This is a genomic window from Rathayibacter sp. KR2-224, assembly GCF_049446075.1.
In the GTDB taxonomy this organism is placed as follows: Bacteria; Actinomycetota; Actinomycetes; order Actinomycetales; family Microbacteriaceae; genus Humibacter.
On the sequence record NZ_JBMSEB010000001.1, the window covers coordinates 1,252,635 to 1,366,162 of the forward strand.

Consider the following 113,528-nt stretch of genomic DNA (forward strand, 5'->3'; position numbering starts at 1 on the left):
CCCGTACCACGACTGGGCCGAGCGTGGCCCGTCGTCGATGCGGATCTGGATCCCGGCGCGGTCCCGTTGACGTGTGGAGCTACCGGGATTCGTCCCCACCGCTCCCCCAAACGGCGCTACACGCCGCCCGGGCCCCTCGCAGCGTGGGCCCACCCAAGGGTTCGAATCCACAATGCAGTTAACTGAAGTAGCGCCCCCGACGAGCGGGAGCGCTACTTCAGTTAAGTGATCGGCGCTCACGCGCCTCAACACTCAATCGCTCGGTGAAGAGAACAAGCGAGCTTGTTCTCTTTCCCTCGCTCAATCGTGTGGAGCTACGGGGATTCGAACCCCGGACCTTCTCATTGCGAACGAGACGCGCTACCAACTGCGCCATAGCCCCAAGTGCGTATGAGACTTTAGCATGTTGGGCGGCCTCAATCGGAATCGAGCCGTCACGCTCAGACGGCTGCGCGACGACGGCGCAGCGCCTCGTCGAGGTCGATGTGCTCGCTCGGTACCTCGTCGAGCACACCCATGCGCGCGTACCTGCTGGACGCCCGTTCCTGGCCCGGATTCTCGGCCGACCCGGCGGCGGGCTGCGTTGCCTGCGTTTCCTTCGGCACGGGCAGCGTCCGCACCTGCGCCGCGGCAAGTCGCGCGGCGCGTTCCTCGAACTCGGCACGTGCGGCCGCCCTGCGCAGCGCCACCGCGGCATCCAGGGATGCCATCGCGGTAGCTGCACGCGAGCCCGGCGACTGATACATCGGCTTGGGGAGCGGCTGCGGCTCCCAGCTCGAGTCGCGGTCCTCCTGCTCCTCCTGCACCGTCTCGGCCTCGCCGTGAAGCGCATGGTCGTACAGGTCAGGGTTCTGCCGAACGACGTTCACCCGCACCCGTCGCGCGGCCTGGTGCGCAGCCACCTGCTGACTCAGCCGGCGCAGCACGACCACCGCACAGCCCAGAAGCGCGGCCGACGCCGCAAGAAGCCACCACGATCCGACCGTCACGAGCGAGTACCCTCCGAAACCCACTCCGACGAGCCCGGCGATCACCACTCCCGTGGTGGCGAGCCGTGTGCGACGCACGGCGTGGGCGAACGTGCGCTCACGATCCTCTCGGGACGACGCATTCACCGCACGGGAAGGCGCAGCACGACGCGTGGCTCCGGCACCACCGGAGGAATCTGCACTACTGGAGGGACCTGCGGGGCCCGCGGGTACGGCATCCGATGCAGAAAGATCGACCGCACCGACGAGCGAAGCGCCCAGGCCGGCATCCTGCGCGGCGGCCGCCGCGATGCGTGCCGCCGCTCTTGCCTCGGACACGGCGTGCGCACGGGCAGCCGCGTCGGCCTTCGCCCGCACCTTCTTCAGCAGCTTCTGCTGGCGCGCCACCTCACGGGCCGTCGCCTCGACGCGCACCTCGTGCGGCACCTCCGCCGTCTCGGCCAGGATGCGCAGCGTCTGCTGCAACCGCACGGCATTCCGTTCGGCGTTCAGGTAGTCGCGCCTGCGCAGCCAGGTCGGCAGCAGGTAGGCGAGCCACAGGGTCGCTGCCAGCGCGATGACGACACCGCCGCTCAGCGTTCCCCCGTTCATGAGGCGCCCCCGTTCATACCGTGCCCCCGGCTCATGCCACTACGGTATGGCGACGCGGGCTCGCCGCCCCTGTGCTCGGTCAGTGTGTCCCCGATCAGCGCCGGAATCGGCTCGCTCAGAGCGTCGATCCGCGTGCCGGCGTTCAGCCGCTGTGCGAGACGAGCGGATGCGACGCAGCCTCGAGATCCGCAGGCGGCACGGTCGCGGCATCCTGTGGTACCTCGCCCGACTTCCAGCGGCGCATCACGCCCTGCGGTATCTCCTCCACCACCAGGGCGAAGCAGAAGTGGTCACGCCAGTCGCCGTTGATGTGGATGTAGCGCCTGCGGAGACCCTCGTACCTGAAACCTAGCTTCTGCACGACGCGCAGCGACGGCGCGTTCTCGGGCCTGATGCAGATCTCCATGCGGTGCAGCCCGAGTTGGAAGAAGCAGTAATCGGTGGCGAGCGCCACTCCCGTCGGCGTGACGCCCTTTCCCGCGAATCGCTTGGCCACCCAATAACCGATCGTGGCCGACGCGAGCGAACCGTACGTGATCGACGACACGTTCAGCTGCCCGGCGAGCTCGCCGTCGTACTCCAGCACGAACGGCAGCCCGTGTCCTGCCCGCGACGTCGCCTGAAGGGAACGGATGCTCGCCCGCGTGTCGAACACGGCGGGCCCGTGCGGGTTGGTCGCCTCCCACTGCCGCAACCAGCCGCGGTTCTCCATCAGCTCTTTCTCGAGCGCGCGGGCGTCACGCAGTCGGATGGGACGGATGCCTACAGCACCGTCGCTGAGGCTGGGCACGTACACGGTGGACCGGCCTCGTACTCTCAGGCGCCGGATGCGTCGTGGCCGACGCCTGGCTCTTCGAGTGTGTCGCCGTCCGCGGGCTCGTCGGAGAGCCCAGAGGCGAACTGGCGCAGCCACGGCCGCAGCTGCGGCCCGAGGTCTTCACGGTCGACCGCGAGCTGCACGATGGACTTGAGATAGTCAAGACGGTCGCCCGTGTCGTACCGCCTGCCGCGGAAGACGACGCCGTAGACGCCAGGGCCGTCCGGCTCGGCGGCCAGTTCCTGGAGGGCATCCGTGAGCTGGATCTCGCCGCCCTTTCCCGGCTCCGTGTGCTCGAGCACGTCGAACACCTCCGGCTGAAGAACGTAACGGCCGATGATGGCGAGGTTGGAAGGGGCATCCTCTGCCGAGGGCTTCTCGACGAGGCCGCGCACGCGAACGACATCCGCCTCGTCGGTCGACTCGACCTGTGCAGCGCCGTAGAGATGGATCTGCGACGGGTCGACCTCGAGCAGAGCCACCACCGTCGCACCGCGCTGCTCCGCCACTTCGATCATGCGAGTGAGCAGCACGTCACGACTGTCGATGATGTCGTCGCCGAGCAGCACCGCGAACGCCTGGCGTCCTACGTGCTTCTCGGCTCGCAGCACCGCGTGGCCGAGCCCCTTGGGGTCGCCCTGGCGCACGTAGTGCATGTCGGCGAGGTCCGTGGAGTACATGACCCGGCGCAGCTTCTCGGTGTCGCCCTTCGCCTGCAGTGTCGACTCGATCTCGGTCGCCCGGTCGAAGTGGTTCTCCAGTGCGGCCTTGTTTCGCCCCGTGATCAGCAGAACGTCGTCGAGCCCCGCCTCGACCGCCTCCTCCACCACGTACTGGATGGCCGGCTTGTCGACGACGGGAAGCATCTCCTTGGGCATCGCCTTGGTGGCCGGCAGGAACCGGGTGCCGAGACCGGCAGCGGGAATGACAGCTTTGGTGATGGCCATGCTGATCAGGCTATCTGCTGCCCGCTGTACGGCCACAATCCCGTGCGGTGCTGCACGACCGCGGCACGTCATGCGAGATGCGCCCATTACTATTCGTCTATGGCCTCCGACCCGAGCAGCGCCAAGCGCGCGCTCCGCGCCGACCTCAGGGAGCGCCGACAGAACTTCACGGCGACCGAACGCGAGAAGGCGACCGCCGGCATCACCGCCAACCTGCAGAGGCTCGTTCAGGAGCACGGCGCCCGTTCGCTGTCGTGCTATCTCTCCGGGTCCAACGAGCCCGACACGAGGCCGTTCCTCAATTGGGCCTTCGCCGAGCACCTTCGGGTTCTGCTGCCGGTCAGCCGGGTGGACGGACTTCTGGACTGGACAGTGGACGACGGCGAGTCGGAGACCCTTGGCATCCACGGCTGGCCCGAAGCGGTCGGCGAATTGCTCGGTCCGATCGCGATCAACGACGTCGACCTCATCATCGTGCCCGCCGCCGCGGTCGATCCCAGCGGCACCCGCATGGGCTGGGGCAAGGGCTACTTCGACAAAACTCTGGGCAGCATGGAAAAATGTCCTCCGGTGTACGCCGTGGTGTTCGACGGCGAGGTGCTCGACGAGGTGCCTCGGGAACGACACGACGAACCGGTGACCGGCGCGGTGACCCCGACCCGCATCATCCGTTTCCGCTGAAGCGAGCCGCACGGCGCGGCTGAGCGGGCGAGCATCCGCAGCCGGCACACCACCAGACCTCATACCTTTGCGAAGGAAGCCATGCCCACCTACTCATACAAGTGCGCCGAATGCGGGCACGCGTTCGACATCCACCAGTCCTTCAGCGACGACGCGCTCACCGTCTGCCCCGAGTGTGGCGGCCCGCTGCGCAAGGTCTTCGGCTCCGTTGGCGTGACTTTCAAGGGATCCGGTTTCTACCGCACCGACTCCCGCGCAGGAACATCGCAGTCGACGCCTGCCAAGAGGGATGCCGCCTCGGGCTCGGACTCGAAGCCCGCCTCGGGAGACACCAAGAGCACCGGGACGAGCACCGAGAAGAAGAGCACGGAGAAGAAGAGCGCGTCGCCCGCAAGCGCGACGGGCGCAGGATCTGCGGCCTGATCGGGCCTGCATTCCGTACTATCGGTCCCAACACACAAGTGCCGGTCGACGACCCGACGACGGCGGACCAGTGGGGGGATTCAGCATGATCAAGGGCTTCAAAGAGTTCATCATGCGCGGCAACGTCATCGACCTTGCCGTCGCGGTCGTCATCGGCGCAGCGTTCACCGCCATCGTGAACGCCATCGTCGCCGGGTTGATCAACCCGCTGATCAGCGCCGTGTTCCATGCAGGAGCCCTCGACAAGGCGCTCGTGGTTCCCGTTCCGACGATCGGCGGCGGTACCTCCAATCTCATGTTCGGCTCGATCATCGGTGCGGTCATCCAGTTCCTCGCCGTGGCCGTCGTCGTCTACTTCGTGTTCGTGTTTCCCATGAACCACTTCCGCGAGCGTGCCGAGGCACGACGTGCGGTCAACACGGGGACCGAAGCCGAGAAGCTGCCGGCCGACGTCGAGCTGCTCACTCAGATCCGCGACCTGCTCGCCGCACAGGCAGACGGAGCCCTCGCGGTCCCCAAGGCAGAGGGCACCGGCCGGCACGCAGACGGTGCGACGGACTAGCGCAACGCTCTAGCGCAACCCGCTAAGCGAGGCGGGCGAACTCAGCCGCGAGAGCCGCCAGCGCCCCAGTGCGGCGGCAGCTCCCGCTTTAGCAGATCATCGTTCGACTCGGAGCGGTCGCCCCACGCACGCTCGGTGTCTTCGGATGCCCGCACCGCGGCATCCGCTCCCGCGCCAGGCAGCCGCGACTGCGGCGTCGGGTCGGCGCCGGGTGCGCCCGGCCGCTGCACCCGTCGTCTCTTTCCGCGCTCAGCCACCCCTCTAGGGTAGGCGCGCGAACGACCACCGTTGGCGTGGTCCGAACGGGATCGGCCTCAGGCCTCGGCTTCTGGCTCGATGGCGCCGAGCAGCCGGCCGATGCGCTGTGCAACCGCCTCTGGGTCGGCGAACAGCTCGAAGCTGTGCACGCGCACGTAGTGCCAGCCGAGGCGGCGCAGCACCTCGGGCCGCAGGCGCAGGGACTCGCGAAGGCTCGCTCCGCCCAACACCCGGTCCGTCTCCACCACGACGGCCTTGCCCGCGTACGATGCAACGAGCGGCAACGCCCCGCGATGACCGAGCTGCACGTTCATGCCGAGCTTCTCGAGCCGGTACGCCAGGTCGATGAGCAACGGCTCGGAGTCGTCGGGAACCTCGTCGACGGATGCCTCGATCTCCGCCGCCTCCTCGAGCACCTGTGCGAGCGCGACGATGCCGTACCGCATGCGCGACGGGTCGATGTCCTCAGGCCGGAAGCACGACACGATGTCGATGGCGCGGCGCGCGCGGGTAAGGCCGACCGCGAGCATCCGTTCGCCGCCTGGCTCGCCGAGCGCCCCGAACGACGACAGCAGGCGGCCGTGCGGTGTGCGTCCGTAGCCGATCGAGAAGATCACGCGGTCGCGGCTCTGCGCGACCGCTTCTTCGAGCGTCACGACCGTGAACGGCTCCGGCCGGTCACCGAGGATGAAGTCCGCGAGCTCCTGCCGCGAAGTGGATGCCGCCAGCACGGCATGCTGCACCCGCACCGCATGCTTCGGGCTCGCGGTGACCACCATGAGCGACTCGCGGGAACGATTCAGCGCGTGGTCGAGTACGAGCTCGACGACGCGACTCACCTCGGCGTCGACGCTCTCAACGGTGCCGCTGTCTCCGTCGGGCATTCCGTGTCCGCCACGCACGTAGCTCAAGGTCAGGCTGGCGTGCCCGAGGAAGCTTCCCGCCCACGGCAGCGACTCGATCTGGCCGCCGTAGAAGCGCCGGTTCACGAGCTCGGCGAGGTCGTCCCCCACCGACCTGTAGCTGCGCGTCAGCGTGTAGACCGGCAGCAGGTCGGAGAGCTGGGCGAGCGCCGACGAGTCGTGCCAGGCATCCACGTCGTGCGGGTTCTCCCGCTCGATGCCCTGTGAGGCATCCGTGGCGGCGATGCGGAACGGCGATGGCGTCTGCGTAACGGGGTCGCCGAACGCGACGACCTGCCTCGCGCGGCGCAGCGCGCCGATGTTCTCGGCCAGCGTGCAGGCGCCGGCATCGACGAGAACCACGGCGTCGAACCCCATCGATTGCGGAAGGGACGCGACGTCGTACGGCGACGCGAGCCACACCGGTGCCAGTACGCGTGAGAGCTGCGGCGCACGGTCGGCGAGCGTCGCGGGGGTGACGGAACCGGTCTTGAGCATGCGGCGCAGGGCATCCGCCTGCTCGGGGTTGTCAGCCAGCGCGATCTTCCACTGCACGGCGAGCTGTGCGGCGAGCAGCTGCCCCGTTGCGGATGCGTGTGCCTGGTCGACGAGACGGAAGTCGGCCTCGAGACGGTCCAGCACCCGCGTGTTGGCGCCGAGCAGCGCGCGATCGTCGGCCAATAGGGTTTCGAGCACGGACTGCCACCACGCCAACTCGAGCTCGGCCGCCACGTTCTCGCTCGTCACGTGCCGGGCGGAGAGATCGGCGAGCAGCGGATCGAGGCGCAGCTCGCGCAGCCGGGAGAGCAGCGCCGTGCGCTCCTGCAGGTTGATGAGCACCTCGGACTCGACGGCGAGGCCGCCGAGCATCCGGGTGAGCTCGTTGAGCGGCATCACCGTCAGCGACTCCTGCGTGCGCGCACGGCCGAGCGGAACGTCCAGGCTCATCAGGTCTTCCGAGACCTTCTGATACGCGACCTGCACGTCTGCGACGCCGACGGGAACGCGCGGCGGAGCACCGGCATCCGCGAACCGGTTCCAGAGCTTGCGCTGCTGCTGGATGCGCCGCAACGCCTCGTTGAGATCGGCGACGTGCACCCCGGGCCGCACGTACTCGAGCACGAGCTTGCGCAGGCGGCGTCGCGTCGAGCCGGACATGCCCGGCGTGTCCCTGCGGTTTGACGTCGCGGTGATGAGCTCATCGAGCGGACGGTCGAAGACCGAAGGCAGGAACTTGTCGAGCGTCTCGCGCAGGTCGGCGAGCAGCCTGAGATAGATGCCGAGCTCGGCGATGTTCTCGAACGGGCGGAGTCTGGTGCCCTCGATGAGCGTCGTCGAGCGGTCGATCAACCTCGGCACCTCGATGGTGCTCAGCCGCTTCGCCAGGGTGTGAGCGGCAGTGGCCTCGGCGGTCGACCGGAAGTCGGCGCCGTACCACGGCGAGTCGTTCGGTCCGTACCTGAACTCGCCGAGAGCCGCGGCCTTGCGGAGGATCGTCGCCGCCTCTGTGCGGTCCTTGGCCAGCAGCTGGATGGCCGATCGGTCGAGACGTGCCCTGGTGCGCGGCGGCGACGGCAGCAGCGCGAGCCTGGCGAGCTCGCCGAGCGCGTCGAGCACGCTGACCCCGAACGCGGGCTCGGGCGAGGTGAGGGCTCCGCGATAGTCGAGCAGCACCCGGCGAAGCCGCACGAGCGCGTCGTCCACCTCGTCCACGTTGGGCTTGGTGGTCTTCTCGTTGCGCGTGATCGACCTGATGAGGTCGCGGCGCACCGACCTGGTCGCAACTGCCGCGCCGCCGAGCCCGACCTGCTCGAGGCGGTGAGCGATGGCATCCAAGCTCGATCGCCGTGGACCGACCACCAGCACCCGACGGTTGCGGGAGACCAGGGCGCCGATGGCGTTCACGATCGTCTGCGTCGCGCCCGTGCCGGGCAGGGTCTTCACGACTATGGAGTTGCCGCTGGCCACCTGCGCGACGACGCTCTCCTGCTCGGGGTCGGCATCCAGAAGCAGCGTGTCGATCGAGGGCGGCCGGTGGTCTTGCGGAACGACCTCCGCAGGCGAGAAAGAGCTCTCCACCCGGTCCTTGGCCGCCGGGTTACCTGCGAGCGCGAGCAGGACGTCGTGCTCGAAGTCACCGAGGTCTTCGGTCATGCTGTGCGCGACGTCGGCGAAGGATGACACCACCAGGCGCGGCTGCACGGCGAACGATTCGACGTGGCTGGTGAGCGAACGGAGCCGGTCGATCACGGGTTGCGGCTTGAAGACGCCGTTCGTCTCGGCGAGCGCGACGAAGGCGTCGGCGTCGAGCTCGATGCGGAACTGATCGCGCAGCGCCCGCTTGAGCTCTGGGTTGAGGAACGTCTTGCCGCGCAGCTTGAGCTCGAAGTCACGGCCGTACCTGCGGATGGCGACGGGTCGCAGCAGCACAGGCGCGTTGTAGTCGTCCGCACCGTTTCGCCACCTGGCGAGTCCGATGCCGAGGTGCACGGCGTCGATGCCCCGCACCGCGCGCAGCTCGATGCCCTTTGCCGTGATGGCGCCGGCCGCCGCCTTGGCCGTGCGCAGGGCGATGTCGTCGCGGATGAGGCTGGACAGGAGCGTGCGCTCCCCCATGATGAACTGGGGCAGGCCACCCGGATGCGTGGAGCTCAGCTCGATGCGAGTGCGCGGGGTATCGACGAAATGCAGGAGCGGAGATTGCCCTCCGATACCGGAGACCTCGTCACGCCACTGCGCCCACACGGGCTCGGCGATGTTGCCTGGCGTGAAGTTGGGATCGCCTAGAGTCACTGTGTATGGCCCCGTCGCTGTTCGCGGGTCGAGGGCGGCATCTTCCAACGCCTCCAGCGACGTGTAGTCCACGTCTCGTCGCTTCTCGAGTCTCCGCACACCGGAAACCCTATGCGGAGCACGGACGGATGCCCGTGAGGCAAGGCCGTTTCGGCGGCATCCGGGAGCGTATAGCACGTGCGCGGCGCGGGGTCGCCGCGTGCGGGATGCCCTGGCGGACGCGGGGCCGATGCGTGCGCGATGGCGTGGGCGGACGCGGGGCCGATGCGGGGGCGGACGGCGTGGGCGGACGCGGGGCCGATGCGTGGGTCGATGAGCGGGCGGATGAGTCAAGGGCCTGTGCGCGGGGAGATGGCGGACGTACGCTCTCCTCATTCAGTGGGGCGGGGCATCCGCACCTCGCATGGAACGTGGCATCCGTACCTTGTTCGTTCCGTAGGGGCAGCATCCGCACACGACCTGGGAACGCATCCGCGCCCCGAACTCCGGCCTGAGATGAGGAGCAGTCATGAGCAAGCGCAACGAGATCGCCGAACTCGCCACCAGCAATCCGATCAAGGTGCTGAACGGCTGGGGCATCAGGAGCGAACACGCCTACCTCGGCGCATGCGTCGCGCTCGGCCTCGTGTTCCTCAGCTGGATCGTCTCGCGAATCAAGAGGGATGACCGATCGCAGTCCGACCGCTGGGGTCTGTTCATCGGCGAGTGGGTCGCCGCGCTCCTGGCGCTCGGCGTCGCACTGCGCCACGAAGAGGACGACTGAAAGCGCGCGTGTACTTTTCCACAGTTGTAGAACACACTTTCGAAGCTCTGTCGCCATTGCTAACATTAAGCATGGACACTTTCTCCGAGGCGACGCAGCACCTGCAAGGGCTGCGCGGCGTGCTCGGAGACGTGTGTGAGTCGAACCACGTAGCGACCATCGCTAGACCGTTGAGCGACGAGGACCTGCTCTCCGTCATCGCCAGGACGACGGCGGTCATCGCGATCATCGAGAAGGTGCGCATCGTCGCGAGCGGCGTCGCATCCTCGCGTTCGACGCGTGAGCACGGACATTCGGGTCTCGCACAGTCCAACGGCCACCGCACATCTGTCGAGCTGGTGCAACAGCTGACCGGCATGTCCCGAGCCGGGGCAGCGAAGCAGGTGCGGCTCGGCGAGTCGGTTCTGGCCGCGGCCGAAGGTTACGCGACCGATATCGGGAACGCGGACGAGCCCGGTGGAGTCGGTGCAGACGGATCGCTCGCGCTCGGAGCCGAGAATTCGGATGCCGGCGCTCGCGCTGGTGCGCCTTGGCATGCGTGTCTCGGCGGCGCTCTGCTTACCGGCCGAATCACATCGGACCAGCACGATGCGATCTTGCGCGGTCTCGGCGAGCCGGCGGTGCATGGAGACGACGCCTGGGCGGTCGACGGGGATGCGGCCAACACGCGCGGTGATGCCGTCGAGGCGTGGGCAGCTGCCGCCGAACAACTGCCGCATCGGCTCGCGCTGCAGTACGCCTGGCGCGACGCGCCGCCGCCTCGAAAACGATTCGCCCCAGCGGCATGGCCCGCGGTCGCGGTTACGAGGCTTGGTCTGACCGCGATTCCACGGGATCGCGCTCCCGGCCAGCAGGTTTGACGTCCGCCCGATTCAGTACAGCCTTAACTCCACACCGTGCTTCCACACACGACGCACAAGCGGCACGCCCGGACGGTACGCGAAGTACACATGGCTGGGCGCATCCAGAAGCACGAGATCTGCACTCGCCCCTGGCGAAAGCCGACCCACGTCCTCGCGCCGCAATGCACGAGCACCACCGGCAGTCGCCGCCCAGAGCGCCTCGTCCGGCGTCATGCCCAGTTCACGCACAGCCAACGCGATCACGAAGGGCATCGATGACGTGAAACACGAACCCGGATTGCAGTCGCTCGCGAGCGCCAACGGGACACCAGCTGCAAGAAGCGCCCTGGCATCCGGATACGGATGCCTCGTACTGAACTCCACACCCGGCAGCAAGGTACACACGGTCTTCGAGCCCGCCAGTACCGCGACGTCGTCGGGCGAAAGGTAGGTCGCGTGGTCGATGCTCGCGGCATCGGCATCCACCGCGACACGCACACCGCCACCCACGCCGAGCTGTCCCGCATGGATGCGAGCACCAAGTCCATGAGCACGTCCGGCCGCGAGGATGCGCGCCGCCTCCTCAGCCGTGAACGCGCCCTCCTCGCAGAACACGTCGATCCAGCGCACATGGGGTGCACAGGCATCCAGCATGTCGCCGACGACCAGATCGACGTAGGCGCCACGGTCGTGCGCGAACTCCGCAGGCACGACGTGGGCCCCGAGGAACGTCACCTCATCTGTCACCTCTGCGGCCAGCCTGGCCAGGCGCTCCTCGTTCTCGACATCGAGCCCATAGCCCGTCTTCACCTCGAACGTCGTCGTTCCCTGCGACGCCAGCTCGCGTTCGAACCGCTGCAGCGTCGCCCTCAACTGCTCGTCGCTCGAGTCTCGCGTCGCAGCGACCGTGCTCCGGATGCCGCCAGCCGTATACCGCTCCCCCGCCATGCGGGCGACGAACTCGTCAGAGCGGTCTCCGGCGAAGGCGAGGTGCGTATGGCTGTCGACGAAACCGGGGATGACCGCGCGGCCACCGGCATCCACGCGCTCCACATCGCCTTGAAGCAGCCTCGCCACCTGAGGAGCCGCGTCGGCCTGGGGGCCGGCCCACACCACCTCGCCATCACGGGCGATCAGGGCTGCGTCGCGAACCGCCCCGAGCGGGTCGCCCTCGCGCGCGCCCTTCGCCTGCGGATCGTTCGTGATCAGGAGCCCGATGCCGTGCAGGAACAGCGTGCTCATCGTTCCGCCTGCTCGCGAGGGCCCTTCACTCCTCAAGCATGGGGATGCGCAGCCCGCGTTCCCGTGCAACCTCGGCGGCGCGTTCGTATCCCGCATCCACATGCCGCATCACGCCCGTGCCCGGGTCGTTCGTCAGCACGCGCTCGATCTTCTGCGCCGCGAGATCGGTGCCATCGGCAACGATCACCTGTCCGGCGTGAATCGAGCGACCGATGCCCACCCCGCCCCCGTGGTGGATCGACACCCAGGTCGCTCCCGACGCCGTGTTCAGCAGCGCGTTGAGCAGGGGCCAGTCCGCGATGGCATCCGAGCCGTCTTTCATTCCCTCGGTCTCGCGGTACGGGGAGGCCACCGACCCGGAGTCCAGATGGTCGCGGCCGATCACGATGGGTGCTGACAGCTCACCGGACGCCACCAACTCGTTGAACCTCAGCCCCGCGAGGTGCCGTTCCTTGTAACCCAGCCAGCAGATGCGTGCGGGCAGACCCTCGAAATGCACCTTCTCGGACGCCTGGGTGATCCACCTGCGGAGCTTCTCGTCGTGCGGGAACAGCTCGAGAATCGCTCGGTCGGTGACTGCGATGTCTGCCGGATCGCCGGAGAGCGCCACCCAGCGGAACGGGCCCTTGCCCTCTTCGAACAGCGGGCGGATGTGGGCAGGCACGAACCCGGGGAACGCGAACGCGCGCTCGTAGCCGCCGAGCTGCGCCTCAGCGCGGATCGAGTTGCCGTAGTCGAAGACCTCGGCGCCGGCATCCAGGAAGCCGACCATCGCCTCGACCTGCTTGGCCATGGATGCCCGCGCTTTGGCCGTGAAGCCCTCCGGGTCGGCCTGCGCGGCCGCATGCCACTCCTCGACACTCACGCCCTCCGGCAGGTAGCTGAGCGGGTCGTGGGCGCTGGTCTGGTCTGTGACGATATCGATAGGCACCCCACGGCTGAGCAGCTCGGGGAACACGGTCGCCGCGTTGCCCACCAAGCCGACCGAGAGTGCACGGCGCTCGTTCTTCGCAGCGGTGACGCGCGCGATCGCGTCGTCGAGGTCATCCGTCAACTCGTCGAGGTAGCCGTGGTCGACTCGTCGTTGCAGGCGTGCGCGATCGACGTCGACGATGAGCACCGCGCCCTCGTTCATCGTGACGGCAAGCGGCTGGGCGCCGCCCATGCCGCCGCACCCGCCGGTGAGGGTGAGGGTGCCGGCGAGGCTCCGATCACTCTGCCGATCTCCCCCGCCCTTGCGGGCGCCGATCTTGTCGGCGACCGAGGCGAACGTCTCGTAGGTGCCCTGGAGGATGCCCTGGCTCCCGATGTAGATCCACGAGCCCGCCGTCATCTGGCCGTACATCGTGAGGCCGGCCGCCTCGAGCCTGCGGAACTCGGGCCAGGTGGCCCAGTCCGGCACCAGATTCGAGTTGGCGATGAGCACGCGCGGTGCCCACTCGTGCGTGCGAAACACGCCGACCGGCTTGCCGGACTGCACGAGCAGCGTCTCGTCTGCCTCGAGCGACTCGAGCGTGCGGATGATGGCGTCGAAGGCATCCCAACTGCGTGCGGCGCGACCAGTGCCGCCGTACACCACGAGGTCTTCCGGACGCTCAGCGACCTGAGGATCCAGGTTGTTCATGATCATGCGCAGCGGCGCTTCGGTCTGCCACGACTTGGCTCGCAGCCTCGTTCCGTGCGGTGCGTGGATGGGGAGCCGGTGGTTCGTGTTTGCGTCGTTCATCTTCGCTCCTTGGGGACTGGTTCGCTGTCAGCGAGACTGAAAACAGGAGGTGTGCCTGAGAACAGCTGGAATCCAGCTGTTCTCGAGCCGAGAGCGCGATCTCTGCTGTTCTCGCGGCCGTGGTGTGCGGCGTCGCCGGCCGTGGGGCAGGGCATCAGCGCAACGGCCCGGTGACACGCTCGACCGCTTCGATCACCTCACCGCCCGAGACGAGCGCGACGGCAGCCTCGATCTCGGCGGAGAGCATCCGATCAGGTCCGGGGCCCGCCACGTGCACACGCAGGGCATCTCGCGCAGCGGATGTCGCAGGACCCGGCCGCAGTGGCGCTCGCAGGTCGAGCGAGCGGGCGGCGGTCATGAGCTCGATGGCCAGCACGCGTGTGAGTCCGTCGACCGCTCTGCGCAACTTGCGGGCGGCGGCCCATCCCATCGAGACGTGGTCCTCCTGCATGGCGCTGGACGGGATCGAATCGACGGATGCCGGCGCCGCCAGGCGCTTCAGCTCGCTCACGATTCCCGCTGCGGTGTACTGCGCGATCATGAGCCCGGAATCCACACCTGCCCGGTCGGCGAGGAACGCGGGCAGACCCTTGTTGCGCGACACGTCCAGGTGCCGATCGATGCGGCGCTCTGCGATGCTCGCGGCATCCGCAACCGCGATCGCGAGAAAGTCGAGCACATACGCGACGGGTGCCCCGTGGAAGTTTCCATTGGACACCACGCGGCCGTCGAGCGTGACCACGGGATTGTCCACGGCGGATGCCAGCTCCCGGTCGGCCACGGCACGAGCGTGGGCGATGGTGTCGCGTCCGGCTCCCGCCACCTGCGGGCTGCAGCGCAGCGAGTAGGCGTCTTGCACCGTGGGATCCTCCGGGCCGGCGTGGCTCTTCACGATGGGCGAGTCCGCGAGAAGGGCTCGCAGGTTCGCCGCCGAGTCGGCCTGGCCGGCCTGCGGGCGCAAGGCATGCAGGTCGGCGGCGAACACGGCATCCGTTCCGAGCAGCGCCTCGACGCTCATGGCCGCTGTGAGGTCGGCGACTTTGTACAGCGCCTCGAGGTCGGTGATGGCGAGCGCCAGCATTCCGAGCATCCCGTCGGTGCCGTTGATGAGCGCGAGGCCCTCCTTCTCGGCGAGCACGATCGGGCGGATGCCCGCCTCGGCCAGCGCCAGCGCCGCAGGCACGACGTGCCCGGCCGCGTTGCGAACCTCTCCCTCGCCGATGAGCGCGAGTGCGCAGTGGGCGAGCGGGGCGAGGTCTCCAGAGCAACCGAGCGAGCCGTACTCGCGGACGACCGGTGTGATGCCCGCGTTGAGCACGTCGGCGTACGCCCGCACCGTCGAGTCGCGCGCGCCCGTGCGCCCGGTCATGAGCGTGCTGAGACGCAGCAGCATGAGGGCGCGCACCACCTCGCGTTCCACCTCTGGGCCGGAGCCGGCCGAATGCGAGCGGATGAGGCTCAGCTGCAGTTGATCCCGGTCGGCGCGTTCGATGTACGTCGTGGCCAGCGCACCGAAGCCGGTGGAGATGCCGTAGTGCGGCTCCGGATCGTCGGCGAGCGCGTCGATCACGCGACGAGTCTCGGCTACGGCTGCGACGGCATCCGGGTCGAGCACGACGCGAGCGTCGTGACGCGCGACGGCGACGACCTCGGAGATGGACAGCGGGCCGACGCCGACCACGACTTCGGCCGGCACGTGCCGCGCGTCTGCCCGGTGGATCGGCGTGTCGACCGATGCGGTCCGCGCGGGCGACGCGCTCTCGGATGCTGTCGTGCTCATGCTTCCATTGCACGCCGCCACGGCTGAACCGCGCCGCCAGATGAGACTGCAAGCGTCCGGTATACCGGACGAGGGCAGCTCGAACGGCGTACGATGGCGGAATGCCCGGCAAGGCACCGGCCGCAGACGCGACGTTGCGCATCCTGCGGCTCATGAGCGAACAGCGCGGACCCGTCGCCGCTGCGACCATAGCCCGTACCCTGTCGCTGCCGCGCTCCACGGTCTACCAGTTGCTGGCCACGCTGAGCGAGCACGGGTTTGTGATCCCGATCCCGGAGCTGAAGAAGTACGGGCTCGGAGTCGCCGCGTTCGAGCTCTCCAGCGGATTCAACAGGCAGCAACCGCTCACCCGGGTCGGCGCCCCCGTGCTCGCCCGCCTCGTCGACGAGACCGGGCTCAGCGGACACCTCACGGTGCTGCTCGGCCGTGATGTGGTCTACCTCGCCGAGGAGCGGGCCCCGCACGGCCCATACCTCGTGACGGATGTCGGCGTGCGGCTTCCCGCCCACCTCACTGCTTCGGGGTTGGCGATGCTCGCCGACCTGCCCGCCGCGCAGGTGCGAGCGCTTTACCCGGATCGCGGGTCGTTCACCACGCGCACCGGCACGGGAATCGCCACCTACCGAGATCTCAGCTCGGAGCTTCGGGCGATCCGCGAGCGCGGCTACGCCCTGGAGGACTCATCGGTGACGGAGGGCCTGCGCTCGGTCGCGGTCGCGGTCCCGGACCACGTCGGCTGGCCAGCTGCCTCGGTTGCGGTCACTTTCCCCGCGGATCGCGACATCGACCTGAACGCCACGGCCGCCCGCATCGCCCGCGCTGCCGCGGAGCTCGGCAGACGCATCGGCGGAGGGGCTGCGAGCCCGCCGCGTTCCCAGGGCACCACCGCAGGTTGAGTAGCGCCGCGCAGCGACGCGTATCGAAACCACGGGAACCCAGCCGGGTTTCGATACGCCCGCCACAGCGGGCTACTCAACCCTCGGTACGGGTGAACGACGCAAAGTTGCGCCGTTCAAGCCCCGGAGCGGGCGGCGTAGCCCGCGATCGCCTCCAGCACCACGAGTGCCGCAAGCCGCACGGTGCGGCCGTCGGCGGCATCCCTTGTGGCGTCGACCTCCGCGATGTCGAGGGACGTCACGCGCGGATCGCGCGCGAGGAGTCGCACCGTGCGTCTCAACTGATACGCGGACAGACCGCCGGGAATCGATGCAGGACAGGCGGGCGCTACCGAGCGGTCGCAGGCATCCACGTCCACATCCACGTGGATGGGACCCCCGGATGCCCCGGCCGTCTCGAGCGCGTCGGTCACGATCGCTTCGATGGGCCGCTCCTCGAACTCGTCGCGTCTCACGATCCGGATGCCCGCATCGCGCGCCCTCGTGTCGTAGAACTCCGAGTTCGCGAAGTCCGCGATGCCGAGCTGAACCGCTCGGTGACCGTCGAGCCCTGCCTCGAGGAGCCGACGCACCGGGGACCCGTTCGAAACACCGTCACGCAAATCGTGGTGAGCGTCGATGGTGATGAGTCCGGCGTCGGCGACCAGGTTCTCTGCGCCGCTGCTCCAGGCGCCGAGCGCGACGCTGTACGTCAACGCGTTGTCGCCGCCAAGTGCGATCACGAGCGAGCTGCGGGCGGATGCCCGGCGCACGGCATCGGTCGCGTCCGCCTCGCCGTCGCCGTCAGGTTCGGCAACATCGCCGAAGTCCGCAACGGACGGCCATGGCGCATCCGCCGCGAACGTTCCGTAGCGCTGGATCGCGCTGCGCACCGCGGCCGGCGTGGCGTGCGCGCCCGTGGCCGACAACGAGGTGCGCCAGGTGGGAACCCCGATGATGCCGACGTCGACCGGCTCGGATGCCCCGAGCGCGTCGGCGGACGGCCACCGTCCTGCTCGTGGCCAGCGGGCATCCTCGAACAAGTTGGTCTCGGTCATGCTGCCACGTTAGATGCCGCTGACGGCAACCGCTCAGAGCACCTCGAGCCCGTGCGGCCGCACGTTCAGCGGCTCGACGCCGTCATCGGTGACCACGACGATGTCTTCGATGCGCGCACCCCATTCCCCTGGGAAGTAGACGCCCGGTTCGACGCTGAATGCCATTCCGGGCTCCAGCAGGAGTTCGTTGCCCGCGACGATGTACGGCTCCTCGTGCACGGAAAGCCCGATCCCGTGCCCCGTTCGGTGAATGAACCGGTCGGCGATGCCGGCATCCTGCAGTACTGCGCGTGCGGCGGCATCCACGCTCTCGGCCGTCGCGCCGGGGCGCACGGCGTCGACGGCAGCCTGCTGGGCGCGCTCGAGGGCTGAGTAGGCATCCCGGATGCCCGCAGTAACCTCGCCCGTTGCATACGTTCGCGTGCTGTCGGAGTTGTAGCCCGATTCCACCGGCCCGCCGATGTCGACGACCACGGTCTCGCCCTCGCCGATCACGCGGTCGGACACCTCGTGGTGCGGGTCGGCTCCGTTCGGCCCCGACCCGACGATCACGAAGTCGGCGGCCGCATGGCCCTCCGCGACGATGGCCGCGGCGATGTCGGCAGCCACCTCACGCTCGGTGCGTCCCGGCAGCAGCCACTCCCCCATGCGGGCGTGCACGCGGTCGATGGCCGCGCCAGCCTCGCGCAATGCCGCGAGCTCGATGGCGTCCTTGACCATGCGCAGTCGCCGCAGGACGGGTGTCGCGAGCTCGGGCGAGGCATCCGCGACGACTCCCAACGGCACGGTGTGGAGAGCCGGGGTCGCCTCGCTTACCCCGAGACGCCGCACCACGCCGAGGCCGCGCAGAGCGAGGGCGTACGGATCCTCGCCGTCGACCCATTCGCGCACCTCGAGGTCTAGCTCGGACAGGGCAGACGCGCGCAGCCCGGCCAACTCCATGCGCGGTGCGACGACGTAAGGCTCTTCGTGCGCCGGCACGACGAGCGCCGTGAGCCGCTCGAACGTGCTCGCGCGTGAGCCGACGAGGTACTGCAGATCGGACCCTGGCGTGACGATCACGGCATCGAGCCCCGCCTCGGCGACGAGCGCTGAGGCACGGCCCAGCCGTGATGCGTAGACGGAAGCGGCGAATCGTTGCTCGGCCATGATTCGAGCCTAGGGCGCGGCCGTTGCCCGCGTCGCTCGACCGCCCTCAAAGCGGATGGATCACGCCCACGTCGATCGAGAATGCCCCGCCGCTCGAGAACGCCCCCGTCGATCGAGCACATTCAGGCGAGCGCGATGACCACGACGGAGGCCGCCGACAGCACCAGGCCTACGCGTTGCGGCCAGTTCCATCGCTCGCGCAGCAACAACCGCGCGAGAAGCACGGTCACCGCCGGGTACATCGAGGTCAGGACGGCGATGATGACGAGCTCGCCGAATCCCGTGGCGGCGAGATAGCTGAACGCGGCGAGTCCGCCGAGCAGCCCCGCGACGACGGGCAGGCGCAGCGCCGGCAGCAGCGGGATGCCGCGCGCAGACATCCCTCCTGAGCGAGCGGTCGCGAAGACGAACGGCACGATTCCAAGGCACGCCACCAGTTGGCCGGTCGCGACAGGCCACACACCCGAGGACCCGCCCGCCCGCTCCAACGCGATGAACAGCAGCGCGAACGACGCGCCGGCGAGCGCGCCGTAGATCGCGCCGCCCGACCGCGCCCCGCTCGAGCCGAGCGTTCGCGCGCCAGTCCACGACACCAGCGCGACGGCGAGCACCGCGGCGATCACCCCGCCGAGTCCGACCCACGTCAGACGGTTGCCGATCGCGACGCCGACGACGGCGGGGATGACGACGGTGAGCACACCAGACACGGTGGCGACGATGCTCATCGACCCGACGGCGAAGCCCTGATAGAGCGCCAGTGTGCCAAGCGCACTGCCGACGCCGCTGAGGGCGCCCCAGAACAGCACTTGCGGTCCAGGCGTGTCGCCGTGAACGAACACGAGAACGAGCAGCGCGAACACCAGCTCGGTGAGGAGCGTCGCAGCGGTGACGAGCATCACCGGCATACGACGACTGGCTATGCCGGCGACGAAGTCGGACGCGCCATATGCCAGGGCCGCGATCAGACCGAGTACGGCGCCCACCGGATCTCCTTGCGCATGTGCCTACGCTACGCAACGGGCGGGCGTCCTGAGGAGTGGTCTCGGGCATCCAGACACTCGCCGGGCGGACGTGAAGACCCTCACAGGCGCCGACGACGACGCGCTGGCGCGCCGTTCCGCCGGTTCCAGCGGGGAACGACGGCGGCGCCTCACGCCTGGTCCGTCACCAGCCGTCGTCACGACTCGAGACATGCAGGATGCCGTTACCCGCGGTGCCTAACCTCCGTAGACATGGGGGTGCTCACCATCGCATCGGTATCGGACGATCGGGGCAGGGCGGAACGGATGCGCGCCTGGATCGCCGGCGCCCGTGCGTCTCGCCTCTGGCTGTGGCTCGCGTTCGCGTTCGTGCACGTCGTGTTGGCCGCGATGGTGCTGTCGTTCCGCGGCTACTACCTCGGCGACGTCCGCAGCGTCTACCTTCCGTGGGCGCACCATGCGTTCACGGGCCACCCGCTCGTCGGCATCGACCTACCGTGGGTCTACCCCATTGCGGCGCTCGTGCCCCTGCTTGCACCCATGCTGTTCGGGGTGCACGGCTACGGCATTGCCTGGGTGGCCATGGTGACGGCTCTCGACGCCGCCGCGATCGCGGTGCTGACGAGGCGGAACATCCGACGCCGCTGGACGGCCGCATGGTGGTGGCTGGCGTTCATGTTGCTGCTCGGGCCCATCGCGCTGGTGCGTCTGGACAGCGTCTCTGTGCCCATCGCGATCATCGCGCTGGTGTGGCTGAGCACGAGGCCGCGCGTCGCGGTCGCACTGCTCACGATCGCCACCTGGATCAAGGTGTGGCCCGTCGCCCTCCTGACGTCGCTGCTTCTGGATGCGCGGCACCGGCTCCGCACCGTCGCGATCGCCCTGATCACCAGTTGCGCCATCGTCATCGTGCCGTTGTCGCTCGGTGCCGGGCGCTACCTGTTCAGCTTCATCGGAACGCAGGACGCGCGGGGCCTCCAGATCGAATCGCCCGTTGCGACCGGATGGCTGTGGCTGGCGGCTCTGCACGTGCGTCCGTCGCATGTCTTCTACAGCCGAGCGCTCAAGACGTACGAGGTGGCCGGGCCAGGAAGCGCGATAGCTGTGCAGCTCATGACACCCCTGCTCGTCATCGCCCTGGTCACCGTGTTCGCGCTCGGCCTGCTGGCCGCCATGCGGCACGACGACAAGGCGCTGCCCGCGCTCATGCTCGCGATGGTGATCGCGCTCATGCTGTTCGACAAGGTGCTCTCGCCGCAGTACATCACGTGGCTTGCCGCACCCGTCGTCTACGGCCTCGTACGTCAGCCCAGACGGTTCCGATTCCCCGCACTCGTCGCCCTCGGCGTCGCAGCGCTCACTCAGGCGTTCTACCCGTGGATCTACCCGCTCGTCATCCAGGGAGCCCCCATCGCTCTGACACTTCTCGCAGCACGCAACCTCGCGCTGTGCGTGCTGTTCGCATGGGCGATCGTGCGGCTGTGGCGCGGACGCGTGCGCGTCAAGGATGCCTCTGCGCAGCGCCCCTCCGTCGGCGCCGTGCAATCCGCCTCGGCGTCCTGATCCGACCAAGCGGCCGGCCGCGCCGGCTCAATCGCTTGGCAGCCCCGCCGACAGCTCAGCGAAGACAGCGTCGGCCGTGTCTCTGGTCGCAAGACGGCTGGCCTGCCCAAGCCACAGCGACTGCAGTTCGCCGTTGCCCTGCTGCCCTGCGGCAGCGCGGAACCGCCCGGTGAGCCAGTTCTGGGCGGGGAACGGCGCGATGGCATCCGCCGCCTCGATCGTGCTCACCGCACGATTCCTGGCGCCGCGGGCAAGCCTGGCGCTCATCGCCCTCGTCAACACGGATGCGTGCGCCGGCGTCTCTTCCATCGCCGCACGATGCGCGTCGCTCGCCGCGGACTCCCTCGTGCGAAGGAAGGATGTTCCCACCTGCACGCCCTCGGCTCCCAGCGCGAATGCCGCAGCAACTCCTCGCCGGTCCGCGATGCCGCCGGCGGCGATCACCGGAAGGTCGACGACGTCCCGCACCTGCGGAATCAGCGCGAACAGTCCCACCAGCGAACGCTCCGCGGCATCGAGGAACGACACCTTGTGTCCCGCGGCCTCGGCGCCCGTCGCGACCACGGCATCGACGCCACCCGTTTGAAGCGCAGCTGCCTCATCCACCGTGGTGGCCGAGCCGATCACGGCGATGCCGCGCTCATGCGCCGCCTCGACCACGTCTTCGGAGGGAACGCCGAACACGAAGCTCAGGGCGGCGGGGCGCGCATCGAGTGCGGCCTGCAACTGTTCCTGGAAGGGCGGCAGATAGCTTTCGGGCCGGGCGGGAAGCTCGAGCCCGACCTCCTCGAACAGCGGCCTCATCGCCTCGGCGGCACGCGCGAACTCCTCGGCCTCCGGCTCGCGTTCGGTGCCTGTTGGCAGCCAGAGGTTCAACGCGAACGGGCGCTCGGTCGCCTCACATAACTCGTCGGCCGTGCGCCGGATGCGATCAGCGTCGTATCCGTAGAGCCCGTACGAACCCAGGCCGCCGAGCTCGCTCACGCGCGCCGTGAGTTCGACGGACGACATGCCGCCGAACGGCGCAAGCACGATGGGCTGCTCGATGCCGAGCAGACGGGTCAACCGATTCATGGCACTCTCCTCCTCCGGTACCAGCAAGCTACTTCGCCCGCCGCCGAGCTGCGGCCGGGCCGAGCTACTCGCGCTGGTCGCTCTCGTATCGAGCGAGCCACCGCTCGTTCATCGGGAAGAGCCCGTCGATGCTCTCACCCTCGGCGACGCGGTCGGCGATCCACGCATCCCGCTTCTCTTGTTCGGCAGCCTGCGCCGCCACCTCCTGCGCGAGCTGCCGCGGAACCACGATCACGCCGTCCCCGTCGCCCACGATCACGTCACCAGGGCGCACCGCCGCTCCCCCGCACGTGACGACGACATCCGATTCCCACGGCACGTGCCTGCGCCCGAGCACCGATGGGTGTGCACCGACGGCGAAGGTGGGGATGTCGAACGACGATACTTGCTCGGCGTCGCGCACGCCGCCGTCGGTGACGATGCCCGCGGCGCCGCGCGTCTGCGCCCTCAGCGCGAGCACGTCGCCCACCGTTCCGGTTCCGCGTTCGCCTCGCGCCTCGATGACGATCACCTCGCCGGCTTCGACCGTGTCGAACACGCGCTTCTGCGCGTTGTAGCCCCCGCCGTGCTCGGCGAAGAGATCGGGCCGGAAGGCGATGAACCGCAGCGTGCGCGCCACGCCGACCAGGTGAACGCCCGACCGCAGCGGGCGCGCGCCCTCGATGAAGACATCCGGGTATCCGCGGGCGCGCAGCACAGCACTCAGCGTGGCCGTGGCCACCCCGTCGAGCGTCGCACGCAACTCGGCAGGCAGAGGCTCGACGCCCGCCGGACGATCACGCTCTGGAGGAGTTTGGGCGATCATCGCTCCTCGGCTCCCGGCAGCGGCTCAACGCAGAACCGGTCGGCGAGCGCCTCCGATCCACGCGCCAGCATCGTGACGTCGGCGGCGACCAACACGAAGCGCGCACCGGCATCCAGGTAGTGCTGCGCCATGTCGAGGTCGAACGCGTTGACGCCGACCGGACGCCCGGTGTGCGATCCGACGGCGATGACGTGCTCGACAGCGGAGACGATGTCAGCGTGCGTCTGCTGGCCGAGCAGGCCCATCGAAGCGGAGAGGTCGGCCGGGCCGACGAACAGTGCGTCGACACCCTCGACGGCGGCGATCGACTCCACGTTCTCCACGGCCGACACCGACTCGATCTGCACGGTCAGCGAGACGTGCTCTGGCGCGTGAGCCAGATAGCGGTCGACCCGGTTCCACCGAGCGCTCCTGGCAAGGGAGCTGCCCACGCCGCGCACCCCACGGGGCGGGTAGTGCATGGCGCGCACGACTTGCTCCGCCTGCACCGCCGTGTCGACCATCGGCACGATGAGGTTCTGCGCGCCCAGGTCGAGGTACTGCTTGATGAGCACGGTGTCGCCGAACGGAACGCGTACGAGTGGCGTCACCGGGTAGGCGGCGACCGCCTGAAGCTGCAGCTGGATGCTCGCGAGCGAGTTCGCGGAGTGCTCGCCGTCGATCAGCAGCAGGTCGAGACCGCTGCCCGCCGCTATCTCCGCGATGAGCGGGCTCGCCGAGACCACCCACATGCCCGCCAGCGGCCGCTCGGCCTGAGCGAGCACCTGCGGCAGCGTCGGCGGAAGCGTCATTCGAACCGGCACGTCACCTCTCCCATCCCCCGGTAGACCGCCCGCACCTCGTCGCCGCGGTGCACCCACATTGGCCTGGTGAAGGACCCCGCGAGCACGAGCTCGCCTGCGGCCAGGCCGCCTCCGTGCCGCGCCAGCTTGCCGGCCAGCCACGCGACCCCGCGGGCCGGATGCCCGAGCACGCCTGCGGCGACGCCCGTCTCCTCGACCTCGCCGTTGCGCTCCAGCAGCGCGGCCACCCACGGCAGGTCCACCTCTGCGGGAGTCATGTGCACGTCGCCCACGACCATGGCGCCGAGGGCCGCGTTGTCCGCGATGGTGTCGACGATGGTGCGGCCCTCGAGCTCCAGGTGCGAGTTGAGGATCTCCAAGGCGGGCACGACGTAGTCGGTGGCGTCGAGAACGTCGTCGATGGAGCATCCTTCGCCGCTCAGCGGTTTGCTGAGGGCGAAGGCGAGTTCGACTTCGATGCGCACGTTGGAGAAGGCGTCGAACTCGACGGTGCAGCCGGACGGGAAGACCTGATCGTCGAAGATGACGCCGTAGTCGGGCTCGGTGATGCCCGTAGCGGCCTGCATGGCTTTGGAGGTGAGCCCGATCTTGTGACCGGCGACCTGGTGTCCCGCCTCGATGCGGCGCTTGGCCCACATGCTCTGCACGGCATATGAATCGTCGACCGTCATGCCCGGATCACGTACGGTCAGTCGCGGCAGGATGCTCCTCGCCCGGTGGGCGGCGAACAGCTCGTCGGCGATCGCCGCGTGCCGCTCGGGCTCCATCACAGTCGTACATCCTCGTCTTCCGCGTGCTCAATATCGTATACGATCCAGGGTTCGAGCTCGATGGCCCACAGCTCGCACGCGGCGGAAGCGCCGCAGGCGCTAGCAAGCCACGGGGGCCGCCCGTCGTCGTTCGACGGTGCGGCCGGGGCCGATCTCCACCGACTCGCCGCTTGGAAAGACCATCCGGCCCCTCGTGCGCGGCGGAAGCAGCACGTCGAGCTCCAACTCGTCGCCCTCCAGCCGCCATGACGCCTCGACGCGGCCGCGCTGCGAGTCGTAGTGCCCACGAGCGAAGCGGAGTCCGCCGCCCATGGCCGGCTGCATCACGACGTGCCGCCACGCGACGTCGTCCTCCGTCTGCCGCAGGCCGAGTACGTGCGTGTGGAGAAACCTGACGACAGCGCCCTTGCTGTAGTGGTTGAGCGAGTCGTGGGCCCTACCGTCGTCGGTTACGCCGTCCCAGTCCTCCCAGATCGTCGTCGCACCCCGATCGAGCATGCCTAGCCACGATGGAGACGTGCGCTGCAGGAGAACCGAATAGGCGACATCCGCGTGTCCCGTGTCGACGAGCACGGGCAGCAGGTCGGCAGTGGACAGGAACCCGGTCGCGAGGTGGTCCCCCGCCAGGTGGATGAGCTCGATGAGCCGCTCCGCCGCCGCGGCCCGCAGCGTGACCGGAACGAGTCCGAACGCCAGCGCCCGAACGTACGCTGCTTGCGTGTCGGCCCGGGTGCGCCCGCGCTCGTCGAGGAACTCACGCTGCCATGCATCCTTGATTCGTGAGGCGAGCTCGTCGTAGCGTGCCGCGTCAGCATCGCGACCCAGCAGCGCAGCTATGCGGCCGAGCCGCCCCGTGGACTGATAGAGGTATGCGGTCGCCACCTCGCTTTTGTCGGCGGTGAACCATCCGACCGGGTCCGCCTGCACGGGATTGACGGGCGCTCCGTCGGCCGCGCGCGGGGCCGGTTCCAGCCACTCGCCCCAGTGGAACGAGGCATCCCAGATGTACTGCTCATGGGCTGCCGGCTCCGGCGAGCGCTGGACACGAGACGGATGCCGTTGGGTGCGTGCCACGGACAGGGCCCATTCGACCCAGCGGCGCATGGCATCCCAGTTCTCCGCGAGCACGGAGCTGTCGCCGTAGACCGTCCACATCGTCCACGGCACCGAGACGATGGCGTCGCCCCAGCCCGCCGAGCCCGTCATCATCGCTATGCGCGAATCGAGGTGGTGTCTCACGCGGCGGCCATCCGGAGAGAAATTCGCGATGCGGCCGTCGTCGAGCTGATCGTCGCGCACGGACTGCAGCCATTTGCGGCTGAAGCCGAGCACGTCGTAGAGCCGGGCGGCCGTCGGCGCGAAGACCTGATAGTCGCCCGTCCAGCCCAGCCGCTCCCTGGTGGGGCAGTCTGTAGGCACGTCGACCGCGTTGCCACGGAAGCTCCAGTCGGCCACCTCGAGCAGCCGGTTCAGGTCGGGGTCGCTGCACTCGAACGAGCTCGTCGCGCGCAGGTCGGTGTGCACGACGCGCATGACGATGGCGTCGGCGTCCAGCCGGAGCGGGCCGTCGATGCGCCGCAGCCTGGCGTAGCGGAAGCCGTGCACCGTATGCCGCGGCTCGAAACGCTCCCCCACCCGGCCAGAGGAGACCACCTCGTCACGCTGCATGAAAGGCACAGGCGCCTTGCCGGGCTCTACAGCGTCGAGGTGCGAGAGGTCGAGGTCACCGCCAGGGCGGAGGTGCTCTCCGTAGTCGATCACCGTGCGCGAGCCGCGGGGACCGAGCTGCGTGAGCGAGATCCATCCGGACGCGTTCTGCCCGAAGTCGACGATGACCGTGCCGTCGTCGTGTTGCGTGACCGACTCGGCGGTGCGCGTCTCCACGACCCGCACGGGAGGCGCGGGCGACCAGCCGATGGACGGGAACGGGCCGTCAGCGTGCTCCGCCGCAAGCGCCTCCCCATCGCCAACCGTGAAGTCGGTCGTCTGACCGTCCATCAGGTCGGCGCGGACGATCGCGCTCGGCCGCGACTCCCATCCGTCGCCCGTTCGAACGACGCAGCTGCTTCCGTCTGCGGTCTCGAGGTGAAGCTCAGCACGCACCGCCAGGCGGTCACCCCAGTCTGCTGGAGCGCGAAATGCTCCCACCTGCCCGCGATACCAGCCGTCTGACACGACCAGCTCGAGGCGGTTCGCTCCCATCACGAGAAGCGATCCGACGTCGTGGGCCTGCGCGTAGACGGTGCGGTCGTAGGAGGTCGACCCGGGTGCAAGCTCGGTGGTTCCGACCCGCGTCCCGTTGACGAACGCCTCGTACACGCCGAGCGCCGTCGCGTACAGACGACCGCGTACGACCGCTGCGTCGAGCCGGAACACCGTCGAGAGCACGTGTGCCGGCCGGTGCCCGGGCTGCGCCGGCTCTTCGACCGGCGAGATCCAGTCCGCACTCCAGTCATCGTTCAGAAGGCCCACCTCGAAGGAATGCCACGGCGACCACTCGCCCCCGACTACACGCACCCGCCAGCGCACGCTGCTACGACTGGGCAGCCGGCCCCACGGCCAGGCGACGAAGCACGAGGTCGCTGCCTTGACCGCATGCTGCCGCAGACCGTCGACCTCCGACTCCAGCTCGAACTCGTCCGCTTCGACTTGTGAGCTCCAGGAGAGCCGCGGCGAGGCATCCGTGACGGGGAACCCGTCCCCGCCGGCATCGATTGTCAGTAGATGGGGCGCTGTGCTCGGCATGGGCACGCTCCTAACGCGTCGTCGTCGACTCACGAAAATAGTATTGCGTATCTAAATTCATGTTAGTGTCGCCACACCCGGATTCCTTTCGGCCGACCGAGTCCTTCGGCGCGGCCAGACGACTCGAGGATGTGCGATGACGAGCTTTCCCGACGGCTTTCTCTGGGGTGCTGCCACCGCGCCGCACCAGATCGAGGGCAACAATCTGGGCAGCGACTGGTGGGCGCAGGAGCAGGTCACGCCTGGCATGGAGCTCTCGGGCGACGCATGCGACAGCTACCACCGTTACCGGGAAGACATCGACCTGCTCGCCGACGCCGGGTTGACCTCCTACCGCTTCGGCATCGAGTGGGCGCGCATCGAACCGATACCCGGCCGCTTCTCGAACGCGGAGCTGGCGCACTATCGGCGAATGATCGAGGCCTGTCTCGAGCGTGGCCTAACGCCCGTCGTCACGCTGCAGCACTTCACCACACCGCTGTGGTTCGCACAGGCCGGGGGCTGGATGGCCCCGGACGCCGGTGATGCGTTCGTGCGGTTCGTGACGAAGGCGTGCAGCATTCTCGGCGGAGTCGAGTGGGTCGCCACGATGAACGAGCCGAACATGCAGGCCGCCATCATCACGGCGATGCGGCGCATGCAGGCGCAGCAGGGCGACCGTTGGCAGAGCCCGACGGTGGATGCCGTCGGCGACTCGAACGTGAGCGACCAGGACCGCGAGCAACGGGCTCGCAACGAGTTCCTCGCCTACGCCGATCCCGCCATCGGAGCCGTGCTCGTCGACATCCATCACGGCGCTCGAGACGCCGTGCGTGCGAACAGCGACGCGAAGGTGGGCTGGACGATCGCGGCCGGTGCCCTGACGGCCGCACCGGGCGGCGAGAAGAAGCTGGAAGAGATCCGGTACGGCAAAGAGGATCTGTTCTGGGAGGGCGCGAGAGACGACGACTGGGTCGGCGTGCAGTGCTACACGAGCCAACAGGTTGACGAGCACGGACTCGTGCCGCATCCGCAACGCCCGGACAACACCCTCGTCGGCACGGCGTTCCGGCCAGACTCGCTCGGCATGGCCGTGCGCCATGCCGCCGAGGTGACCGGGGGCGTGCCGATCCTGGTCACCGAGAACGGCATCGCCACGGCCGACGACGAGCAGCGGATCCGCTATACGCACGAGGCGCTCCGCGGGCTGCACGACGCGATGGCCGACGGCATCGACGTGCGCGGGTACCTGCACTGGAGCCTGCTCGACAACTTCGAGTGGGGTCACTGGGAGCCGACGTTCGGACTCGTGGCCGTGGATCGCGAGACATTCGTACGCTCACCGAAGCCGAGCCTGAACTGGCTGGGCGCGGTCGCCACGCGCAACGCCCTGAACTGACGAACCGCCCTGGGAGGGTCCATGCTGAAACCGAAGCCCACTCCGACCCGCGAACTGGTCAATCTGGACGGCGTCTGGCTGTTCGGCATCGACACCCAGGTAGGGGAATCGCCCTGGCGGGATCGGCTCTCGACACGGCTCGAGGCGGCGGTGCCCGCCAGCTACAACGATCTGTTCACCGACCCTGAGATAAGAGACCACGTCGGTTGGGTCTACTACCAGCGGCCGGTGCGCGTTCCCCGCGGCTGGTCAGGCGAACGGGTCTTCCTACGTTTCGACGCCGCGACTCACGCGGCACGCGTCTACGTCGACGACGTCTTCGTCGGTGAACATGTCGGCGGATACACACCCTTCGACATCGACGTCACCGACCACGTGCGCCCTGGCGACGAGTTCCGGCTCACGGTCGCGGTGAGCGGAGAGCTGAGCAACGAGACCATTCCCCCCGGAAAGATCGAGGTGGGACTCGACGGGCGCCGCAGGCAGACGTACTTCCACGACTTCTACAACTACGCAGGTCTGGCGCGCTCGGTATGGCTGCACAGCCGACCCAGGCTGAGCATCGACGACATCGTCGTCGTGACCGACCGCGACGGCACGACCGGTGTCGTCGACTACCGCGTCGACGCGCCAGAGGGCCTCGACGTGCGAGTGCGGCTCACGGATGCCTCGGGCGGGCCGGTTGCGCGATCCGACGGTCGTTCGGGAAGGATGCTCGTTCCGGACGCCGTGCTGTGGCAGCCTGGCGCCGCCTACCTCTACGAACTCGCGGTCGAGCTGGTGGACCCGGCGATCACCGAGGGCACACAGGTGACCGACAGTTACTCGCTGGCCGTGGGCATCCGCACCGTCGAAGTGCGCGGCCACGAGTTCCTCATCAACGGGGAAGCGTTCTACTTCACTGGCTTCGGCAAGCACGAGGACTCTCCAGTGCGCGGCAAGGGGCACGACGACGCCTACCTCGTGCACGACTTCCAGCTGCTGGAATGGACGGGCGCGAACTCGTTCCGCACCTCGCACTACCCCTACGCCGAAGAGGTGCTGGAATTCGCCGACCGGCACGGCATCGTCGTGATCGACGAGACCGCAGCGGTCGGCCTGAACATGGGCGTGGTCGGGGGCATGACGGGCACACCGCCCTTCCCCACCTTCTCCGAACAGTACGCAGGTGCGCACACGCAGGCGGCCCACGCGCAGCACCTGCGCGAGCTGATCGAGCGAGACCGCAATCATCCGTCCGTGGTGATGTGGTGCATCGCGAACGAGCCAGCATCGAACGAGGAGGGCGCGCGCGAGTACTTCCAGCCGCTCGTCACGCTCGCCAGGCAGCTGGACCCCACTCGCCCGCTCACCTATGCCGTCGTGATGTTCGCTACGTATCAGAACGACCGGATCGTGGACCTGTTCGACGTCGTCAGTCTGAACAGGTACTACGGGTGGTACATCGCCACAGGCGATCTCGCCACGGCCGAGCGCTACCTGCATGGCGACATCGCCGGGTGGATCGAGCGCACGGGCAAGCCGATCATGATGACCGAGTATGGCGCCGACACCCAGCCTGGCGTCCACTCGGTCTGGGATGCCGCGTGGACCGAGGAGTACCAGACCGCGTACCTCGAGATGAACCACCGCGTCTTCGACCGCTTTCCGCAGTTCGTCGGCGAGCAAGTCTGGAACTTCGCCGACTTCGCCACAGGCAACGGCATCCACCGCGTCGAGGGCAACAAGAAGGGCGTCTTCACGCGCGACCGCAAGCCGAAGGCTGCTGCCCACTATCTGCGCGGGCGCTGGCTCGGTCTTCAGGGCCGCAAGCCCGGTGCCGGCGAGCACGACTGAGGTCGGCATCCCCTACTGCAGGATGCCGACCTCAGGCGACGCTTCTACCGAACGCTCTTGACGGGAAGCACCAGCAGCCCTCCTGCCAGAGCCAGCACGGCGGCGGCGATGTAGACGAACTGATACTGGCCACCTGCGAGCAAGACCAGGAGGCCGGCGACCACGGGCGCGATGGCCTTCGGAATCTCGTTGGCAAGGGCGTTGATGGCCAGGAATCGCCCAGGCGTGATGCGGTCGGGCAGCACGTCGAGCGCGAGCGCCTGATCGACCGCGCCGAAGATTCCGGTGCCAAGCGCGAACACGAGGCCGCCGATGATGTACTGCACCGGAGAGGCAGTTGTCGCGATGATGACAAGCCCGGCTGCGAGTACGAAACCGGCGATCACCACGAGCAGACGGCGCCTGCGGATCTTGTCGGAGAGGAACCCGCTGCCCAGTGCCCCGACCATGGTCATCAGGATGCCGATTCCACCGGAGGCCGCGATGAGCCCGGCGACCGCGGCCTGGCTGAGGTGCAGTCGCTCGCCCAGGAAGTAGACGGTATAGATCGACGTGAGGTAGAGCGCGACGAACGTGGCGGCTTTGCTGATCCACACCCATCCGAAGTCGGGATGCCTGCGCGGGTTGAAGACCATGCGTGCGAAGATCCCGCCGATGCTCACCCGCTCGAAGGATGCGCCTCGCGTCGATGGGTCTTTCATGCGGACGATGAACGCGATGCTGCCGAGCAGTGCGAGAGCGCCGGGCACGAAGAACAACATGAACGGCATGTGCACGAGGGCTCCGGAGAGCAGGATGCCCGCGATCGGACCGATCTGCACGATGGCGCCGTTGATGCCTGAGACCTTGCCTCGCTGGTTCTCGGGGAGCGAGTCGCCGAAGTGGATGATCACCATCGACGACGCTGCGGTGAGCCCCAGGTATCCGATCGTCCACCCGACGATGACCAGCGGGATCCCAGGGGCCACGCCGATCACCGTCAGCCCGATGAGGCCGGCGATCAGCCCACCGATCATCCACGGCCGTCGTCTGCCCAGTCTGGATCGCGTGCGGTCGCTGAGGATGCCCACGATCGGGTTGACCAGGATGATCGCGATGGCCGGAATCGTCAGCACGAGCGCGAGCATCGTGTTCTTGTCGGCAGGAGCCATGGCCTGCACACGAACCGCGAGCGAGTAGGTGCTGGGCGCGAGCTGCGCGATCGACATGACGAACTGCGCAAGGAACAGCAGTGCGAGATAGCCGGTACCCCAGCGAGCAACGGGTGGGAGATCAAGCGACGGTCCGGATGTCCGGCGTGCTCCCGCCACCGCCTCGGCGGCCCGCTCGTTGGCCGTCGCTAGGTCACCTGGGACTGATGCTGTCTGATCGGGTTCGGATGACGACATCGAAAAACTCCATTGTTTTGGGTGATGAACGACACGAGAACAGGCGCCGTTGTGCACACACTATACGTGAATCTCGAATCGCAACACTATTTTCATCGCGGCGACTATCGTGGCAGCGTGAGCAAGTCAGGCGGCAGGGGGCCGTACGCGAAGACTGCAGCCACTCGGCAGCGCATCCTCGAGGCCTGTATCGAGGCGTTCGCCGAAAGCGGGTTCCACGGCTCCACGATGAAAGACATCGCGAGCCGGGCAGGCATCAGCTACACCGGGCTGCTCCATCACTTCGCGAAGAAGGAAGACCTCCTCAGCGCGGTTCTCGACCTGCGGGCCGAGCGCGACCAGGAGTTCCTCGCCTCGATCGACGCACTCGACTGGGAGTCGAATCCCGTCGGAGTCTTCAGCGGGATGCTCGCGGTCATCCGCAACAACGAGCGGCGTCCCGGACTTCTCGAGTTGCACACCGTGGTCTCGGGTGAGGCGGCATCGCCGGAGCATCCGGCACACACCCACTACATCCAGCACTACCGCAACGTGCGCGAGTTCCACCGTCTGGCGTTCCAGTCACTGGCCGACCGTGGACTCCTGCGGCCAGGCGCGTCGCCTGCGGACCTCGCGACGCAGACCATCGGGCTGCTCAACGGCCTCCAGGCGCAGTGGCTGTTCGATCGCGAGGCGGTGAGCATGGAGCGGGCGTTCCACGAGTTCCTGACCACGGTCATCCCCGACTTCGACGAGCTCGTCGCGCACGCGCAGGAGCGCACAGCACGCACTGCTTGATCAGGGCCCGGTCAAGCCGCGGATTTCGTTGTCTCGTCAAAATAGTGTCCTGATTCTATTTTGGTGCTACCGTCGCAGCACGCCCGCCGTTCCCGTACGGCGGGCACCGCAACGGAGAGAAGGGGCGAGAGCAACCCATGAAGATCGCCACCGACGAGTTCGGCGTCGTCGAGAGCCTGGATGTCCCGGTGCCGCAGGGCCTACGGGTCGTGAGCGCCACCTACACGATCTCGGGTCGGGTATTCGTGTTCTATCGCTCGGACGACGATCCGGAGGTTCAGGACTGGTTCAATGCCGCCGTCATGGACGACGACGGCGGGCGGTTCACCACCGTCTTCTCCGGCCGCATCCCGGAGCATCCGACGGCCAACGGCATCAGGCATATGCCGTTCGCAGACAACTCGCGAGTGCTGCTCGGCGACTACGTTTTGGAGTGCTCCCCCAGCATCGACGACTGCTCGAGCGCGGAACTCGTCCAGGTCGACTACCCGTGGAACCTCACCGACGATCCGCTCACCTCCCACCACTGGTCCGAGATCATCGTGTCGCACGACGATCACATCGCCTGGACGGCGTTGCGCAGGGACCTGACCGCCGTCGTGGCGATCGGTCTACTCAGGCGCACCGCCGACCGTTACGTCATCGACGATCCGGCCATCATCAGCAGCACCGACCTTCTGACGCCGGAAGCCGCCAGGCCCGGATACTTCACCACCTCGCCCATGCGCGGTGGTGAGGTCAAGCAGTTCGTGCACGGCGGCACGGCCATCTCGGCCGTGGGCGATGGCGGTGGCGCACTCACGGACTCGGTGGTGCAAGACCTCGTCACCGGCAGCGTCACCCGCATCACCAGAACGCCCGGATACGACGAGACGACCATCTTCTCGCCCGACGAGAGACTCGGCATGGTGATGACCTCGCGCGCATCGCGGGGCACGAACCCGGCCTTCCTCGGCCTGCTTCCTCGTCCCCACGCCAATCTCGTGGGCATGACGCTGGCCTGGACGCTCTACGTCTACAGCGTCGATGGCGTGCGCCAGTTCCGGCAGGGGAACATCGGCCCCGCCCTCATCGACATCGAGCGTTCCATGACGGATCCGGGGTACGTGGGAGTCGCGCTCAACGATCCCGAGGGCTCATGGGTGTACTGCTCGCCCATGTCGTGGCATCCGGACGGACGCCGTTCGATGTGGATGGAAACCCTCCGCGGGAGCCGCGGTGATGGCGGCGAGCCAGCCATGCGCATCCGGATCGCGAAGCTCCACGACGTCGTGCCGGGCGAACCCGTGGCCGCGCAGACGACACCTGCAGCCGTGCCGTACGGCGTCACGGGCGCCGCCGCCGAGGAGTTGCTGAAGCGCGCCGCCTCACCCGTACCCACGGGCCGCATCGCAGGGACGCATTCCGGGCACCTGGAGTTCGAGCGTGAGGCCGGCGGCCCTGGCACGCCGACCTCGGCCGTGGTGCGATACGTCGACTACAGCGACGACGGCTTGCGGTTCTACAGCGGCGTCGAACGCGCGGTCAGTTCCTTGACCATGGGCACTGAGTACGAGGCCGATGTTCAGCTCACGGGCGAAGAGCACGGTGAGATGCGCGTCAAGGCCTGCTGGTCGGGCGTGCAGGACGGCGCACGGCTGCGGTTCGACCTCGGTGACGACGGCAAGCCCCGAAGCCGCGGTTACGTGCGCTACGGCGAAAACCTGCTGTCGATCGATGAGCTCGTGGAATAGGGCCGCCGCAACGCTATGACGTAACCTTGTGACAAAGTTCGGCCTTTGTCGCAGGGAGCACGGATGCCCGAGACCATCACCCGGCAGACGACCCTGCCCTCCGAGCTGTTCATCGACATCGACCGCTCAGGTCCGATCCCGATGTACTTCCAGGTGGCGACGAAGATCGAGCAGGCGATCGTAGACGGCGTGCTTCCGCCGGGAGCCAGGCTCGAGAACGAGATAGCGCTGGGTGAGAGGCTCGGACTGTCCCGCCCGACGGTGCGCCGGGCCATCCAGGAGCTGGTCGGTAAGGGCCTCCTCGTGCGCAGGCGGGGCATCGGCACCCAGGTGGTGCAACGACCGCTCACGCGCAAGGTGGAACTGACGAGCCTGTACGACGATCTCGAGCTCGGGAGCAAGCATCCGAGCACGACGTTGCTCTCGCGTGAGGTGATCGAGGCAGACGACCACATCGCCGAGGTGCTCTCCGTTCCGAAGGGATCGCCCGTGCTGCACGTGCGACGGGTGCGGTCGTCCGACGGTGTGCCGCTGGCGGTTCTGGAGAACTTCCTCCCTGAGGAGTTCACGGGCATCTCCGACGAGGACCTGCGCTCGCGCGGCCTCTACCAGCTCATGCGTGCAAAGGGCACGATGCTCAGCGTCGCGCAGCAGACGATCGGGGCTCGGACGGCGACACGCGAGGAGAGCGATCTCCTCGACATCAAGGACCACGGCCCCGTGCTCACCATGGACCGCACCGCCTACAACAACAACGGCAAGGCTGTCGAGTACGGCCACCACTGCTACCGTCCCGACCTCTACGCGTTCGAGATCACTCTCGTCAACAAGTGAGCCGCGTCGACCTGGTCGACATGCGGCGAGCCGGGCGGCCTGCCGAGCAGACGACCCGGCTCGCGGCGATCAGCGCGCGGCGTCTGCGGCGCCGGCCTTCTTCTCCGGCAGGTAGATGGCACCCGTCGTGACGTCTTCCTCGAGTTCCTCGAGCGTGCGTCCACGCGTCTCGGGCACCTGCGTGTAGACGAAGATGAGGGACAGGATGCCGAGGGCGGCGAAGATGAAGAACGACCCCGTGATTCCCACCGCATCGATGAGCGACGGGAAGTAGAGCCCGAGGAACGCGTTCGCGATCCAGAGCATGAAGACGGAAACACCCATTCCGAACGCACGCATCTTCAGCGGGAAGATCTCGGAGAGCGTCACCCAGACGGCAACGTTGAGGAACGTCTGCATCGAGCCGACGAACGCAACGACCAGGAACAGGATGACGAACGGGCGCAGCGGGTTTCCTGGCGGAAGCATGAGGGACGCGAGCCCGATGAGGATGTGGCAGAGCGCGGTCAGCGAGAAGCCGATGAGGAACGTCTTGCGTCTGCTGAACCGGTCCATCATCTGGAGGGCGATGATCGCGCCGATGACGGCGATGATGCCGGGGCCGAGGTTTGCGATGAGCGCCGCCGACTTGGAGAAGCCGGACTCGATCAGCACGCTCTGCCCGTAGTACATGATCGAATTGATCCCGGTGAACTGCTGAGCGACGCCCAGCCCGATGCCGATGAGCAAGATGCGGATCAGCCACTTGTTCTTCAGGATGCTGCGCCAATCCATGGCGATCTGCTCGCGCTCCTCGCGCACGACGGCCGTGATGTCCTCGAGCTCCGGCTCCGCGCGCTCGACGGGACGCAGCGATTTGAGGATCTCCAGCGCTTCGTCGATGCGGCCCTTCTCCGCCAGCCAGCGGGGTGACTCCGGCACACGGAGCATCCCGATGAACAATGCAGCGGCCGGAACGACCTCGAAGGCGAGCATGACGCGCCAGATCCATCCGATGTCGCCCCAGATGGTGCCGATGATGGCGTTGATCACGAGAGCGGCGAGCTGGCCGATCACGATCATCATCTCGTTGCGGCCGGCGAGTGAGCCACGGATCTCGTACGGCGCGAGCTCGGCCAGGAACACCGGCACGACGGTCGATGCGGCGCCCACCGCGAGGCCGAGGATCACGCGCCCGACGACCATGAACGTCAGGTCGGGAGTGAACACACAGAACAACGCACCGATGAAGAACAGCACCGCCAGCACAATGATGGTCTTGCGTCGGCCCCAGGCATCCGAGATGCGGCCGCCGGTCACCGCTCCGACCGCGGCACCGAAGAGCAGTGAACTGGTCACGACGCCCTCGGTGAACGGGGTCAGGCCGAGTTCTGCCTTCATCGGGTTGAGCGCACCGTTGATGACGCTCGTGTCGTAGCCGAACAGCAGACCGCCGAACGTGGCGATCAGCGCGACCATGCCGAGGCGCTTGCGGTATGGGCCTGGCGTCAAGGTCGGGAGCGTGCGTGTTGGCCTGCCGCTCTCGGTCGAGGAATGAGACATCGCGACTCCTTCGTCGTGTGGGTGTCGTCGAGCCGCACGGGGTCGAGAGGCTCGGCGGCCGTCGAGGGCCGCTGACCGCACCCGGCTTACACGGTCCTTATGTTCTGTCAATCCGACAAATACTATTATTTCCCAATATGACCTGACATACTGTCAAAGCGGGCCCGCGTGGCCGCTCAAGTACCCACGACCGCTCGAGGAGGACCGGTTGAGTGTGACCGACATCGGCGTCGCCGTCATCGGCGCCGGCATGGCAGGCAAGGCGCACGCCGCCGCCTACCGTGCAGCACCCACCCTGTATCGCGCTGCGCTGCCACCAGTGCGGCTCGTTTCGATCGCCGACGCATACGAACCGCTCGCCGCAGAGGCTTCCGCACGGTTCGGGTTCGAACGACACGACACGTCGTGGCAGGCGATCGCCGCTGCAGACGACATCCAGGTCGTGAGCGTCGTCGTGGCGAACTCGCTGCACCGCGAGATCGTCGAGGGCCTCCTCGCCGCGGGCAAGCACGTTCTGTGCGAGAAGCCACTTTCCGACAGCATCGAAGACGCCCAGGCCATGGTCGCTGTCGCGGATGCCGCCCCGACGCTAGCGCGCATCGGGCTCACGTTCCTGCGGCAGCCGGGCTTCGCCTTCGTGAACGAACTCGTGCGATCCGGACGGCTCGGCCGGGCTGTGCACGTCAACGCCTACTACTGGACCGACTACGGATGCGACCCCGATGCGCCGATCAGCTGGCGTTACAAGGGCCCGTCCGGATCTGGCGCTCTTGCTGATGTCGGCAGCCACCTCAGCTACCTCGCCGAGTTCGCGGCCGATAGCCGCATCGAGGCCGTGCGCGGAGGAACGCTGAACACCGTCATCCGATCCCGGCCTAAGCCGCTCGGTGCGGTCGTGGGTCATGAGCGCGCCGCCGTGAGCGACGAGCGCGAGGCGGTGGAGAACGACGACATCGCTGCTTTCTCCGCCAGATTGGCAAGCGGCGCAACGGCGACCCTGCAGGTGTCGCGGGTCTCGGCCGGACACCCGAACACGCTCGGCATCGAGGTATTCGGCGAGAACGGGTCCGCGTCGTTCGACTTCCGCCACCCCGGCGAGGTGCGCGTGTTCCTCTCCGATGACACTGCCGATGCCGGCGTCAACGGTTACCGCACCGTGGTGCTCGGCCCTGAGCATCCGTACTGGCGCGGCGGGCTTGCCATGGATGCCCCCGGGGTCGGCATCGGCCAGAACGACGGGTTCGTCTTCCAAGCACGCGCCTTCCTCGAGGAGGTGGCGGGCATCCCCGAGTCGGAGTCACTCCCCCGCAACGCCGGGTTCGCCGAGGGCCTGCACAACATGCGGCTGCTCGCCGCTGTTGCGGAGTCGGCGCTCTACGGGGGACGGGAAGTGGAGATCGCTCGACGATGAGGCTTGGACTCTACGACGCGATCCTGCACGACCGCACGCTGCCGGAGGCCATCGAGGCCATCGAGGTCGTCGCCGGTGTCGGTCTCACGGGCATCGAGCTGAACACGGGTGGGTTCCTCCCTCCGGTCCACGTGCCGAACATCGACGACATCCTGGTGAGCGATGCCGCCCGCGACGACTTCCTCGCCCAGTTCGAAGGCACGGGAGTCTCGATCGCGGGGCTCAACTGCAACGGCAACCCGCTGCATCCGAATCCGGTCATCGGCCCCAAGCATGCAGAAGACGTGCGCAGGTCGATCCGCCTCGCCGAGCGGCTCGGCCAGCACAGGGTGGTGACCATGTCGGGCTTGCCAGGCGGTGAGCCGGGCGCCATGAGGACGAACTGGATCGTCAACGCCTGGAACTCGGCCGCCCTCGAGGTGCTCGACTACCAATGGGAGATCGTGGCGGGCTTCTGGCGCGACATCGACCGGCTGGCACGGGACCACGACGTGAAGGTGGCGCTCGAGCTGCACCCGCAGAACGTGGTCTTCAACTGCGCCAGCGTGCACAAGCTCATCGATCTCACCGGCGCAACGAACATCGGCGTCGAACTGGATGCCTCGCACCTGTTCTGGCAGCAGATGGACCCCGTCGCCGTCGTGCGGCACCTCGGCTCCCTGGTGTTCCACGCGGCCGCGAAGGACGTGCGTATCAACCGGGCGACTGTGGCGCTGAACGGCGTGCTCGACAACGGCTTCAGGCGTCTTTCGTCCGAGGAGCCGCGCACGAACCTGGGCGGTGACGAGTGGGCGAATGAGTGGCCGAGGCCGTCATCGTGGGATTTCGTCGCCCTTGGAAAGGGACACGACGTCGGCTACTGGACCGAGTTCCTTCGCGCGCTCCACGAGGTCGACCCGGAGATGCACGTCAACATCGAGCACGAGGATGTCGAACTCGGCCGGGTCGAGGGGGTTGAGGCGGCAGCGAGCGTGCTCATGGCAGCGGACGCCGCGCTCGAGGCGTCGCTCGCCCGCTGACAACCGGTCACCGCTGTGACGCTTGAGAGTCGTGGCCGTTCAGCGCTGTGACGGTTCAGAGTCGTGGCCGTTCGGCGCCGTGGCCGTTCAGGGCCGCAGTTGCCGGCGCAGTGGCCATTAAAGTTGTGGCCGCCTCACCGTTCGGGTCGGGAGGCGGCCTCACTCGAAGGGGGATTTCGAGTTCTGTACGGGGTGGGGAACCCCGCCTGCGTCTATGTTCCCGCGCGAACCTCAGGTAAGAGAGCGTGCCGTGCTCAAGGCCGGCTCAGGGTTGCCGACGGCGCCACCCCCATGCTTGGGGCATGCTCTTGCGCGGCGCATCCCCACCATGCGTTCGGTTGCGCCTGTGATGCTCAGACGGCCATCCACTGCCGGGTGTGCCCTGACCGCTCCGCGGCATCGACGACCGCCGCCGCCGTGCGCCCCTCGGCGACCGAGGGACCGTGCTGCACGCCCTCGGCGATCGAGCGCAGGAACGCTGCGGCTTCGACGGTCTTGAGGTCGTCGAACCCCATTCCGGTTCCGCCGCCAGGCTGAAACCGCGCAAAGTCGCCGTCTCCCGGCTGTGCGTAGAGCGTGGTGTAGCCGTAGTCGCGGTCGCCGCGCGCGGCCACCTGCAGTTCGTTCATGCGCTGGAAGTCCCAGCGGAGCGAACCCTCCGTCCCGTACACGTCGATGACGTATTCCGCCCGAGGCCCGACGGCCACCCGGCTCGACTCGAACACGCCGAGCGCGCCGTTCTCGAACCTGGCAAGCACCGCTGCATAGTCCTCGTTCTCCACCGCCGCCGGTGCGCCAGTTGCGGTTGCCGTGTGACCGATCGCGGTGCCGGTCACCGTCGGCCGCTGCGCGATGAAGGTGTCCTGCACCGCCGACACCTCGGCGATGGAGCCGACCAGATGGGAAGCGAGGTCGAAGCCGTGGGAGAGCAGGTCGCCGTACACGCCGGAACCCGCCCGATCGCGGATGAAGCGCCAGGTCAGGGCATCCTCCGGCTCCGACGAATAGTCGGCGAGGAACGAGACTCGCACGTTGGTGATCCGGCCGAGTCGTCCCGACTCGATGAGGCGGCGGGCCTTGGCCACCGCGGGCGGGTTGCGGTAGCTGAAGCCCACCGCGGTCACCAGGCCTGCTTCCGCCACGGCGCGAGCTATGTCGTCGCTCTCGGCGAGGCCACGACCCATGGGCTTCTCGATCCAGAACGGCTTGCCCGCCGCTGCTGCGGCGAGCGCGACCTCGCGGTGCAGATGGTTGGGTGCACAGATCGAGACGGCCTGCACGGCCGGGTCGTCGATCACCTCGCGATAATCGGACACTGCTCGCTCGAAGCCGAGCAGGTCGACGGCATCCGCTCGGTTCGCCTCCACCACGTCGGCGGCCACGACGAGCCGGGGACGAACAGGCAGCTCCGGGTAGTGCTCGCGCACGTTGCGGTAGGCACGCGAGTGCGCGCGGCCCATCCAGCCGACGCTGACGAGTCCGATGCCGAGCTCGCGGGCCGTCATCGAGCTGCTCCGGCAATGAGCTCCCCGATGCGCTCGAGCTGGTAGCGAGACGTCTCGTCGGCGCTCTCGTCCTCGGCGAATACGTTCGAGCAGATGATCGCGTCGTCGCGTTCGAAGAACCCGGATGCCCGCAGCGCGCCGAACAGCTCGGTCCAGTCCACGTCGCCGTCGCCGATCCTCAGGTGCTGGTGCACGCGAGCGGCGTTCCCCGGCGGGTTCGTGATGTATCGCAGCCCGTGCGAGCGGCGGTGGTCGAAGGTGTCGGCCGTGTAGACCGCGCCGAGTCGTTCCCCGAGCTCGGGGATGAGCGTGGTCGCTCGGTCGCCGTAGTGGAAGGTGTGGCTGGCGACGTAGACCTGGCCCACTGCATCCGAATCCAGGCCGCGGATGATGCGCCAGGCCTCGAGGGCATCCTCGACGAAGTCGTCGGGATGCGGGTCGATGTTCACGCGCACACCGGATGCCTCGATCAGCGGCAACAGCTCTTCCATCGAGCGATAGAACCCGGCCTCAGACTCCTCCGCACGTTCCGGCCTGCCGGAGAACTCGGTGTTGATCGCCTCGACCTCGAGCTCCTGAGCGATCTCGATGATCCGTTTCCAGTTGCGCACGGCCGCCTCCCGCGGAAGCTCGTCGGGCCACGACCAGCGCTGCACGGGAAGCAGCGACGAGATGCCCACGCCGGCATCCTTCGCGCGCTTCTTCACGGCGCGCAGGTACGCGGCATCGACTCGCGGGTGGGCGAAGAACGGGACGAAGTCGGGGTGCGGGGTGAGTTGGATCCACTCGTAACCGGCCGATGCCGCAACGTTGAAGAACTCGAGGAACGAGTGCGTCGAGTGGTACGGCGTGGGGTCGAGCGCGATCCTCACCATGGGGCTCCTCCTTGCACCGACCGGGCTATGCGTAAAACTCGGGCGTTTCGGGCAGGTTCAGCTCGACCGGCACCTCCGACTTCAGCGCCTTCACGCCTGCGGCGCAGGCGACCGCCACCTTGAATCCGTCCCACGCCGAGGGACCGGCGATGGTGCCCTGCCTCGCTGCATCGGCCCAGGCCTGCACCTCGACGTCGTACGCCTGCTTGAACCTCGTGGTGTAGCTCTGGTGCTCGGCGATGCCGAACCGCCCGTCCTGCCACAGCTGAAGGCCCTCCGGCTGCCCGATCCGTGCGACGCCGCGCTGGAACACGGCCTCGGTGGCCACCTGGTAGCCGAACTGCACGCTCACGTTCATCTCGACATCGACGAGCACGCCGTTGTCCAGTTGCATGAGCACGAGGATCGGTTCACGCAGCCGCTCGGGGCTCAGCGCGTTGCGCTTGCCGTAGTGGACCTCGACGGTACGGATGCTCGCACCCGCCAGCCACGGGACCACATCGAACTCGTGCACCACCGAGTCGGTGATGAGCATCTCCTGCGTGTAGCTGTCGGGCACCGACGGGTTGCGGTGCACGCCGCGCAGCATGAGCAGCTCGCCAGCGGTTCCCGAGGCGATGAGCTCCCGAAGCTGCCGGTACTGCACGTCGAACCGTCGCATGAAGCCCACCTGGATCAGGTGCTTGCCGGTCTTCTGCTCGGCCTCGACGATGCGCCACGACGACTCAGGGTCCTGCGTCAGCGGCTTCTCGCAGAGAATCGGGATGCCCGCCTCGAGCGCGGGCAGCAGCACCGGCTCGTGGAACTGGCCGGGCGTGGCGATGAGCACGGCGTCCATCGCATCCGCCGTCAGGGCATCCTCGATGTGCTGGTAGACCGCTGCTCCTTCGCGGCCGCCGTCCGTGGTCACGGCCGCTGCCGCCTGCGCGCGCCCGGCGTCCGGCTCGATGATGGCCGACACGGTCGTTCCGGTGATGGCGTTCGTCAGCCGGCGCACGTGGTCGGCGCCCATTATTCCGGCGCCGACGACACCGACGCGCAGGTCGCTGCTGGTGGTCATGCTGGTCTCTCTCTTGTGGGTGGAGGTGTAGGTCAGCGCACGCGCGTGAGCGGCGTGCAGCCGAAGATGTGCTCTCGTGTGCGGGTGGCTATGCCGAGCGGCTTCTCGATGTCGACGCCCGGCATGTCCTGCTCGACGATGGCGAAGATGTTCTCGTCGATGGCGCTGACCGCCTCGATGATGGGTGCGAAGTCGGGGATGCCCGCGGGTGGCTCGACCATGATGTCGATCGCGGAGTCGGCGAACGGCACATCGTTCTTCAGCACGTCGAAGCGCAGCTCCTGGTCGATCTGCTTGAGGTGCAGGTATCCGATGCGGTCGGGATGCTCCCTGATCAGCCGCACGCTGTCGCCGCCGTAATAGGCGTAGTGCCCGGTGTCGAGGCAGAGGTTGAGGTATCGCGGATCGGTGAGCTGGAGCAGCTTCTCGACCTCGCCGCGTGTGCCGATGTGGCTGTCGGCGTGCGAGTGGAACTGCTGGTGCACTCCGTACTCCTCCAGCAGCGCTTTGCCGAGCCGGTCGTGTCCGGCGGCGAGCTTCTGCCACTGCTCGTCGCTGAGCGTGCGGGGCTCGAGGGTCTCGCCCGTGGCATCCGAGCGCCACAGGTCGGGGATGACGACGATGTGCTCGGCGCCGAGCGCATGTGCGAGCCCGGCGACCTTGACCGCCTGTTCCCAGGCGCGCTGCCACTGCTCCTCGCCTTTGTGGAAGCCCGTGAAGACGGTGCCGGCCGAGAGTTCGAGATCGCGCTTGCCGAGTTCGTCCTGCAGCTGGTGCGGGTCGGTCGGCAGGTATCCGTACGGCCCGAGCTCGATCCAGTGATAGCCCGCCGCCTGCGCCTCGTCGAGGAACCGCTGCCAGGGCGTCTGCCGCGGGTCGTCGGGGAACCACACACCCCAGGAGTCGGGAGCCGTGCCGATGCGCAGGCCTCGTGTTCCGGTAGGCACCGCTGCGGTATCCGTCATGTCCGTCCTTCTTGTTCCGTGATTCGCGGTGCTCAGCCGAGCAGGGGCCGCTGCTTCGTGCGTTGTTCGGTGTACTCGTCGTAGGCCCGCCGTGTGCTGTCGAGCTCAGACACCTGCGCGACGGGCACGTCCCACCACCCACCACCGTCCGGCGCGTACGCGAAGGGGTCGGAGTGGATGTGGATGAGCGTGGATGCCTCGCGCGCCTTCGCGGCGACGACCGCGTCGTGCAGGCGGGCCACCGCGTCGGCGCCCGGCTCGATCTCGACGACGTCGATACCGTAGCTGCGCGCGTTCGCGGCGAGGTCGACGGCGTCGAGCAGACGGCCGGACTCGAAGTTGTGCTCGTCGCGATTCAGGTACCTGTACCGTGTTCCGAACCGCTCGGATCCGACCGTCTCGGAGAGGTGCCCGATCGATGCGTAGCCCTCGTTCTGGATGAGCACCACGATGATCTTGATGCCCTCTGCGACGGCGGTGGCGAGTTCGGTGTGCAGCATCAGGTACGAGCCGTCGCCCACCATGACGATGACGTCCCGCTCGTCGCCGAGAGCCTCGAGCCCGCGTTTCACGCCCATGCCGCCGGCGATCTCGTAGCCCATCGTGGAGAACGCGTATTCCACGTGGTAGCCGAGCGGATCGCGCACGCGCCACAGCTTGTGCAGGTCTCCCGGCAGCGACCCGGCCGCCTGCACCACGACATCCTCCGGTGCGCTCGCGGACTGCACAGCCCCGATGATCTGCGCCTGGCCGGGCAACTCGGCGTCGCCCGCCTCGAACGCGGAGTCCACGACGGCATCCCACGCCCGCTTCTCGCGGTCGATCGCCTCGGTGTATGCGGGGTCGACCAGGTAGCACTCGAGCGCCGGCAGCAACGCGGCCAGCGTCTCGCGGGCATCCGCAATGACCGGCAGCTGCGTTCCGTGCTTGTAGGCGTCGAACGGGGCGATGTTGATGTTGACGAACGTCACGTCGGGGTTCTGGAACACCGTGCGGCTGGCCGTCGTGAAGTCGCTGTACCTCGTGCCGATGCCGATCACGACGTCTGCGTCGGCGGCCAGACGGTTGGCGGCCGTCGTTCCGGTGGCACCCACACCCCCCAGGTACTGCGGGTGATCCCAGTTCAACGATCCGCCACCGGCCTGACTCGTTCCGACCGGGATGCCGGTCGCCTCCACGAGCGCGCGCAGTGCGTCCTCGGCGCCTGAGTAGATGACGCCACCGCCCGCGACGATGAACGGATGCTTCGCGCCGCGAATCGCCGCGACCGCGGCATCCAGGGCCCATCGCTCGGGAACGGGACGACGAATGCGCCACTCCCTGTCCCGCAGGAATTCCTCCGGCACATCGAGCGCTTCCGCCTGCACGTCCTCGGGAAGCGCTATCGTCACAGCCCCGGTCTCTGCCGGGTCGGTGAGCACACGCAGTGCGGCCAGCGCGATGGAGTACAGCTGCTCAGGGCGCTGCACCCGGTCGAAGAACCGCGAAAGCGGTCGGAAGGCGTCGGTGACCTGCAGCCCGATGTCGTGCGGATGCTCCAGTTGCTGCAACACGGGATCCGCCACCCTCGTCGCGAACGTGTCGCTGGGCAAGAGCAGCGCGGGCAGCCGGTTGGCCGTGGCGAGCGCTGCTCCGGTGAGCATGTTCGCCGCCCCTGGGCCGACTGACGCGGCCGAGGCGAGGGTCGCGCGCCGGCGGTGCACGCGAGCGAATCCGACCGCCTGGTGCACCATGGCCTGCTCGTTGCGGGCCTGGTGGTACGGCAGCAGCGCCGGCTGCAGCACGTTGTACTGCTTCAGCGCCTGGCCGAGCCCCGCCACGTTGCCGTGCCCGAAGATGCCGAGGATGCCAGGCACGGTGCGCTCGCGCACGTCACCGTCGACTGTCCACTGGTGCCCCAGGAACTCGACGAGCGCCTGTCCTACCGTCATCCGTCGCGTGGTCATCGGGGTGCTCCGTCGCTCTCCCACGTCGTCCTGATCCAGGTCTGCCGCGGGTCGTCGGTGATGAGCCAGGCGCGCTCGTCGCCAGGTCCGGCCATCACATTGAGGTAGTAGAGGTCGTACTCGGGAGGCGCTGCCGCCGGCCCGTGGTATCCGAACGGCACGAGTGCGATGTCTCCGGTGCGCACCATGGCACTGGTATCGATGTCGCCGGCAGGCGAAGAGTATGCGGCGAACGTGCCGAAGGCATCCGCGTCGGCAGGCGCATTCAGACCGCCGGCCGGGGCCGACTCGAAGTAATAGATCTCCTCGAGGCGCGATTCGCGACCAGGCACATCGTCGTCGTGCTTGTGCGCGGGATGCGACGACCAGTTGCCCGCCGGCGTGATCACCTCGCACGCGATGATGGCCGCGGCGTCGAGCGCGCCCGACGTGCCGAAGTTGTGCACCCGCCTGGTGTCCCTGCCTGCGCCGCGCACCTCGACGGGGACGTCGGCCTTCGGGATGTACCTGCTCGGCTTGCGGTCGGTCGTGACGGCTTCGGCGACGGCCACGCGCCCCGTGCCGTGCAGGTGGATCGTCTGGCCGGCACCCACGAACAGCACGTCCGTCGGGCCGTCGAAGACGCTCTCGCGTCCGGCCAGTGCCGTGGTCTCGCCATCGTGCTCCACCTCGAAGCCCCCGGTCAGCGGCACCACGATGCGTTCGACGTCGCCGGCGGGCAACGAGGCGGCCCCGTCGTCGAGATGCGCGATGCGGATGCCGGTGTGTCGCCACCCCTCGATGCCGTCGTCGACCACGGACTCCCACTCACCCCGCGCGAGGACTCCCCTCGGGAAGAACCATTCGTTGCGCACTGTCATAGTGACGCTCTCGCCTTTCGCCTCAGTCGTTCTGCGGGAATCCGAGGTTGATGCCGCGATGCGGGTTGTTCTGGGACGAAGGGTCGAGCCACCGGCTCGTGATGGCCTTCTCCCTCGTGAAGAAGTCGAACCCGTGGGCACCGTATGCCTTGGCGTCGCCGAAGAGCGAGTTCTTCCAGCCTCCGAAGGAGTGGTACGCCACGGGAACCGGGATCGGCACGTTGATGCCGATCATGCCCACCTGCACCTCGCTCTGGAAACGCCGTGCAGCGCCGCCGTCGTTGGTGAAGATGGCCGTGCCGTTTCCGAACTGGCCGGAGTTGATGAGGTCGAGGCCCTCCTGGAACGTCTTCACGCGCACGACCTGCAGCACCGGGCCGAAGATCTCCTCCTGGTAGGCGCGGGATGCGATCGGCATGTCGTCGATGAGAGTCGGGCCGAAGAAGAATCCGTCCTCTGCGCCTTCGACGGTCACCGAGCGGCCGTCGACGACGATCTTGCCGCCGTCTGCCTCTGCGATGTCCACGTACCCGGCCACCTTCTGGCGGTGCTCGCGGGAGATGAGCGGACCGAGGTCGGGTTCGCCGTCGGCGCCTCCCGCACCGTTGCCGATGCGGAGACGGCCGATGCGCTCAGCGATCTTGTCGATCAGCTCGTCGGCCACGTCGCCTACGGCCAGCACGACCGAGACGGCCATGCAGCGCTCGCCCGCCGCGCCATACCCGGCGTTCACCGCCTGGTCCGCGACCAGGTCGAGGTCGGCATCCGGCAGCACAAGCATGTGGTTCTTGGCACCGCCGAGCGCCTGCACGCGCTTGCCGTTCTTCGCGGCCGTCTCGTAGATGTACTGGGCGATCGGCGTCGAGCCGACGAACGAGATGGACTGCACGACGGGGCTCGTGAGCAGTCCGTCGACCGCGAGCTTGTCGCCCTGCAGCACCGTGAACACACCGTCGGGCAGGCCCGCTTCCTTCCAGAGCTCGGCCAGCCAGAGCGATGCCGACGGGTCCTTCTCGCTCGGCTTGAGCACTACCGCGTTGCCCGCCGCGATCGCCACGGGGAAGAACCACATGGGCACCATCGCGGGAAAGTTGAACGGGCTGATGATGCCGACGACGCCGAGCGGCTGCCTGATGGAGTAGACGTCGATGCCCGTCGATGCGCTCTCGCTGAACGCGCCCTTCGTCAGGTGCGGGAACCCGGTGGCGAGTTCGACCACCTCCTGCCCGCGGTTGATCTCGCCGAGCGCGTCGGAGAGCACCTTTCCGTGCTCGGACGTGATGATCTCCGCCAGTTCGTTCTTGCGCGAGTTGAGCAGCTCCCGGAAGGCGAAGAGCACGGCCTGGCGCTTGGCGATCGAGTAGCGGCTCCACACCTCGAATCCACGCTGCGCCGACGCGATCGCCGCGTCGATCTCGGCCTGGTCGGCGAGCGCCACACGTTTCGCCTCGATACCGAGCGCGGGGTTGTAGACGGGGGCCGTTCGGCCGCTTGCCGACGGGTACTCCGCACCGTCGATCCAGTGCGAGACGACGGGCAGGGCCGATCCCGTGCCTGCCAGGGCGGGGGCTTCGGTGGTGTTGGTCATGGTGTTCCCTTCGGAGGCGAACGAGGATGCCTGCTGCGGAGCGGTTGCGCCGTCAGCGGCCGTGGACGAGGGCGGCGGCGATGTCGACGGCCTTGGCCACGTCATCGTCGTGCGGGTAGAGCAGTGTGCGACCGACCACGAGGCCGTGCACGCCCGGGAGTGCGAGAGCCGATTCCCACGCTGCATACGTGGCGTCGGCATCCGCATCGCTGTCCCCGCCGAGAAGCAGCGTGGGAAGCGTGGTCGCTTGCATCACGCGTTCCATCTCGGCGACGACGGGCAGTTTCAGCCACGTGTAGGCGGAGGAGGCGCCGAGGCCGGAGGCGATGGCGACGGAGGTGATGACGGCATCCGTCGACAGATCGTTGACGATGCGGCCGTCGGTCCATTCGCTCATGAACGGCTCCAGCATGATGGGCAGCTTCGCCTGAGCGGATGCCGTCACCGCACGCGCGGTCTGCTCAAGGGTGCGCGCGGTTGCGGCATCCTGCAGGTTGACGCGCACGAGCAGCTTTGCGGCATCCAGTTTTGACCTCGTGATCGAGTCGACGTCGTAACCCGTGTAGCGGTCGTCCATCTCGAAGACCGCCCCGCGCAGGCCCCCTCTGTTCATGGAGCCGACGGCGATCTTGCCGTCGAGGGCGCCGAGCAGTGCGAGGTCCTCGATGATGTCGGGCGTGCCGAGCACGCCGTCGACGCCGGGGCGGGACAGCGCGAGGGCAAGCCGCAGCAGCAGGTCGTAGCGGTTCGCCATGGCGAGCGGGTCGGTGCGCACGCCGAGTGCACCCCGTGCGGGGTGGTCGGCGGCGACGATGAAGAGCCGTCCATCGTCGCGCACGAGCGGTCGCTTGGTGCGGGATGCCAGCGCCCTCCCGATCGACTCGGGGTCGCGCTGCCGCGTTGCCCGCAGCCGGGCGAAGGCGTCGTCGGTGATCGCTGGCGACCGCCGGGCCCCGGCATCGGCGCGGATGACCTCAGGCGCTGACACGGTCGGCCTCCTCGATGAGCTGGTCGACCTCCGCGGTCGAGGGCATGGCGGTCGAGCACTCGCGGCGGCTGGCCACGATCGCACCCGCGACGTTCGCGAATCGGATGACCCGGCGCAGGTCCCAGCCCTGCAGCAGCCCGTAGCAGAGCGCTCCTCCGAAGCCGTCCCCTGCGCCGAGACCGTTGACGACCTGCACGGCGAACGGCGGAACCTCGACCGTCTCGTCCTTCGTCTTGGCGAGCACGCCGCGTGGTCCCTGCTTCACGACCGCGAGTTCCACGCCGCGCTCGAGCAGGGCATCCGCCGCACGGTGCGGGTCGGTCTCCCCCACGGCCACGGCGCACTCCTCGCGATTGCCCACGGCAACGGTCACGTGGTCGAGCGCGCGCTCCACCTCGACGGTCGCCGCCTCGGGCGACGGCCAGAACATCGGCCGGTAGTCGAGGTCGAGCACCGTGAGCGGACGGCGACCACGGGCATCCCAGGCAACGTGGTGGGCGGTTCGGCTCGGCTCCCTGGAAAGCCCCGTCACCGTCGCCCAGAAGATGCGAGAGCCGCTGATGCGATCGAGATCGAGGTCTTTCGCCGTGATCGTGAGGTCTGGCGCGATGGGTTCCCGGTAGAAGTAGAGGGGAAAGTCGTCAGGCGGAAAGATCTCGCAGAAGGTGACGGGCGTGTTCAGGCCGGGCACCGTCTTGACGAACCTGTCGTCGACGCCGAGACGGCGCAGTTCGAGGTGCGCGTAGCGGCCGAACGGGTCTTCTCCCGTGCCGGTGATCACGGCGCTGCGCAGGCCATGCCTGGCGGCCGCGATGGCGACGTTGGTCGCGCTGCCGCCGAGGTACTTGCCGAACGTCTGCACCTCTTCGAGGCCCACGCCGTCTTGCAGCGGGTAGATGTCGACACCTATGCGGCCCATCGTGATGAGGTCGAACGGCCCGCTTGCGGATGCCTGCACCGGCTCCTCGGCGGCGGCTTGCCCAGGCTGCTGCGGCTGGTGCGCCATGCCCGTTTCCGTCATGCCTCGGCCACTCCCTCGTCGACTCGGTGTACGCGGCGCGAGGCGTGGAACGGCCTCCTGCTGCTGCGTGCGATGACCGCCACGCTACCACACTTTGTTCTGTCAAACTAACATGCGGCGTCGCGACCGATCGCAACCCTCGCCGACTCCGTCACCCCACCCGATGGGGTTCCGGCGGCCCTCACGGAGCGGGAAGCGCGGCCACGACATCGATCTCCACCAGAATGTTTGCCAGCTGCGACCCAACCGTCGTGCGCACCGGATAGGGCGCGGTGAAGAACTCCTGATACGCCGAGTTGAACTCGGCGAAGTCCGCCAAGTCCGCAAGGTGCACCGTGGTCTTCACGCAGTCGTCCAGGGTGAGGCCTCGCTCGGCCAGCACGGCACCGACATTGCGCAGCACCTGACGGGTCTGCTCGGCAACCCCGTCTGGCACGGTGCCGGTCGCGGGGTCCTGGGGGCCGAAACCTGCCGTGTAGAAGAATCCGTTCGCCACGACGCCCTGGCTGTACGGCCCGGCCGGTTGCGGCGCACGTGAGGTGTGGACGGCGGACTTCGTCATGGTTGTTTTCCCTTCATCGATGGTCTGTCTGCGGCTGCTCTGTCGTCGGCAGCCGGTCGTTTTCCGCCGAGTGCCAACCGGCGGTCACCCGAGCTCGCGGGAGATGCGCTGGGCCGCCTCCTGCAGCAGCGGCAGCCTTGTTTCGAGCTGGTCGAGGTCGTGCACGACCCGGAGCGCGGTGAGCGAGAGGGCGCCGACCACCCCGGCGGAACTGGTGATGGGTACCGCGACACAGTTGACGACGTCTTCGAACTCGCCGTCGTCGGCCGCCCACCCACGTTGCGCCACCTTCGCGAGTTCGACATCCAGCCTGTCACGTGTGGTGATGGTCCGATCCGTGTAGCGGCGCCAGTCGACCCCGCGGAGCACGTCGTCACGCCGGGTCTCGGGAAGCACCGCGAGGATCGCCTTGCCGAGCGCGCTGCACTGCGGCCGCACGGGCGAACCCACGCGGGAGTACAGGCGCACCCGGCCCGCATCCTCGACCTTGTCCACATAGACGATCTCGTCTTCCACGAGAGCCGCCACGTGCACCGTGTTTCCGACGAACCTGTGCAGCCTCCGCACGGCGGTGTAAGCGGCCTCACGCAGGTCGAGGCTCTCGAGCGACGCCGCACCGAGCACAGCGAGGCGGAAGGCAGGCGCATACGTGCCGTCCTTCCTCCTGCGAGCGAAACCGACCTCTTCGAGTGTCTGCAGCTCCCGGAACATCGTGCTGCGGTGAAGGCCGAACTCCTCGGCAAGCTGGGCGACCGACTTCGGCTGGGCGGCGATCGAGTCGAGGATGCCTGCCGCACGCTTCACGCTCTGAGACATGCCGTCACCCCTTGCCCTCGCGAACCGGTCCGGCCGCACGTCGCAGCCCGCGGCCGGGGCGGGCATCCACCAGTTCCCCACCGGAGAGCACCTGCGTGCCTCCCACGACCACGTCGTCGATGCCGATCGCCTCGCCCAGCGGCTCGTCATAGCTGGCGGTGTCGGCAACCGCGTGCGGATCCACGACGATGAGGTCGGCGACCGCGCCGAGCGAGATGCGGCCACGAGCACCGAGCCCGAACCGTTCCGCCGATGTCCTCGAGAGGTGGCGAACGGCGTCCGCCCACGACCACGTGCCGGTCGCACGAACGTACTCGCGCAGGTAGCGAGCGAAGGTGCCCCTGCCGCGCGGATGAGGATGCGCGCCGATGAAGATGCCGTCGGAGCCGGCGACGTGCCGCGGATGCGAGAAGATCCGGGCGAGCTCGCTCACCGGCCGCGCATGACGTACCGACATGACCGCGTTGACCCGCAAGCCGGATGCCCGCAGCAGGTCGAGCGCGAAATCGATCGGATCCTCCCCCGCCCGCCTTGCGGCCTCCTCGATGGTCAACCCGTGCGCCCAGGCGAAAGACGCGGCATCGATGTGGGCAAGCGTGATCATGGCGGGCCACCCGGGTCCGAGGCTGGGGTTCTGCGTCACCAGCGGGAACCATTCCCGACGAAGCCGATCGCGCTCGGCTTCGTCTTCGAGAGCGCGCACGGCCTCCGCGACGGGGCGGACCGAGAGCTCTGGCGGCAGCAAGGGCATGCCCAGCAGCGTGCACGCCCTGACGTACGGGTAGGCGTCGAATGTGACGTCGACACCGAGGCGCGCCAGAACGTCGAGCTGGCCCAGAACGATGTCCGCGTCGGCATGGAAGTGCGATACGTGCACCGCAAGCTCGGCGCCGGTCCGCTCACGCACCAGTCCGGCGATGCTGGCGATCTCCTGGATGCCCGCCGCTGCGTTCGCCTCATACCCTCCGCGCATATGGCTGACGTAAACGCCGCCAGCTCGAGCGACAGGCTCGCAGAGCGCTGCGATCTCCCCCGTGGATTGAAATGCCCCGGGAACGTAGTCGAGTCCGGTGGAGAGTCCGACCGCTCCCTCCCGCATGCCCTGCTCCACGAGAGCAGACATGGCGATCACCTGGTCGGAATCCGCTTCCTCGCGCGAGCGACCGCACACCAGCTGCCGAACCGTGCCCGCCGGAACGAGATAGGCGGCATTCAGCCGGGATGCGCCGTCCACACTCGCGAGATAGCCCGCGACTCCTCCGCCGCGATACGCCTCATACGGCCCGTTGATGGCGGCGAAGTACTCGCTGGCGTAAGCGCCGTCGCCTGGGGCGTACGACACCCCGTCCTGCCCGGCGATCACGGTCGTGACGCCCTGGCGGAGCAGGGCACGCTGCACCCCGTCATCGGACATCAGGCCGTCTGCGTGGGAGTGCGCGTCGACGAAGCCGGGAAGCACAAGGCGGTCGCCGCAGTCGACGAGGTGGTCGCCGTCTTCCGCTGCCACCTCTCCGAGGGCGACGATGACGCCGCCCGCGACCGCGATATCCGCGCGCCGCAGGTCCTCCTGATCGACGATCGTGCCGCCGCGCAGCACGAGGCGGCCCTCACGCCGGTTCATCTGGTCCTTCCGTTCGCTGCCACACGTTTACGCGTCACTCAGAAGTACGTACGCACCAGTTCGACGACACGATGCGACTCCCACGAGTCGACTACGGGAATCACCCGCCACTTGTCGAAGGCCGTGCACGGGTGCGACAGCCCGAGCTGCACGACGGAGCCCACCGGCAGCGAGCCGCCCGGCACCGCTTCACCCGGTCGCAGATAACTGTGCTGATCGTTCATGGCCGAGATCGCGGAGCCATCAAGGGGCGACCACGATTCCCCCAGCTCGGTCGCCCACCCCCTGGGCACAGGCAACCCTTCATCGAAGGGGAAGTCGCGCTTGCCGCCGTCGAGCAGCGCCAGGCCGGTTTCCGGATGAGAGACCACGCGCGCGATCCCGCGCATGGCGGGCAGGAACCTCGGTCCGTCGGCGCTGGTCCCGGCCTCGTCGAACGGCGAGATCCGCCGGTAGAAGCCGTCGTCGTGCACGATGTACGCGCCCGAGCGCAGCACGAACCTGGTGCGGCCACCGCCACGGCGGGCTGTCGCGTCCACGCCTGCACCCGCAGCCCCGTACACCTCCGCCACCACGTCGAAGTAGGCGCTCCCTCCCGCCGTCACCACGATGTTCCCGTCGTCGTACAGCGCGTGGATGCCCAGATGCAGCTCGACCTGCCGCTCGAGGTAGTCGCGCACGGCACGAAGTCCGGCTTCCGAGCGATCGTGGGCGAGGCTGCCCTCGTATCCCGCCACACCCGCGAGCCGGAGAACGGCCGAGGATGCCACGCGCTCGGCCACTCGCGTCGCCTCGGCCACGCTGCGGGCGCCGGTACGACCGCCCGGTGCGCCGAGTTCGACGCACACGTCCACCGGACGTGGCAGCGCCGCATGGCTCAGCGTCTCTTCCATCGCCTCGATCGTCTGCACAGAGTCCACCCAGCACAGGAAGCGCACGTCGGGATCCGCCAGCTCACGGGCGAGGTACCGCAGCGACCGGTCGTCCACCACCGCGTTCGCGAGCATGATGGAGCGCAGTCCGAAGCTGCGCGCGGTGCGCACCTGCCCCATGGTGGCCAGGGTGATGCCGGCGCATCCGGCGTCCAACTGGCGCTGCCACAAGGCGGGCGCCATCGTGGTCTTGCCGTGCGGCATGAGCTCCAGGCCGCGAGCGTCGCACCAGGCGGCCATGGTGTCGATGTTGTGCCGCATCGCCGCGTCGTCCAGCACGAGCAGCGGCGTCCAGAACTCGGAGAGCCGGGGCTGCGTCGCGAGGAAGTCGGCGGCGGTCATCCCTCCCGCGCGCGCCGGGAGGCCCTTGTCCCGTGCGGTGAGGAGCTCGGACGACGCGGCCGGTGTGGACAGCTTTTCAGTCATCTGTGTCGCTCCGTTCTCGAGCGCGTCCAGGTCGCAACGTCGAGGTAGCTGTGCAAATAGTACAACCGACGTTGCACGATGTGCAGCAGGTGATCACACTGCTGTCATGAGTTCTGCAACGCCCGAGCCTGCCGGTGACGCCCCCGTGCCTCGCCTTCTGACGGTGGGCGAGACGATGGTGATGATCACGCCGGGCAATGGCGAATCGCTGGCCACGGCCGAGGATCTGCGCCTGCACATCGGCGGTGCGGAGTCGAACGTGGCCACGCACGCCGCCGCCCTGGGCCTCAGCAGCGCCTGGGTCAGCGCGGTCGGCGACGACGTGCTCGGCCGCCGCGTGCGGCGTGAGGTGGAACGGCGCGGCGTGGACGTGCAGTGGGTCACCGTCGACCCACACGCTCCCACAGGTGTGTACTTCAAGGATCCGGGCAACGGGGTGCTCTACTACCGCAGCGGGTCCGCGGCGTCGTGCATGGATGCCGCCTCGATCGCATCCGTGCCGTTGGAGAAGGCGGAGGCCGTGCATGTCTCCGGCATCACACCCGCCCTGTCGCCCAGTTGTGCCGAGCTCATGGATGCCGTCTTCGATCGTGTCTCGTCCAGCGACGCGATCTTGAGCTTCGACGTCAATCATCGGGCGCCGCTGTGGAAGTCCGACCCCGCAGCTCCCGCGCTCCTCGCCCTGGCCCAGCGTGCCGACCTCGTCTTCGTCGGACTCGACGAGGCCGAATCGCTCTGGGGATGCCTGACCGCGGCCGAGGTGCGCATGCTGCTTCCCGAGCCGCACCGCCTCGTGATCAAGGACGGCGCCATCGGCGCCACGGAATTCGAGCGCACGGACTTCGAGCGCAGCGGGCACGGCGAAGACCGCGTGACCTTCGTTCCGGCGATCCCGACGCAGGTCGTCGAGCCCGTCGGGGCTGGCGACGCCTTCGCCGCGGGGTACCTTTCGGCCCTTCTGAACGGCGCCGACTCCGCGGCACGCCTCCGCGCCGGTCACGAGCGCGCGCACCTCGTGCTGCTCTCCCCCAGCGACTTCGTTCTCGAAACCCCACGATGAAAGGCCGGTGCGCATCATGACCGACAACTCCGCCTTCGGCGATCTCTTCCACGACGTACCGCTCATGGCCATCCTCCGCGGCATGGGGGTGGAGCGGAGCCTCAGCGTCGCCACGACCGCATGGGACCTCGGCATCGAAGTCGTCGAGGTTCCCGTGCAGACGCCGACCGACGTCGAGGCGCTGCGCGCGGTCGCCGACGCCGCACGCTCGCGCGGGCTTCGCGTCGGTGCAGGCACCGTGGTCACTCCGCAGCACGTGCAGCAGGCCAAGGATGCCGGTGCAGACTTCACGGTGAGCCCCGGCTTCGACGCCGAGATCGTCCGTGCCTCGCACTCGGCGGGGATGCCATCGCTTCCGGGCGTGGCCACGGCGACGGAGGTGCAGCTCGCGTTGAAAGAAGGGCTGACCTGGCTCAAGGCCTTTCCCGCATCCTTGCTCGGCACGTCATGGTTCGGCGCCATGCGCGGTCCCTTCCCGCAGGCCACTTTCGTGGCAACGGGCGGCATGGATGCCTCCACCACACCCTCCTTTCTGTCCGCCGGTGTGCGCGTGGTCGCCGTCGGCTCCGCGCTCGAAGATCCGGAGCAACTGCCTGCCCTCGCCCGCCTGGTGAACGAGCGCTGACACGAAGAACGGGGCCGAGGCTCACGCCCCGGCCCCGGTCTTCGTGTCAGTTCGCGGGGACGCTCGCGGCCGTTCCTGTGCTGGTCGCGCTGGCATCCTGCACACCGGCGAGTCTGTGCAGCCGCTCGCCGTCCTTGCTGATCGACGCCGTGGCCGTAGCGATGGCACCGATCGCGCAGATGACCGCCGAGTACACCACGACGGGCCAGATCTGTCCGTTCGCGGCGGCGACCAGCGCCGTGCAGATGAACGGCGCGAGTCCGCCGCCGAGCGTGTTGGAGAGCTGGTAGCCGATGTTCACGCCCGTGGTGCGTGCCTCCGGGTCGAACATCTCCACGAGCATGGTCTGCAGGGTGCCTTGCATGGCCACACCGGGGATGACGAAGCCCACGACCATGCCGAGCCAGATGAGCCAGAGATTGCTGGTGCCGAAAAGCAGGAACGCGGGCCAGACGAGGAGCGCGAAGCCGATGCATCCCGCGATGTAGACGGTGCGCCGACCGATGCGGTCCGACAGAGCGCCGTATGCGGGCGCCACGAAGATCTGCAGCACGCCGACGATCATCGTTCCGGCGAAGCCCTCCCAGGCCGGGATGTTCTTGGAGTTCACCAGGTAGGCGATGCCGAAGGTGAGCACGACGTAGCCGGCGATGGACTGCGGCAGGCCGATGAGGATGCCAAGGATGGCGTTCTTCGGGTGACGGAACGCCTCGACGAGCGGCCGGTTCTTCACCCCGGCCTGGGTCTGCACAGCGCGTGTCTCGACGAAGTCCGCCGATTCTTCCAGTTTGCGTCGCAGCAATATTGCGATGATCGCGAGCACGAAGCCGAGGAGGAACGGGATGCGCCATCCCCAGGTCATGAACCACGATGCCGGCCCGAGACCCAGACCGGCCATGAGGCCGGCGGAGACGACGTTGGCGACACCGGCGCCTGTGATGAGGAACGCGCCATAGAGCCCGTGCTTGCCTGCGGGAGCGTGTTCGACCACCATGGTCGCCGCTCCACCCATCTCGCCGCCCACGAAGAACCCTTGGCACATGCGGAAGAACAGCAGAAGAATCGGTGCCGCGATGCCGATCGACTTCTCAGGAGGGATCAGGCCGATCGCTGCCGTCGCGATGCCCATGCCGATCACCGTGATCATCAGGGTCGTCTTTCGGCCCATCCGGTCGCCGATGAATCCGAAGACGAGACCGCCGACGGGACGCAGGAAAAAGCCGACGGCGAACGTGGCGAAGGATGCCAGCTGGGCGACCACCTTGTCGTCCTGTGGGAAGAACACGGCCGGGAAGACGGCAGCCGATGCCAGCCCGTACAGGTAGTAGTCGTAGTACTCCATCAGCGTGCCGATGGAGCCGCCCGCGATCATCCGTTTCTGCTTCACGGAGAGACCGCCACCGTTGCGCGCCTGGGACATGAGAGCCTCCTTACTCCAAGCCCGATGTGAGCCGGAAGCCAAAGTAGCGCCGATTGAACACAATGTCTAGCGACCGTACTTTTCGTTCGAATCGTCTAGTGTTGCGGTGAGACGAGAGGGCGCCATGCAGACATCCAGCACATTCGAGAGCGCCGCGGAGGTGCTCCAGACCTTCGGCACGGCTATGCGCGCCATCGCTGCCGCGGGCGGACCCTCCTGCGAGGTGGTGCTGCACAACCTCGACGGATCAGACGTCGACCTCGGCCACACGATCATGGCCATCGAGAACGGCCACGTCACGGGTCGGGCGGTAGGAGGACCATCCACCTCGATCGGCCTGGAGGTGCAGAAGGACCCGCACGGCGACCACGACGCGTTCGGCTACCGCGGTTTCACGAGCGACGGGCGCGAACTGCGGTGTTCGAGCACGTACTTCCGCAATGCGTCCGGTCGCATCATCGCTGCGCTGTGCATCAACGTCGACCTGAGCGCCGTGCAGCAGGCACGGTTCCTGCTCGACGGTCTACTACCCACGATCGAGCCGGCATCCTCCGACCAGCCAGACGAATACTTCGGGCGCGACCTCGTCTCGGTCATGGATGCCATGATCACCGAAGCCATCCGCGAGGTGGGAAGGCCTGTCGGCCAGATGTCGCGCGACGAGAAGATCGCGGTACTTCAGCGCCTGGATGCCCGCGGCGCCACCCAGATGCGTAAGTCGGTCGAGACCATCGCGGTACGCCTCGGCATCTCGCGGGTAACCGCGTACGCCTACCTTGACGAGGCCCGCCGCACGGCCGACGAGAGCGCTTGAGCGGCCGGCTTCTCGAATCCTTGGAGGCTGGGAGCGGCCGACTCGCTGCTTCCCGGGACGACGGAAGCGACCTGGCCGTTCGCACGAGTGCAATCGGTCTCGACGGTGAGGAGTGGGAAACGAGAAGTTAATGCCGGGGCAATGGCAGGGCAACGACGCCGGCAGAGCATTGCATCCAAGCACCTGTCAAATGACAGGTATCGGATGCGCTGCCTGCGGAAGGTCCCCCCATGAGTGCCTACGAACCACCCCGGCTCAGCCCCACCCCATACGCCCAGGAGTTGCGTCGCGGAGTGGGTTCGTTCTCGTCGTTCGCGGCGGGATTCTCGTTCGTGTCGATCCTCACCACGGTCTTCCAGCTCTTCGGCCTGGGATTCGGATTCGGCGGCGCCGCGTTCTTCTGGACCTGGCCGCTGGTGTTCGCCGGCCAGCTTCTGGTCGCCCTCAACTTCGCACAGTTGGCCGCGAGCTGGCCCATCGCTGGCGCGATCTTCCAATGGGCTAGCCGGCTTGCCGGCACCACGTTCGGCTGGTTCACCGGCTGGGTGATGATCATCGCGCAGGTGCTCACCGTCGCCGTGGCCGCCATCGCGGTGCAGGCCGTGCTGCCTGCCATCTGGGACGGCTTCCAGATCGTGGGAGGCCCCGCCGCAGATCCGTCGCTCACCTCGGCCACCGGGGCGCAGAACGCAGTGCTCCTCGGCCTCGTTCTGCTGGCGATCACGACCGTGATCACGATCCTGCACGTACGGATGATGGCGATCGCGACGAGCGTCGGGGTGCTGATCGAGATCCTCGGCGTCATCACGCTCGTCGTCGCGCTGTTCCTCCTTCCGCAGCGCAGCCCCGTCGTCGTCTTCACGACGCAGGGCGCCGCGGCAACCGATCAGCCCTACATCTGGGCGTGGCTGGCGTCGTCGCTCATGGCCGCATACGTTCTCGTCGGCTTCGACTCCGCCGGTGAGCTCGCCGAAGAGACCCACGCACCACGCAAGACGATCTCGAAGACCATCGTGCGTGCGGTCGTCGTCTCCGGCCTCGGCGGGGCGCTCCTGATCGTGGCGGCCCTCGTCGCCGCCCCCAGCCTCACCAACGGCAAGCTGGCATCCGGTGGTATCGCCTGGATCCTCACCGAACGGCTCGGCCCCGTCTTCGGCAGGCTGCTGCTGGTCGCCGTCGTCGTGGCCGTGTTCGCCTGCACCCTCGCGGTGCAGACCTCCGGATCGCGCATGATGTACTCGATGGCGCGCGAGCGTGCCCTGCCGTTCTGGCGAACGCTCTCCGCCGTCTCGCCAAGAACCGGCACGCCGGTCGCGACGAGCATCGTCGTCGGAATCGGAGCCGCTCTCACGCTCGCCCTGAACTTCGGGCAGAGCGCCATCTTCACGGCACTGTCCAGCCTGTGCATCGCGATGCTCTACCTCGCCTATCTGGGCGTGACGGTGCCGCTGCTCGTCGCGCGCATCAGGTTGAGGAAAGAGGGATTCCCCTCGGGAGTCGACGAAGACGGCAAGCCGCTCTTCACGCTCGGCCGCTGGGGCATCCCGCTGAATGCGCTCGCCGTGCTCTACCAGGTGGGCATGGTCGTGAACCTCGCCTGGCCCCGGCCAGAGATCTACGACCTCACAGGCAAGACGTGGTGGCTGCAGTGGAGCGCCGTGTTGTTCATCGGCGCTTCCCTCGCGGTCGGCCTTGCGGTGCACGCCAGGAACAAGGCCCGTGACGGGGCCATCCAGCTGCGCCATCTCCCGATCACCGCGGCCGTGCCGCTAGCCGAGCCGCTCATGGTCGATGGAGTCTCGGGGTCTCCGTCCGGCGCGCCGACCGGCTCGCCTGCCTGAGCACGACCAGCACCAACACCGAGCAGAGAGACCGAGCAGAGAGCAGCACACCCATGCCTTCGATCGTGGACGCCCACCAGACCGATTCCGTGCTCGCCTCTCGAGCGGATGCCCGTTCGCAGGCCGACCGCACGGCCGACTTCCAGCCGTACCGGCCGGCCTCGGCGTCCCCGCACGTGCCGGAAGGGATGGATGCCGGCTCCCTCACGTGGGCCGAGACGGTCGCGCCGGGCGGATACACGCACAAGGTGCTCGCGCGGGGCAGCCGCCTCCGGCTGGACGACCCGACGGGGTTGGCCTGCGCGCACGTGCTGCTCTACAACGCGGTGGAGACCTGGGAGCGATTGAACGTCGCCGATACCGTCAAGATCCCCTGGCAGGCTTACTTGACGACGGGGCATCCGCTGCTCTCCGGAGACGGACGCGTGCTGGCCACGATCTCATCGGACACCTCCGGGCGCCACGATGCGTTCTGCGGCACCACGACGGACGAGTTCGTGCTGCGCAAGTACGGATCGGCCGCGCCATTCGGGCCATCGCCCTCCGGCCGCTCGTTGTTCTCACTCGCCGCCGCGAAACACGGGCTCACGGGGCGCGACCTGCCGCCGAGCGTCTCGTTCTTTCAGGGCGTTCGCGTCGAAACCGACGGATCCCTGACCTTCACCGGATCGGCAGGGCCCGGCACGCACGTGGAACTGGTGGCCGAGCTTCCCCTGCTCGTGCTCATCGCGAACGTGGCGCACCCCCTCGATCCCACCGACGGCTACCGCCTCGGACCACTGCACGTGCACGCCAGGCGAGGCGAGCCGACCGGCCCGCTCGATGAGCGGTTCGCCGCTACGCCCGAGGCGCACAGGGCGTACCTCAACACCATCGACTACGCGGAGGCACGCGGACTGTGACCGGCACGACGACAACGACCGAAACCGCGATCACGCAGGCGGGCCGCTTGGCGACGACGGTTCCCCTGCCGCCGATCTTCGCGCCAGGCACCGTGCTCGACCCCTCTGGCCCACTCGTTGACGGCGCCGTCGTCATCGATGAGACGGTCGAGCCTCTGGCTCCCTGGTCGGCAATCGTCCGTGCTGGGCAGGTGCTCACCATCGTCGACGTCGGCGGCAACCAGTCCGCAGACTGCTTGATCTACAACGCCGTAGACACCGATGAACGGTACTCCGTGCCCGACACGCTGGCCTGGCAGGGCAATGCGTACATCCGCGAGCACTCGGTGCTGCGCTCCAACCTGGGGCGACCCTTGATGACGGTCGTGGGCAACGAGATCGATCGCCACGACACCATCGGCGGCGCCTGCTCGAAGGAGTCGAACACCCTCCGCTACGGGCAGCACACCGAATTTCAGCACGCCTGCCGCGAGAACTTCCTCGCCGAGGCCGCCAGGCACGGGCTCGGCGTGCGCGACCTCGTCTCGAACCTGAACTGGTTCATGAACGTGCCGGTCGAAGCAGACGGATCCCTCGGAATCGTCGACGGGCTGTCCGGGCCAGGCAAACGCGTCGCCGTCCGCGCCGAGATCGACGTGCTCGTGATCGTCTCCAACTGTCCACAGATGAACAACCCGTGCAACGAGTTCAACTGCACGCCCTTGCGGATGATCGTCACCGAACCGGCTGAGAACACCTGGACGGACGCAGCATGAGCGGTTTCGACACGCTCCTGATCGCCAACCGTGGCGAGATCGCAAGGCGCATCATCCGCAGCGCCTCGCGCCTGGGTCTGCGCACCGTGGCCGTGTACTCGGACGCCGACCGCGCAGCACCGCATGTTCGCGAGGCCGACCACGCAGTGCGCCTGGGACCGGCGCCGGCGCGCGAGTCCTACCTGAACGTCGACGCCGTTCTGGATGCCGCCGACCGCTTCGGGGCAGGAGCCATCCATCCGGGATACGGCTTTCTCTCCGAGAACCTCGACTTCGCCCGGAGCGTGGATGCCCGCGGCATCGCGTTCATCGGCCCGACCGTCGAGCAGATCGCCGCGTTCGGAGAGAAGCACACCGCACGCGAACTCGCCGCCCTCGCCGGTGTCCCCATGCTTGCGGGCACCGGCCTGCTCCAGAACGCGGACGAAGCGGTCGCCGAGGCCGAGCGCATCGGCCTTCCCGTCATGCTGAAGGCAACGGGCGGCGGCGGCGGAATCGGCATGCAGGCGTGCAGCACTCCCGCCGAGGTGCGGGAGGCGTTCGACCGGGTGGCACGCCTCGGTTCGAAGAACTTCGGTTCGGCCGGCGTCTTTCTCGAACGTCTCGTGCGACCGGCACGGCACGTCGAAGTGCAGCTGTTCGGCGCAGGAGACGGCAGGGTTGCCGTGATCGGCGACCGGGACTGCTCGCTGCAGCGCCGCAACCAGAAGGTCATCGAAGAGGCACCGGCGCCTGCGCTTCCCGACGCCGTGCGCCGCCGACTGCACGAGTCGGCACGGGCGCTGGCGGAGTCCGTCGACTACCGATCGGCCGGCACCGTGGAGTTCGTCTACGACCCGATCAGGGAGGAGGCCGCGTTCCTCGAGGTCAATACGCGGCTGCAGGTGGAGCATCCGGTCACCGAGGAGGTCTACGGCGTCGACCTGGTCGAACTGATGCTGCTGCTCGCCCGCGACGGTGCAGACGCTCTCGAATCCGACATGTTCACCGCGCCGTTCGCGCCATCCGGAAGCGCGTTCGAGGCACGCGTCTACGCAGAGGACCCCTCGAACAACGGGATTCCCAGCTCAGGTCTCGTGACCCAGGCCGTCTTCCCCGGCGCCGGTTCGCCCGAACGCCGAGGCATCCGTGTCGACGGCTGGATCGAAACCGGGCTGGAGGTCTCGCCGTACTACGACCCGATGCTCGCCAAGGTCATCGCGAGCGGCCCGACCCGCGATGACGCGCTCGATCTGCTTCGCGAGGGCCTGAACGCGAGCCGCGTCGACGGAGTCGTCACCAACCTCGGGCTGTTGCGGTCCCTCGTCGACGAGGTGCCGCTGCGAGCCGCAACCCACTCCACCTCGACTCTCGACGGCGCGGCCGATCCCGAGCCGCGCATCGAGGTTGTTGACGCCGGTGCGATGACGACGGTGCAGGACCTGCCAGGCAGGATCGGCTATTGGCAGATCGGAGTGCCGCCGAGCGGCGCGATGGATGCCCTCTCGCTGACCGAGGCGAACCTCGCGGTCGGCAATCCGGCAGGTGCACCCGGTCTCGAGATCACCATGACCGGGCCCACCCTCCGGTTCACCGCGCCGGCTCTGGTGGCACTCGCCGGCGCCCCGATACCCGCCTCCCTCGACGGCGAACCCGTCGCGCTCTGGGAGCCGATCGAGGTGGCCGCAGGATCCACGCTTGCTCTCGGCAGCATCCCTGGCCCAGGGCTGCGCAGTTACCTCGCCGTTCGAGGCGGCATCGACGTTCCGCTCTATCTCGGCAGTGCTTCGACCTTCACCCTTGGCGGATTCGGCGGCCACGGGGGCCGCGCCCTGATGCCAGGCGACGTGCTGCGGCCCGGATCTCCCGATTCCGATGCCCCGCATCCTGCCCTGCCCGTGGGAACGAGGCTCGGCCGGATCAGCGGCCCGACCCCGGCCGACCGGCGACCCACGCTCACCTCCGCGTGGCGCATCGGGGTCACCGAGGGCCCGCACGCCGCGCCGGAGTTCTTCACCCGGCACGACATGGATACGTTCTACGCCAGCGACTACGAGGTGCACCACAACTCGGCGCGCACCGGCGTGCGCCTCATGGGGCCGCAGCCGGAATGGGCGCGCACCGACGGCGGCGAGGCCGGCCTGCATCCCTCGAACATCCACGACAACCCGTACGCGATCGGCGCGATCGACTTCACGGGAGACACCCCGATCATCCTCGGCCCCGACGGACCATCGCTCGGCGGATTCGTCTGCCCCGCCGTCGTCGCGAGCGGCGAGCTCTGGAAGATCGGGCAGCTGCGTCCCGGCGACACCGTTCGATTCGTACCGATGCGGGAAGCGGATGCCGCTGGGCCCCTCGAAAAACGCACGTCACCCGCGCTCATCGGCAGCACCGGAGACGGAGACGACGGAATCATCCTCCGCCTCGATGCAACGGATGCTCGCCCCTCGGTGACGTACCGACGTGACGGCGACGACAACCTGCTGGTCGAGTACGGCGACCTCGAACTCGACCTTGGGCTGCGGATGCGCGTGCACGCCCTCATGACGGCGATGCGGGATGAGGCACCGCACGGCGTACTCGAGCTGACGCCCGGCATCCGGTCGTTGCAGATCCACACCGACTCGAACATCCTGAAGCCCACGGCCCACGCTGCCCTGCTACGCGAGCTCGAGGCCGAGATTCCCCCGACCCACGAGCTCGTCGTTCCCTCGCGCACCGTACGACTGCCGCTGTCGTGGGACGACCCGGCCACGCACCTCGCGATCGAGCGCTACATGAACGGGGTGCGCAGCGACGCGCCATGGACGCCGTCGAACATCGAGTTCATCCGGCGGGTCAACGGCCTGGAGTCCGTCGACGACGTGTACCGAACGGTCTTCGACGCCAGCTACCTCGTGCTCGGGCTCGGCGACGTCTACCTCGGCGCGCCCGTGGCCACCCCGTTGGACCCTCGTCACCGCCTGGTGACCACCAAGTACAACCCGGCGCGCACGTGGACGGCCGAGAACTCGGTCGGCATCGGCGGCGCCTACCTCTGCATCTACGGCATGGAAGGGCCCGGCGGCTACCAGTTCGTCGGTCGCACCGTGCAGATCTGGAACCGCTTCCGCCGGGGCGGCCTGTTCGCCGAGAACCCGTGGGCGCTGCGGTTCTTCGACCGCATCCAGTGGTACCCGGTCTCTGCTGAGGAGCTGCTCGAACTGCGCGCCGAAACGGATGCCGGCCGCGGCGAATTCGAGACCGCCGACGGCAGCTTCGCGATCGCCGACTACCAGCGGTTCCTGGCAGACAACGCCGATTCGATCGCCGAGTTCCGCGCCCGCCAGACCGCCGCCTTCGACGCAGAGAAGGACCGGTGGCGCGCGTCGGGCGAGTTCGACCGGCAAGAGGAGTCGAAGGTCGCGCCCGTCGTCGATGAGATCGTCCTGCCCGAGGGCAGCGTCGCGGTTTCGGCTCCCTTCACCTCGACCGTCTGGCAGGTCTCGGTCGCGCCGGGCACGGTCGTGGCGGCGGGCGACAAGCTGATGGCGTTGGAGGCCATGAAGATGGAATCGGCCGTCACCGCTCCGATCGCAGGCGTGGTCGCCGGCGTCTACACGACGGTCGGCGATCAGGTCTCACCCGGGCAGGTTCTCGTCTCGATCGGAGCGAGCTGATGCAGGGGGCCGTTGCGCGGGTGCGGCAGGCGTATGCACGCATCCACGAGGCCGGCCGGCCTGAGGTCTGGATCAGCCTGCGAGAAGAGGCGGATTGCGTCAGCGAGGCCGAGGCTATCGAGGCTCGGGTCGCGGCGGGTGAGCTGCTTCCGCTTGCTGGACTCGTCGCGGCGGTCAAGGACAACATCGACGTGCGCGGGTTGCCCACCACTGCGGCGGCCCCCACGTTCGCTTATCTTCCGGATGCCGACTCGACAGCGATCGCGCGGCTGCGGGCCAATGGCGCGATCGTGATCGGCAAGACCAACCTCGACCAGTTCGCCACGGGCCTCGTCGGAACGCGCAGCCCGTACGGAGCGGTCAGGAACGCGTGGGACCCCGAGCGCATCTCCGGAGGTTCCAGCTCCGGATCTGCCGTCGCCGTCGCTCTGGGAATCGTGGACATCGCCCTCGGCACCGACACCGCCGGATCGGGCCGAGTACCTGCCGCCCTGAACGGCGTCGTCGGGGTGAAGCCCACCCGAGGACTGATTCCCACCACGGGCGTCGTGCCTGCCTGCCGGAGCCTGGACTGCGTCACCGTTTTCGCGCGAGACCTCCGGCTCGCCCGGCGCACCGTGCAGCTTCTGTCCGGGGACGACCACCGCGACCCCCTCGCGCGACCCGAGGCTGAGGCATCCGCCCGAACCCGGGATGCGATCGGCCCGACCCCTCGCATCGCCGTGCCGATCGCCGACCAGCTCTCCGGGCTCGCACCCGGCTGGGCGGAGGCCTTCCAGTCCGCAGCCGACACGCTGACCGCGGCCGGCGCGCAGATCGTGCACGTGGACATCCAACCGCTCCTTGCCGCCGCCGCCCTGCTTTACGACGGCGCATACGTCGCGGAGAGGTACAGCGCCGTCGGCGAACACATCCAGGAGCACAGCGACCACATCGGGGGCGACCTCGACCCGTCTGTCGCACAGATCATTCTTGGCGGCGCGCACCACACCGCCGCCGAGCTGTTCGACGATGCCGAACGACTGCAGAGCCTTGCGGCAGAGGCGAGGGATGCCCTGGCCGGCTGCGACGCGCTGCTCACGCCCACCACAACGTGGCATCCGACAATCGCCGAGGTAGCGGCCGATCCGATCGGCGCCAACAGCAGGATGGGCCGCTTCACCAACTTCGCCAACCTGCTCGATATGTGTTCGCTCGCGATTCCGGCCGGCACCGTCGACGGCCTGCCGTTCGGGGTCATGCTGACGGCAGAGGCGTTCCATGACGGCGCGCTCACGCAGATCGCCGAGCTGCTCATGGCGCCCGCAGTCGAACTCGTCGTCGTCGGCGCGCATCTGACCGGGCAGCCGCTCAACCATCAACTGGTGTCATCGGGCGGCAGCCTCGTTGCCGAGGTGACGACGTCTCCGGACTACCGGCTCTACGCGCTGAACACCACACCTGCGAAGCCCGGGCTGCTGCGCGTATCCGAGGATGGGTTCCCGATAAGGGGCGAGCTGTGGTCGCTGCCGGCCGCCGGATTCGGCCGCTTCGTCGCCGGGCTTCCCGCGCCCATGACGATCGGGCCGGTCTCGCTCGCAGACGGCCGCAGCGAGCCGGGTTTCCTCTGCGAAGCGGTTGCGACATTCGAGGCGGAGGACATCAGCGCGCACGGCAGCTGGCGTGCGTGGCGCGGATCTCTCCGTGCCGAATGACAAAATCGGTGGTGTGACCAACCTCAGCGGCAACCGGCCGGGGCGCCCGCGGGCAAGCGCGGAGAGTGCGCCGTCGCAGCGCTCGGGACGTGAGCAGATCCTCGACGCGGCCGCCGCACTGTTCGTCGAGTTCGGGTTCTCCGCGACGTCGACACGCGCGATCGCGGATCGGGTCGGCATCCGTCAGCAGTCCCTCTACTATCACTTCGCCGGCAAAGACGAGATCCTCGTCGAGCTGCTGAACGGATCGGTTCGCCCGTCCAACGACTTCGTGAGGAGCATCGAGGCCGGCGTCGTCGACCGCGACTCGGCGGCCGCCGCGCTGTACGCGCTGGCGAGCGTCGATGCGGCGACGCTGCGACGCAGCCCGCACAACATCGGCACGCTCTACCTCCATCCCGAAGTGCAGGATGCCCGCTTCGACGGCTTCCGCGAGGAACGGCTGCGCTTGGCCGCGGCGTACGCCCGACTGGGTCGTGCAGCAGGCAGCCCGGACGCCGTCGCCGCGCTCGACGAGTGGCGGCTGGGCATGCTGCTCATCCACATCGCCGAGGTCATCATCCAATTGCGCCGTGAGGGCAGTGCCGACGAGCAGGATGACGTCCTCGTCGCCGAGTCCTGCCTGCGGGCAGTCGGACTGCATGCCGCCGCCATCGATCGTGCACGCGCTGAGGCTGCCGGGTTGATAGAGTTCCGCGGCGGTCGGCCGTAGATGGTTCAATGGCGCGGATGAACAGCGCGAGGTATCTGTCGGCCGCGGTCCCGCTCCGACTCGCCAGCGCGGGCACGTCCGCGGCGATCCCGGTGCTCGCGGTGCAGCAGGTGCACAGCATCGCGATCGGCGGCGGCCTGGTGGCGGCATCCCTTGCTCCGAGCGTTCTCGCCGCCCCGATCGCCGGCGTGATGCTCGACCGCAGCCGTCACCCCACCCGCCTCATGGTGCTGTCCGGAATCGTCACCGCCATCGCGTTCGCCTTCGCCGCTTTCCTCGGCGGGATACCGACTCCCGTCGTCGCCGTCGTGCTCGTCGCAGCGGGCGCCGTCACACCGTTCTTCATGGGCGGCATGTCGAGTTTCGTCACGGATGCCATCCCGGGGCCCGCCGAGCGCGCGTTTGGCACCGACGCGCTCGCCTACAACATCGGAAGCGTCGCGGGCCCCGCCATTGCCGCCGCGGCGATCACGTTCGCCTCCGGGCGCGCCTCGATGCTCGTCCTGGCCGGCATCGCCGCTATCGGCACGATCGCCTCGGCTCTGCTCAAGCTGTCTCCGCATCCCGAGCATCCCGACCGGCCGGGCGTGCTGCGCGAGATCGCGCGCGGCTCCCGCTTCATCGCGACGCATCGTCCGCTCGCCGCTGTGACGGCGTCCGGCACCCTCAATCAGCTGGGCCAGGGCGCGCTTCCCATCGCGGCCATCGGGGTCGCGATGGCGACGACGCGGAACGAGGGCGACGCGGCATGGATCGTCACCTCTTTCGCCATCGGAGCCCTCCTCGGCTCACTCGTCGTGACCGTGCGGCCCATCCGCCGTGTTCCCGCCGCCACCGTCATGGCTGTCGCCGCCATCGCGACGGGACTTCTCGCTATCGCCGCCGCGATCGTGCCTGGTCTTCCGGCGGTCATCGTTCTCGTCGGCCTCTCCGGCATCGCGACCGGTCCAGGAGTCGCGGCCATGCTGCTGCTGCGCACGCAGCACAGCCCACGCCAGCTTCGCTCCCAGGTCTTCACGGTTGCGGCCGGACTTCGCGCGACGGCCGCTGCGGTGGGCGCGGGCCTCGCGGGTCTGATGCCGTCGGGTGCGGGCGGCCCGTTGCTCGCCCTGATCGGCGCGTGCTGGATCGTTTCGGCGGTGATCCTGGCTGCGTACCCGCGGCACGCTGTCGCGGTCGACCAAACGGCGCAACCATCGGACGATCCGGTGGGCTGACATGTCCGCTACCGCTGAAGGTTGCGGGCTGGGGATCAGCTCTCCGGCTCGTCGTCCTTCGTGAAGACGTTCTTCGCAACGCCCATCGCCGACATCGCCTTGGGCCAGCCGGCATAGAAGGCGAGATGCGTGATCGCCTCGATCAGCTCCTTCTCGGCTACGCCGTTCTGCTTCGCGAACGCCAGATGGAAGTTCAGTTGCTCGGTGTTCCCGCCTGCGAGGAGCGCGGCGACGGTGATGAGGCTGCGGTCGCGCTTCGACAACTGGGCCCGCTCCCAGACCTCGTCGAAGAGCACCTCGTCTGTGTAGTGCGCGAGCCCGGGAGCGAAGCCGCCGAACGCGCGCTGTCCACCGGTCCAGCCAGGTGTTTCGTCGGTCATGTTTCCGTCCTTTCAGCGAGGCTCGACACGCACGGTGGCGGCGCGAACCTTCGCGCTCAGCATCGGCGGCAGATAGGGGCTGCCCCCGTACTTGTTCTCATAGGCCGCGTCGACCAGAGGGTCGAGCCGCTCGTCCCCGATCGGGGTGAAGGAGACATCCTTCTCGATGCCGCCGGCGGTGATCCGGCCGGCGCGCTGACTTGCCGCCGCACCGTACCAACGCGAGCCCGTGCCGTTGTATGCACGCACGTAGATGGCGCCGTCGACGACGACCGACCAAATCCAGGTGGGCGTACCGAGGCTCACGCCGTCGGCGCGAAAAGGAGAGATGTGCAGGTCGTTGCTGGAGGCGATGGCCTCCAGTTCGTCGGGTGTCCAATCGGTCATGCCATCAAGTGAACGTCCGCGCGAGCGCGCGTGGGAGCCCCCGCCGATACAGGTACCGACAGAGACTCCCTCCCTTTCGGGCCGGCACGTAGCCTCTGAGGACGGGCTGTTGCTCCCGCCCATGGCGGCTACCGAAGCGTCGACGAAGGAGAACGCATGAACATCGAACCGGCGATACCAACGTCAAAGAACCCTCCCGAGCAGTTCGCCGGGGATGTCTGGCTCGACCCCATCGCGCTCCCCCACGAGGGCGACCAACGCATGATCGTCTCGACCGTGCGGTTCGCGCCAGGCGCCCGCACCGCCTGGCACTCCCACGCGCGCGGCCAATACCTGCGCGTAACCCAAGGGGTAGGGCGTTTCGGCACCCGCGACGGACAGATCATCGAGGTCCATCCGGGTGAGACGCTCTACACACCGCCCGGTCAGGAGCACTGGCACGCGGCCGCCCCAGGATGCTTCATGGAGCACATCGCGATGCTCGAGAACGCGGACGACCCGACGGACACCACAACCTGGCTCGAGCACATCACCGACGACGAGTACAACGGCGCCGCCGACGCGTGACTTGCATATTGTTCTGTACCGAACGATAATTGTTCGGTACCGAATGAATGGAGTGAGCATGCCAACTCGTATCGCGCTCGTTACGGGAGCCAATCAAGGCGTCGGGTTTCAGGTCACCAAAGAGCTGGTGGCGAATGGCGTCACGGTGTTCCTGGGGTCACGAGACCTCGCACGCGGTGAGACGGCCGCACAGCAGATCGGTGAGGGTGCGCTGCCCCTGCAATTAGACGTGACCGACCGGGAGTCGATCGCCGCTGCCGCTCAGCGCATCGAAGACGAGTTCGGTCGCCTCGACCTGCTCGTCAACAACGCCGGCATCTCGCGGGCACACCGTGGAGACGGCGACTTCCTCAAGGACTATGCCGAAGCAAACAAGGCGAGCACGGCCTCATTGGACGAGATCCGGAGCGTGTGGGAGACCAACGTGTTCGGCACACTGGCCGTGTATCAGGCGACGCTCCCGCTTCTGCGGAAATCGTCGGACGCGCGCATCGTCAATGTGTCGAGCGGTGTCGGATCCCTCACCGATAACGCCGACCCGAGCTTTCCGTATCATTCGATGTTCGGCCCGGTGTATCCCGCTTCGAAAGCGGCCGAGAACGCGATCGCATTGTCGATGATGGTCGAACTCGAGTCGACCGACATCAAGGTCAACCTGGTGTCGCCGGCCTTCACCGCCACCAACCTCAATGGCTTCGCCGGAACGGAGTCGGTGGAAGACGGATCCCGCGAGGTGGTGCGCGTGTGTCTGCTCGGTCCCGATGGACCGACCGGAACGTTCACCAGATGGGAGAACACCCCCATCCCGTGGTAATACTTGCCGCATGAGCGAGCCCACTTACGAACCGGAATCGATCGGAACGTGGGCCAAGCGGTATTACTACGCCAACCGGGCGGCCGTGGACGCCGTGCTGCGTCCACACGGGATCGGGTCGACGCAGTGGGCGGTCCTCTACCAACTCGACGCGAACGGCCCCACCTCGCAGCGCGACCTTGGGCCGGCCCTGCACATCGAACGAGCCAGCCTCAGCGGCATCATCGCCACACTCATCCGCAAAGGCCTCGTCGAACAGACGCCATCCGCGACGGACCAACGCCAGCGACTCGTCGCGCTGACCCCCGCCGGTCGAGAGCTGTGGGAGCAACTCCCCGACCCATTCGCCGAAGTTCGAACGGTCGCCCTGGCGGGCCTTGACGCGGACGACCTGGCAACGGCGGTGCGAGTGCTGCAGCGAGCGACCGAACAGGTCGAAAGACACACTCCGGTACCTACAGCGCACCCAGGCGGAACCTCACCCGGTGGATGACGAGACCTGAAGTCGTAAGGCCACGACGTCATCATCCAGGAAGGACACGCCATGAGGATCCTTGTAACCGGCTCGTCCGCCGGTCTCGGCCGCGACACCGCCGCCGCGTTGCTTGATGACGGGCACGACGTCATCGTTCACGTGAGAAACGAGGAGCGGCTGGCCGCAGTCTCGGACCTCGAAACGCGGGGGGCGGACGTGGTCGTGGGAGACCTCAGTGATCCGGGCCAGACGCGGGAACTTGTGCCGCGGATCCTCGCGATCGGACCAGTGGATGCCATCGTGCACAACGCGGGCGTCATGCACGGGCCCGGGCTCCTGCAGGTCAACGTCGTCGCCCCGTTCCTCCTCACCGCCCTCGTACCGGCAGAGCGGAACATCTACCTCAGCAGCGGCATGCACCGCGGCGGACATCCCTCCCTGGAAGGAATCGACTGGAGCAGTCCGAGCAGTACGGCGTCCTACTCCGACAGCAAGCTCTTCGTCACCGCACTGGCCGCCGCCGCGGCCCGGCTGCGTCAGGAGACGATCAGCAATGCCGTCGACCCGGGCTGGGTACCGACACGCATGGGCGGCCCTGCGGCGCCGGATGACCTGCGGCTCGGGCATGTCACCCAGCAGTGGTTGGCGACGAGCGACGACCCAGAAGCCTTGACGAGCGGCGCGTACTGGCACCACCAACGCCGTCAGCGACCGCATCCGGCAGTCCTCGACACCGTCTTTCAGGATGCGCTCGTTCTCTCGCTTGAAGAGGCGACCGGCGCAACTCTGACACGCCCGCTGTCCGATTGACAGCAGGACCGATTCCGGCAGCTACGGCACGACCGCTGAGGCCCGCCGGCCACCCCGGACCATCCCTGGCGCCGGCTACATGCCGGGAACCGGGGTGAGTTCGTAAACGTCGATCGTCCCGCCCATCGCTCGGTGCGGGTGCCCGGTCAGCAATGACTCCACCGAGTCGGCGTCCTGCGCCTCGATCAGACTGTAGCCGCCAACACTGCGATCCGCACCTGTAGAGACTGCCGCGGTTGGCGCGCCGAAATCGATCAGACCATCGCCGACCTGCTGCGCCCAGCTGTTCCATGCCGAGTTCATCTCGGCGGCCTGCTCGGGCGTCGGTTCGGGCATCGCGGCCATGGCTTCCGGGTCGGCACGATAGAGAAGAAGATAACGAGCCATTTCTGGCCTCCGATCAGCATGCGGGCGTCATTGCCCACAACACCAGAACCTAGCTGCAGCAGTATGCCCGGTCAATGAGCGCTAGCCCGGCGGTGCAACGGCGATCGGCGCTGGGAGTGAAGCCTGTGGTGCCCAGCGCCTCGGCGCATAATGACCGTATGGCGGACGCCCTGAGCGATGCCCGCACGGCTTACGCGAGCCGTCGCTGGGAGGACGCCTACGCCTTGTATGCCCGAGCGGATGCCACGGCCGCCCCAGGCGCGACCCTGGCACTGGACGACCTGGGGCGGTACGCACGCTCGGCGTCGCTGACGGCGCGCGACGGCGAAGCCTTCGTTCTGCTTGAACGCGGCTACGCTCAAGCGCTCGCCGCCGACGAGGAACTGCGCGCTGCGGAGTACGCATTCTGGCTGGGCTTTCGGCTCTTCTCCCTCGGGAAGACCGGTCGGGCGCAGGCCTGGCTGGAGCGCTCGCGCGAGATCGCGGAGCGGAACGGCGACTGCGTGCAGAACGGCTGGCTGCTTGTACCGCGCATCCACGGCGAGCTCATCGCGCACCGCAACCGCGAGGCATTCGAACTCGCGCAGGACGCGGTCGCTTGCGCCACACGACACGGGGACCCGGATCTGGCGGCCCTCGCCCTCCAGCTCGGGGGCCGGGCGCTGATCGAGGACGGAGACGTCGAGGCAGGCATCCGCATGCTCGACGAAGCGATGCTCACGGCGACCTCGGCGGTCACGGAACTTACCCGCGGCCTCGTCTACTGTTCAGTGCTGGGATGCTGCGAGCGAGTGTTCGCGGTCGACCGGGCGCGGGAGTGGTCGGCGGTGCTCGGCGAGTGGTGCGACTCTCAGGCGCAGCTCGGAACATTCAACGGCACCTGTCGTGTGCATCGCGCGGACCTCTTCCTGTTCGCCGGCGAGTGGGATGCCGCGCTGAAGGAGGCCGAGCGCGTCCTGACCGCGCCCGCCTCGGACCAACGCGAGCGTGCAGGTGCCGCCTACGTGCAGGCGGAAGTGCTCCGGCTCCGAGGCCGGAGTGCGGGCGCGGAGAAGCAATACGCCGCTGCGGCGGCCGGTGGCTTCGATCCACAGCCGGGGCTGGCGCTGCTTCGGCTCGCCCAGGCCGACGTTCCGACGGCGGCGAGCGGCATCCGGCGTGCGGTAGCGACCACTTCCAGCCCGCTAGGTCGTGCACGCCTCCTCCCCGCGGCCGTGCAGATTCTGCTGGCGGCGGGCGAGGCCGACGAAGCGGCTGCGGCAGTTCAGGAGCTCTCCTCCGTCTCCGACCGTTTCGCGACTCCGGTGCTGTGTGCCGAAGCGGCGCAGGCGCGCGGGCAGGTTCTTCTCGCCCGCGGCGATCCGGCGACCGCCGTTGAGCAGTTCGCACAGGCACTGGACGGATGGCAAGGGCTGCGGGCGCCGTATGAAGAAGCCCGCACGCGGCAGCTGCTCGCCGAGGCGTTCGCCGCGCTCGGCGACGCAGAGGGCGCCCTGATGCAGCGGGAGAGCGCCCGGACTGCGCTTGAAGCCCTCGCGGCGCCGCCGGAGCGCGGGAAGGCGTCCCACGCTGTGCTGAGCCCACGTGAGTCCGAGGTGCTCGGGCTGGCGGCGACCGGCATCACGAACAAGGAGATCGCCGAGCGGCTGCGGCTCAGCACGCGCACGGTGGACCGCCACGTGAGCAGCATCCTGTCCAAGCTCGGCGTGCCATCGCGCACGGCAGCCGCTGCCTACGCGTACGAGCACGAGCTACTGCGAACCTGACGGGCGTGGTGCCGCGTGGGTGAAAACACCCATACGAGTTCTGCCAGGTGCCGTGGATTCGCCGACGCGGGGCGCACCCCGCGCAACCTACCGTCAGGGCATGGACACTACAGACACCATCGTCATCGGCGGAGGCCAGGCTGGGCTTTCCGTCTCCTACCACCTGCAGCGCCTGGGCGTGGAGCACCTCGTGCTCGACGGCCACGAGCGCATCGGCGACGCCTGGCGGAGCCGGTGGGACAGCCTCGAACTGTTCACGCCCAGGCGTTATGACTCGCTCGACGGCATGCGGATGCCCGGCGACCCCGCAGGTAGCCCCTCGAAGGACGAGATGGCCGCGTACCTGGAGCACTACGCAACCCATTTCGGCCTGCCCGTGCTGACCGGGCATCGCGTGACGGCCCTGAGCCGCGAGGGCGACGGGTTCGCCGCGGAGACTGCGCAGGGAGTGTTCCGGTCGGCCAGGGTCATCGTCGCCATGTCGAACTACCAGCGGCCTCGCATCCCAGCCTTCGCCACCGAGCTGGATGCCGGCATCCTGCAGCTGCACGCAGCGGCCTATGCGAACCCGGCGCAGCTGCGACCGGGCGGCGTTCTCATCGTCGGGGCGGGCAACTCGGGGGCGGAGATCGCGAAGGACATCGCGGGCGCCCACGACGTGGTCGTAGCCGGCCCGAGCACCGGCGAGGTGCCCGGATCGTACGCCGGCTTCATGAACCGGCACGTCATAGTTCACGTGCTGAACGGCGTCGTGTTCCCGCGTGTGATGTCGGTGGACACCCCGATCGGCCGCCGCGCGCGGCCGAAGATCATGACACACGGAGTTCCACTCATCCGGGTGAAGTCTCGGGACCTCACCCGCCTGGGAGTGAGACGAGCCGCACGTGTGACCGGTGCGCAAGACGGACGGCCGGTAGTCGACGGCGCGCCGCTGGATGTCGCCAACGTGATCTGGTGCAACGGATATGACCCCGGGCTCGACTGGATCCGCTTGCCCATCCTGGACGAGCGAGGCGAGCCGCGGCACGACCGCGGCGTGGTGGCAGAGGAGCCGGGGCTGTACTTCGTCGGTCTGCACTTCCTGACCTCGATGGCCTCGGCCATGGTGCACGGCGTCGGAAGGGACGCGGCCCGGATCGCAGCCCTCCGCGCGACGCCGTCCCGTCAGCCTGCCGCCGCCTGACACCCAGTGGTGCGTACGCTCAGAACCATGGACGATGAGCGGATGCCCGTGGCGCTTCCGCACGCTGCCGTGGTCTTCAACCCGGCGAAGTCGTCGGCCTCGAGCATGAAGGCGCTCCGTAACGAGGTGGGCAAGCAGGAGCGCAGCCTCGGGTGGGGTGCGACCACCTGGCACGAGACGTCGGCCGACGACGACGCGAGGGCCGCGCGCGAAGCGATGGCGTCGCATCCTGCGCTCATCGTCGTTGCTGGCGGCGACGGTACCGTCCGGGCGGTCGCCGCGTGCACGGAGAACGAGGGCATACCCCTCGGCGTCGTGCCCGCCGGCTCGGGAAATCTACTGGCCCGCAACCTTGGGATACCGGTGGGCGATAGTTCCGCGGCTGTGCGTGTCGCGTTCCACGGCGCCGAGCGTCGCATCGATCTCGCTCAGGCGGAGTTGGCCGACACGAGCGGGCGGGTGGCCAGATCGGTTTTCCTGGTGATGGCGGGCATCGGGTTGGACGCCCGAATGGCGAGCGACACGAACAGCGTGGTGAAAAAGCACGTCGGCTGGCTGGCCTACACGGACCCGATTCTGCGTTCCGTGTTCTCCGGCGAGCGCTTCTCGATCAGTTACTCGCTCGACGGCAGCCGGCCGCGGACCGTACGAGCGCACACCGTCATTGTGGGCAACTGTGGCACTCTGACCGCGGGAATCCTCCTGATCCCGACCGCCGTCCCTGATGACGGCCTGTTGGACATCGTCGCCCTCAACCCGGTGGGAGCGGGAGGATGGGCTCGCCTCGGCTCGCGACTGGCGTCGAACAGGCTGCTGCATCGCACGAGAGGTGGCCGCATGCTGTTACACGTGATGCCCGGCGTCGATGCGCTTCGGTACGGGCAGGCTCGGACCATTCTCGCTCGACTGAACCATCCGCAAGCGATCGAGCTGGACGGCGACAGCTTCGGCGATGTTATACGCATCCGCATCACGGTCCGGCCCGGGGCCGTCGTCGTGCGCGTCCCCGACGGCGTGGAACCCTGATCTGCGTCAGGCCCGCGAATCGGCTCGCGAGCTTCCCGTCACTGCTGCCGGCCGCGGTTGATGCAGGGAGAGCCGGATCACACCGTAGACGGCGATGGCCCCGGCGAGCACGAATGCCACGTCCGCCCACCACGGTGCGGATGCTGCTTCACCCAGCACGATGATTCCGATGCTCACTCCGACCAGCGGGTCGATGACGGTGAGACCGGCGACGACGAGTTCAGGGGATCCCGAGGCGTACGCCGTCTGTACGAAATACGTTCCTAGGACGGCAGCGGCAACAAGACCGAGCAGACACACGAGGGTCAGCCAATCCGCCGTATCGAGACGAAACCCGTTGTGGATGATCGTCTGTACCCGAGCAATGAGCACCTTCGCCAGCGTGGCCACGAAACCGAAAAGCACGCCGGCACCCACGACGTAGAAGATGCGCGTGAACTTGGTGCGCAACAGCACGAAGCCGATCCCGAACAGCACGAGCACGGCCCCCAAGACGATCACGACGATCAGGAGTTGAGCATCCGTAATCGGAATCGTCGTGGTGGTCAGCGCGGCGACGGTGACGAAGAGCCCAACCCCGCCGACGCAGCAGAGAATCGCGCGAATAGCCGGGCCTTCGAGCCTCGTCCTGGTGAGCCGTGCCGTGATCAGCGCAGTGATGACCAGTGCGACCGCTCCGAGCGGCTGTACCACCGTGAGCGGCGCCAGATACAGGCTGAAGAGCTGAAACACGATGGCGAGCCCGAGCATGAGCGTGCCCAACAGCCAAGATGGCCGACGCGCGAGCGCGCCCAGTTGCCTCCAGCCCAAGCCGGAGCGTTCGGGCCCTGTCGCCTCGTCCCCCACCTTGCTGACCCCATGCTGCTGAAACTGGGCCCCCACGGCGAGGAAGACCGAACCGACCAGCGCAACGGGAATGCCCAATGACTGCGCCGGTGTAAGCGAGACCAGGACAAGGCTCACGAATCACCCCTCCCCGTGGTTTCGACGCGACCCATTGCGAAAGTTCAGGGCTTCTTCGAGGCAGCTCGCCTGATGAAACCGATGACCGCCGTCGCAACGAACAGGATGATGCCGATGATCGCCAGCCAGAGAAGGCCCTTGAAGGCGAATCCGACCACGGCGAGGATCAGCCAGACGACCAACAGCACAACCAGCAAGATCAACATGCGGCAACGCTAAGCGACGCACCGTGCCATGACCAGGGCTAGACGCGACCGGGAACCGGTTCAATCGAGGTGGCGCCGATGCTTCGCCCGATGCGCTTCTCGCTATGAAACTTCGCGCCGCGATGAGTCGCCCGGGCGTGACACCGGCAATATCGTCAGCCTGGTTGCCGAGCTCGACATCGAAAGCGCCGATGACGCCGAAATCGATCTTCTCCGCCGTGCGGCACACTGGCACCGTGATGACGATCGAGCGCACTCTCATCCTCCTGCGCCACGCCAAGTCCGACTGGTCCGGTTCTGCCCCGGACATCGACCGGCCTCTGGCCGAACGGGGCCGGGCTCAGGCCCCGCTCGCCGGGCGATGGCTTGGGAGCCACGCCAACCGGATCGATCTGGCCATCGTGTCGCCTGCGAAGCGCGCCCGCGAGACGTGGGACCTGGTATCCCCCCAGATCGGATCTGTACCTCCTGTGCAATTCGACGACCGAGTGTACGCAGCGTCCGTCGACGGGCTCCTCGATGTGCTGTCTGATGTGCCGGACGACATCCGCACAGTGCTTCTGGTCGGCCACAACCCAGGCATGGAACAGCTAGCCTCGCTACTCGCTGGCAAAGGTGTGATCATGCACACCGCCGGCTTAGCCGAGTTCGGTGTCGATGGACGGTGGCCCGAACTGGACGCCACCTCGACGGTGCTCCGCGCTGAAGGACGCTCCGACCGTCACGTCCTGAGCTGACATCATCCTCACACTCAAGAAGAGCGGGTGAACCAATATGGCGCCGGCATCCGCCGCACTGTCCATGCGGGCGCCGCGGAGGCGTCGCCCTATCGTGCAGGGGGCGGCGGCACGTCTGAGTCGCCGGTGGTACCGCCTGCATCCGGGTCACGCTCCGCGTGGCGCGGGGCATCGTCCTGCACGTCGGCTGAGCGTCCGGGGCGGACATCCGGGTCGATGTCGTCCGCTCGCCTGAGCTTCTCATCGACTGCAGCGCGCGCGTCGCCAGCCTCTGCGGCGTGGGCCTGAGCATCCCGGCGCCGGCGCTCCGCCTCGACTTCCGCCTGCTTGGCATCGGCATCCGCCCTTGATGACTTCGCCTCGCGCTCCCGGGCGGCGAGGTCGTCATCCCGAGCAGCAATACGGAGTTCCTCCGCGCGATGCCGGTCGTGCTCCTGCTTACGTCGTCGCCCGGCGGTCAAGGCGATCGCGATGATGATGGCGATCACCACGATCACGATGACGACGATCAGGACGATCCATCCGGTGGTGTTCATGCTCGCCGACCCTACGCGTGCCCCGGCGCCAGGCCAGGGGTTGACGGATGCTCGAATGCCCGGGTGAAGCGGCACGCGGATCCCGCGCTCTTCCGCACTGTGCCCCTGGAGGGACTCGAACCCCCAACCGTTTCCTTAGGACGGAACTGCTCTTCCATTGAGCTACAGAGGCTGGCTCGACAAGTCTACCGGGCCAGCGGAACGGTCCTCACGCGGCAGGCGCCAGATAGTCCTGCCACTGTGGCAACGCGTGCTCCACGCCGCGCACCATCCAGGTGGGGTCGTGCGGCATGCGGGGCGTGAAGGTCAGACGCCACCCCATCTCGGCTGCCGTGCGGTCGCCCTTCACGTTGTTGCAGCGCAGGCAGCAGGCGACGAGGTTGTCCCAGGAGTCCGCTCCCCCGCGCGACTTCGGCAGCACGTGATCGATCGTGGTCGCCGACTTGCCGCAGTATGCGCAACGGTGGCCGTCCCTGCGCAGCACTCCGCGGCGCGAGACCGGAACGGTACGCCCGTGTGGCAGGTGCACGTAACGCGTGAGCAGGATGACCGACGGGCGGTCGTAGACCGCGCCGACGCTCCAGACAGGATGCTCGGCATCCACTTCGATGACGGTCGCCTTCGCGCTCATCACCAGCGCGAGCGCGCGTTTGAAACTCACGACCGCCAGCGGCTCATACCCCGCGTTCAGCACCAGTGTGCGCATCGACGTCCTCTCGATAGACCGGAATGGCTTTCCGTATCTCTCGCGTTCGTCCGTAGCCCGGGCCGGAGCATCCGGCGGTCTCAGCCAACAAAAAAGGCGCCGTCACGAAGACGACGCCTAGTGATTCCACACACAGTGGTGGTGGAAGCAGTGGTGGCTGTGATGCCGAAGGTTTCCCATTCGGGAGGTTCTCCAGTGACGGGCCGCGGGTGAACGTGGCCAGGTTGACAAGTGACTAGGCCAACAGGGTAACTCAGGATCCACAAGCCATGCGTTCGTGGCACGCCGATGGCGGCCCGTCGTCACCTGGTGTTCACGGTGAGTTACGTGCCGTCACGATCCGCCGGAGGGCGGTAGGCGTCAGATGCCGAAGCGGACTATGTAGTAGTCGTTGGTCCAGATCGGTCTGATGGAGATGCTGCGGCCCACGTCAGGGGCATCCATGATGTTGCCGTTGCCGGCGTAGAAGCCGTCATGCGCTCCGCCGAGCATGATGACCACATCGCCTGGTTGAGCGTCTTGGATCGAGATGCGTGTTCCCATCGCCCCTTGGGCCGATGCCGAGTGCGGCAGCGAGATGCCGAACTGCGCGTACACGAACATGACATAACCGGAGCAGTCGAAGCCGGCAGGAGTGTCGCCGCCGTAGACGTACGGCGTTCCGATGTACTTCTGTGCGACCGAGAACACCTGGGCGAGGCTGAAGTTCGGGTACGGCGGATTCTTCAGGTAGTCGGATGCCGACGGCCCCGTGTATGCGGCCGCATACGCCTGCATCTGTGCTGCTGCCGCCGCACGCTCCGTCGCAGCCTTTTGGTCGGCGAGCTGCTGCTCGGTGGTGGCGCTGAACGTGTCCCCGGAAGCCACGGGCCCGTTGATGGCGCCCGAGACGTGCGCGGACTGCGAGTTCGACTTCTTCAGGTCGTCGATGACCGACGTGCCGAAGGATGCCTGGTTCGAGCTCGCCGGATTGAATGCGTACGCGGGGATCGCGATGGTCGCGACGATGCCGCCGGCGATGGCCATGACCGCGAGATTGGCGAGCGGGCGAAGACGCCGCTTGCGCTTGGGCGCCTGCGTCGGTCTGGCGACGGGAGCTGCACGCTTCACGCTGCGACGGGAAACGGCTTTGGGGTCGCTTGGAGCGAGGTCGTGCAGATCGGCAGTACTCGGGTTGCGGTCCTCGGGGAGACCGCTCGTACCTAATGTTGCCAAGGGGTGAACCTCCGGCGCTCCGTTGGCACTAGGTAGCCACCCCGTCCGAAATCTCTTACGAGTTCGGCTTCGCAGGCTCAAGAGACGGGCATCGGGAGCGTCTTGAGCCGGGTCCGACGACCGGTTCCGGTCTGTGGACTCGTACGAGACTACGGGACCGTTATCAATTTGTCACATTGATTTCCGACTGTTTTCACCAAATGGGGGTGCCCCCAAAGGGTGGGGACGCCGAGTCGGGCACAGGCCATGTCACGTCGTCTCGAAGACACGACCAGCGGGCGGGGAGCGCGCCCATAGCGGGCGTCAGCGCGCCCTCAGTCGGTGACGAAGATGTGGCTGGCGACTTCGAGCGGCAGCTCGAGCGCCTCGCTGTAACCGTCGATCTGCATTCCCACGTACGACCCTGCGCGCCAGAACCTGCCGGTCGACCCGGGGAAGATCCCGGCGTGGCGAAGCTGTGCGAGCAGCTCCGGCTCGAACTGAACGGGCTCGCCCAGGCGACGGATGGTCGCGCTGACGCGCGTGTCACCGCCGGCCGTGGCATCCACGACGCTGTGCACTCCATCGAGGAACACACGGTGCAACCCGATGCCCTCGTCTTCGATGCGCGGAATGGGCGTGCCGTACGGCGTCTCGGTCGGATGCCCGAGGATGTCGAGGATCTTGTGCTCCACCTGCTCGCTCATCACGTGCTCCCAGCGGCAGGCCTCTTCGTGCACGTACTCCCATTCGAGGCCGATCACGTCGGAGAGCAGCCGCTCGGCGAGGCGGTGCTTGCGCATGACATGCACCGCACGACGCCGACCCTCCGGCGTGAGCTCGAGGTGGCGGTCGCCGGAGACCACGACGAGGCCGTCGCGCTCCATGCGCGCCACCGTCTGCGACACCGTTGGGCCGGAGTGCCCGAGCCGCTCCGAGATGCGGGCACGCAGCGGCACGATGTTCTCCTCTTCGAGGTCGAGAATCGTGCGCAGGTACATCTCGGTGGTGTCGACGAGGTCGGTCATCGCTTCCCCTTGTGGTTCTTCATCAGGACGGCCGAAGGCGCCCGCTCCAGCCTACCGGCGTGGGTCAGGCGGCATCGGCGCCCAAGTACACTCGAACGCATGCCTGCGATCGCCATTCCCGAGTCACTTCTGCCTGCAGACGGCCGGTTCGGCAGCGGACCGTCGCGGGTGCGCTCAGCTCAGGTGGAGGCGCTCGTGGCCGGTCAGGCCACGCTGCTCGGCACCTCGCACAGGCAGGCTCCCGTTCGCTCCCTCGTCGGGCGCGTGCGCGATGGCCTCGAAACTCTGTTCCGCATTCCAGACGGCTACGAGGTGGTCCTCGGCAACGGCGGTTCGACGGCGTTCTGGGATGCCGCGGCATTCGGCCTCATCGAGCAGCGGTCGCAGAACCTGGTGTACGGCGAGTTCAGCCAGAAGTTCGCGAAGGCGGCATCCGCTCCGTGGCTTCAGGCACCGCACGTGATCGAGGCGCCAGTCGGCACCCGCAGCGCACCCCAGCCGGTCGAGGGCGTGGATGTCTACGCCTGGCCGCACAACGAGACCTCCACCGGCGTGATGGCTCCTGTCACCCGCGTACACGGCGACCCGGGCGCGCTCACTGTCATCGACGCGACGAGCGCGGCGGGCGGCGTGGACTTTCAGGCATCCGAAACGGATGTCTACTACTTCGCCCCGCAGAAGAACTTCGCCTCGGACGGCGGTCTGTGGCTCGCGCTGTTCTCACCCGCCGCCCTCGAACGCGTCGAGCGCATCGCGGCATCCGATCGCTACATCCCCGATTTCCTGAGCCTGAAACAGGCCATCGACAACTCGAGGCTCAATCAGACGCTCAATACGCCGGCGCTTGCAACACTCGTCATGCTGGAGGAGCAGGTGCGCTGGATGAACGAGAACGGCGGCCTGCAGTGGGCGTCGGCCCGAACCTCGGAGGCCTCGGGCGCGCTCTACGAGTGGGCCGATTCGGTGGAGTACGCGCATCCGTTCGTCGAGAACCCTGAGCACCGGTCCCAGGTCGTCGTGACGATCGACTTCGACGACGTGGATGCCTCGCGCATCGCATCGGTGCTGCGTGAGAACGGCATCGTCGACACCGAGCCGTACCGCAAGCTCGGCCGCAACCAGCTTCGTGTCGCCACTTTCGCGGCGGTCGACCCGGATGACGTGCGGCAGTTGATCCGCTGCATCGAGTACGTGGTCGAGCACATCGCCTGACCTGCAGGATCGAGACCACGCCATGCGCCTGTGGCTGAGGGACAGCGAACGACTGCCCGACCCGCCGCCGATGAAGACCGACGACCGGGCCGCACTCGCGGTAGGCACGGTTGTGTGGTTGGTCGTCGCGGTCGTCTCGATCGTGATTTCGGAACCGCTGGGGCAGTCGGGGCACGGATGGGTCGTCGACATGGCCATCGTCGGCATCGTGCTCGGTCTGATCGGGCTGGCGTATGCCCAGGTCAGGCGATCGCGAAGCGCGCGTCGCAACGCCGAACGCCGCTAGCCGCCCAGCTCAGGCAGGCATCGCCACCGACGGACCGGGCGCACGCACCACTGCCGTATGGACCGGCCTCAGCCCTCCTGCGGCTCGCCTTCGGAGGTCTCCCCATCGGGCGCCCCCTGGTCGAGAGCGACCTCCTCGGCCCCCGTGATGTCGTCGGACTCGACGTCGATGTCGTCGCCATCTGCGGCATCATCGGCGTCGTCATCGTCGAGCTCGCCACCCGCATCGTGCAGGTCGATGTCGATGCCGTCGATATCGTCATCCGCGTCGAGGTCGTCGTCTTCGTCGAGTTCCTCGTCGAGGTCGTCCGCGTCGTCCTCGGACTGCGCGTCGGATGCCTCGTCATCGGCTTCGCCCGCCGCCCGCGCCGCCTCCTGCGCGGCTTGGTACTCGGCGAGACGTTCCGACCACGGCACCCAGTCGGGAGCGAGGAGCGCCTGGTCGCCAGGGAGGAGTTCCGCCTCGAGCACCATCGGCTCGGCGTCACCGTCGACACGCGCGAGTGAGACGGTCCAACGCCACCCCGGGTAGCCGGCCATGCGGCATTCGAACAGCAGCGAGAGCACGTGTTCGCCCTCGACGACGTGGCCGATCACAGGACCGACCGTGGACTCCGGTGTGAACTCGAGAAGGGCGGACTTGGCCAGGTCGTGCGCTGCGAGCAGCCGCTCGTCCGGTTCGGTCTGGTCAGGCATCCAGATCGTCCGCCACACGGCGCAGCACGGCCGCGATCTTTCGACCGTGTGCGGCATCCGGGTAACGCCCGCGCTTCAGGCCTGCGCCGATACCGTCGAGCAGCTTGACGAGGTCCTCAACGATGATCGCCATGTCGTCTGCCGACTTGCGATTGATCTTCGTCAGACTCGGGCGACCCTCGAGCACGCGCACCGAAAGCGCTTGAGCGCCGCGCTTGCCCTCTGCCACGCCGAACTCCAGTCGGGTTCCCGCCTTGATGACGGCTCCCTCTGGCACGGCCGATGCGTGAAGGAAGACCTCGCCACCGCCGTCTTGAGCGATGAATCCGAAGCCCTTCTCCTCGTCGTAGAACTTGACCTTGCCGGTCGGCATGGGAGACCTCTTTCGGGGATCGGGTTTTGCTCGTGCTTTGTCAATTATCCTTGATCTGTGACCGACGAGACTCCCAGGCCCGCATCGCGGGTGCAGCGAACGCTCGCTTTTGTCGCGGCCGGTCTCGTGATCCTCTCGATCGTCTGCTTCTTCGTGCTGATCATCGGCACCTGGTTGGGGGCGGGACCCGACCAGGGTTCGGGCAAGGGTGTCTGGCCGACGGTCGAACTGCTGCCGCTCGCGGCGCTGCCGCTCGCCTTCGTGCTCATCATCGTGTTGCTCGTCATGAACCTCGTGGGGCGCAGCAGACAGAACCGGAAGGTCGGCCGGTAGCGGCCGTGGAGGAGCACGTGGCGAGACCCGAGCACTCATGACCAGCACGCTGTCGCTGGCCGAGCGGCTCGGCGGACTCGACGATGAGAGCCTGCACGATCTCATCGCAGTCCGTGGACTGGCGCGTGCGCGCATCGAGGACTTCTTCGACCTCGCCGAGGCGCTCCTGGAGCCGCCGTCTGTGCAGCACGCGCTGGCCCCGCTGCCGCGCCCCGTTCTGGCCACGCTCGCCGCCGTCGTCGAATGCGGGTCGGCCGGGACGCCGAAGGCCGTGGCTGCTTGCCTGCGCACATGGGGCACGGATGCCTCGATCGACTCCGTGCGCGAATGGCTCGACTCGCTGGTCGCCGCGTACCTCGCCGAACCCACCGACGACGGAGTCGCGCTCTACCCGGGGGTTGCCGCGCGCTTCGCCGCCTGGGTGGACGGCGATGGGATCCCGGGCACCAAGCTGGCGGCATCCGGCAAGCCGGCAGCACTGGCCAGCGTGCCCGACGTCGACAGGAGGTTCGTGGACAGGCTCGCCGCCGAGCGTGCCTTCGTCGCGGCCGGAGCCGTCGCGGAGTTCGTGTACGAGCTGGAGCGTGAGCCGGCCAGGGAACTGCAGAAGGGCGGCCTCGCGCTGCCGGACACGCGCCGCATCGCCGCTGCCCTCGGCGTCGAACCCGACGACGTCGCCATCGTGCACTGGCTGGCGGCGCGCTGCGGCCTGGTGGCACGGGAGGGCGCCGCCTGGCTGTCCACGAACGCGGCAGAGGCATGGGCATCGCTTTCCACACCCGAGAGGTGGGCGACGCTCGCCGCCGCATGGCTCGGGTCGGTGCCTGCAGACATCCGTCCGCTCATGGTCGAGCGTGCGAACGCGGCATGGGGCGAGGCGCTGCGCGGCTACGCCAGATGGCGCTACCCAGCAGCGGACTCCTCCCTCGACCGCCGGGTGAACGAGGTCGAGGCGCACGCCGAATTCCTTGGCATCACGGCGAACACGGCCCCGAGCACCGCGGGCGTCACGCTGCTGCAACATGGCCCGGATGCCGCCGCGGCAGTGATGCGAGCCGCCTTCCCCGCCGAGGTGGACAAGGTGTACGTGCAACACGACCTCTCCATCGTGGCACCCGGTCCGCTCATTCCCTCGTTGGATGCCCGGCTTCGCACCCTCGCCGACCCGGAGGGTACGGGCCTTGCCGCGAGCTTCCGCATCTCGCCGTCGTCGCTGCACAGAGCCATCGCCGTCGGTGAGACGGCCCGGTCGCTGCGCGAGTTCATCGCATCCATCTCGCTGACCGGACTCCCCCAGCCCGTCGCCTACCTCATCGACGAGGCGGCGTCGCGGTACGGCCGGGTGCGTGTTCGAGCGGGCGGGCCAGGCTCCGTCGTGCATTCCGGCGACGTGGCGCTGCTCGGTGCCATCGCGGTCGACCAGTCGCTGTCCGTCCTCGGACTGCGCTCCTCCACCGACGGCGAGCTGGCGAGCAGGTTCCCGATCGACGTCGTCTACTGGGCCCTCGTCGATGCGCACTACCCGGTCGTGGCCGAGGATGCGAACGGCCACCAGCTGCGTGTGCGCCGCAGGCTCGGGCATCCGGAGCCGAAGGAGAGCACGGATGCCGCAGAAGAGGTCGTGCGGCGGCTGAGGACCGCTGAGCGCTCAGACAGCCAGGGCGGGGCGGAGGCGTGGCTGAACCGCCAGCTCGAGTCCGCCGTTCGCTCCCGCACCGTGGTCACGGTGACGGTGGCTCTGCCTGACGGGCAGGAACACGACTACACGCTGGAGCCGACGGGCTTGGGCGGCGGACGGTTGCGTGGCAGGGACCGCGCAAGCGACATCGAGCGCACTCTGCCGGTGGCGAGCATCCGGGCAGTGCGCACGTCGTGACCTGCACTCAGCGGTAGTGCGGAGCATCGGCCTAGACTCGTTTGTTATGTCTTCCGGCCCTGTGCTAGCGAATGCGGCGCCCTCCGGTCCGCTCATCGTGCAGAGCGACCGCACGGTGCTGCTCGAGGTGGCGCATCCTCAGGCAGAGGATGCCCGCCACGACCTCGCCGTGTTCGCCGAGCTCGAGCGCGCCCCCGAGCACGTGCACACCTACCGCATCACCCGACTGGGCTTGTGGAACGCGCGCGCCGCCGGGCACCAGGCATCCGACATGCTCGCCACGCTCGTGCGGTACTCGAAGTTCCCGATACCGCAGACCGTGAGCGTGGACATCCAGGAGACGGTCGCGAGGTACGGCAGGCTCGTGATCGAGCGCGACGACGACGGCGTGCTCGTTCTACGCAGCTCGGACGAGGCAGTGCTGCGCGAGGTCTCAGGCGCGAAGCGGGTGGCTCCCCTGCTTCTCGAGCGACGCGACGACGGCGCATACGTGGTTGCCGCGTGGGCGAGAGGACACCTCAAGCAGGAGCTGGTGAAGCTCGGCTGGCCGGCCGAGGACCTCGCCGGGTACTCGCCGGGCACGCCGCACGAGATCTCGCTCGACGAGACCGGCTGGCATCTGCGCGATTACCAGGCGAAGGCCGTCGACAACTTCTTCGACGGCGGCTCTGGGGTCGTCGTGCTGCCCTGCGGTGCCGGCAAGACGCTCGTGGGCGCTGGCGCCATGGCGACGGCGAAGACGACCACGCTCATCCTCGTCACGAACACGGTCTCTGCCAGGCAGTGGCGTGACGAGCTGCTGCGCCGCACGAGCCTCACGGCGGAGGAGATCGGCGAGTATTCGGGTCAGGTCAAGGAGATCAAGCCCGTCACGATCGCCACGTACCAGATCCTGACCGCCAAGCGGAAAGGCGAGTACGCGCACCTCAGCCTGCTCGACGCGCTCGACTGGGGTCTCATCATCTACGACGAGGTGCACCTGCTTCCCGCACCGGTGTTCAAGCTCACGGCCGAGCTGCAGGCCCGCCGGCGCCTTGGCCTGACGGCGACGCTCGTGCGCGAGGACGGCCGCGAGGGCGACGTCTTCTCGCTGATCGGGCCCAAGCGGTTCGACGCGCCGTGGAAGGAGATCGAGTCTCAGGGCTTCATCTCCCCGGCGGCGTGCTACGAGGTGCGCATCGACCTGCCGGCATCCGATCGGCTCTCCTATGCGGCAGCGGCCGACGAGGAGCGCTACCGGCTTGCCGCCACCGCCCCGGCGAAGCTCGACGTGGTGCGAGCGCTCGTCGCGCGTCATGCGGGAGAGCGCATCCTCGTCATCGGGCAGTATCTCGATCAGATCGATGAGCTGGCGGATGCCCTCCGCGCGCCATCGCTGACCGGCGCGACTCCCGTAGACGAGCGGGAGCGCCTCTACCAGGAGTTTCGGGAGGGCACGACTCCCGTGCTCGTGGTGAGCAAGGTGGCGAACTTCTCGGTGGACCTGCCTGAGGCGACGGTGGCGATCCAGGTGAGCGGCTCTTTCGGGTCGCGCCAGGAGGAGGCGCAGCGTCTCGGTCGGCTGCTGCGTCCCAAGGAATCCGGGCTCTCCGCGAACTTCTACACGCTCGTGGCGCGCGACACCGTCGACCAGGACTTCGCGCAGAACCGTCAGCGGTTCCTCGCCGAGCAGGGCTACAGCTACACCATCGTGGACTCGGGCGACCTCGCCGCTTGATCATCGCCGGTTGAGTAGGCGGCGAAGCCGCCATATCGAAACCAACCCTGCCTCGCACTCACCGCCCAGGCCGCTCAGCCGGCGGAAGACGCCAAATACCGCAGCAGCAGTGTGTCGTCCGAGCGCAGCACCTGGGCGAGACGCATGTCGAGCGGCAGTTGGGGGGCGCCGTCGATGATGCGCTTTCCGAGCCCGCCCTCCAGAACAGGGCTGATCGTGAGGCACAGCTCGTCCAGTGTGCGTTCGGCAGCGAACGTGCCGAACAGGTGAGGTCCGCCCTCGCAGTGCACCCGCTTCAGCCCACGCTCCGCGAGGGCTGCACGCGCCATGGCCGTTTCGACGGATGCCTCGCCGCACTCGACCACGTCGGCGACCTCGGACAGCGCATCCTTCCTCGTCTGGGATGCCGCATCGGTCGTGAGCACGACGGGCCGCACCGGGGCGTGCCTGAACACCTCGGCGCCCGGGTCGAGGTCGAGGTCGCCTGAGACGATGGCGAGGGTCGGCTGCGGCGCGAAGCCGTGCGCCACCCGCCACGACTCGGAGGCGCCATCCACTCGCATGCCGCCGTATCCCTCGACCCGCACGGTGCCCGCACCGACGAGCACGACGTCGCACGGGCGTCGCAGGAGGGCGAAGACGCGCTTGTCCGCGGCATCCGAGAGGCCGCCGGAACGACCTGCCTGGGTCGCGGACCCGTCGATGGACGACACGAAGTTGACCCGCACCCAGGCATCGGAGACGCCGTTCTCGTAGCCGGCGACGATCGCGTCATCGTCGAGCGTTGCCGCAGGTTCCGGCCAGAGCGCATCGATCGATGGGTCGTCCTCACTCCTCATTGACGTCACCCATGTTGTGCTTGAGGTACGCCGGTTCCCGCAGCCCCAGAATGGCCTCGGTCATCCGAACTGCAGCGACCGACTCCCGCACGTTGTGCATGCGAACGATGCGCGCGCCCTGCGCGATGCAGAACACGGCGGCAGCGAGCGACCCCTCGAGCCGGTCCGCCCGCTCGACGTCGAGCGTCTCGCCTATGAAGTCCTTGTTCGACACAGCGGCGAGCGCCGGCAGGCCGATTGCAGCGATCTCGTCGAACCGTCGCGTGAGTTCCAGAGTGTGCAGGGTGTTCTTGTTCAGGTCGTGGCCCGGGTCGACCACGATGCGCGACTCGGGAACGCCGAGCGAGACCGCGAGGTCGACTCGCTCCGTGAGGAATGCCGCAACCTGCCCCACGACATCGTCGTACTGCGGTCGCGGGTACACCGAGCGCGGCTCGGCGAGGCTGTGAGTGATCACGAGTGTGGCGTCGCTGTCCGCGACCGTCTCGGCCAGGCGCGGATCGTGGATGCCCGTGGTGTCATTGATCACGTCGGCGCCGGCGACGATAGCGTGCTGCGCCACCTCCGGCTCGAACGTGTCGACGGAGATGACGACGTCCGATTCCCGGCGGAGCGCCTCGACGACCGGGACGACCCTCGCGATCTCCTCGTCGACCGGCAGCGCGGGCCCCGGCTTGAACGGCACGCCGCCGATGTCGATCCAGTCGGCGCCGTGCTCGACCGCGGTGAGGCAGGCGTGCACGGCGGCATCCAGTGCGAAGGTGGCACCTCGGTCGTAGAAGGAGTCGGGAGTGCGATTCACGACCGCCATCACGGCGACCCGTTGGGAGAAGTCGAAGGTATGAGCGCCTATCGTGCGCTCTGGAGTTCGCAGCGGCGGCAGGTAGACGCTCACGAGCCGGCCACGAGTTCGGCCAGCGGCACGGCCGGGTCTGCAAGGCGCCCCTCGTCGACCGGAGTCGCAGCGCGGATCAGCGCCTGAACGTCGGCGTTCACATCCCAGACGTTCACGTTCATCCCGGCCACCACCCGGCTGTCCTTGGTCACCCAGAACGAGACGAACTCACGGCCTGGCACGTCGCCTCGGTAGACGACGTGGCTGCCCTCCATGAGGGGCCGGTATCCGGAGTACTCCATGCCCAGGTCGAACTGGTCGGTGTAGAAGTACGGCACGTCGTCGTACTCGATACCGCGGTCGATCATGTTGAGCCCGGCAGTGCGACCCGTTCCGATGGCATTCGCCCAGTGCTCGCTGCGCAGCCGCTGCCCGACGACCGGGTGGAACGGGTTGGCTGCGTCGCCCACTGCGAAGACGCCGTCCGCGTCTGTTCGCATGCCCGCATCGACCAGGATGCCCTTGTCCGCCTTCAGCCCAGCCCGCTCCGCGAGGCCGGTGAGGGGCTGGATGCCCGTACCCACGATCACGACGTCGGCATCCACTTGGCCGCCCTCGTACCTGACACCCGTCACCCGGCCTTCGGCTGTGACGAACCCCTGCACTCCCGCGCCGCGGATCAGGCGAACGCCGTGGTCCTCGTGCAGTCGCGCGAACACCTCGCCGAGCTCGTCGCCCAGCGCGGTGGACAGCGGCACCTGCGCGTGCGAAACCACGGTGACCTCGTTGCCGAAGCCCCGTACGGTTGCCGCGACCTCCATGCCGATCCAGCCGGATCCGACCACGACGACCCGTTTGTCGCCGTCTGATGTCGCCTCCCTGATCGCGCGCGAGTCCTCGATCGTGCGCAGGTAGAGGATGCCGTCGGCCTCTCCGCCCGGCACCTCAAGACGTTTGGGCGTCGCCCCCGTCGCGATGAGCAGCCGGTCGTAGGGAACCGTCCCACCGCCCTCGAGCACAACCGCTCGGCCGTTCAGGTCCAGTTCGCGGGCGTGCTGCCCCGAACGCACCTCGACATCGTGGTCGCCCCACCAGTCATCCGTCTGCACCCACAGATCGGACTCGTCGAGCTCGGCGAGGTAGCCCTTGGACAGCGGCGGGCGGATGTATGGCTTGTGCGCCTCGGCGGCGATGAGCGTCAGGTGGCCTTCGTAGCCCTCCTCGCGAAGCGTTACGGCGGCGGTGCCTGCGGCGAGGCCACCGCCCACGATCACGAATTCGGATGCAGTCATCGCTACCCCTTGCTCCTGTGTTTATCGGTGGGCGGCCGCGAGGGCGTCGCCTTCCTCGATTCTTCAACAGCATGCCCCGAGTGGCACAACCCGGCGAGACCAACTGCGACCACTGCTAGCGCTGATCGGGTCCCCTGCCGCCACACTTCGGCCGCGAGGATGCCGTACGACAGACTCACAGCTTGGGCCCAGCCAACGCGCAGAGACTGGGCGCATGAGCACAGGACCCCGCATCCTCATCGTCGACGACGAGCCCAACATCCGCGATCTTCTCACCACGAGCCTGCGCTTCGCCGGCTTTGCGGTACGGGCAGTGGGGAACGGGGCCCAGGCCATCTCGGCCGTACTCGAGGAGGAGCCCGACCTCATCATCCTCGACGTCATGCTGCCCGACATGAACGGCTTCGGGGTGACGAAGCGGCTGCGCGGCGCTGGCTACACGGCACCGATCCTGTTCCTCACGGCCAAAGACGACACGGAAGACAAGATCACGGGCCTCACGGTCGGTGGCGACGACTACGTCACCAAGCCGTTCAGCCTCGACGAGATCGTCGCGCGCATAAAGGCCATTCTGCGCCGCACCATGCAGGCCGACGACGACGCGATCATCCGTGCGGGCGAGCTCACCATGGATCAGGACACGCACGAGGTGTTCGTCGGCGAAACCCCCATCGAGTTGAGCCCGACCGAGTTCAAGCTGCTGCGGTACCTCATGCTCAACCCGAACCGCGTGCTGTCCAAGGCGCAGATCCTCGACCACGTGTGGGAGTACGACTTCAACGGAGATGCCGGCATCGTGGAGAGCTACATCTCCTACCTGCGACGCAAGGTCGACGCACACTCGAGCGAGCCGCTCATCCAGACCAAGCGCGGCTTCGGCTACATGCTGAAGGCAGCGAAGGTGTGAGACCCGCGCCCAGCTTGACCCCTTAGGCTCGCCTGTCGTGAGCACGGTTTTCGATCGCTGGAACGCGATCTCGCTGCGCACGAAGATCACCGGCGTCACGGTGCTGGTGCTCACCTTCGGGCTGTTGGTGGCGGGGCTCGGCACCATGCTGCTGTTCAAGCCCGTGCTGATGAACCTGTTCGATCAGCAGCTGGAAGCGATCGCCTCGCAGCCCGACAGCATCAACGCCATCCTTCCGAGCGACTCCAAGCGCAGCAGCGGCCCGGTCATCGGCCAGAACAACACGGCGAGCTTCTACGTCGCGCTTTACGGGGCAGACGGCGTGCAGGTCTCCGAGAACTGGAAGTCCGTGCCGAGCGGCAAGAAGCCCGCCGTGCCGAGCAAGCTCACTCTCGACGAGGGAGCATCCTGTGCCAATCAGGGTCCTGGATGGCTGCAGAGCCGCGACGGCCTGAGTTCCTTCCGCAGCGTGTGCACGGTCGTGCAGCTGCAGGGCGCGACACCCACGTACGGCACCGCCATCATCGCGGTCTCCACGTCGCCGCTCGACATCACGCTCGCAAGCTACCTGTCGATCTTCTTCAGCTTCGGCGTCATCGTCGTCATCATCGGCGCATTCCTCACAAGGGCACTCGTGACGACGACGTTCCGTCCGCTGCGTGAGGTGGAACGCACGGCCGCGGAGATCGCCGACGGCGACTTCAGCCAGCGCCTTGGCGGAGCAACGCCGAACACCGAGGTCGGCCGCCTGAACCGCTCGCTGAACACCATGCTCAACCGCATCGATCAGGCGTTCAAGGACCGCGCCCGCACGATCGATCAGATGCGCCGCTTCGTCGGGGATGCCAGCCACGAGCTGCGAACGCCGCTCGTCTCGGTGCGTGGTTACGCCGAGCTGTACCGCATGGGCGCTCTGCAGACGCCGGAAGAAGTCGCTCAAGCGATGGACCGCATCGAGAAGGAGGCCGTGCGAATGGGCCTGCTCGTCGAGGACCTGCTCGAGCTCGCGCGACTCGATGAGACGAAGCCCCTGACGCTCACGGTTGTCGACCTCGTGCCGCTCGCGCACGATGCAGCGCTCGACGCGAACGCGGGCAACCCCGACCGCACCGTCTCTGTGGTGCTGTCGCTGCCGCCGCTTCCGCCACCTCCGCCAGGGCCTTCGACCGAGAGCGCGACCGGCGAAGCGCTCTCGGAGGAGGACCTGGACGAGCAGACATCCGTTCGTACCCAGGGACAACGCGGCCGGAACACCGCGGCGACCGGCCCGATCGGCTTCGCCGGCGCGACTCTTGCGCGCCTCAGACGACGGCAGCGCAAGACCGACCCCGGTGTCGAGACGGCGCCGCTGCAGCTCGTGGACATCCCGGAGCCCCCCACAGTGCCCGCACTCGTGATGGCCGAGGAGAACAAGCTTCGTCAGGTGCTCGGCAACCTGATCGGTAACGCCGTGCGCTACACCCCGGCGGGAAGCCCCATCGAGATCGGCGTCTCCGTCGACTCCGATCGACGAGTGGCCATGCTGTCCGTGATCGACCACGGCGAGGGCATCCCGCCGCAGATCAGGGACAAGATCTTCCAGCGGTTCTGGCGCGCGGACACCTCGCGCACGCGCGAGACCGGCGGGAGCGGCCTCGGCCTGGCGATCGTCGCCTCGATCGTCGTCGCTCACCACGGAACCGTCGACGTCGTGGAGACGCCAGGCGGCGGCGCCACATTCCGAGTGACGCTGCCGTTGGCCGACTCCCCCGACGCGCCCGACGCCGACGCGTAGCCGACGCGGCCTGCAGCTGCCCTCATCGGCAGCGGAAGGCATCGGCAGAGGGGGCGGCGTCTGCCGCGCACGTGCCGCGGCGCGCGGTCTGGCAAGCCCCGACCTTCTTTACTACCCCCGCTCTGGAAGAGCAGATACGGCCGGACTACTGCCATTCTGGCAAGCCGAGCGGCGTTTCCTTCCGCCTTTCGCGCAGGTCACGGTTACGTTTGCCGCGTGCGCGACGACGAACTACGACGCCTCCTGACCGAGAGCAACCCGTGGTGGACGGCCGCGGCCAGGGGCACGGACCCGACGGCGTGGGTGGCGGGCAACCGCACCCTGCGCGAACGCACGCGGTACGAGCTCGGGTATCGCGCGGGCATCCTCGACGATGTCGCGAGTAGCGAGCCGGACGGCCGGCTGGTCGTGCTCACCGGACCGCGTCGCATCGGCAAGTCGGTGGCGCTTCTGGATGCCGCCGCGAACCTCTGCACACTGCCCGACGTCGACCCGCGGCAGGTCGTCTACGTGCCGTGCGACACCATGCGTGGGCGCGACGTGACCCGCACCCTCACCCTGGCCAGGATGCTCACCCGCTCGGTCGACCAGCCCAAGCCGCGAGGGCGGGTGTGGCTGTTCGACGAGATCAGCATGGTGACCGGATGGACCAGCGCACTCAAGCTCGCAAGAGACACCACACCGTTCGGCGACGACACGGTCGTGGTTACCGGCAGCAGGTGGGCGCAGTCCGAAGACATTCAGGGCAACCTGCTGGCCGGACGTGCTGGCTCGAGCGGCTCTCATCGCATCCGTCAGCTGCTGCCCATGACGTTCCGCGACTTCCTCACCGCCGCGTACCCAGGGCTTCCGGTCGTTCCCGTCGTGAACCCGGCCGATCTGCAGAGCGAGGATGCTCGCACCGCCCTCGACGAGGTGCAGTTCGTCGTCGACGAGCTCGACCTCGCCTGGCAGGACTACCTGACGTGCGGCGGCTTTCCCCGCGCCGTGTTCGAGCACACCCGTGCGGGCGCGGTCTCGGACGGGTACGCCCGTGACCTGCACGCGTGGCTGCGACGCGACGTCGACCCGGACGCACCGACCAACACGACGACCACCTTGCTGCGGGGCATCGGCGATCGCATGAACGCGCCCATCAACCTCACCGCGACGGCGCAGGACCTCGGCTACTCCACGCGTCCCACGTTCACCGCCAGAGTCGAGCGTCTCATCAGCACGCACGCCGCGCTGCGGTGCAATCAGGTCAGGGAGCAGGGCGAACGCGTGGTCGGAGCGCACTACAAGCTCTACCTGGCCGATCCGCTGCTGGCCTGGATCCCCTTCATCGTGAGTCCCGGCCTCCCTGCCCCGGACTTCGGCAGGCTCACCGAGGCCGCGCTCGGGGTCACGCTCGCGCGGGCGATCGAGGCGCTCGACGAGGGTCGCTGGCTCTCCGACGACTCGGTCGGCTACGCCCGCACCGAGTCCGGCAACGAGGTCGACTTCGCACCCGTGCGCGTACCAGTCGCGGGAACGCACTCGATGACGGTGCCCGTCGAGAGCAAATGGGTGGACGACGGCTGGCGAGCCGAGGCCCGGGTCATCGATGGCAAGTACGGACACGGCATCATGGCCACGAAATCGGTGCTCGATCTCGACGGCGATGTGTGGGCAGTGCCTGCACCACTCGTGGCGCTGCTGCTCGCTTGAGCGGATCACGCGCTCTCCCCCTCCACCGTCAGGCCTTCCCGCACGCCTTCCCTGCATTGGATGCCTCGCGTCCTGCAGCACGCGAGGCATCCGTAGCGTCGACGACACAACGAATCGACCGTGCCGGCCGGCGACCTCGCCGCGGCGGGCGGTGAAGACAGGAGGAAGCATGACGACATACCGCGTCGACAGCGATCAGATGATCGCGGCGACGGCTGCCGTACGGGGATCGATGAGCCGCATCCAGAGCGAGGTGGCCGGCCTGCTCGGCCAGCTCACCGGGCTGCAGGGAACCTGGACCGGTCAGGCGGCCGAGTCGTTCCAGGGTGTAGTGAATCAGTGGAGGGCCACCCAGCAGCAGGTCGAGCAGTCGCTTGACGCTATCAACCAGGCGCTTGGGCAGGCCGGCCAGCACTACGCCGAAGTGGAGCTCACGAACGCCAAGCTGTTCGCGGTCTGACACCGAACGCGCCCCAGACGCAGGAAGGGCACCCCTTCCGGGGTGCCCTTCTCGGCTGAACGGACTCTTAGAAGTCCATGCCACCGCCATCGCCACTGGGAACCGGAGCGTTCTTCTCCGGCTTGTCGGCGACGACAGCCTCCGTGGTGAGGAACAGGCCCGCGATGGATGCCGCGTTCTGCAGAGCGGAACGCGTCACCTTCGCCGGGTCGATGATGCCCTGCGCGAGCAGGTCACCGTACTCGCCCGTCGCGGCGTTCAGACCGTGACCGGCGGGCAGCTCCGCGACCTTGGCGGCCACGACGCCCGGCTCGAGGCCAGCGTTCAGTGCGATCTGCTTGAGCGGTGCCTCGATCGCGACCTTGACGATGTTCGCCCCGGTCGCCTCGTCACCCTGCAGGTCGAGCGTCTCGAACGCCACCTTGCCGGCCTGGATCAGCGCGACGCCACCACCGGCGACGACGCCCTCCTCGACGGCAGCCTTCGCGTTGCGAACGGCGTCTTCGATGCGGTGCTTGCGCTCCTTGAGCTCGACCTCGGTCGCCGCGCCCGCCTTGATGACGGCGACGCCGCCCGCGAGCTTGGCGAGGCGCTCCTGCAGCTTCTCGCGGTCGTAGTCGCTGTCGGTGTTCTCGATCTCGTTGCGGATCTGCTGAACGCGGCCGGCGATCTGCTCCGGGTCGCCTGCGCCCTCGACGATGGTCGTCTCGTCCTTGGTGATGACGACCTTGCGGGCCTGGCCGAGCAGGTCGAGCGTGACGTTCTCGAGCTTGAGGCCGAGCTCCTCGCTGATGACCTGACCACCCGTGAGGATGGCGATGTCCTGCAGCTGCGCCTTGCGGCGGTCACCGAAGCCAGGAGCCTTGACGGCGACGGACTTGAAGATGCCGCGGATCTTGTTGACGATCAGCGTTGCCAGGGCCTCGCCGTCGACATCCTCGGCGATGATCAGCAGCTGCTTGCCCGCCTGGATGACCTTGTCCACGATCGGCAGAAGGTCCTTGATGTTCGAGATCTTCTGGTTCGCGATGAGGATGTACGGGTCTTCGAAGACCGCCTCCTGGCGGTCGGGGTCCGTGACGAAGTACTGCGACAGGAAGCCCTTGTCGAAGCGCATACCCTCGGTCAGCTCGAGCTCGGTGCCGAACGTGTTCGACTCCTCGACCGTGACGACGCCTTCCTTGCCGACCTTGTCGATCGCCTCGGCGATGATCGCGCCGATCTCGGGGTCGGCCGCGGAGATGGATGCCGTCGCGGCGATCTGCTCCTTGGTGTCGACCTCCTTGGCCTGCGCGAGCAGCTGCTCGGTCACAGCGGCGACAGCCTTCTCGATGCCGCGCTTGAGGCTGATCGGGTCCGCGCCGGCAGCGACGTTGCGCAGGCCTTCGCGCACCAGCGCCTGGGCGAGCACGGTCGCGGTCGTGGTGCCGTCACCTGCGACGTCGTCGGTCTTCTTCGCGACCTCCTTGACGAGCTCGGCGCCGATCTTCTCGTACGGCTCCTCGAGCTCGATCTCCTTCGCGATGGAGACGCCATCGTTCGTGATGGTCGGGGCGCCCCACTTCTTCTCGAGCACGACGTTGCGACCGCGCGGGCCGAGGGTCACCTTGACCGCGTCGGCGAGCGTGTTGAGTCCACGCTCGAGGCCTCGACGAGCCTCCTCGTCAAAAGCAATGATCTTTGCCATGTTGTTTCTCGTCCCTCCCGGACGTTACGCGAAAGAATCAACGTTTAGCACTCAGCAGAAGTGAGTGCTAAAAGGATTCTGGCACTCGACCCTCGTGAGTGCAAGACGAGGGCCGGGTCTCCCGCGTGTTTCTCGGCGGGATCGCCCCGCAGGCGCGAGTACAGGTCGTCGAGGTACTCGTCGATGCGGTCCCGGCTCATGCCATGCCTCCCAGCAGATTGTCGACCGCGACCGAGAACCGAAAGGCACATAAGAAAGGAGGGGATGCCATTCGGCATCCCCTCCCTGGTTCGTCGAGCGTCAGGCGGGCCGGACCGACTCTGCCTGCGGTCCCTTCGATCCCGTTCCGACCTCGAAAGTCACCTGCTGACCTTCTTCGAGGACCTTGTAGCCGTTCATGTCGATCGCGGAGTAGTGAACGAAAACGTCCTGTCCCCCACCGTCGACTGTGATGAAGCCGTAGCCCTTCTCAGCGTTGAACCATTTGACGGTCCCGTTCGCCATTAGTACTCCCATTGCGCTTTACCGACGCCGCTGGTCGCGAGCGTTGAACCCCGATAGTAGCGGCGTCCCTAGTCCAGGACGAGGGACGTGTCCAGATTGAGACAAACGGTTACGCGGGCGTCATATTGGCGCCTCAGGTGAGCTGCCCGGCGACCCGTTTCTACTGGTGTTTCGGCACGTAATCGGCGCCGAGGACGACCGTGATGTCGGCCCCGGAATCGACGAAGTCCTGGGTCTGCTGAATGGGCGCGCCCGCCAGCTCCTGCGATACCGCGAGTGCCGCAGGCTCGTTCTTGGGGTCGCTGTAGTAGACCGTGGTCTTCTTCACATCTGTCGCGCTCGCGTTGGCCGGCGTGATGTGCGTCCAACCTGCTGCCTGCAGCGTCGTCGTGGCGTCCGCCGCGAGGCCTGACTTCACCGTGCCGTTCAGCACGATGAGGTTCAGCGCAGGGTTCACTACGGGGGTGATGGTCGGCGTGGGCGTCGGGGTGACGGACGGGGTTGCGGATGCCGTCCCACCTCCGAACGGCAGCTTCACGTTCAGGGTTCCGTTGATGGCGAAGATGCCGAGCGCGCCGAGGCCGACGATCACGACGACGGCGAGTGCACACCACGCGACCCAGATCCATCCATAGCCACGCGGACGCGGTGCCCGGTGCGCACCGATGCGCTCCAGGTCTTCCGGGACCTGGTCGAACCGATCGATCGGGAACTTCTCGGCCATGTGCGTAGGGTACGGATCCTTGGGTCAGGGCCGCGTCTGCGCCGGCCGAGGTTGTCGGTCTATATGGATGTTCAGAATCAGCCGGGCGGCCGAAGGCGCTCGGCACGAGCGGCAAGCCTCGCAGCGCGTACGCGCTGAAGTCTGCGCACCAGCATCGGGTCGTGCAAAAGTGCTGCCGGCGACTCGATCACGCGACCGAGCACTTGATAGTACCTGGCCGCGGAAAGACCGAACTGATCGCGGATGGCCTGCTCCTTGGCGCCTGCGTGCTTCCACCACCGCCGCTCGAATTCGAGCACCGCCAGATCCCGCTCGCTCAGCGGCGAGGCATCCTTATCGGTGGAGTCCGTATCAGCGGCGTCGGCAGCCGGGTCGTGCGCTGGCTCCGCTTCGCCCACCGTGCACCACCTTCCGCCGACGAGCGCCATTGTAGGGTCGCCCGTTCGTCCGACCGCGTTGCCATGCCGGGGGTCCTCGCCTCGCATCCGGAACAGTCACAGGGGTGCGCTCGTTACCCTTGGTGTGCGCGCGAAACAGGCGCGCCGAGGAAGGGAACGAGTGATGACGTACGCGGTCTCCAAGTCAGACGATCAGTGGCGGAAGGAGCTCAGCGACGAGCAGTACGCCGTGCTGCGCCAGGCTGCGACGGAGCGCCCATGGACGGGTGAGCTGCTCGACGAGAGCCGCGCTGGGGTGTACACGTGTGCCGCCTGCGGCGCCGAGCTGTTCAAGAGCGGAACGAAGTTCGACTCGGGATGCGGGTGGCCGAGCTTCTACGAGTCGGTACGGCCCGAAGCCGTCGAGCTGCTGGAGGACAACACGCTCGGCATGGTGCGCACCGAGGTGCGCTGCGCGAACTGCGGCTCCCACCTCGGGCACGTCTTCCCTGACGGATTCGGCACGCCGACCGGCGACCGTTACTGCATGAACTCCCTCTCGCTCGCGTTCTCCGCGGAGCCTGAGCAGAAGACCGACGCCTGAGGCCGTGTCGGCTCGGGAGGCGATCGCGACCAGACGGTCGCAATCAAGGGTGACGGATGCGGCGCCGACGCACGAGGAGATCCTCGCGCTCGTCGCCGCGGCCGGTCGCGTCGCCGACCACAGTTCGCTGCGCCCATGGCGTCTCATCGAGTTGCGCGGCGATGCAAGGGCGCGTCTTGGCGCGGCGATCGCCGAAGCCGAGAACAAGGACGAGCCTTCGACGAAGCCCATGCGGGCTCCCTTGCTCATAGCCGTCGTCGCCAGCAGGCGCGAAAGCGAGAAGGTGCCGGCGTGGGAGCAGGATGCCGTGGCATCCGGCGTCGCGCACATGCTGAGCCTTCTGCTCGACGAGGCCGGCTGGGGTGTCATGTGGCGCACCGGCCATTACACGCGTACCAAGGCAATCGCGAAGATGCATGGACTGCTGAAGCACGAACGCTTGCTCGGCTGGCTGTATGTCGGAGGCAAGCCCGACCGTGGCAACGGAAAGGGCGAGGGCGCACCCAAGCTCGTCGACCCGGAGGAATTCGTGAGCGTGCTCGACTGACGGGCGCTGACGTCATCAGGTCGAATGCCTAGAAGAGAGCCGACTGCGGGACTCGAACCCGCAACCTACGCTTTACAAGAGCGTTGCGCTACCAATTGCGCCAAGTCGGCCTGAGGGCGGTGCCCTCGACGCCCCATATTACTGGGCACTGCGAAGACGAGTCCGCGCCGCGGTCGTCTCCAGCCTCAGGCTCAGCCGTTGGTGGTCGCGGTCGGGCTGGGCGTCGACGTGGAGGTCGGCGTCGGCGTCGAGGTGGAGTACGTGTCGGCCTGCGCCTTCACGATGAATGCGCGGAACTCGTCCGGATCGGTCAGTGATCCGCGATACTCCTTGCCGTTGACGAGCACGAGCGGTGTGCCCTTCAGCTGCTTCACCGACGAGTTGGGGATGGGACCGGTGAGGGTGCGATCGAGGGCGTTCTGAGCCCAGGAGTTGAAGCGCCCGTCGTCGATGCACTTCGACACCGAGTCGTAGCTCTTCACACCTGCTCGTTTCACCAGCGACTTGATCTGCTGGTCGGTGAGCCCGGCCGTGTTCTCCTTCGGCTGGTTCTCGAACAACTGCCGGTTGAACGCCCAGAACGAGTTGGGCTCGTAGTTGGCGACGCACGCGGCCGCGTTGTCCGCTCGGAGCGAGTACTTGGTGCCAGCCGAGTGGCTGGCGAGCAACGGGATCGGGTGGATCTCTATCGTCGCCGCCCCACTGTCGACCAGCTTGCCGATCTGATCCGCGTTCGTGCGCTCGAACTCACCGCAGTAGGGGCAGAGGTAGTCGATGTACGTGACGATCGTGACCGCGCCGGCCGAGGCATCCGGCTTGCTGACCACGGGTTTGGCACCGGCGGCGGCCGCCTCGGTGCGCTCTGCCTTCATGCCCTTGCCGATCAGGATGCCGTCGCTCGCCATGTTCGACGGACCGTGCGACGGCGGGTGAATGGATGACACGATCACCACGGCGACGACGGCTGCGGCCGCTATGACCACCGCGATGATGCTGGACCTGACGACTGCCCTGCGACGACGCTCCTGCTTGCGGTGCTGCTCGCGCAGCTGGCGCGCCTTGTCGCGGGCCGCTGCGCGGCGTTCACCGGCAGCGGGGCGGCGTTCAAGATCGCCGTTGGTCATTCGATCTCACTTCGGATGTGGAACTGCATGGGGTCTTGGGGGCGGCACGCAGACGATGCGGCATGCGAACGCCTCGTCGATGCTAGAGCGGCACTCTGGGAAATGCCCAGACGAGGCCTGGAGACCACGCGTGTGCCGTCGGAGTGAACCCTGCATCCCCCCGGTCGGGGGCGATTCGCCGTCTGCATCCGTCTTGACGTAACATCGGTCCTGGTCATCGAGGACCGATGGCCATACATCCATCACAACGGATCGTCCGGCACGTACCTGCCGGTGAAGGAGAAACATCATGGCAACAGTCACGTTCGACGAGGCGACGCGAATCTATCCGGGTTCCACGCGTCCTGCCGTCGACAAGCTGAACCTCGACATCGCCGACGGCGAATTCCTCGTTCTGGTCGGCCCGTCCGGCTGTGGAAAGTCCACCTCGCTGCGCATGCTCGCCGGCCTCGAAGAGGTCAACGACGGCAACATCTTCATCGGTGAGCGCAACGTGACCGACGTTCCGCCGAAGGACCGCGACATCGCCATGGTGTTCCAGAACTACGCGCTCTACCCGCACATGACGGTGGCCGAGAACATGGGCTTCGCGCTCAAGATCGCGGGTGTGAAGAAGGAGGAGCGCGCGCAGCGTGTTCTCGAGGCCGCGAAGCTGCTCGACCTCGAGCCCTACCTCAACCGCAAGCCGAAGGCCCTCTCGGGTGGTCAGCGTCAGCGCGTCGCCATGGGTCGTGCCATCGTGCGTAGCCCGCAGGTGTTCCTCATGGACGAGCCGCTGTCGAACCTCGACGCCAAGCTGCGCGTTCAGACCCGCACCCAGATCGCCTCGCTCACCCGCCGCCTCGGCGTCACCACGGTCTACGTGACCCACGACCAGACCGAGGCGCTGACCATGGGCGACCGCATCGCGGTGCTCAAGGATGGCGTGCTGCAGCAGGTCGGAACCCCGCGCGAGCTCTACGCAGAGCCGAACAACGTCTTCGTCGCCGGCTTCATCGGCAGCCCGGCCATGAACCTGTTCTCGGCCGACGTCACCGAGGGCGGCATCCGCTTCGGAACCGCCGTCGTGCCGGTCGAGCGCGAGGTGCTGGCGAAGGCAGGCAAGCAGGTCACGATCGGTGTTCGCCCCGAGGACGTCGTCGTCTCGACGAGCGCCAGCAACGGCCTGACCGTTGCCGTCGACCTGGTCGAGGAGCTCGGCGCCGACGGTTACCTGTACGGCCACACCGAGGTCGACGAGAAGCGCGTCGACATCGTCGGCCGCGTCGACGGCCGCGTTCACCCGAACGCCGGTGAGACGGTCTACATCACGCCGAAGCCGGGCCACGTGCACGTCTTCGACGCCGAGAGCGGCGAGCGCCTCGGCGGCGCCGTGGTCGACTGACCCGCAGGCATCCTCATCATCGATCGCCCTCGGCCCGGGTTCCGCTCGGGCCGAGGGCGATTGCTTGTGCGCCACTAGGTTGGAAGTTATGGCTGGCTCCGTCAACATCACCGCGGCTACGGTCGACCCGGCTCTGCTCGACCTGTCGTGGAACCTGCCCTTGGACAAGTGGTCCAACGAGCACATCGCCTTCCTGCCCAAGGGCATCTCGAGGCACCTGGTGCGCTTCGCCAACCTCTCCGGCTACGTCATCGCCATCAAAGAGACGACCGGCGAAATGGCCAGACGCGAATACGACATGCTGCGCACCCTGCAGCGACTCGACGTTCCCTGCGTAGAGCCCGTCGCCGTGATCGAGGGCCGAACGGATGACTCGGGCAAGGCGCTCAAACCCGTTCTGGTGACCCGCCACCTCAAGTTCTCGCTTCCCTACCGCGCGCTGTACTCGCAGACCCTGCGTCCCGACACCGCGACCCGGCTCGTCGACGCGCTGGCGGTTCTGCTAGCGCGTCTCCACATGATCGGGTTCTTCTGGGGCGACGTCTCGCTCTCGAACACGCTCTTCCGAAGGGATGCCGGCGCTTTCGCCGCCTATCTGGTCGACGCCGAGACCGGGCAGCTCTACGAAGGCGGCCTCTCCAACGGCCAGCGCGAGAACGACCTGGAGATCGCGCGCATCAACATCGCAGGGGAGCTCATGGACATCCAAGCCGGCGGGCGGCTGGCAGAGGAGGTCGACCCGGTCGAGGTGTCCGGGGGAATCGTCGCCGCCTACCGGTCGCTGTGGAAGGAACTGACCGCGAGCGAGTCGTTCTCGGCATCCGAGCGGTGGCGCATCGCCGAGCGTGTGCGCAGGCTCAACGAGCTGGGCTTCGACATCGAGGAACTCGGGATCAGAACGGGCGAGGGTGGCGCAACCGTGCGCATCCAGCCCAAGGTCGTCGATGCGGGCCATCACCAGCGGCGTCTTCTTCGACTCACCGGCCTCGACACCGGAGAGAACCAGGCGAGGCGCCTGCTCAACGACCTGGACTCCTACGCCGCAACGGTCGCCAAGCCGGGCATGGACGAAGAGGCCCTCGCCCACGAGTGGCTGATCCGCGTATTCGAGCCCGTCGTGCGTGCCATTCCTGCGGATTTGCGCGGCAAGCTGGAGCCCGCAGAGGTGTTCCACCAGCTGCTCGACCATCGCTGGTTCATGTCGCAGGAAGAGGGGCGAGACGTGCCTCTCGCCGAGGCGCTCTCGTCGTACATCAACGACGTGCTGCGGCACAGGCGCGACGAGGCGACGGTGATCGCTCCGGTCACCGAGGCGTTCACGCTGCCCGTGCGGGTGCCGGGCGACGCGCAGGACGACGAGCCGGACGACGACGACTGGATGTCGAAGGTCTGATCCTGGCGGAGCCGGGCTTCATCCCACAGACGGCATTGCTTCCCAGCTGATGGTGCCGTCGGTCTGCCAGGTGACCGTGACGATGAGCGGGCGTCCGTCGGTGTCTCGCACGGCATCCTTACTCAGCGACAGGCCGTGGTCGGCGATGCCCTCTTCCGTCGCGCACGTCTCGGCGGCTCGTTGTGGCCCGGCGACGGCCACCAGGCAGTACAGACCGTCGAGACGCTTCGCCGCGTAGATGGTGCTGCTGCCCTCCAGTCCCACTCCGAGGGCGACCTCGTGGAACGAGGTCGCCACGAAACCGGCAGTGACGGCTGCCGGCAGGTTGTCGACACGCGGTGCGGTGCGGAAGAACTCCTCGATGGCCGGTCCCGGCAGCGGCTGGTAGGTGTCCGCGTTCGGCATCGACGTCTGCGTGCTCGCCGCGGCCGGCGCCGCGGGCGGCTGCATCCCCCGGAGCACGGCCGTCGAGATGCCTGCGGCAACCAGCACACCGAGCACGAAGGCGCCTGCACCGACGACCGCTGGCGGGATGCGCCGCAGTCGTGCCCGACCTCGAGTGTCGTCGCGTGCGCGCTCGTCGTCGAACTCGTCGTCGTCTGCGGCGTCCTGCGCGTCATCTACGCCGTCGCCACGCGCGGTCTGTCCGGTTCCGTCCTCGCGCGAGGCTCCTGCGCTGGGCGGAGCCGACCGGACGTGCAGCCTGTCGTACTCGGCGAGCGCCCATGCGCTCGGCGTCATGCGCACCGTGTCGCCGGTGAGGGGATCGACATAATCCCGCGGCTGCTCGGCAGCGCCCTCGCGCGAATACAAGCGCTCGAGGAGCCGTCGTCGATCATCCATGATCCTGCAACCTTTCGCGAGGTCGCATCAAGGCTATGTCGCCTGCCCCGCCGCGGCGCCGCACCGAGTCAGCGCTGCTCGGGCGCCTGAGACCGCCGCTTGGCTATCTCGTACAGGGCGACTCCCGCCGCGATCCCGGCGTTGAGCGATTCGGTCGCGGCCGAGATGGGGATCGAGACGATGGCGTCGCACGTCTCGCTGACCAGGCGGGAGAGACCCTTGCCCTCGCTTCCGACGACGATCACGACTCCCCTGTCAGCCAGCTCGAGGTCGTGGAGCGAGAGGTCGCCATCGCCTGCGAGGCCGAGCACGAAGAGGCCGCGCTTCTGCAGGCCCTTCAGGGTTTGGGTGAGGTTGGGCGCCATGGAGACCGGAGTGCGGGCGGCCGCACCTGCCGACGTCTTCCACGCCGACGCGGTCACGCCGACAGAGCGACGCTGCGGAACGATCACGGTCTGGCCGCCGAAGGCCGCCGTCGAGCGGATGATCGCGCCGAGGTTGCGGGGATCCGTCACGCCGTCGAGCGCCACGAACAAGGGCACGCGGCCGCTGGCGAGCACCTGATCGAGCACGTCGTCTACCTGGCTGTACTCGTAAGGCGGAACCTTGAGTGCGACTCCCTGGTGCACCGCGTCTTTGCCGGCCAAGCGGTCGATCTCGGGGCGCATCACCTCGAGCACGGGGATACCGCGCTTCGTCGCCGTGCTCAGGATCTCCTTCACGCGATCGTCGAACTCCATGCGCGAGGCAACGTACAGCGTGGTCGCCGGAATGCGAGCGCGAAGGGCCTCGAGCACCGAGTTGCGACCGGTGACGATCTCCGAGTCATCCGACGTGGACCTTCGCGCAGCGGTGCCCGAGCCTGTGTTCGAGCGCTGCCCGCCTTTGCCCGCCTTTGCCGCTGCACGCTCTGCGAGTGCCTTGCGCTTCGCGGCCGGGTGGTACTCGCGCTCCTCCGCCTTGGGGGTCGGCCCCCTGCCCTCGAGCGCCTTACGGCCGTGGCCGCCCGTGCCCTTCGTGGGGCCCTTCTTGGATTTGCGCACGGCTCCCGCGCGCGGCTTATTCGCCATCGATACTCCAATGTGCACCCGTCGGGGTGTCCTCGATCGTGATGCCCGCCTCGGCCAGTTCCGAGCGGATGCGGTCGGCAAGGGCGAAGTCGCGCGTCTGCCTGGCTGCCTGTCTGTCGGCGAGGAGTCTACGCAGCAGAGCATCGAGCGCACTGCGCGCGGGCGCGTCTGTGCGCATCCGCCACTGGTGGGCAAGCGGATTGATGCCCAGCACTTCGGTCATGGCTTCGACCTGGCCGCGGGCGATCGCCGCGCTGCCGAGGTCCTCGCTGTCGAGCGCCTGGTTCCCGGCCCGCACGGTGTCGTGCAACACGCCCAGTGCCTGAGGAACGCCGAAGTCGTCGTCCATCGCCTCGGCGAATTCCGCCGGGATCACCTCGGCCCCGGTCGTCGCGAACCTCGTGCCTGCCAGCCGACGGTCCACGCGTTCCAGGAAGCCGGAGATGCGCTCCAGAGCAGCCTCAGCCTCCCCAAGCGAACCCTCAGTGAAATCGATGGTGGAGCGATAGTGCGCGGCGCCCAGGTAGTAGCGCAGCACGAGTGGCCGAGCTGCTCCCAGAAGCTCAGCGGCGTACACCGAGTTGCCCAGCGACTTCGACATCTTCTGCCCACCGACGTTCACGAGGCCGTTGTGCACCCAGTAGCGCGCGAACGCATCGCCTGCGGCGGTTGACTGCGCCAACTCGTTCTCGTGGTGCGGGAACCGGAGGTCGAGTCCGCCTCCGTGGATGTCGAACTCGGTGCCGAGATAGTGCGACGACATCGCGGAGCACTCGATGTGCCAGCCAGGGCGCCCCGGCCCCCACGGGCTGTCCCACGTCGCCGATTCGGGCTCGTCGGACTTGCGTCCCTTCCACAGGGCGAAGTCGCGGGGATCGCGCTTGGCGCGCGGGTCGGCATCCGTCGCCGCCTCCATGGCGTCGATGCTCTGCCTCGTCAGCTCTCCGTACGCCGGCCAGCTGCGCACATCGAAATAGACGTCGCCCGACCCGTCGTCCGCCGGGTAAGCGTGCCCGGCGTCGATCAGGCGCGCGATGATCGACTGCATCTGCGGAATGCTCGCCGTCGCCCTCGGCTCGTAGGTGGGCGGCTGGATGCCGAGCGCGGCATATGCGTCGGTGAACTCCCGCTCCGAGCGGTAGGCGAGCGCCCACCACTGCTCCGGGCTGCCGGAGGCCTGCGCCTGCGCCGCGTTGACGAGCACCTTGTCGTCGATGTCGGTCACGTTGCGCACGAGGGTCACGTCGTAGCCCCGGTAGTTGAACCAGCGGCGCATCTGGTCGTACACGAGCGCCGAGCGCAGGTGCCCGATGTGGGGTGATGACTGCACCGTCGGGCCGCACACGTAGATTCCGACCCTGCCGTCGACGAGCGGAACGAAGTCGCGCAACCGTGCGGCGCGCGTGTCGTACAGTCGGATTCCCACGCGACCTAGCCTAGTTGCGGGTCAGACACCACCAGCGCCGTCGCCATGGCTGTTACGCCCTCGCCACGTCCGGTGAATCCGAGGCCGTCGGTCGTGGTCGCCGACACCGAGACCGGGGCCCCGAGGATGCCGCTCAGCACCCGCTCCGCCTCCTCGCGTCGACCCGAGAACCTTGGCCGGTTTCCGATCAGCTGAACGCTCACGTTGCCGATGCGGAGCCCCGCCTCAGCGAGCCGCTCCCGGGTCGCCGTCAGGAACACCTCGCCGCGGGCACCGGCGAAGCGCGGGTCGTCCGTGCCGAAGAGCGAACCGATGTCGCCGAGTCCGGCCGCAGACAGCAGCGCGTCCACGATGGCGTGCGCAACCGCGTCGCCGTCGCTGTGGCCGGCCAGCGCTCGTTCGCCCGGCCAGTGCAGGCCCGCGAGCCACAGTTCGCCGTCGCCGCCGAACGCGTGGGTGTCGGTGCCCAGCCCGATGAGCGGAACAGCGGGCACCGGTCCGAAGAGTTGCTCGGCTCTCGCGAGGTCTGCAGGGGTCGTGACCTTGAACGCGAGCGCGTCCCCGGGCACGACCCGCACAGGATGACCGATGGCGGCGACCAGGGCGGCGTCGTCGGTCGCCTCGTGTGTCGCCGCACGGTACGCGGCGACGAGGATGTCGCGCGGGAACCCCTGAGGCGTCTGCACGGCGACGAGCTCGGAGCGGTCGACGGTATCGGTGACGTGAGAGGCGGCATCCGTGCGCTTGATGGTGTCGCTCACGGGCAGGCCGGGAATCACGCCCTCCCCTGTGGCCTCGACCGCCGCGACGACAGCGTCGAACTGATCGGAGGGCGTGAATGCGCGTGCAGCGTCGTGCACCAGCACGACCCGAACGTCGTCGCCGAGCACGGCGAGGCCGGCTTCGACGGATGCCTGCCTGCTCTCGCCTCCCGCAACCACTGCCACATTCGGATCGAGCGGATCGAGGAGTGCCTGCACGTCTCGCGTCCTGCTTGTCGGCACCACGAGGATCAACTGCGCAGGCGAACGCATGCCCGAAACGGCATGCACCGCGTGCTCGAGCAGGGTGAGCCCCGCAACGGAGACGAACGCCTTCGGAACGCCAGCACCCAGTCGGGTGCCAGACCCTGCTGCGACCACGATGACCGCGACGCGCGACGAAGATGCGCTCATGCCGACGAGCGTACTGGCCGGGGTGCCGGCAGGACTACGACGCGAGAACCTCGTCGAGCACGCTGGATGCCTGCTCCTCGTCGGTCTTCTCGGCGAGCGCCAGCTCGGAGATGAGGATCTGGCGTGCCTTGGCGAGCATGCGCTTCTCGCCTGCCGAAAGCCCACGGTCCTGATCGCGACGCCAGAGATCACGCACGACCTCGGAGACCTTGATCACGTCACCGGAGGCGAGCTTCTCGAGGTTCGCCTTGTACCGGCGCGACCAGTTGGTCGGCTCTTCGGTGAACTGCGCCCGCAGCACCTCGAAGACCTTGTCGAGACCCTCTTTGCCGATGACGTCGCGCACGCCGACGAGGTCGACATTCTCGGCGGGCACCTCGATGGTCAGATCGCCTTGGGTTACGTTGAGCTTGAGGTAGACCTTCTCTTCACCCTTGATGATTCTCTTCTTGACCTCGGTGATTGTTGCGGCACCGTGGTGGGGGTAAACGACAGTCTCGCCGACCTCGAAAAGCATAGATAGCAGTCCCTTCAGCAACGTCTAGGATACCACAGCGGTGCCGTGCTATCCTCTGGCCTCCCGCGGCCGGACGGCCGCTATGCGATAGGCTCGGAAGGCGCTTCGAGGTGTTCGTAACAGGCCGATCCGGCCGGCCCGGCGCCACTTGGAGGATCTGAAGTGAAGGCGCGTGTCGCGGCATCCATCGTTCTCGCTCTCGGTCTCACTGCAGGCATGTCCGGCTGCACTCTGCTGACGCCCCAGGACACCCTGTACATCAAGGAGTCGGCGCACGGCGTGAACGGAACGGTCGGCAAGATCGACATCCGCAACGCGGTCATCATCTCCGACTCCAAGGGCACGGTCGGCAACCTCGTCGTCACCTTCGTCAACAACGAGGACAAGGCGCACTACCTGTCGGTGCAGCACGGCTCGAAGACGCTCTCGGTCGCGATCCCGGCATACGGCGTGAAGAAGGTCGGCCGCGACGGAGCAACCCGGGTGCAGTTCGACAGCCTCGACGCCAAGCCCGGCTCCCTGACCGATGTGTACTTCAACTATGCCGGCGTCACGGGCACGCAGTTGCAGGTTCCCGTGCTCAGCTCGACGTTCCCCGGCTACGAGGACTACGCGCCGAGCAAGTGACGCAGCCGGCGCGGCCGCCCGCCGCGCCTCAAGTGCGTCCCCGGCTCAGCTGTCTTCGAAGCGATAGCCGAGGCCGCGAACGGTGACGAGCATCCTCGGGTCCGAGGGGTTCGGCTCGATACGCGACCGGATGCGCTTGATGTGCACGTCGAGGGTCTTCGTGTCGCCGAAGTAGTCGCTCCCCCACACCCTGTCGATGAGCTGGCCGCGCGTGAGCACCCGCCCCGCGTTGCGCAGCAACAGCTCCAGCAGCTCGAATTCCTTCAGCGGCATGGGCGTCTCGACACCGTCGACGGAGACGGTGTGACGGTCGACATCCATGCGCACGCTGCCCGCCTCGAGGATGCCGTCGTCGAACTCCGCGTCGTCGGTGCGGCGGCGCAGCACAGCACGCATGCGCGCCAGCAGCTCGCGCGTCGAGTACGGCTTCGTCACGTAGTCGTCGGCGCCGAGCTCGAGCCCCACGACGATGTCCACCTCGGAGTCCTTTGCCGTGAGCATGATGATCGGAACGTTCGAGCGCGTCCGCAGCTGCTTGCACACCTCCGTGCCAGACATGCCGGGCAGCATGAGGTCGAGCAGCACGAGATCGGCGCCCTCGCGGTCGAACTCCGCCAGCGCACCTGGCCCGTTGTCTGCGACGGACACCTCGTATCCCTCACGGCGCAGCAGGAACGCGAGCGGCTCGCTCAGCGACTCCTCGTCTTCCACCAACAGGATGCGGGTCATGTCGTTCGTTCTCCTTGGTTGATCTGCGTCCGGGCGGACGGCTCGGGCGAGAGGTGCTCGGCCTCAGGCAGCCGGATGGTGAAAGTGGAACCGTGGCCTGGTTGCGACCACACCCGCACTTCCCCGCCATGGTTCTGCACGGCGTGCTTGACGATCGCGAGACCGAGCCCGGTTCCCCCCGTGGAGCGTGAGCGCGCCTGGTCAACGCGGTAGAAGCGCTCGAAGACCCGGTCGAGGTCCTCGGGAGGGATGCCCGGCCCCTGGTCGGTGACCGCGATCTCGACCACCCCGTCGCGGAGCCTTGTGCCGATTCCGACGCGCGTCTTGTCCGGCGAGTAGCGCACGGCGTTCGAGATGAGGTTGTGCACCGCAGTGACGAGCAGATTCTCGTCACCGAAGACCACAGCATGCGAATGCCTGCCAACGGCGAGCTCGATCTCGCGCGACTCCGCGAGAACCCGGTTCTGGTCCACGGCGCTCGCCACCACGTGATCGATCGACACCCGTTCGGCGTGCGGCACGATCTCGGCCGCCTGCAGCCTGGACAGGTCGATGATGTCCTGGGTGAGCCGTCCGAGGCGTCCGGCCTCTGCCGTGAGGCGCGACGCGAAATGCCGCACCTGCTCCTGGTCGTCCGGCGCACTGGCGAGCGCTTCGGCGAGCACGCTGATCGCACCGATCGGGGTCTTCAGCTCGTGGCTGATGTTGGCGACGAAGTCGCGTCGCACCTGCTCGAGCCGCACGGACTCGGTGCGGTCGTCGGCGAGCAGCAGGATGTAGCGGGAGCCGAGGCGCGCGACGCGCACTGTCAGCTGCACCGTGGCATCCCCGAGGTTGCTGCGCGCCAGTTCAAGGTCTTCGGCCACGGGCTCGCCGCTTCGTCGCACCTCGTCGACGAGCTCGACGAGCCGCGGCTGGCTGAGCGCCGCGTTCCACACCAGCCCAAGGCCGTACGCCCCTGCGGACGCTCGCACCACGTTGTTGCTCGGATCCACGACGATTCCCGCGGTGGGCAATGCCTCGAGCACCTGGTCGACGCCGTCGGGAACCGTCGGACTGACGATCTGGGTGGCGCGATGGCTGCGGGATGCCGCCGAATGCAGCAGCCACACGAATCCGGCCCCGACCACGAGGCCGAGTGCCAGAGACAGCAGCACCAACCAGGTGGAGTCCATAGCCTCAGGCTAGCGGCGCTGCCGGAGCGCTCTCGGTCCGTATGCCCTCGCGGGGGTAGCGCTTACCGCAATGTTCGGGCATGCGACACCGACCGTTAACCTGGCACCTGGAGCATGGCGGGCGGACCGGATCGACCGGTCGTTCAGCGTGCCGCCGGGAGAGACAATGCGCGACGTATTCCAGCACGAGATGAGAGAGGTGCAGGATCGCCTCGTCGAGATCGCCGAGCTCGTCGTCGTCTCCATCCGCAACGCGACGAAGGCCTTCAACGAGGGCGATGTCACGCTCGCCGAGACCGTCATCCAGAACGATCAGCGCATCGACGCGCTCACCGTCGTTCTCGACGAGCTCTCGATCCAGATCCTCGCAAGGCAGAACCCGGTCGCCCGCGACCTCCGCATCGTCGTGAGCGCTCTGCGCATCAGCGCGTCGCTTGAGCGCATGGGCGACATGGCCGAGCACATCGCGCAGCTGGCCAGGTACCGGTTCCCTGACAAGGTGGTGCCGAAGAGCCTGCGCGGTACGTTCGCCGAGATGGGCCGTCTTGACGTGCTCATCGCCGAGCGGCTCGTCGAGCTGCTGCGCACCCAGGATCCGCGCGTCGCCGACGAGATCCGCAATCAAGACGACGAGGTCGACGAGCTCCACGTGAGCGTGTTCGACAAGGTGCTCGGCGAGACGTGGAAGGGCGAGGCCGTCGACACGGTCGACGCAACGCTCGCGTCCCGTTACCATGAGCGGTTCGCCGACCACGCGGTGTCGATCGCGAAGAAGGTTCAGTACCTCGTCACGGGCGACTGGGTGCCAGAGGCGTCCTGACCGACGCCTCCAGCGCTACTTCGCGCCCTGTGCAGCCACCGCTGCAGCACCTGCGGCCGCTGCCTCCGGGTCGAGGTACTCGCCAGGGGCGACCGGCATGAAGTCCTCGCCCAGCCGGTAGACCAGCGGAATGCCGGTGGGGATGTTCAGCTCGGCGATGTCGTCGTCGCTGATGCCGTCGAGGTGCTTCACGAGCGCGCGAAGCGAGTTGCCGTGCGCGGTGACGAGCACGGTCTTGCCTGCTACGAGATCGGGCACGATATCCGATCGCCAGTACGGCAGCATGCGCGCTATGACGTCCTTCAGGCACTCGGTGCGCGGCAGTTCGTCGTCCGTCAGGTCGGCGTAACGCGGGTCGCCGGCCTGCGACCACTCGGCATCGTCGGCCAGCAGCGGCGGCGGCACGTCGAACGAGCGGCGCCAGAGCATGAACTGCTCGTCGCCGTA

Annotated in this window: 106 protein-coding genes, 3 tRNA genes and 1 pseudogene (2 of these 110 cut by a window edge); 48 read left to right on the top strand and 62 right to left on the bottom strand. The window is 67.8% G+C overall.

Going from position 1 to position 113,528, the window contains the following annotated elements; all coding sequences use genetic code 11:
- A protein-coding gene (locus ACO2Q7_RS05800; RefSeq protein ID WP_423354663.1) for a glycoside hydrolase family 127 protein crosses the window boundary here: on the top strand, positions 1-70 show its 3' end. It extends 1,865 nt beyond the left edge of the window; only the last 70 of its 1,935 coding nucleotides appear in the window; the start codon falls outside the window, past its left edge; it ends in the stop codon at positions 68-70.
- Positions 71-309: 239 nt separating this feature from the next.
- Here ACO2Q7_RS05800 and ACO2Q7_RS05805 read toward each other — a convergent pair.
- The 4 genes from ACO2Q7_RS05805 to galU form a co-directional block, all read right to left on the bottom strand.
- Positions 310-382 (bottom strand) — tRNA-Ala (locus ACO2Q7_RS05805).
- A gap of 58 nt (positions 383-440) precedes the next feature.
- Positions 441-1,580, bottom strand: a complete 1,140-nt coding sequence (locus ACO2Q7_RS05810) for a hypothetical protein (RefSeq protein WP_423354664.1) — start codon at positions 1,578-1,580, stop codon at positions 441-443.
- Positions 1,581-1,722: 142 nt separating this feature from the next.
- Positions 1,723-2,376: a GNAT family N-acetyltransferase gene (locus ACO2Q7_RS05815; protein ID WP_423354665.1), complete on the bottom strand. Its 654-nt coding sequence runs from the start codon at positions 2,374-2,376 to the stop codon at positions 1,723-1,725.
- Between the two features lie 20 nt (positions 2,377-2,396).
- Complete coding sequence (galU, locus tag ACO2Q7_RS05820; protein ID WP_423354666.1) at positions 2,397-3,344, bottom strand: UTP--glucose-1-phosphate uridylyltransferase GalU; 948 nt, start codon at positions 3,342-3,344, stop codon at positions 2,397-2,399.
- Between the two features lie 99 nt (positions 3,345-3,443).
- Between galU and ACO2Q7_RS05825 the strand changes: the two genes are divergently transcribed.
- The 3 genes from ACO2Q7_RS05825 to mscL all read left to right on the top strand — a co-directional run bounded on the left by ACO2Q7_RS05825 (position 3,444) and on the right by mscL (position 5,010).
- Entirely contained in the window at positions 3,444-4,025 is a 582-nt protein-coding gene (locus ACO2Q7_RS05825; protein ID WP_423354667.1) for a 5-formyltetrahydrofolate cyclo-ligase, read from the top strand.
- An 81-nt stretch (positions 4,026-4,106) separates the two neighbouring features.
- Positions 4,107-4,448 carry an FmdB family zinc ribbon protein gene (locus tag ACO2Q7_RS05830; RefSeq protein WP_423354668.1) on the top strand — a complete coding sequence of 114 codons (342 nt, stop codon included), beginning with the start codon at positions 4,107-4,109 and terminating at the stop codon, positions 4,446-4,448.
- 85 nt (positions 4,449-4,533) lie between these two features.
- Positions 4,534-5,010, top strand: coding sequence for a large conductance mechanosensitive channel protein MscL (mscL, locus tag ACO2Q7_RS05835; protein WP_423354669.1), 477 nt, complete (start codon positions 4,534-4,536; stop codon positions 5,008-5,010).
- Positions 5,011-5,051: 41 nt separating this feature from the next.
- Here the strand turns inward: mscL and ACO2Q7_RS05840 are convergent, their stop codons facing one another.
- A complete protein-coding gene (locus ACO2Q7_RS05840; RefSeq protein WP_423354670.1) occupies positions 5,052-5,267 on the bottom strand; it encodes a hypothetical protein in 216 nt (71 codons plus the stop codon).
- A 57-nt stretch (positions 5,268-5,324) separates the two neighbouring features.
- Positions 5,325-9,062 carry an AAA family ATPase gene (locus tag ACO2Q7_RS05845; protein WP_423354671.1) on the bottom strand — a complete coding sequence of 1,246 codons (3,738 nt, stop codon included), beginning with the start codon at positions 9,060-9,062 and terminating at the stop codon, positions 5,325-5,327.
- Between the two features lie 409 nt (positions 9,063-9,471).
- On the opposite strand from ACO2Q7_RS05845, the gene ACO2Q7_RS05850 reads away from it, so the two are divergent.
- Positions 9,472-9,726, top strand: coding sequence for a hypothetical protein (locus ACO2Q7_RS05850; RefSeq protein ID WP_423354672.1), 255 nt, complete (start codon positions 9,472-9,474; stop codon positions 9,724-9,726).
- Positions 9,727-9,797: 71 nt separating this feature from the next.
- Positions 9,798-10,586 carry a hypothetical protein gene (locus ACO2Q7_RS05855; protein ID WP_423354673.1) on the top strand — a complete coding sequence of 263 codons (789 nt, stop codon included), beginning with the start codon at positions 9,798-9,800 and terminating at the stop codon, positions 10,584-10,586.
- Between the two features lie 12 nt (positions 10,587-10,598).
- Here the strand turns inward: ACO2Q7_RS05855 and hutI are convergent, their stop codons facing one another.
- The 3 genes from hutI to hutH all read right to left on the bottom strand — a co-directional run bounded on the left by hutI (position 10,599) and on the right by hutH (position 15,316).
- Positions 10,599-11,810 carry an imidazolonepropionase gene (hutI, locus tag ACO2Q7_RS05860; protein ID WP_423354674.1) on the bottom strand — a complete coding sequence of 404 codons (1,212 nt, stop codon included), beginning with the start codon at positions 11,808-11,810 and terminating at the stop codon, positions 10,599-10,601.
- Positions 11,811-11,835: 25 nt separating this feature from the next.
- Entirely contained in the window at positions 11,836-13,536 is a 1,701-nt protein-coding gene (locus ACO2Q7_RS05865) for a urocanate hydratase (RefSeq protein WP_423354675.1), read from the bottom strand.
- 154 nt (positions 13,537-13,690) lie between these two features.
- Positions 13,691-15,316, bottom strand: a complete 1,626-nt coding sequence (gene hutH, locus ACO2Q7_RS05870; RefSeq protein WP_423354676.1) for a histidine ammonia-lyase — start codon at positions 15,314-15,316, stop codon at positions 13,691-13,693.
- A gap of 101 nt (positions 15,317-15,417) precedes the next feature.
- On the opposite strand from hutH, the gene ACO2Q7_RS05875 reads away from it, so the two are divergent.
- Positions 15,418-16,212 (top strand): IclR family transcriptional regulator, encoded by a 795-nt coding sequence (locus ACO2Q7_RS05875; protein WP_423354677.1) that lies wholly within the window; start codon positions 15,418-15,420, stop codon positions 16,210-16,212.
- A gap of 116 nt (positions 16,213-16,328) precedes the next feature.
- On the opposite strand, the gene ACO2Q7_RS05880 is transcribed toward ACO2Q7_RS05875, so the two are convergent.
- From ACO2Q7_RS05880 to ACO2Q7_RS05890, 3 genes are all read right to left on the bottom strand, one after another.
- A complete protein-coding gene (locus ACO2Q7_RS05880) occupies positions 16,329-17,249 on the bottom strand; it encodes an arginase family protein (RefSeq protein ID WP_423354678.1) in 921 nt (306 codons plus the stop codon).
- Positions 17,250-17,282: 33 nt separating this feature from the next.
- Positions 17,283-18,398 (bottom strand): M24 family metallopeptidase, encoded by a 1,116-nt coding sequence (locus ACO2Q7_RS05885; protein ID WP_423354679.1) that lies wholly within the window; start codon positions 18,396-18,398, stop codon positions 17,283-17,285.
- 122 nt (positions 18,399-18,520) lie between these two features.
- Positions 18,521-19,381 carry an EamA family transporter gene (locus ACO2Q7_RS05890; protein ID WP_423354680.1) on the bottom strand — a complete coding sequence of 287 codons (861 nt, stop codon included), beginning with the start codon at positions 19,379-19,381 and terminating at the stop codon, positions 18,521-18,523.
- Between the two features lie 249 nt (positions 19,382-19,630).
- Between ACO2Q7_RS05890 and ACO2Q7_RS05895 the strand changes: the two genes are divergently transcribed.
- Positions 19,631-20,941, top strand: coding sequence for a hypothetical protein (locus ACO2Q7_RS05895; RefSeq protein WP_423354681.1), 1,311 nt, complete (start codon positions 19,631-19,633; stop codon positions 20,939-20,941).
- 27 nt (positions 20,942-20,968) lie between these two features.
- On the opposite strand, the gene ACO2Q7_RS05900 is transcribed toward ACO2Q7_RS05895, so the two are convergent.
- The 5 genes and pseudogenes from ACO2Q7_RS05900 to ACO2Q7_RS05920 form a co-directional block, all read right to left on the bottom strand.
- Positions 20,969-22,015, bottom strand: coding sequence for an NAD(P)H-dependent flavin oxidoreductase (locus ACO2Q7_RS05900; RefSeq protein WP_423354682.1), 1,047 nt, complete (start codon positions 22,013-22,015; stop codon positions 20,969-20,971).
- Between the two features lie 64 nt (positions 22,016-22,079).
- A pseudogene (locus tag ACO2Q7_RS05905) lies at positions 22,080-22,787 on the bottom strand (hypothetical protein); the annotation flags it as partial.
- Between the two features lie 29 nt (positions 22,788-22,816).
- Positions 22,817-23,611, bottom strand: coding sequence for an HpcH/HpaI aldolase family protein (locus ACO2Q7_RS05910; RefSeq protein ID WP_423354683.1), 795 nt, complete (start codon positions 23,609-23,611; stop codon positions 22,817-22,819).
- The gene (locus tag ACO2Q7_RS05915) at positions 23,608-24,393 is read right to left on the bottom strand and encodes a 2-keto-4-pentenoate hydratase (protein WP_423354684.1); all 786 of its coding nucleotides are present in this window, start codon (positions 24,391-24,393) and stop codon (positions 23,608-23,610) included. Before ACO2Q7_RS05915 ends, ACO2Q7_RS05910 begins: the two co-directional genes overlap by 4 nt.
- A gap of 99 nt (positions 24,394-24,492) precedes the next feature.
- Entirely contained in the window at positions 24,493-27,138 is a 2,646-nt protein-coding gene (locus ACO2Q7_RS05920) for a family 78 glycoside hydrolase catalytic domain (RefSeq protein WP_423354685.1), read from the bottom strand.
- Positions 27,139-27,274: 136 nt separating this feature from the next.
- Between ACO2Q7_RS05920 and ACO2Q7_RS05925 the strand changes: the two genes are divergently transcribed.
- Positions 27,275-28,516, top strand: a complete 1,242-nt coding sequence (locus ACO2Q7_RS05925; RefSeq protein ID WP_423354686.1) for a glycoside hydrolase family 1 protein — start codon at positions 27,275-27,277, stop codon at positions 28,514-28,516.
- Positions 28,517-28,537: 21 nt separating this feature from the next.
- Positions 28,538-30,352, top strand: a complete 1,815-nt coding sequence (gene uidA / locus ACO2Q7_RS05930; RefSeq protein ID WP_423354687.1) for a beta-glucuronidase — start codon at positions 28,538-28,540, stop codon at positions 30,350-30,352.
- A 44-nt stretch (positions 30,353-30,396) separates the two neighbouring features.
- On the opposite strand, the gene ACO2Q7_RS05935 is transcribed toward uidA, so the two are convergent.
- Positions 30,397-31,740, bottom strand: coding sequence for an MFS transporter (locus ACO2Q7_RS05935; protein WP_423354688.1), 1,344 nt, complete (start codon positions 31,738-31,740; stop codon positions 30,397-30,399).
- A 117-nt stretch (positions 31,741-31,857) separates the two neighbouring features.
- Between ACO2Q7_RS05935 and ACO2Q7_RS05940 the strand changes: the two genes are divergently transcribed.
- The 3 genes from ACO2Q7_RS05940 (at position 31,858) to ACO2Q7_RS05950 (ending at position 35,084) form a co-directional block, all read left to right on the top strand.
- On the top strand, positions 31,858-32,517 hold the full coding sequence (locus ACO2Q7_RS05940) for a TetR/AcrR family transcriptional regulator (protein WP_423354689.1): 660 nt from the start codon (positions 31,858-31,860) through the stop codon (positions 32,515-32,517).
- A 137-nt stretch (positions 32,518-32,654) separates the two neighbouring features.
- Complete coding sequence (locus ACO2Q7_RS05945) at positions 32,655-34,250, top strand: hypothetical protein (RefSeq protein WP_423354690.1); 1,596 nt, start codon at positions 32,655-32,657, stop codon at positions 34,248-34,250.
- A gap of 63 nt (positions 34,251-34,313) precedes the next feature.
- Entirely contained in the window at positions 34,314-35,084 is a 771-nt protein-coding gene (locus ACO2Q7_RS05950; RefSeq protein WP_423354691.1) for a GntR family transcriptional regulator, read from the top strand.
- A 69-nt stretch (positions 35,085-35,153) separates the two neighbouring features.
- Here the strand turns inward: ACO2Q7_RS05950 and ACO2Q7_RS05955 are convergent, their stop codons facing one another.
- Positions 35,154-36,626, bottom strand: coding sequence for a sugar porter family MFS transporter (locus tag ACO2Q7_RS05955; protein ID WP_423354692.1), 1,473 nt, complete (start codon positions 36,624-36,626; stop codon positions 35,154-35,156).
- A 208-nt stretch (positions 36,627-36,834) separates the two neighbouring features.
- Here ACO2Q7_RS05955 and ACO2Q7_RS05960 point away from each other — a divergent pair, with 208 nt between their 5' ends.
- Both ACO2Q7_RS05960 and ACO2Q7_RS05965 read left to right on the top strand, forming a co-directional pair.
- Positions 36,835-38,037 carry a Gfo/Idh/MocA family protein gene (locus ACO2Q7_RS05960; RefSeq protein ID WP_423354693.1) on the top strand — a complete coding sequence of 401 codons (1,203 nt, stop codon included), beginning with the start codon at positions 36,835-36,837 and terminating at the stop codon, positions 38,035-38,037.
- Positions 38,034-39,056: a sugar phosphate isomerase/epimerase family protein gene (locus ACO2Q7_RS05965; protein WP_423354694.1), complete on the top strand. Its 1,023-nt coding sequence runs from the start codon at positions 38,034-38,036 to the stop codon at positions 39,054-39,056. Before ACO2Q7_RS05960 ends, ACO2Q7_RS05965 begins: the two co-directional genes overlap by 4 nt.
- Positions 39,057-39,409: 353 nt before the next feature.
- Here ACO2Q7_RS05965 and ACO2Q7_RS05970 read toward each other — a convergent pair whose 3' ends face one another.
- From ACO2Q7_RS05970 to ACO2Q7_RS06030, 13 genes are all read right to left on the bottom strand, one after another.
- A complete protein-coding gene (locus ACO2Q7_RS05970; protein WP_423354695.1) occupies positions 39,410-40,561 on the bottom strand; it encodes a Gfo/Idh/MocA family protein in 1,152 nt (383 codons plus the stop codon).
- Positions 40,558-41,436 (bottom strand): sugar phosphate isomerase/epimerase family protein, encoded by an 879-nt coding sequence (locus tag ACO2Q7_RS05975; RefSeq protein ID WP_423354696.1) that lies wholly within the window; start codon positions 41,434-41,436, stop codon positions 40,558-40,560. The genes ACO2Q7_RS05970 and ACO2Q7_RS05975 overlap by 4 nt, the downstream gene beginning before the upstream one ends.
- 25 nt (positions 41,437-41,461) lie before the next feature.
- Complete coding sequence (locus ACO2Q7_RS05980; RefSeq protein ID WP_423354697.1) at positions 41,462-42,496, bottom strand: Gfo/Idh/MocA family protein; 1,035 nt, start codon at positions 42,494-42,496, stop codon at positions 41,462-41,464.
- A gap of 32 nt (positions 42,497-42,528) precedes the next feature.
- Entirely contained in the window at positions 42,529-43,461 is a 933-nt protein-coding gene (locus ACO2Q7_RS05985; protein ID WP_423354698.1) for a sugar phosphate isomerase/epimerase family protein, read from the bottom strand.
- 32 nt (positions 43,462-43,493) lie between these two features.
- On the bottom strand, positions 43,494-45,407 hold the full coding sequence (iolD, locus tag ACO2Q7_RS05990; RefSeq protein WP_423354699.1) for a 3D-(3,5/4)-trihydroxycyclohexane-1,2-dione acylhydrolase (decyclizing): 1,914 nt from the start codon (positions 45,405-45,407) through the stop codon (positions 43,494-43,496).
- A complete protein-coding gene (iolB, locus tag ACO2Q7_RS05995) occupies positions 45,404-46,267 on the bottom strand; it encodes a 5-deoxy-glucuronate isomerase (RefSeq protein WP_423354700.1) in 864 nt (287 codons plus the stop codon). Before iolB ends, iolD begins: the two co-directional genes overlap by 4 nt.
- 22 nt (positions 46,268-46,289) lie before the next feature.
- Positions 46,290-47,855: a CoA-acylating methylmalonate-semialdehyde dehydrogenase gene (locus tag ACO2Q7_RS06000; protein ID WP_423354701.1), complete on the bottom strand. Its 1,566-nt coding sequence runs from the start codon at positions 47,853-47,855 to the stop codon at positions 46,290-46,292.
- A 52-nt stretch (positions 47,856-47,907) separates the two neighbouring features.
- Positions 47,908-48,789, bottom strand: a complete 882-nt coding sequence (locus ACO2Q7_RS06005) for a Cgl0159 family (beta/alpha)8-fold protein (protein ID WP_423355979.1) — start codon at positions 48,787-48,789, stop codon at positions 47,908-47,910.
- 40 nt (positions 48,790-48,829) lie between these two features.
- Positions 48,830-49,864, bottom strand: a complete 1,035-nt coding sequence (iolC, locus tag ACO2Q7_RS06010; RefSeq protein ID WP_423354702.1) for a 5-dehydro-2-deoxygluconokinase — start codon at positions 49,862-49,864, stop codon at positions 48,830-48,832.
- Between the two features lie 181 nt (positions 49,865-50,045).
- Positions 50,046-50,426: a RidA family protein gene (locus ACO2Q7_RS06015; protein WP_423354703.1), complete on the bottom strand. Its 381-nt coding sequence runs from the start codon at positions 50,424-50,426 to the stop codon at positions 50,046-50,048.
- An 84-nt stretch (positions 50,427-50,510) separates the two neighbouring features.
- Positions 50,511-51,242, bottom strand: a complete 732-nt coding sequence (locus tag ACO2Q7_RS06020) for an IclR family transcriptional regulator (RefSeq protein WP_423354704.1) — start codon at positions 51,240-51,242, stop codon at positions 50,511-50,513.
- A gap of 4 nt (positions 51,243-51,246) precedes the next feature.
- Positions 51,247-52,863 (bottom strand): N-acyl-D-amino-acid deacylase family protein, encoded by a 1,617-nt coding sequence (locus tag ACO2Q7_RS06025; protein WP_423354705.1) that lies wholly within the window; start codon positions 52,861-52,863, stop codon positions 51,247-51,249.
- 38 nt (positions 52,864-52,901) lie between these two features.
- Positions 52,902-54,221, bottom strand: coding sequence for an amino acid aldolase (locus ACO2Q7_RS06030; RefSeq protein ID WP_423354706.1), 1,320 nt, complete (start codon positions 54,219-54,221; stop codon positions 52,902-52,904).
- Between the two features lie 106 nt (positions 54,222-54,327).
- On the opposite strand from ACO2Q7_RS06030, the gene ACO2Q7_RS06035 reads away from it, so the two are divergent.
- Both ACO2Q7_RS06035 and ACO2Q7_RS06040 read left to right on the top strand, forming a co-directional pair.
- A complete protein-coding gene (locus ACO2Q7_RS06035) occupies positions 54,328-55,281 on the top strand; it encodes a sugar kinase (protein WP_423354707.1) in 954 nt (317 codons plus the stop codon).
- Positions 55,282-55,297: 16 nt separating this feature from the next.
- Positions 55,298-55,906 (top strand): bifunctional 4-hydroxy-2-oxoglutarate aldolase/2-dehydro-3-deoxy-phosphogluconate aldolase, encoded by a 609-nt coding sequence (locus tag ACO2Q7_RS06040; RefSeq protein WP_423354708.1) that lies wholly within the window; start codon positions 55,298-55,300, stop codon positions 55,904-55,906.
- Positions 55,907-55,952: 46 nt separating this feature from the next.
- Here ACO2Q7_RS06040 and ACO2Q7_RS06045 read toward each other — a convergent pair whose 3' ends face one another.
- On the bottom strand, positions 55,953-57,326 hold the full coding sequence (locus ACO2Q7_RS06045; RefSeq protein ID WP_423354709.1) for an MFS transporter: 1,374 nt from the start codon (positions 57,324-57,326) through the stop codon (positions 55,953-55,955).
- 124 nt (positions 57,327-57,450) lie between these two features.
- On the opposite strand from ACO2Q7_RS06045, the gene ACO2Q7_RS06050 reads away from it, so the two are divergent.
- The 8 genes from ACO2Q7_RS06050 to ACO2Q7_RS06085 all read left to right on the top strand — a co-directional run bounded on the left by ACO2Q7_RS06050 (position 57,451) and on the right by ACO2Q7_RS06085 (position 68,902).
- Positions 57,451-58,140, top strand: coding sequence for a helix-turn-helix transcriptional regulator (locus ACO2Q7_RS06050; RefSeq protein WP_423354710.1), 690 nt, complete (start codon positions 57,451-57,453; stop codon positions 58,138-58,140).
- A gap of 230 nt (positions 58,141-58,370) precedes the next feature.
- A complete protein-coding gene (locus tag ACO2Q7_RS06055; protein WP_423354711.1) occupies positions 58,371-59,981 on the top strand; it encodes an APC family permease in 1,611 nt (536 codons plus the stop codon).
- Positions 59,982-60,034: 53 nt separating this feature from the next.
- Positions 60,035-60,883: an urea amidolyase associated protein UAAP1 gene (locus tag ACO2Q7_RS06060; protein ID WP_423354712.1), complete on the top strand. Its 849-nt coding sequence runs from the start codon at positions 60,035-60,037 to the stop codon at positions 60,881-60,883.
- Between the two features lie 65 nt (positions 60,884-60,948).
- Complete coding sequence (locus tag ACO2Q7_RS06065) at positions 60,949-61,638, top strand: urea amidolyase associated protein UAAP2 (protein WP_423355980.1); 690 nt, start codon at positions 60,949-60,951, stop codon at positions 61,636-61,638.
- Positions 61,635-65,279 (top strand): urea carboxylase, encoded by a 3,645-nt coding sequence (gene uca, locus ACO2Q7_RS06070; RefSeq protein ID WP_423354713.1) that lies wholly within the window; start codon positions 61,635-61,637, stop codon positions 65,277-65,279. Before ACO2Q7_RS06065 ends, uca begins: the two co-directional genes overlap by 4 nt.
- On the top strand, positions 65,279-66,973 hold the full coding sequence (gene atzF, locus ACO2Q7_RS06075) for an allophanate hydrolase (RefSeq protein WP_423354714.1): 1,695 nt from the start codon (positions 65,279-65,281) through the stop codon (positions 66,971-66,973). The genes uca and atzF overlap by 1 nt, the downstream gene beginning before the upstream one ends.
- A gap of 13 nt (positions 66,974-66,986) precedes the next feature.
- Positions 66,987-67,685, top strand: a complete 699-nt coding sequence (locus ACO2Q7_RS06080; protein ID WP_423354715.1) for a TetR/AcrR family transcriptional regulator — start codon at positions 66,987-66,989, stop codon at positions 67,683-67,685.
- A gap of 17 nt (positions 67,686-67,702) precedes the next feature.
- Complete coding sequence (locus ACO2Q7_RS06085; protein WP_423354716.1) at positions 67,703-68,902, top strand: MFS transporter; 1,200 nt, start codon at positions 67,703-67,705, stop codon at positions 68,900-68,902.
- Positions 68,903-68,937: 35 nt separating this feature from the next.
- Here the strand turns inward: ACO2Q7_RS06085 and ACO2Q7_RS06090 are convergent, their stop codons facing one another.
- Together ACO2Q7_RS06090 and ACO2Q7_RS06095 are read right to left on the bottom strand one after the other, a co-directional pair.
- The gene (locus ACO2Q7_RS06090; protein ID WP_423354717.1) at positions 68,938-69,282 is read right to left on the bottom strand and encodes a carboxymuconolactone decarboxylase family protein; all 345 of its coding nucleotides are present in this window, start codon (positions 69,280-69,282) and stop codon (positions 68,938-68,940) included.
- A 12-nt stretch (positions 69,283-69,294) separates the two neighbouring features.
- Positions 69,295-69,669, bottom strand: coding sequence for a DUF2255 family protein (locus ACO2Q7_RS06095; RefSeq protein ID WP_423354718.1), 375 nt, complete (start codon positions 69,667-69,669; stop codon positions 69,295-69,297).
- Between the two features lie 156 nt (positions 69,670-69,825).
- Here ACO2Q7_RS06095 and ACO2Q7_RS06100 point away from each other — a divergent pair, with 156 nt between their 5' ends.
- Genes ACO2Q7_RS06100 through ACO2Q7_RS06115 form a run of 4 tightly spaced genes read left to right on the top strand, consistent with a single transcriptional unit; the run spans position 69,826 to position 72,335 of the window.
- Positions 69,826-70,236, top strand: a complete 411-nt coding sequence (locus ACO2Q7_RS06100) for a (R)-mandelonitrile lyase (RefSeq protein WP_423354719.1) — start codon at positions 69,826-69,828, stop codon at positions 70,234-70,236.
- A gap of 58 nt (positions 70,237-70,294) precedes the next feature.
- Positions 70,295-71,050 (top strand): SDR family NAD(P)-dependent oxidoreductase, encoded by a 756-nt coding sequence (locus ACO2Q7_RS06105; RefSeq protein WP_423354720.1) that lies wholly within the window; start codon positions 70,295-70,297, stop codon positions 71,048-71,050.
- Between the two features lie 10 nt (positions 71,051-71,060).
- Positions 71,061-71,543, top strand: a complete 483-nt coding sequence (locus ACO2Q7_RS06110) for a MarR family winged helix-turn-helix transcriptional regulator (RefSeq protein WP_423354721.1) — start codon at positions 71,061-71,063, stop codon at positions 71,541-71,543.
- A gap of 51 nt (positions 71,544-71,594) precedes the next feature.
- Positions 71,595-72,335, top strand: a complete 741-nt coding sequence (locus tag ACO2Q7_RS06115) for an SDR family NAD(P)-dependent oxidoreductase (RefSeq protein ID WP_423354722.1) — start codon at positions 71,595-71,597, stop codon at positions 72,333-72,335.
- A 75-nt stretch (positions 72,336-72,410) separates the two neighbouring features.
- Here ACO2Q7_RS06115 and ACO2Q7_RS06120 read toward each other — a convergent pair whose 3' ends face one another.
- The gene (locus ACO2Q7_RS06120; RefSeq protein ID WP_423354723.1) at positions 72,411-72,680 is read right to left on the bottom strand and encodes a hypothetical protein; all 270 of its coding nucleotides are present in this window, start codon (positions 72,678-72,680) and stop codon (positions 72,411-72,413) included.
- 200 nt (positions 72,681-72,880) lie between these two features.
- On the opposite strand from ACO2Q7_RS06120, the gene ACO2Q7_RS06125 reads away from it, so the two are divergent.
- From ACO2Q7_RS06125 to ACO2Q7_RS06135, 3 genes are all read left to right on the top strand, one after another.
- Positions 72,881-74,488: a LuxR C-terminal-related transcriptional regulator gene (locus ACO2Q7_RS06125; protein ID WP_423354724.1), complete on the top strand. Its 1,608-nt coding sequence runs from the start codon at positions 72,881-72,883 to the stop codon at positions 74,486-74,488.
- 100 nt (positions 74,489-74,588) lie between these two features.
- Positions 74,589-75,671: a flavin-containing monooxygenase gene (locus ACO2Q7_RS06130; protein ID WP_423354725.1), complete on the top strand. Its 1,083-nt coding sequence runs from the start codon at positions 74,589-74,591 to the stop codon at positions 75,669-75,671.
- A 27-nt stretch (positions 75,672-75,698) separates the two neighbouring features.
- Entirely contained in the window at positions 75,699-76,697 is a 999-nt protein-coding gene (locus ACO2Q7_RS06135) for a diacylglycerol/lipid kinase family protein (protein ID WP_423354726.1), read from the top strand.
- A gap of 6 nt (positions 76,698-76,703) precedes the next feature.
- On the opposite strand, the gene ACO2Q7_RS06140 is transcribed toward ACO2Q7_RS06135, so the two are convergent.
- Complete coding sequence (locus ACO2Q7_RS06140; protein WP_423354727.1) at positions 76,704-77,660, bottom strand: DMT family transporter; 957 nt, start codon at positions 77,658-77,660, stop codon at positions 76,704-76,706.
- A 44-nt stretch (positions 77,661-77,704) separates the two neighbouring features.
- A complete protein-coding gene (locus tag ACO2Q7_RS06145; RefSeq protein ID WP_423354728.1) occupies positions 77,705-77,866 on the bottom strand; it encodes a hypothetical protein in 162 nt (53 codons plus the stop codon).
- Between the two features lie 191 nt (positions 77,867-78,057).
- Between ACO2Q7_RS06145 and ACO2Q7_RS06150 the strand changes: the two genes are divergently transcribed.
- Positions 78,058-78,603, top strand: a complete 546-nt coding sequence (locus tag ACO2Q7_RS06150) for a SixA phosphatase family protein (protein ID WP_423354729.1) — start codon at positions 78,058-78,060, stop codon at positions 78,601-78,603.
- An 89-nt stretch (positions 78,604-78,692) separates the two neighbouring features.
- Here the strand turns inward: ACO2Q7_RS06150 and ACO2Q7_RS06155 are convergent, their stop codons facing one another.
- The 5 genes from ACO2Q7_RS06155 to ACO2Q7_RS06175 all read right to left on the bottom strand — a co-directional run bounded on the left by ACO2Q7_RS06155 (position 78,693) and on the right by ACO2Q7_RS06175 (position 82,067).
- Positions 78,693-79,139, bottom strand: coding sequence for a hypothetical protein (locus tag ACO2Q7_RS06155; protein WP_423354730.1), 447 nt, complete (start codon positions 79,137-79,139; stop codon positions 78,693-78,695).
- 100 nt (positions 79,140-79,239) lie between these two features.
- A tRNA-Arg gene (locus tag ACO2Q7_RS06160) sits at positions 79,240-79,311 on the bottom strand.
- Positions 79,312-79,347: 36 nt separating this feature from the next.
- Entirely contained in the window at positions 79,348-79,845 is a 498-nt protein-coding gene (locus tag ACO2Q7_RS06165; RefSeq protein ID WP_423354731.1) for an HNH endonuclease, read from the bottom strand.
- A gap of 360 nt (positions 79,846-80,205) precedes the next feature.
- A complete protein-coding gene (locus ACO2Q7_RS06170; protein WP_423354732.1) occupies positions 80,206-81,060 on the bottom strand; it encodes a C40 family peptidase in 855 nt (284 codons plus the stop codon).
- Between the two features lie 314 nt (positions 81,061-81,374).
- Positions 81,375-82,067, bottom strand: a complete 693-nt coding sequence (locus tag ACO2Q7_RS06175; RefSeq protein ID WP_423354733.1) for a metal-dependent transcriptional regulator — start codon at positions 82,065-82,067, stop codon at positions 81,375-81,377.
- 99 nt (positions 82,068-82,166) lie between these two features.
- On the opposite strand from ACO2Q7_RS06175, the gene serC reads away from it, so the two are divergent.
- Both serC and ACO2Q7_RS06185 read left to right on the top strand, forming a co-directional pair.
- Complete coding sequence (gene serC, locus ACO2Q7_RS06180; RefSeq protein ID WP_423354734.1) at positions 82,167-83,279, top strand: phosphoserine transaminase; 1,113 nt, start codon at positions 82,167-82,169, stop codon at positions 83,277-83,279.
- Between the two features lie 22 nt (positions 83,280-83,301).
- Positions 83,302-83,565, top strand: a complete 264-nt coding sequence (locus ACO2Q7_RS06185; RefSeq protein ID WP_423354735.1) for a DUF2530 domain-containing protein — start codon at positions 83,302-83,304, stop codon at positions 83,563-83,565.
- A gap of 68 nt (positions 83,566-83,633) precedes the next feature.
- Here the strand turns inward: ACO2Q7_RS06185 and ACO2Q7_RS06190 are convergent, their stop codons facing one another.
- Entirely contained in the window at positions 83,634-84,260 is a 627-nt protein-coding gene (locus ACO2Q7_RS06190) for a DUF3027 domain-containing protein (RefSeq protein WP_423354736.1), read from the bottom strand.
- A complete protein-coding gene (locus ACO2Q7_RS06195) occupies positions 84,253-84,633 on the bottom strand; it encodes a cold-shock protein (protein WP_423354737.1) in 381 nt (126 codons plus the stop codon). The genes ACO2Q7_RS06190 and ACO2Q7_RS06195 overlap by 8 nt, the downstream gene beginning before the upstream one ends.
- A 57-nt stretch (positions 84,634-84,690) precedes the next feature.
- Between ACO2Q7_RS06195 and ACO2Q7_RS06200 the strand changes: the two genes are divergently transcribed.
- The 3 genes from ACO2Q7_RS06200 to ACO2Q7_RS06210 are packed head-to-tail and all read left to right on the top strand — an operon-like array spanning position 84,691 to position 88,559.
- The gene (locus tag ACO2Q7_RS06200; RefSeq protein ID WP_423354738.1) at positions 84,691-84,966 is read left to right on the top strand and encodes a hypothetical protein; all 276 of its coding nucleotides are present in this window, start codon (positions 84,691-84,693) and stop codon (positions 84,964-84,966) included.
- Between the two features lie 37 nt (positions 84,967-85,003).
- The gene (locus tag ACO2Q7_RS06205) at positions 85,004-86,842 is read left to right on the top strand and encodes a helicase-associated domain-containing protein (protein WP_423354739.1); all 1,839 of its coding nucleotides are present in this window, start codon (positions 85,004-85,006) and stop codon (positions 86,840-86,842) included.
- A 46-nt stretch (positions 86,843-86,888) separates the two neighbouring features.
- Positions 86,889-88,559 (top strand): DNA repair helicase XPB, encoded by a 1,671-nt coding sequence (locus ACO2Q7_RS06210; RefSeq protein ID WP_423354740.1) that lies wholly within the window; start codon positions 86,889-86,891, stop codon positions 88,557-88,559.
- 74 nt (positions 88,560-88,633) lie between these two features.
- On the opposite strand, the gene ACO2Q7_RS06215 is transcribed toward ACO2Q7_RS06210, so the two are convergent.
- The 3 genes from ACO2Q7_RS06215 to ACO2Q7_RS06225 are packed head-to-tail and all read right to left on the bottom strand — an operon-like array spanning position 88,634 to position 91,525.
- Positions 88,634-89,398, bottom strand: coding sequence for a pyrimidine reductase family protein (locus ACO2Q7_RS06215; protein WP_423354741.1), 765 nt, complete (start codon positions 89,396-89,398; stop codon positions 88,634-88,636).
- Positions 89,388-90,293, bottom strand: a complete 906-nt coding sequence (gene folP, locus ACO2Q7_RS06220; protein ID WP_423354742.1) for a dihydropteroate synthase — start codon at positions 90,291-90,293, stop codon at positions 89,388-89,390. Before folP ends, ACO2Q7_RS06215 begins: the two co-directional genes overlap by 11 nt.
- Positions 90,290-91,525, bottom strand: a complete 1,236-nt coding sequence (locus ACO2Q7_RS06225; RefSeq protein ID WP_423354743.1) for an NAD(P)/FAD-dependent oxidoreductase — start codon at positions 91,523-91,525, stop codon at positions 90,290-90,292. The genes folP and ACO2Q7_RS06225 overlap by 4 nt, the downstream gene beginning before the upstream one ends.
- Positions 91,526-91,739: 214 nt before the next feature.
- On the opposite strand from ACO2Q7_RS06225, the gene ACO2Q7_RS06230 reads away from it, so the two are divergent.
- From ACO2Q7_RS06230 to ACO2Q7_RS06245, 4 genes are all read left to right on the top strand, one after another.
- On the top strand, positions 91,740-92,432 hold the full coding sequence (locus ACO2Q7_RS06230) for a response regulator transcription factor (RefSeq protein WP_423354744.1): 693 nt from the start codon (positions 91,740-91,742) through the stop codon (positions 92,430-92,432).
- A 37-nt stretch (positions 92,433-92,469) separates the two neighbouring features.
- Positions 92,470-94,206 carry a sensor histidine kinase gene (locus tag ACO2Q7_RS06235; RefSeq protein WP_423354745.1) on the top strand — a complete coding sequence of 579 codons (1,737 nt, stop codon included), beginning with the start codon at positions 92,470-92,472 and terminating at the stop codon, positions 94,204-94,206.
- A gap of 216 nt (positions 94,207-94,422) precedes the next feature.
- Entirely contained in the window at positions 94,423-95,895 is a 1,473-nt protein-coding gene (locus tag ACO2Q7_RS06240; RefSeq protein WP_423354746.1) for an ATP-binding protein, read from the top strand.
- Positions 95,896-96,064: 169 nt separating this feature from the next.
- Entirely contained in the window at positions 96,065-96,355 is a 291-nt protein-coding gene (locus ACO2Q7_RS06245; protein WP_423354747.1) for a WXG100 family type VII secretion target, read from the top strand.
- A gap of 67 nt (positions 96,356-96,422) precedes the next feature.
- Here the strand turns inward: ACO2Q7_RS06245 and groL are convergent, their stop codons facing one another.
- The 4 genes from groL to ACO2Q7_RS06265 form a co-directional block, all read right to left on the bottom strand.
- The gene (groL, locus tag ACO2Q7_RS06250; protein ID WP_423354748.1) at positions 96,423-98,042 is read right to left on the bottom strand and encodes a chaperonin GroEL; all 1,620 of its coding nucleotides are present in this window, start codon (positions 98,040-98,042) and stop codon (positions 96,423-96,425) included.
- 300 nt (positions 98,043-98,342) lie between these two features.
- Positions 98,343-98,546, bottom strand: a complete 204-nt coding sequence (locus tag ACO2Q7_RS06255; protein WP_022900747.1) for a cold-shock protein — start codon at positions 98,544-98,546, stop codon at positions 98,343-98,345.
- A gap of 160 nt (positions 98,547-98,706) precedes the next feature.
- Positions 98,707-99,270, bottom strand: coding sequence for a LytR C-terminal domain-containing protein (locus ACO2Q7_RS06260; protein WP_423354749.1), 564 nt, complete (start codon positions 99,268-99,270; stop codon positions 98,707-98,709).
- 77 nt (positions 99,271-99,347) lie between these two features.
- Positions 99,348-99,668 (bottom strand): DUF3263 domain-containing protein, encoded by a 321-nt coding sequence (locus tag ACO2Q7_RS06265; protein WP_423354750.1) that lies wholly within the window; start codon positions 99,666-99,668, stop codon positions 99,348-99,350.
- A gap of 163 nt (positions 99,669-99,831) precedes the next feature.
- Between ACO2Q7_RS06265 and msrB the strand changes: the two genes are divergently transcribed.
- Together msrB and ACO2Q7_RS06275 are read left to right on the top strand one after the other, a co-directional pair.
- Positions 99,832-100,251 (top strand): peptide-methionine (R)-S-oxide reductase MsrB, encoded by a 420-nt coding sequence (gene msrB, locus ACO2Q7_RS06270; protein WP_423354751.1) that lies wholly within the window; start codon positions 99,832-99,834, stop codon positions 100,249-100,251.
- Between the two features lie 4 nt (positions 100,252-100,255).
- A complete protein-coding gene (locus ACO2Q7_RS06275) occupies positions 100,256-100,798 on the top strand; it encodes a nitroreductase family protein (protein WP_423354752.1) in 543 nt (180 codons plus the stop codon).
- Between the two features lie 37 nt (positions 100,799-100,835).
- Here ACO2Q7_RS06275 and ACO2Q7_RS06280 read toward each other — a convergent pair.
- Positions 100,836-100,908: transfer RNA gene (locus tag ACO2Q7_RS06280), tRNA-Thr, on the bottom strand.
- 81 nt (positions 100,909-100,989) lie between these two features.
- The gene (locus ACO2Q7_RS06285; RefSeq protein WP_423354753.1) at positions 100,990-101,922 is read right to left on the bottom strand and encodes a DsbA family protein; all 933 of its coding nucleotides are present in this window, start codon (positions 101,920-101,922) and stop codon (positions 100,990-100,992) included.
- 289 nt (positions 101,923-102,211) lie between these two features.
- Here ACO2Q7_RS06285 and ACO2Q7_RS06290 point away from each other — a divergent pair, with 289 nt between their 5' ends.
- Positions 102,212-103,306, top strand: coding sequence for an ABC transporter ATP-binding protein (locus tag ACO2Q7_RS06290; protein WP_423354754.1), 1,095 nt, complete (start codon positions 102,212-102,214; stop codon positions 103,304-103,306).
- An 88-nt stretch (positions 103,307-103,394) separates the two neighbouring features.
- A complete protein-coding gene (locus ACO2Q7_RS06295) occupies positions 103,395-104,699 on the top strand; it encodes a DUF4032 domain-containing protein (RefSeq protein ID WP_423354755.1) in 1,305 nt (434 codons plus the stop codon).
- A gap of 18 nt (positions 104,700-104,717) precedes the next feature.
- Here ACO2Q7_RS06295 and ACO2Q7_RS06300 read toward each other — a convergent pair whose 3' ends face one another.
- From ACO2Q7_RS06300 to ACO2Q7_RS06320, 5 genes are all read right to left on the bottom strand, one after another.
- Positions 104,718-105,542: a hypothetical protein gene (locus tag ACO2Q7_RS06300; RefSeq protein WP_423354756.1), complete on the bottom strand. Its 825-nt coding sequence runs from the start codon at positions 105,540-105,542 to the stop codon at positions 104,718-104,720.
- A gap of 68 nt (positions 105,543-105,610) precedes the next feature.
- The gene (rlmB, locus tag ACO2Q7_RS06305) at positions 105,611-106,612 is read right to left on the bottom strand and encodes a 23S rRNA (guanosine(2251)-2'-O)-methyltransferase RlmB (RefSeq protein WP_423354757.1); all 1,002 of its coding nucleotides are present in this window, start codon (positions 106,610-106,612) and stop codon (positions 105,611-105,613) included.
- Positions 106,602-108,038, bottom strand: coding sequence for a cysteine--tRNA ligase (cysS, locus tag ACO2Q7_RS06310; RefSeq protein WP_423354758.1), 1,437 nt, complete (start codon positions 108,036-108,038; stop codon positions 106,602-106,604). Before cysS ends, rlmB begins: the two co-directional genes overlap by 11 nt.
- A gap of 5 nt (positions 108,039-108,043) precedes the next feature.
- Positions 108,044-109,213, bottom strand: a complete 1,170-nt coding sequence (gene ispD, locus ACO2Q7_RS06315) for a 2-C-methyl-D-erythritol 4-phosphate cytidylyltransferase (protein ID WP_423354759.1) — start codon at positions 109,211-109,213, stop codon at positions 108,044-108,046.
- Positions 109,214-109,247: 34 nt separating this feature from the next.
- The gene (locus ACO2Q7_RS06320; RefSeq protein WP_170024789.1) at positions 109,248-109,730 is read right to left on the bottom strand and encodes a CarD family transcriptional regulator; all 483 of its coding nucleotides are present in this window, start codon (positions 109,728-109,730) and stop codon (positions 109,248-109,250) included.
- Positions 109,731-109,892: 162 nt separating this feature from the next.
- On the opposite strand from ACO2Q7_RS06320, the gene ACO2Q7_RS06325 reads away from it, so the two are divergent.
- A complete protein-coding gene (locus ACO2Q7_RS06325; RefSeq protein ID WP_423354760.1) occupies positions 109,893-110,357 on the top strand; it encodes a hypothetical protein in 465 nt (154 codons plus the stop codon).
- Between the two features lie 45 nt (positions 110,358-110,402).
- Here the strand turns inward: ACO2Q7_RS06325 and ACO2Q7_RS06330 are convergent, their stop codons facing one another.
- A complete protein-coding gene (locus ACO2Q7_RS06330) occupies positions 110,403-111,086 on the bottom strand; it encodes a response regulator (RefSeq protein ID WP_423354761.1) in 684 nt (227 codons plus the stop codon).
- Positions 111,083-112,261, bottom strand: a complete 1,179-nt coding sequence (locus ACO2Q7_RS06335) for a sensor histidine kinase (protein ID WP_423354762.1) — start codon at positions 112,259-112,261, stop codon at positions 111,083-111,085. The genes ACO2Q7_RS06330 and ACO2Q7_RS06335 overlap by 4 nt, the downstream gene beginning before the upstream one ends.
- A 166-nt stretch (positions 112,262-112,427) precedes the next feature.
- Between ACO2Q7_RS06335 and phoU the strand changes: the two genes are divergently transcribed.
- Complete coding sequence (phoU, locus tag ACO2Q7_RS06340) at positions 112,428-113,081, top strand: phosphate signaling complex protein PhoU (protein ID WP_423354763.1); 654 nt, start codon at positions 112,428-112,430, stop codon at positions 113,079-113,081.
- Between the two features lie 15 nt (positions 113,082-113,096).
- Here the strand turns inward: phoU and ACO2Q7_RS06345 are convergent, their stop codons facing one another.
- On the bottom strand, positions 113,097-113,528 hold the 3' portion of the coding sequence (locus ACO2Q7_RS06345) for a phosphoglyceromutase (protein ID WP_423354764.1). It continues 321 nt past the right edge of the window; the window shows 432 of its 753 coding nt (coding positions 322-753); the start codon falls outside the window, past its right edge; it ends in the stop codon at positions 113,097-113,099.

Coding starts and splice junctions, on each gene's coding strand:
- ACO2Q7_RS05810 (WP_423354664.1), bottom strand. CDS start 1,580: ATGAACGGGGGAACGCTGAGCGGCGGTGTCGTCATCGCGCTGGCAGCG.
- galU (WP_423354666.1), bottom strand. CDS start 3,344: ATGGCCATCACCAAAGCTGTCATTCCCGCTGCCGGTCTCGGCACCCGG.
- ACO2Q7_RS05825 (WP_423354667.1), top strand. CDS start 3,444: ATGGCCTCCGACCCGAGCAGCGCCAAGCGCGCGCTCCGCGCCGACCTC.
- ACO2Q7_RS05830 (WP_423354668.1), top strand. CDS start 4,107: ATGCCCACCTACTCATACAAGTGCGCCGAATGCGGGCACGCGTTCGAC.
- mscL (WP_423354669.1), top strand. CDS start 4,534: ATGATCAAGGGCTTCAAAGAGTTCATCATGCGCGGCAACGTCATCGAC.
- ACO2Q7_RS05850 (WP_423354672.1), top strand. CDS start 9,472: ATGAGCAAGCGCAACGAGATCGCCGAACTCGCCACCAGCAATCCGATC.
- ACO2Q7_RS05855 (WP_423354673.1), top strand. CDS start 9,798: ATGGACACTTTCTCCGAGGCGACGCAGCACCTGCAAGGGCTGCGCGGC.
- hutI (WP_423354674.1), bottom strand. CDS start 11,810: ATGAGCACGCTGTTCCTGCACGGCATCGGGCTCCTGATCACGAACGAT.
- ACO2Q7_RS05865 (WP_423354675.1), bottom strand. CDS start 13,536: ATGAACGACGCAAACACGAACCACCGGCTCCCCATCCACGCACCGCAC.
- hutH (WP_423354676.1), bottom strand. CDS start 15,316: ATGAGCACGACAGCATCCGAGAGCGCGTCGCCCGCGCGGACCGCATCG.
- ACO2Q7_RS05875 (WP_423354677.1), top strand. CDS start 15,418: ATGCCCGGCAAGGCACCGGCCGCAGACGCGACGTTGCGCATCCTGCGG.
- ACO2Q7_RS05880 (WP_423354678.1), bottom strand. CDS start 17,249: ATGACCGAGACCAACTTGTTCGAGGATGCCCGCTGGCCACGAGCAGGA.
- ACO2Q7_RS05885 (WP_423354679.1), bottom strand. CDS start 18,398: ATGGCCGAGCAACGATTCGCCGCTTCCGTCTACGCATCACGGCTGGGC.
- ACO2Q7_RS05895 (WP_423354681.1), top strand. CDS start 19,631: ATGGGGGTGCTCACCATCGCATCGGTATCGGACGATCGGGGCAGGGCG.
- ACO2Q7_RS05900 (WP_423354682.1), bottom strand. CDS start 22,015: ATGAATCGGTTGACCCGTCTGCTCGGCATCGAGCAGCCCATCGTGCTT.
- ACO2Q7_RS05910 (WP_423354683.1), bottom strand. CDS start 23,611: ATGACGCTTCCGCCGACGCTGCCGCAGGTGCTCGCTCAGGCCGAGCGG.
- ACO2Q7_RS05920 (WP_423354685.1), bottom strand. CDS start 27,138: ATGCCGAGCACAGCGCCCCATCTACTGACAATCGATGCCGGCGGGGAC.
- ACO2Q7_RS05925 (WP_423354686.1), top strand. CDS start 27,275: ATGACGAGCTTTCCCGACGGCTTTCTCTGGGGTGCTGCCACCGCGCCG.
- uidA (WP_423354687.1), top strand. CDS start 28,538: ATGCTGAAACCGAAGCCCACTCCGACCCGCGAACTGGTCAATCTGGAC.
- ACO2Q7_RS05935 (WP_423354688.1), bottom strand. CDS start 31,740: ATGTCGTCATCCGAACCCGATCAGACAGCATCAGTCCCAGGTGACCTA.
- ACO2Q7_RS05945 (WP_423354690.1), top strand. CDS start 32,655: ATGAAGATCGCCACCGACGAGTTCGGCGTCGTCGAGAGCCTGGATGTC.
- ACO2Q7_RS05950 (WP_423354691.1), top strand. CDS start 34,314: ATGCCCGAGACCATCACCCGGCAGACGACCCTGCCCTCCGAGCTGTTC.
- ACO2Q7_RS05955 (WP_423354692.1), bottom strand. CDS start 36,626: ATGTCTCATTCCTCGACCGAGAGCGGCAGGCCAACACGCACGCTCCCG.
- ACO2Q7_RS05965 (WP_423354694.1), top strand. CDS start 38,034: ATGAGGCTTGGACTCTACGACGCGATCCTGCACGACCGCACGCTGCCG.
- ACO2Q7_RS05970 (WP_423354695.1), bottom strand. CDS start 40,561: ATGACGGCCCGCGAGCTCGGCATCGGACTCGTCAGCGTCGGCTGGATG.
- ACO2Q7_RS05975 (WP_423354696.1), bottom strand. CDS start 41,436: ATGGTGAGGATCGCGCTCGACCCCACGCCGTACCACTCGACGCACTCG.
- ACO2Q7_RS05980 (WP_423354697.1), bottom strand. CDS start 42,496: ATGACCACCAGCAGCGACCTGCGCGTCGGTGTCGTCGGCGCCGGAATA.
- ACO2Q7_RS05985 (WP_423354698.1), bottom strand. CDS start 43,461: ATGACGGATACCGCAGCGGTGCCTACCGGAACACGAGGCCTGCGCATC.
- iolD (WP_423354699.1), bottom strand. CDS start 45,407: ATGACCACGCGACGGATGACGGTAGGACAGGCGCTCGTCGAGTTCCTG.
- iolB (WP_423354700.1), bottom strand. CDS start 46,267: ATGACAGTGCGCAACGAATGGTTCTTCCCGAGGGGAGTCCTCGCGCGG.
- ACO2Q7_RS06000 (WP_423354701.1), bottom strand. CDS start 47,855: ATGACCAACACCACCGAAGCCCCCGCCCTGGCAGGCACGGGATCGGCC.
- iolC (WP_423354702.1), bottom strand. CDS start 49,864: ATGACGGAAACGGGCATGGCGCACCAGCCGCAGCAGCCTGGGCAAGCC.
- ACO2Q7_RS06015 (WP_423354703.1), bottom strand. CDS start 50,426: ATGACGAAGTCCGCCGTCCACACCTCACGTGCGCCGCAACCGGCCGGG.
- ACO2Q7_RS06020 (WP_423354704.1), bottom strand. CDS start 51,242: ATGTCTCAGAGCGTGAAGCGTGCGGCAGGCATCCTCGACTCGATCGCC.
- ACO2Q7_RS06025 (WP_423354705.1), bottom strand. CDS start 52,863: ATGAACCGGCGTGAGGGCCGCCTCGTGCTGCGCGGCGGCACGATCGTC.
- ACO2Q7_RS06030 (WP_423354706.1), bottom strand. CDS start 54,221: ATGACTGAAAAGCTGTCCACACCGGCCGCGTCGTCCGAGCTCCTCACC.
- ACO2Q7_RS06035 (WP_423354707.1), top strand. CDS start 54,328: ATGAGTTCTGCAACGCCCGAGCCTGCCGGTGACGCCCCCGTGCCTCGC.
- ACO2Q7_RS06040 (WP_423354708.1), top strand. CDS start 55,298: ATGACCGACAACTCCGCCTTCGGCGATCTCTTCCACGACGTACCGCTC.
- ACO2Q7_RS06045 (WP_423354709.1), bottom strand. CDS start 57,326: ATGTCCCAGGCGCGCAACGGTGGCGGTCTCTCCGTGAAGCAGAAACGG.
- ACO2Q7_RS06050 (WP_423354710.1), top strand. CDS start 57,451: ATGCAGACATCCAGCACATTCGAGAGCGCCGCGGAGGTGCTCCAGACC.
- ACO2Q7_RS06055 (WP_423354711.1), top strand. CDS start 58,371: ATGAGTGCCTACGAACCACCCCGGCTCAGCCCCACCCCATACGCCCAG.
- ACO2Q7_RS06060 (WP_423354712.1), top strand. CDS start 60,035: ATGCCTTCGATCGTGGACGCCCACCAGACCGATTCCGTGCTCGCCTCT.
- uca (WP_423354713.1), top strand. CDS start 61,635: ATGAGCGGTTTCGACACGCTCCTGATCGCCAACCGTGGCGAGATCGCA.
- atzF (WP_423354714.1), top strand. CDS start 65,279: ATGCAGGGGGCCGTTGCGCGGGTGCGGCAGGCGTATGCACGCATCCAC.
- ACO2Q7_RS06085 (WP_423354716.1), top strand. CDS start 67,703: ATGAACAGCGCGAGGTATCTGTCGGCCGCGGTCCCGCTCCGACTCGCC.
- ACO2Q7_RS06090 (WP_423354717.1), bottom strand. CDS start 69,282: ATGACCGACGAAACACCTGGCTGGACCGGTGGACAGCGCGCGTTCGGC.
- ACO2Q7_RS06095 (WP_423354718.1), bottom strand. CDS start 69,669: ATGACCGATTGGACACCCGACGAACTGGAGGCCATCGCCTCCAGCAAC.
- ACO2Q7_RS06100 (WP_423354719.1), top strand. CDS start 69,826: ATGAACATCGAACCGGCGATACCAACGTCAAAGAACCCTCCCGAGCAG.
- ACO2Q7_RS06105 (WP_423354720.1), top strand. CDS start 70,295: ATGCCAACTCGTATCGCGCTCGTTACGGGAGCCAATCAAGGCGTCGGG.
- ACO2Q7_RS06110 (WP_423354721.1), top strand. CDS start 71,061: ATGAGCGAGCCCACTTACGAACCGGAATCGATCGGAACGTGGGCCAAG.
- ACO2Q7_RS06115 (WP_423354722.1), top strand. CDS start 71,595: ATGAGGATCCTTGTAACCGGCTCGTCCGCCGGTCTCGGCCGCGACACC.
- ACO2Q7_RS06120 (WP_423354723.1), bottom strand. CDS start 72,680: ATGGCCGCGATGCCCGAACCGACGCCCGAGCAGGCCGCCGAGATGAAC.
- ACO2Q7_RS06125 (WP_423354724.1), top strand. CDS start 72,881: ATGGCGGACGCCCTGAGCGATGCCCGCACGGCTTACGCGAGCCGTCGC.
- ACO2Q7_RS06130 (WP_423354725.1), top strand. CDS start 74,589: ATGGACACTACAGACACCATCGTCATCGGCGGAGGCCAGGCTGGGCTT.
- ACO2Q7_RS06135 (WP_423354726.1), top strand. CDS start 75,699: ATGGACGATGAGCGGATGCCCGTGGCGCTTCCGCACGCTGCCGTGGTC.
- ACO2Q7_RS06145 (WP_423354728.1), bottom strand. CDS start 77,866: ATGTTGATCTTGCTGGTTGTGCTGTTGGTCGTCTGGCTGATCCTCGCC.
- ACO2Q7_RS06150 (WP_423354729.1), top strand. CDS start 78,058: ATGACGCCGAAATCGATCTTCTCCGCCGTGCGGCACACTGGCACCGTG.
- ACO2Q7_RS06155 (WP_423354730.1), bottom strand. CDS start 79,139: ATGAACACCACCGGATGGATCGTCCTGATCGTCGTCATCGTGATCGTG.
- ACO2Q7_RS06165 (WP_423354731.1), bottom strand. CDS start 79,845: ATGCGCACACTGGTGCTGAACGCGGGGTATGAGCCGCTGGCGGTCGTG.
- ACO2Q7_RS06175 (WP_423354733.1), bottom strand. CDS start 82,067: ATGACCGACCTCGTCGACACCACCGAGATGTACCTGCGCACGATTCTC.
- serC (WP_423354734.1), top strand. CDS start 82,167: ATGCCTGCGATCGCCATTCCCGAGTCACTTCTGCCTGCAGACGGCCGG.
- ACO2Q7_RS06185 (WP_423354735.1), top strand. CDS start 83,302: ATGCGCCTGTGGCTGAGGGACAGCGAACGACTGCCCGACCCGCCGCCG.
- ACO2Q7_RS06190 (WP_423354736.1), bottom strand. CDS start 84,260: ATGCCTGACCAGACCGAACCGGACGAGCGGCTGCTCGCAGCGCACGAC.
- ACO2Q7_RS06195 (WP_423354737.1), bottom strand. CDS start 84,633: ATGCCGACCGGCAAGGTCAAGTTCTACGACGAGGAGAAGGGCTTCGGA.
- ACO2Q7_RS06205 (WP_423354739.1), top strand. CDS start 85,004: ATGACCAGCACGCTGTCGCTGGCCGAGCGGCTCGGCGGACTCGACGAT.
- ACO2Q7_RS06210 (WP_423354740.1), top strand. CDS start 86,889: ATGTCTTCCGGCCCTGTGCTAGCGAATGCGGCGCCCTCCGGTCCGCTC.
- ACO2Q7_RS06215 (WP_423354741.1), bottom strand. CDS start 89,398: ATGAGGAGTGAGGACGACCCATCGATCGATGCGCTCTGGCCGGAACCT.
- ACO2Q7_RS06225 (WP_423354743.1), bottom strand. CDS start 91,525: ATGACTGCATCCGAATTCGTGATCGTGGGCGGTGGCCTCGCCGCAGGC.
- ACO2Q7_RS06230 (WP_423354744.1), top strand. CDS start 91,740: ATGAGCACAGGACCCCGCATCCTCATCGTCGACGACGAGCCCAACATC.
- ACO2Q7_RS06245 (WP_423354747.1), top strand. CDS start 96,065: ATGACGACATACCGCGTCGACAGCGATCAGATGATCGCGGCGACGGCT.
- groL (WP_423354748.1), bottom strand. CDS start 98,042: ATGGCAAAGATCATTGCTTTTGACGAGGAGGCTCGTCGAGGCCTCGAG.
- ACO2Q7_RS06255 (WP_022900747.1), bottom strand. CDS start 98,546: ATGGCGAACGGGACCGTCAAATGGTTCAACGCTGAGAAGGGCTACGGC.
- ACO2Q7_RS06260 (WP_423354749.1), bottom strand. CDS start 99,270: ATGGCCGAGAAGTTCCCGATCGATCGGTTCGACCAGGTCCCGGAAGAC.
- msrB (WP_423354751.1), top strand. CDS start 99,832: ATGACGTACGCGGTCTCCAAGTCAGACGATCAGTGGCGGAAGGAGCTC.
- ACO2Q7_RS06285 (WP_423354753.1), bottom strand. CDS start 101,922: ATGACCAACGGCGATCTTGAACGCCGCCCCGCTGCCGGTGAACGCCGC.
- ACO2Q7_RS06290 (WP_423354754.1), top strand. CDS start 102,212: ATGGCAACAGTCACGTTCGACGAGGCGACGCGAATCTATCCGGGTTCC.
- ACO2Q7_RS06295 (WP_423354755.1), top strand. CDS start 103,395: ATGGCTGGCTCCGTCAACATCACCGCGGCTACGGTCGACCCGGCTCTG.
- ACO2Q7_RS06300 (WP_423354756.1), bottom strand. CDS start 105,542: ATGGATGATCGACGACGGCTCCTCGAGCGCTTGTATTCGCGCGAGGGC.
- rlmB (WP_423354757.1), bottom strand. CDS start 106,612: ATGGCGAATAAGCCGCGCGCGGGAGCCGTGCGCAAATCCAAGAAGGGC.
- ispD (WP_423354759.1), bottom strand. CDS start 109,213: ATGAGCGCATCTTCGTCGCGCGTCGCGGTCATCGTGGTCGCAGCAGGG.
- ACO2Q7_RS06320 (WP_170024789.1), bottom strand. CDS start 109,730: ATGCTTTTCGAGGTCGGCGAGACTGTCGTTTACCCCCACCACGGTGCC.
- ACO2Q7_RS06330 (WP_423354761.1), bottom strand. CDS start 111,086: ATGACCCGCATCCTGTTGGTGGAAGACGAGGAGTCGCTGAGCGAGCCG.
- ACO2Q7_RS06335 (WP_423354762.1), bottom strand. CDS start 112,261: ATGGACTCCACCTGGTTGGTGCTGCTGTCTCTGGCACTCGGCCTCGTG.
- phoU (WP_423354763.1), top strand. CDS start 112,428: ATGCGCGACGTATTCCAGCACGAGATGAGAGAGGTGCAGGATCGCCTC.